Origin of the sequence: Pseudomonas palleroniana, from assembly GCF_022836895.1 — a bacterium.
Lineage (GTDB): Bacteria > Pseudomonadota > Gammaproteobacteria > Pseudomonadales > Pseudomonadaceae > Aquipseudomonas > Aquipseudomonas palleroniana.
The window spans coordinates 3,631,697-3,747,039 of record NZ_CP092411.1 but is presented as its reverse complement, the minus strand read 5'-3'; the positions used below and the strand labels follow the sequence as shown (position 1 = coordinate 3,747,039).

Annotated in this window: 85 protein-coding genes and 3 pseudogenes (2 of these 88 running past the window's edge); 55 read left to right on the top strand and 33 right to left on the bottom strand. The window is 60.3% G+C overall.

All coding sequences use genetic code 11. From position 1 onward, the window contains the following. On the bottom strand, positions 1-850 hold the 5' portion of the coding sequence (locus tag MJP36_RS17000) for a LysR family transcriptional regulator (protein WP_104993745.1). Its footprint begins 65 nt before the window's first position; only the first 850 of its 915 coding nucleotides appear in the window; the start codon lies at positions 848-850; its stop codon lies off the left edge, out of view. Between the two features lie 268 nt (positions 851-1,118). Between MJP36_RS17000 and MJP36_RS16995 the strand changes: the two genes are divergently transcribed. From MJP36_RS16995 to pgm, 4 genes are all read left to right on the top strand, one after another. Then, positions 1,119-2,141, top strand: coding sequence for a zinc-dependent alcohol dehydrogenase family protein (locus MJP36_RS16995; protein WP_060752890.1), 1,023 nt, complete (start codon positions 1,119-1,121; stop codon positions 2,139-2,141). A 705-nt stretch (positions 2,142-2,846) separates the two neighbouring features. Further along, the gene (locus MJP36_RS16990; RefSeq protein WP_244383536.1) at positions 2,847-4,265 is read left to right on the top strand and encodes a hypothetical protein; all 1,419 of its coding nucleotides are present in this window, start codon (positions 2,847-2,849) and stop codon (positions 4,263-4,265) included. A 36-nt stretch (positions 4,266-4,301) separates the two neighbouring features. Then, positions 4,302-5,708, top strand: a complete 1,407-nt coding sequence (locus MJP36_RS16985; protein WP_244383535.1) for an aminotransferase-like domain-containing protein — start codon at positions 4,302-4,304, stop codon at positions 5,706-5,708. Between the two features lie 104 nt (positions 5,709-5,812). After that, positions 5,813-7,456 (top strand): phosphoglucomutase (alpha-D-glucose-1,6-bisphosphate-dependent), encoded by a 1,644-nt coding sequence (pgm, locus tag MJP36_RS16980; RefSeq protein ID WP_244383534.1) that lies wholly within the window; start codon positions 5,813-5,815, stop codon positions 7,454-7,456. A 160-nt stretch (positions 7,457-7,616) separates the two neighbouring features. Here the strand turns inward: pgm and MJP36_RS16975 are convergent, their stop codons facing one another. Then, positions 7,617-8,312: a pirin family protein gene (locus tag MJP36_RS16975; protein WP_060752894.1), complete on the bottom strand. Its 696-nt coding sequence runs from the start codon at positions 8,310-8,312 to the stop codon at positions 7,617-7,619. A gap of 217 nt (positions 8,313-8,529) precedes the next feature. On the opposite strand from MJP36_RS16975, the gene MJP36_RS16970 reads away from it, so the two are divergent. Beyond that, positions 8,530-10,977, top strand: coding sequence for a UvrD-helicase domain-containing protein (locus tag MJP36_RS16970; protein WP_244383533.1), 2,448 nt, complete (start codon positions 8,530-8,532; stop codon positions 10,975-10,977). A 37-nt stretch (positions 10,978-11,014) separates the two neighbouring features. Here the strand turns inward: MJP36_RS16970 and MJP36_RS16965 are convergent, their stop codons facing one another. Further along, positions 11,015-11,299 (bottom strand): DUF1652 domain-containing protein, encoded by a 285-nt coding sequence (locus tag MJP36_RS16965; RefSeq protein ID WP_060752896.1) that lies wholly within the window; start codon positions 11,297-11,299, stop codon positions 11,015-11,017. A 254-nt stretch (positions 11,300-11,553) separates the two neighbouring features. Here MJP36_RS16965 and MJP36_RS16960 point away from each other — a divergent pair, with 254 nt between their 5' ends. The 4 genes from MJP36_RS16960 (at position 11,554) to MJP36_RS16945 (ending at position 15,546) form a co-directional block, all read left to right on the top strand. Beyond that, positions 11,554-12,363, top strand: a complete 810-nt coding sequence (locus MJP36_RS16960; RefSeq protein ID WP_060752897.1) for a helix-turn-helix transcriptional regulator — start codon at positions 11,554-11,556, stop codon at positions 12,361-12,363. Positions 12,364-12,412: 49 nt separating this feature from the next. Next, positions 12,413-13,819, top strand: coding sequence for an NAD(P)/FAD-dependent oxidoreductase (locus MJP36_RS16955; RefSeq protein WP_244383532.1), 1,407 nt, complete (start codon positions 12,413-12,415; stop codon positions 13,817-13,819). 79 nt (positions 13,820-13,898) lie between these two features. Then, the gene (locus tag MJP36_RS16950) at positions 13,899-14,978 is read left to right on the top strand and encodes a polyamine ABC transporter substrate-binding protein (RefSeq protein WP_244383531.1); all 1,080 of its coding nucleotides are present in this window, start codon (positions 13,899-13,901) and stop codon (positions 14,976-14,978) included. Between the two features lie 154 nt (positions 14,979-15,132). Next, entirely contained in the window at positions 15,133-15,546 is a 414-nt protein-coding gene (locus tag MJP36_RS16945) for a hypothetical protein (RefSeq protein WP_161548136.1), read from the top strand. Between the two features lie 67 nt (positions 15,547-15,613). On the opposite strand, the gene MJP36_RS16940 is transcribed toward MJP36_RS16945, so the two are convergent. Further along, the gene (locus MJP36_RS16940; protein ID WP_244383530.1) at positions 15,614-16,399 is read right to left on the bottom strand and encodes a helix-turn-helix transcriptional regulator; all 786 of its coding nucleotides are present in this window, start codon (positions 16,397-16,399) and stop codon (positions 15,614-15,616) included. 201 nt (positions 16,400-16,600) lie between these two features. Here MJP36_RS16940 and MJP36_RS16935 point away from each other — a divergent pair, with 201 nt between their 5' ends. From MJP36_RS16935 to MJP36_RS16890, 10 genes are all read left to right on the top strand, one after another. Continuing rightward, positions 16,601-17,965: an APC family permease gene (locus MJP36_RS16935; RefSeq protein WP_244383529.1), complete on the top strand. Its 1,365-nt coding sequence runs from the start codon at positions 16,601-16,603 to the stop codon at positions 17,963-17,965. A gap of 9 nt (positions 17,966-17,974) precedes the next feature. Next, the gene (locus tag MJP36_RS16930) at positions 17,975-19,078 is read left to right on the top strand and encodes a DmpA family aminopeptidase (protein WP_244383528.1); all 1,104 of its coding nucleotides are present in this window, start codon (positions 17,975-17,977) and stop codon (positions 19,076-19,078) included. 367 nt (positions 19,079-19,445) lie between these two features. Then, positions 19,446-20,879: a serralysin family metalloprotease gene (locus tag MJP36_RS16925; RefSeq protein ID WP_244383527.1), complete on the top strand. Its 1,434-nt coding sequence runs from the start codon at positions 19,446-19,448 to the stop codon at positions 20,877-20,879. Positions 20,880-20,927: 48 nt separating this feature from the next. After that, the gene (locus MJP36_RS16920; protein ID WP_161548133.1) at positions 20,928-21,296 is read left to right on the top strand and encodes a protease inhibitor Inh/omp19 family protein; all 369 of its coding nucleotides are present in this window, start codon (positions 20,928-20,930) and stop codon (positions 21,294-21,296) included. Positions 21,297-21,398: 102 nt separating this feature from the next. Beyond that, a complete protein-coding gene (locus tag MJP36_RS16915; RefSeq protein WP_244383526.1) occupies positions 21,399-23,150 on the top strand; it encodes a type I secretion system permease/ATPase in 1,752 nt (583 codons plus the stop codon). Beyond that, complete coding sequence (locus MJP36_RS16910) at positions 23,147-24,460, top strand: HlyD family type I secretion periplasmic adaptor subunit (protein ID WP_104993754.1); 1,314 nt, start codon at positions 23,147-23,149, stop codon at positions 24,458-24,460. Before MJP36_RS16915 ends, MJP36_RS16910 begins: the two co-directional genes overlap by 4 nt. Positions 24,461-24,462: 2 nt before the next feature. After that, positions 24,463-25,797 (top strand): TolC family outer membrane protein, encoded by a 1,335-nt coding sequence (locus MJP36_RS16905; protein WP_060753095.1) that lies wholly within the window; start codon positions 24,463-24,465, stop codon positions 25,795-25,797. Positions 25,798-25,827: 30 nt separating this feature from the next. Next, on the top strand, positions 25,828-28,785 hold the full coding sequence (eprS, locus tag MJP36_RS16900) for an autotransporter serine peptidase EprS (RefSeq protein WP_244383525.1): 2,958 nt from the start codon (positions 25,828-25,830) through the stop codon (positions 28,783-28,785). A 51-nt stretch (positions 28,786-28,836) separates the two neighbouring features. Further along, positions 28,837-31,920: an autotransporter outer membrane beta-barrel domain-containing protein gene (locus MJP36_RS16895; protein WP_425226347.1), complete on the top strand. Its 3,084-nt coding sequence runs from the start codon at positions 28,837-28,839 to the stop codon at positions 31,918-31,920. A 285-nt stretch (positions 31,921-32,205) separates the two neighbouring features. After that, on the top strand, positions 32,206-33,636 hold the full coding sequence (locus tag MJP36_RS16890) for a polyurethane esterase (RefSeq protein ID WP_244383524.1): 1,431 nt from the start codon (positions 32,206-32,208) through the stop codon (positions 33,634-33,636). On the opposite strand, the gene MJP36_RS16885 is transcribed toward MJP36_RS16890, so the two are convergent. Beyond that, positions 33,637-33,903 (bottom strand): hypothetical protein, encoded by a 267-nt coding sequence (locus MJP36_RS16885; RefSeq protein ID WP_081086958.1) that lies wholly within the window; start codon positions 33,901-33,903, stop codon positions 33,637-33,639. Between the two features lie 178 nt (positions 33,904-34,081). On the opposite strand from MJP36_RS16885, the gene MJP36_RS16880 reads away from it, so the two are divergent. Then, complete coding sequence (locus MJP36_RS16880) at positions 34,082-34,246, top strand: hypothetical protein (protein WP_162843532.1); 165 nt, start codon at positions 34,082-34,084, stop codon at positions 34,244-34,246. Positions 34,247-34,297: 51 nt separating this feature from the next. Here the strand turns inward: MJP36_RS16880 and MJP36_RS16875 are convergent, their stop codons facing one another. Continuing rightward, positions 34,298-34,522 (bottom strand): YgdI/YgdR family lipoprotein, encoded by a 225-nt coding sequence (locus tag MJP36_RS16875; RefSeq protein WP_060753092.1) that lies wholly within the window; start codon positions 34,520-34,522, stop codon positions 34,298-34,300. A 188-nt stretch (positions 34,523-34,710) separates the two neighbouring features. Between MJP36_RS16875 and MJP36_RS16870 the strand changes: the two are divergent. After that, positions 34,711-36,357: pseudogene (locus tag MJP36_RS16870) on the top strand (VRR-NUC domain-containing protein). Then, positions 36,354-38,609: an ATP-dependent DNA helicase gene (locus MJP36_RS16865; protein ID WP_244385635.1), complete on the top strand. Its 2,256-nt coding sequence runs from the start codon at positions 36,354-36,356 to the stop codon at positions 38,607-38,609. The pseudogene MJP36_RS16870 and the gene MJP36_RS16865 overlap by 4 nt, the downstream one beginning before the upstream one ends. Before the next feature lie 42 nt (positions 38,610-38,651). Here the strand turns inward: MJP36_RS16865 and MJP36_RS16860 are convergent, their stop codons facing one another. Together MJP36_RS16860 and MJP36_RS16855 are read right to left on the bottom strand one after the other, a co-directional pair. Beyond that, the gene (locus tag MJP36_RS16860; RefSeq protein WP_244383523.1) at positions 38,652-39,602 is read right to left on the bottom strand and encodes an alpha-E domain-containing protein; all 951 of its coding nucleotides are present in this window, start codon (positions 39,600-39,602) and stop codon (positions 38,652-38,654) included. Positions 39,603-39,604: 2 nt separating this feature from the next. Beyond that, positions 39,605-41,014 carry a circularly permuted type 2 ATP-grasp protein gene (locus MJP36_RS16855; RefSeq protein WP_090371131.1) on the bottom strand — a complete coding sequence of 470 codons (1,410 nt, stop codon included), beginning with the start codon at positions 41,012-41,014 and terminating at the stop codon, positions 39,605-39,607. A 402-nt stretch (positions 41,015-41,416) separates the two neighbouring features. Between MJP36_RS16855 and MJP36_RS16850 the strand changes: the two genes are divergently transcribed. The 3 genes from MJP36_RS16850 (at position 41,417) to MJP36_RS27940 (ending at position 42,340) form a co-directional block, all read left to right on the top strand. Continuing rightward, entirely contained in the window at positions 41,417-41,962 is a 546-nt protein-coding gene (locus tag MJP36_RS16850) for a hypothetical protein (RefSeq protein ID WP_060753088.1), read from the top strand. A 70-nt stretch (positions 41,963-42,032) separates the two neighbouring features. Further along, entirely contained in the window at positions 42,033-42,194 is a 162-nt protein-coding gene (locus MJP36_RS16845; RefSeq protein WP_199777954.1) for a hypothetical protein, read from the top strand. A gap of 11 nt (positions 42,195-42,205) precedes the next feature. Beyond that, positions 42,206-42,340 carry a hypothetical protein gene (locus MJP36_RS27940; protein ID WP_279613724.1) on the top strand — a complete coding sequence of 45 codons (135 nt, stop codon included), beginning with the start codon at positions 42,206-42,208 and terminating at the stop codon, positions 42,338-42,340. 11 nt (positions 42,341-42,351) lie between these two features. Here the strand turns inward: MJP36_RS27940 and MJP36_RS16840 are convergent, their stop codons facing one another. Then, positions 42,352-47,355 (bottom strand): glycosyltransferase, encoded by a 5,004-nt coding sequence (locus MJP36_RS16840; RefSeq protein WP_244383522.1) that lies wholly within the window; start codon positions 47,353-47,355, stop codon positions 42,352-42,354. Between the two features lie 267 nt (positions 47,356-47,622). Between MJP36_RS16840 and MJP36_RS16835 the strand changes: the two are divergent. The 6 genes and pseudogenes from MJP36_RS16835 to xylB all read left to right on the top strand — a co-directional run. Further along, positions 47,623-48,798, top strand: a pseudogene (locus MJP36_RS16835) (pyridoxal phosphate-dependent aminotransferase); the annotation flags it as partial. A 190-nt stretch (positions 48,799-48,988) separates the two neighbouring features. Then, a complete protein-coding gene (locus MJP36_RS16830; RefSeq protein ID WP_244383520.1) occupies positions 48,989-50,521 on the top strand; it encodes a sugar ABC transporter ATP-binding protein in 1,533 nt (510 codons plus the stop codon). Next, on the top strand, positions 50,514-51,491 hold the full coding sequence (locus MJP36_RS16825) for an ABC transporter permease subunit (protein ID WP_060753313.1): 978 nt from the start codon (positions 50,514-50,516) through the stop codon (positions 51,489-51,491). The genes MJP36_RS16830 and MJP36_RS16825 overlap by 8 nt, the downstream gene beginning before the upstream one ends. Before the next feature lie 34 nt (positions 51,492-51,525). Next, on the top strand, positions 51,526-52,458 hold the full coding sequence (locus MJP36_RS16820; protein ID WP_060753084.1) for an ABC transporter substrate-binding protein: 933 nt from the start codon (positions 51,526-51,528) through the stop codon (positions 52,456-52,458). Between the two features lie 24 nt (positions 52,459-52,482). Next, a complete protein-coding gene (locus tag MJP36_RS16815) occupies positions 52,483-53,484 on the top strand; it encodes a LacI family DNA-binding transcriptional regulator (RefSeq protein ID WP_244383519.1) in 1,002 nt (333 codons plus the stop codon). A 7-nt stretch (positions 53,485-53,491) separates the two neighbouring features. After that, a complete protein-coding gene (gene xylB / locus MJP36_RS16810; RefSeq protein ID WP_244383518.1) occupies positions 53,492-54,982 on the top strand; it encodes a xylulokinase in 1,491 nt (496 codons plus the stop codon). On the opposite strand, the gene MJP36_RS16805 is transcribed toward xylB, so the two are convergent. Next, entirely contained in the window at positions 54,951-55,391 is a 441-nt protein-coding gene (locus MJP36_RS16805) for an Lrp/AsnC family transcriptional regulator (protein WP_244383517.1), read from the bottom strand. The two genes, xylB and MJP36_RS16805, sit on opposite strands and share 32 nt — an antisense overlap. 109 nt (positions 55,392-55,500) lie before the next feature. On the opposite strand from MJP36_RS16805, the gene MJP36_RS16800 reads away from it, so the two are divergent. Beyond that, complete coding sequence (locus MJP36_RS16800) at positions 55,501-56,403, top strand: DMT family transporter (RefSeq protein ID WP_244383516.1); 903 nt, start codon at positions 55,501-55,503, stop codon at positions 56,401-56,403. 113 nt (positions 56,404-56,516) lie between these two features. Next, a complete protein-coding gene (locus MJP36_RS16795) occupies positions 56,517-58,823 on the top strand; it encodes a hypothetical protein (protein ID WP_244383515.1) in 2,307 nt (768 codons plus the stop codon). 63 nt (positions 58,824-58,886) lie between these two features. On the opposite strand, the gene MJP36_RS16790 is transcribed toward MJP36_RS16795, so the two are convergent. Together MJP36_RS16790 and MJP36_RS16785 are read right to left on the bottom strand one after the other, a co-directional pair. Beyond that, positions 58,887-60,875: a peptidase U32 family protein gene (locus MJP36_RS16790; RefSeq protein ID WP_244383514.1), complete on the bottom strand. Its 1,989-nt coding sequence runs from the start codon at positions 60,873-60,875 to the stop codon at positions 58,887-58,889. 297 nt (positions 60,876-61,172) lie between these two features. Then, positions 61,173-61,553 carry a RidA family protein gene (locus MJP36_RS16785; protein WP_060753077.1) on the bottom strand — a complete coding sequence of 127 codons (381 nt, stop codon included), beginning with the start codon at positions 61,551-61,553 and terminating at the stop codon, positions 61,173-61,175. 182 nt (positions 61,554-61,735) lie between these two features. Here MJP36_RS16785 and MJP36_RS28145 point away from each other — a divergent pair. Together MJP36_RS28145 and MJP36_RS28140 are read left to right on the top strand one after the other, a co-directional pair. Further along, positions 61,736-62,455 (top strand): annotated as a pseudogene (locus tag MJP36_RS28145) (PAS domain-containing protein); the annotation flags it as partial. Beyond that, positions 62,444-63,091 carry a methyl-accepting chemotaxis protein gene (locus MJP36_RS28140; RefSeq protein WP_425226346.1) on the top strand — a complete coding sequence of 216 codons (648 nt, stop codon included), beginning with the start codon at positions 62,444-62,446 and terminating at the stop codon, positions 63,089-63,091. The pseudogene MJP36_RS28145 and the gene MJP36_RS28140, both read left to right, overlap by 12 nt. A gap of 46 nt (positions 63,092-63,137) precedes the next feature. On the opposite strand, the gene MJP36_RS16775 is transcribed toward MJP36_RS28140, so the two are convergent. From MJP36_RS16775 to MJP36_RS16755, 5 genes are all read right to left on the bottom strand, one after another. Then, positions 63,138-64,460: an OprD family porin gene (locus MJP36_RS16775; protein ID WP_244383512.1), complete on the bottom strand. Its 1,323-nt coding sequence runs from the start codon at positions 64,458-64,460 to the stop codon at positions 63,138-63,140. 355 nt (positions 64,461-64,815) lie between these two features. Further along, a complete protein-coding gene (locus MJP36_RS16770) occupies positions 64,816-65,685 on the bottom strand; it encodes an isocitrate lyase/PEP mutase family protein (protein ID WP_244383511.1) in 870 nt (289 codons plus the stop codon). 141 nt (positions 65,686-65,826) lie between these two features. After that, the gene (locus tag MJP36_RS16765) at positions 65,827-68,895 is read right to left on the bottom strand and encodes an efflux RND transporter permease subunit (RefSeq protein WP_244383510.1); all 3,069 of its coding nucleotides are present in this window, start codon (positions 68,893-68,895) and stop codon (positions 65,827-65,829) included. Positions 68,896-68,904: 9 nt separating this feature from the next. After that, a complete protein-coding gene (locus tag MJP36_RS16760) occupies positions 68,905-70,092 on the bottom strand; it encodes an efflux RND transporter periplasmic adaptor subunit (RefSeq protein ID WP_244383509.1) in 1,188 nt (395 codons plus the stop codon). A 16-nt stretch (positions 70,093-70,108) separates the two neighbouring features. Further along, positions 70,109-71,704, bottom strand: a complete 1,596-nt coding sequence (locus tag MJP36_RS16755; RefSeq protein ID WP_244383508.1) for an efflux transporter outer membrane subunit — start codon at positions 71,702-71,704, stop codon at positions 70,109-70,111. A 280-nt stretch (positions 71,705-71,984) separates the two neighbouring features. Between MJP36_RS16755 and MJP36_RS16750 the strand changes: the two genes are divergently transcribed. Continuing rightward, positions 71,985-72,941, top strand: a complete 957-nt coding sequence (locus MJP36_RS16750) for an ABC transporter substrate-binding protein (protein ID WP_244383507.1) — start codon at positions 71,985-71,987, stop codon at positions 72,939-72,941. A gap of 23 nt (positions 72,942-72,964) precedes the next feature. Then, positions 72,965-74,284 (top strand): LLM class flavin-dependent oxidoreductase, encoded by a 1,320-nt coding sequence (locus tag MJP36_RS16745; protein WP_244383506.1) that lies wholly within the window; start codon positions 72,965-72,967, stop codon positions 74,282-74,284. On the opposite strand, the gene MJP36_RS16740 is transcribed toward MJP36_RS16745, so the two are convergent. After that, a complete protein-coding gene (locus MJP36_RS16740; RefSeq protein ID WP_244383505.1) occupies positions 74,285-75,283 on the bottom strand; it encodes an NADP-dependent oxidoreductase in 999 nt (332 codons plus the stop codon). A gap of 93 nt (positions 75,284-75,376) precedes the next feature. Further along, positions 75,377-76,159 (bottom strand): SDR family NAD(P)-dependent oxidoreductase, encoded by a 783-nt coding sequence (locus tag MJP36_RS16735; protein ID WP_244383504.1) that lies wholly within the window; start codon positions 76,157-76,159, stop codon positions 75,377-75,379. 134 nt (positions 76,160-76,293) lie between these two features. Between MJP36_RS16735 and MJP36_RS16730 the strand changes: the two genes are divergently transcribed. From MJP36_RS16730 to MJP36_RS16695, 8 genes are all read left to right on the top strand, one after another. After that, positions 76,294-76,887: a TetR family transcriptional regulator gene (locus tag MJP36_RS16730; RefSeq protein WP_244383503.1), complete on the top strand. Its 594-nt coding sequence runs from the start codon at positions 76,294-76,296 to the stop codon at positions 76,885-76,887. 162 nt (positions 76,888-77,049) lie between these two features. After that, complete coding sequence (locus MJP36_RS16725) at positions 77,050-79,185, top strand: TonB-dependent siderophore receptor (RefSeq protein ID WP_244383502.1); 2,136 nt, start codon at positions 77,050-77,052, stop codon at positions 79,183-79,185. Between the two features lie 290 nt (positions 79,186-79,475). Then, positions 79,476-80,144: a GntR family transcriptional regulator gene (locus tag MJP36_RS16720; RefSeq protein ID WP_060753065.1), complete on the top strand. Its 669-nt coding sequence runs from the start codon at positions 79,476-79,478 to the stop codon at positions 80,142-80,144. A 66-nt stretch (positions 80,145-80,210) separates the two neighbouring features. Further along, positions 80,211-81,017, top strand: coding sequence for an ABC transporter substrate-binding protein (locus MJP36_RS16715; RefSeq protein WP_244383501.1), 807 nt, complete (start codon positions 80,211-80,213; stop codon positions 81,015-81,017). A gap of 12 nt (positions 81,018-81,029) precedes the next feature. Then, the gene (locus tag MJP36_RS16710) at positions 81,030-81,806 is read left to right on the top strand and encodes an amino acid ABC transporter permease (protein WP_244383500.1); all 777 of its coding nucleotides are present in this window, start codon (positions 81,030-81,032) and stop codon (positions 81,804-81,806) included. Positions 81,807-81,808: 2 nt separating this feature from the next. Beyond that, positions 81,809-82,588, top strand: coding sequence for an amino acid ABC transporter ATP-binding protein (locus MJP36_RS16705; protein ID WP_090371092.1), 780 nt, complete (start codon positions 81,809-81,811; stop codon positions 82,586-82,588). 58 nt (positions 82,589-82,646) lie between these two features. Then, entirely contained in the window at positions 82,647-84,257 is a 1,611-nt protein-coding gene (locus MJP36_RS16700) for a gamma-glutamyltransferase family protein (protein WP_244383499.1), read from the top strand. A gap of 124 nt (positions 84,258-84,381) precedes the next feature. Next, positions 84,382-85,695, top strand: a complete 1,314-nt coding sequence (locus tag MJP36_RS16695; protein WP_205343815.1) for a chloride channel protein — start codon at positions 84,382-84,384, stop codon at positions 85,693-85,695. Positions 85,696-85,720: 25 nt separating this feature from the next. Here MJP36_RS16695 and MJP36_RS16690 read toward each other — a convergent pair whose 3' ends face one another. Both MJP36_RS16690 and MJP36_RS16685 read right to left on the bottom strand, forming a co-directional pair. Further along, entirely contained in the window at positions 85,721-87,064 is a 1,344-nt protein-coding gene (locus tag MJP36_RS16690; protein WP_244383498.1) for an MFS transporter, read from the bottom strand. A gap of 45 nt (positions 87,065-87,109) precedes the next feature. Continuing rightward, positions 87,110-88,030: an SMP-30/gluconolactonase/LRE family protein gene (locus MJP36_RS16685; RefSeq protein ID WP_161548100.1), complete on the bottom strand. Its 921-nt coding sequence runs from the start codon at positions 88,028-88,030 to the stop codon at positions 87,110-87,112. Positions 88,031-88,456: 426 nt separating this feature from the next. On the opposite strand from MJP36_RS16685, the gene MJP36_RS16680 reads away from it, so the two are divergent. Continuing rightward, positions 88,457-89,155, top strand: a complete 699-nt coding sequence (locus MJP36_RS16680; protein WP_104993778.1) for an IclR family transcriptional regulator — start codon at positions 88,457-88,459, stop codon at positions 89,153-89,155. Positions 89,156-89,336: 181 nt separating this feature from the next. Here MJP36_RS16680 and MJP36_RS16675 read toward each other — a convergent pair whose 3' ends face one another. Both MJP36_RS16675 and MJP36_RS16670 read right to left on the bottom strand, forming a co-directional pair. Continuing rightward, complete coding sequence (locus tag MJP36_RS16675) at positions 89,337-90,665, bottom strand: MFS transporter (protein ID WP_060753057.1); 1,329 nt, start codon at positions 90,663-90,665, stop codon at positions 89,337-89,339. Between the two features lie 84 nt (positions 90,666-90,749). Further along, positions 90,750-91,742, bottom strand: coding sequence for a hydroxyacid dehydrogenase (locus MJP36_RS16670; protein ID WP_060753056.1), 993 nt, complete (start codon positions 91,740-91,742; stop codon positions 90,750-90,752). A gap of 242 nt (positions 91,743-91,984) precedes the next feature. On the opposite strand from MJP36_RS16670, the gene MJP36_RS16665 reads away from it, so the two are divergent. Further along, positions 91,985-92,659: an RraA family protein gene (locus MJP36_RS16665; RefSeq protein WP_060753055.1), complete on the top strand. Its 675-nt coding sequence runs from the start codon at positions 91,985-91,987 to the stop codon at positions 92,657-92,659. 60 nt (positions 92,660-92,719) lie between these two features. Further along, on the top strand, positions 92,720-93,955 hold the full coding sequence (locus MJP36_RS16660; RefSeq protein WP_244383497.1) for an MFS transporter: 1,236 nt from the start codon (positions 92,720-92,722) through the stop codon (positions 93,953-93,955). A gap of 17 nt (positions 93,956-93,972) precedes the next feature. On the opposite strand, the gene MJP36_RS16655 is transcribed toward MJP36_RS16660, so the two are convergent. The 9 genes from MJP36_RS16655 to MJP36_RS16615 form a co-directional block, all read right to left on the bottom strand. After that, the gene (locus tag MJP36_RS16655) at positions 93,973-95,523 is read right to left on the bottom strand and encodes a GGDEF domain-containing protein (RefSeq protein ID WP_244383496.1); all 1,551 of its coding nucleotides are present in this window, start codon (positions 95,521-95,523) and stop codon (positions 93,973-93,975) included. Positions 95,524-95,668: 145 nt separating this feature from the next. After that, on the bottom strand, positions 95,669-97,456 hold the full coding sequence (locus MJP36_RS16650) for a sensor domain-containing phosphodiesterase (RefSeq protein ID WP_244383495.1): 1,788 nt from the start codon (positions 97,454-97,456) through the stop codon (positions 95,669-95,671). 125 nt (positions 97,457-97,581) lie between these two features. Then, positions 97,582-99,078, bottom strand: a complete 1,497-nt coding sequence (locus MJP36_RS16645) for a methyl-accepting chemotaxis protein (RefSeq protein WP_244383494.1) — start codon at positions 99,076-99,078, stop codon at positions 97,582-97,584. Positions 99,079-99,206: 128 nt separating this feature from the next. After that, on the bottom strand, positions 99,207-100,199 hold the full coding sequence (locus tag MJP36_RS16640) for a LacI family DNA-binding transcriptional regulator (RefSeq protein ID WP_060753051.1): 993 nt from the start codon (positions 100,197-100,199) through the stop codon (positions 99,207-99,209). 75 nt (positions 100,200-100,274) lie between these two features. Further along, complete coding sequence (locus MJP36_RS16635; protein WP_244383493.1) at positions 100,275-101,777, bottom strand: glycoside hydrolase family 32 protein; 1,503 nt, start codon at positions 101,775-101,777, stop codon at positions 100,275-100,277. Then, the gene (locus MJP36_RS16630) at positions 101,774-102,919 is read right to left on the bottom strand and encodes an ABC transporter ATP-binding protein (RefSeq protein WP_244383492.1); all 1,146 of its coding nucleotides are present in this window, start codon (positions 102,917-102,919) and stop codon (positions 101,774-101,776) included. Before MJP36_RS16630 ends, MJP36_RS16635 begins: the two co-directional genes overlap by 4 nt. A 27-nt stretch (positions 102,920-102,946) precedes the next feature. Further along, on the bottom strand, positions 102,947-103,789 hold the full coding sequence (locus tag MJP36_RS16625) for a carbohydrate ABC transporter permease (protein ID WP_244383491.1): 843 nt from the start codon (positions 103,787-103,789) through the stop codon (positions 102,947-102,949). Continuing rightward, positions 103,786-104,748, bottom strand: a complete 963-nt coding sequence (locus MJP36_RS16620) for a carbohydrate ABC transporter permease (protein WP_244383490.1) — start codon at positions 104,746-104,748, stop codon at positions 103,786-103,788. The genes MJP36_RS16625 and MJP36_RS16620 overlap by 4 nt, the downstream gene beginning before the upstream one ends. A gap of 21 nt (positions 104,749-104,769) precedes the next feature. Then, on the bottom strand, positions 104,770-106,044 hold the full coding sequence (locus MJP36_RS16615; RefSeq protein WP_244383489.1) for an ABC transporter substrate-binding protein: 1,275 nt from the start codon (positions 106,042-106,044) through the stop codon (positions 104,770-104,772). A gap of 165 nt (positions 106,045-106,209) precedes the next feature. Here MJP36_RS16615 and MJP36_RS16610 point away from each other — a divergent pair, with 165 nt between their 5' ends. Then, a complete protein-coding gene (locus tag MJP36_RS16610; RefSeq protein WP_244383488.1) occupies positions 106,210-107,781 on the top strand; it encodes a carbohydrate porin in 1,572 nt (523 codons plus the stop codon). A gap of 71 nt (positions 107,782-107,852) precedes the next feature. On the opposite strand, the gene MJP36_RS16605 is transcribed toward MJP36_RS16610, so the two are convergent. Then, positions 107,853-108,602 (bottom strand): hydroxypyruvate isomerase family protein, encoded by a 750-nt coding sequence (locus tag MJP36_RS16605; RefSeq protein ID WP_244383487.1) that lies wholly within the window; start codon positions 108,600-108,602, stop codon positions 107,853-107,855. 177 nt (positions 108,603-108,779) lie between these two features. On the opposite strand from MJP36_RS16605, the gene MJP36_RS16600 reads away from it, so the two are divergent. The 6 genes from MJP36_RS16600 to qatC form a co-directional block, all read left to right on the top strand. Continuing rightward, positions 108,780-109,670: a LysR family transcriptional regulator gene (locus MJP36_RS16600; protein ID WP_244383486.1), complete on the top strand. Its 891-nt coding sequence runs from the start codon at positions 108,780-108,782 to the stop codon at positions 109,668-109,670. A 326-nt stretch (positions 109,671-109,996) separates the two neighbouring features. Beyond that, positions 109,997-110,536, top strand: a complete 540-nt coding sequence (locus tag MJP36_RS16595) for a kinase inhibitor (protein WP_090371079.1) — start codon at positions 109,997-109,999, stop codon at positions 110,534-110,536. Between the two features lie 5 nt (positions 110,537-110,541). Next, positions 110,542-111,360, top strand: a complete 819-nt coding sequence (locus MJP36_RS16590; protein WP_244383485.1) for a helix-turn-helix transcriptional regulator — start codon at positions 110,542-110,544, stop codon at positions 111,358-111,360. Positions 111,361-112,340: 980 nt separating this feature from the next. After that, positions 112,341-114,242, top strand: coding sequence for a KAP family P-loop NTPase fold protein (locus tag MJP36_RS16585; RefSeq protein ID WP_244383484.1), 1,902 nt, complete (start codon positions 112,341-112,343; stop codon positions 114,240-114,242). Next, a complete protein-coding gene (locus MJP36_RS16580; RefSeq protein WP_244383483.1) occupies positions 114,242-115,096 on the top strand; it encodes a hypothetical protein in 855 nt (284 codons plus the stop codon). The genes MJP36_RS16585 and MJP36_RS16580 overlap by 1 nt, the downstream gene beginning before the upstream one ends. Further along, on the top strand, positions 115,093-115,343 hold the beginning of the coding sequence (gene qatC / locus MJP36_RS16575) for a Qat anti-phage system QueC-like protein QatC (RefSeq protein WP_244383482.1). It continues 1,015 nt past the right edge of the window; only the first 251 of its 1,266 coding nucleotides appear in the window; it begins with the start codon at positions 115,093-115,095; its stop codon lies off the right edge, out of view. Before MJP36_RS16580 ends, qatC begins: the two co-directional genes overlap by 4 nt.

Genomic DNA, 115,343 nt, shown 5'->3' with positions numbered 1-115,343 from the left:
CATTATCCTGCGAGCCACGCCACGCCATATGCAGTTCAAAGCTGCGCACCGGCAGGGGTGGGTCTTCGGCGCGCAGGCCGCCGGCGGAGGTCAGTGCGTCCGCTGCATAGTCCGGCACAGTGGCCAGGATGTCGGTGCCGGCCAGCAGGGTGCCCAGCCCGTTGAACTGCGGCACGGCGAGGACGACGTGGCGTTTGCGGTCGAGTTTTTCCAATTCTTCATCGATAAAGCCGCTGAGGTCGCCTGCGAACGACACCAGCGCGTGGGGGCGGGCGCAGAAGTCGTCCAGGCTCAGGGAGCCGGGGACGCTGTCGGCGCGCAACAGTTTGGGCAGGCTGCGGCGCAGTACCTTGCGCTTGGCGTTGGCCGGCAAGTCGGCGGTGTAGCTGACGCCGATGGAGATTTCGCCGGAGGTCAGCAGGCCAGGCATCAGGATGTAGTTGACCCGGCGCACCACCAGCACGATGCCGGGGGCTTCGGCGCGCAGGCGTTTGAGCAGTTGGGGCAGCAGGGCGAATTCGACGTCGTCGGACAGCCCGATACGAAACACCGCGGTGCTGGTGGCCGGGTCGAACTCGGCGGCGCGGCTGACGGCGGTGGAAATCGAGTCCAGGGCCGGGGAGAGCAGTGCGAAGATTTCCACGGCGCGGGCCGAGGGTTCCATGCTGCGCCCGGTACGCACGAACAGCGGGTCATCGAACAACCCACGCAGGCGTGACAACGCCGCGCTGATGGCCGGCTGGCCAAGGAACAATTTCTCGGCGGCGCGGGTCACACTGCGCTCATGCATCAGGGTTTCGAATACAATCAAGAGGTTAAGGTCGACACGACGCAGGTCGTTACGGTTCATCTTGGGTCCTGGAAGAGTCAGCAAGCTTGACGAGAACGGCCATATTCAGAACCTTCAGATTCCATTCAAAAGTATGACCGGCATGAATCTTACGGGGAAAGACTGGTACTCTGCACCGGCTAATTGAGTTTTCCTACGAGTCTTGGGGTCTATTCCTCAGAAGCTGAATCAATGGCAGGCATGTTGACTATTAACGGCGACCGGTGGCCTTGCCCGGAAAGCCCAGATAGAGTTCATGGCATTAGAGGTTACTTTGGCGAGGTTTGCGATGTCCCGCACGATCCGTTTTCACAAGTTTGGTCCGGCCGAGGTGCTCAAGTGCGAAGAGCATGCAGCCGCACAGCCCGCACCGGGCGAAGTGCAGGTGCGCGTCGACGCGATTGGCATCAGTTGGTACGACATTCTCTGGCGTCAGAACCTGGCGTCTTCCCACGCTCGTTTGCCGTCGGGCCTTGGCCATGAGATGGCCGGCGTTGTTGTCGCCCTGGGCGACGGCGTGGACGACTTGGCAGTGGGTGATAAGGTGGCCAGTTTTCCGGCCGAGAGCCCCAATGACTATCCGGTATATGGCGAGCAGATCGTTCTGCCTCGCTCGGCCTTGACCCGTTATCCGGACGTCTTGAGCCCTATTGAAGCCAGTGTGCACTACACGCCGCTGTTGATCGCCTACTTTGCCTATGTGGACCTGGCGCGGGTCAAGCCAGGCCAGTTTGCCCTGGTGACTGACGCCAGCCACTGCGCGGGCCCTTCCTTCGTGCAACTGGGCAAGGCCCTGGGTGTGCGGGTGATTGCCGCGACCAAGGACAGCGCGGAGCGTGAGTATCTGCTGTCGCTTGGCGCAGAGAAGGTGATCGTGACTGAAGAGCAGGACCTGCTCATGCAAGTCAACAAATATACGGATAACCGCGGTGTGGATGTGGTGTTCGATGGCTTGGGTGGCCCGCAGATGTCGCTGCTCGGCGACGTGCTGGCGCCCCGTGGCAGCCTGGTGCTGTATGGCTTGCAGGGTGGCAACCAGACGCCTTTCCCGGCCTGTGCCGCGTTCCAGAAGAACATTCAGTTTTTTGTGCACTGCATCGGTAATTTTACCGGCAAGCCGGAGCTGGGCATCATCCAGGACCAGGTGGCACTGCAACGTGCGTTGCGCGATATCAACCAACTGACCGCCGACCGCGTGCTGGTGCCGTTGAAAACCACGGTGTTCCCGTTCAGCCAGTTCGTCGAAGCGCACCGCTACATGGACGAATGCCCGTGTCGCGAGCGGGTTGCCTTGCAGGTTGAGGCTGTTTGAGCTGTAGGAGTATTCGCAAATGAGCGCGCCTGGGTCCGAGCGGATGAGGCAAATACGCCATTTGTCAGGGCTTAACCCGCGCCTGGGTTAAGCCGCCACCAGGCTGTTCTGCCCCGCAAACAATACCTTTGCCCCTTGCGCCGCCCTGAATTCCAGCGCGGCGTTGTTGTGTGGGCGCGATTAACGTGCGGCCGGTTGATCATCTGAACGGGTTTCTGGCGCTGTTCTGTATCTGTTATTCATTATTTGAGTGCCGATAATTGTGCCTTCACTGTCATCTCAAGGACTGAGCAATGATTGACTATCTGAAACTACCGCGTCGTTTCGTCGAAACTAATTCGGCCCTGCCTATTTGTATTGAAAGTTTATTGGGAATGCCTGGGCGGTTTTTCAGGGTTCGGGTGAAAGAGGTAAGTAATGTCGGTCAGATATTTCTCTAATTTATTAGTTAGAGCGGTGTAGGACGCTGTCGGATTATTCCTAGGGCTATCCCTTCTTTCGCCGTAGGGCGCGCAGGATCGCGGCTCTCGTCAAAGGTGGTCATTTGGAATGCCACCGGTAACGCTCCGGTGGGTTTGTTGCAAGGTGCTAATGTTGATTCATCCTCGTACCCTGTAACAAGCAATAAACCTACAGATGTAATAGGTCAGGCAATTGCTCTTGGCAGTTGCTTGAAACTGATATTTCAACTCGGGTAGTAAAGCAATGAGCGCAATTCACGAGCAAGCCATGAACTATGTTTATCATCAAGTTCTGCAGCGGTTGATCGGGCACTTTACCCGTGCCGAACGTACGGCACTTCAATTGTTGATCCAGCGAATTGTGGTGGCTGCCGGCGGCATGGAACAAGTCGGTGATTACAAGGTGCTCGTCGCCCATGGCGGTGGTGCTGTCAGCAGCTACACCCTTGCGCTGCTCCGGGCGGCGCAATTGACCATTGCCGGGCGGGCGCCCAAGACCTTTCATCTACGTGTAGCCACCTTGCGGCATGCGGGCATGACCCAGGCGACGCTGGACACCCTGTACCAGGGCTACAGCGCGTTGTTTCTGCACGACGATCCCCGCGTAGACCTGCTCCTGGTGGAAAACCAGGAAGTGCTGCCATTCAATCACCAGCGCCCGCCGTCGAGTGCGGGGCGTGAGGTCAGCCAGCGCAATATGCTGATGATAGGGCACCTGACGTCCGGCGATATCCGGGCGACATTGTGTAACGACACCTACCTGCGCCTGGGGGATTTCTACCAACGGGTCACCACATGGGGTGGCGGGGTGCATGCGGTGGTCAGTGGCGATTCTGCGCGCACGCAAAGCCAATACCTGGCCTGGCTGAAAAAGACGGCCACTACGGCGGGCATCACTCTGCCGCCCGGCAAGTCGTCATCGCTCAATGCGCTGTTTGCGCGCATGGAGGAGTGGAGCGCCGGTTGCTACCGTGACCTCTACGGCGAACATTATGTGGACATCGACAGCCCAGGCCGGGGCGGGCACCGGCATCTGGCGTATATCGGCATCGACGATCTGCTGGGGGAGGTGGACGTTGCTTCGACACCGCTGCTCACGCAGTTCCTGGCCCGTAAACCGGACCCCTTTGCGTTCCACTTCAGCCATTCGGCGTTCCCTAACCCATTGCTGATGGCGCATTTGCATGGGCTGCAGGCCCAATGCCTGCGGGAGCTGTCCTACGCAGAAGGGGTGGATAGCTTTGTCAGGCAAGCAATGGACGCCATGTACCGCCGGCACATTCCACACCACCTGATAGCCGAGGCAAGCTCAGATGACGGACGGATTCTGTTAGCGACCTATGCCCAGGAATTCTTCGGCCTGGATGAAGGGCAGTTGACCTGCCTGTTGTTCTCACCCTTCATTCACCATGGCGAGCGGCTGGAGGGCTACCTGCGCCAATGCCACCCGGGCATGCTGGTGGCGCTCCCTGAGCTGCACAACGTGTTGCAAGGCAAGCCGGCCGGCGATGTGTTGCAGCAATGGGCGGTCGATACCAGCGGGTTGTCGCTGCCGTTGTTGCAACACCTGTACCGCAAGCGGCCGGTACAGATCGAACGAGGTGCCCAACTGCGCAACCGCCGCCTGGCCCAGGCGCAGGCGGCGCAGTTGTCGGGGCGTTAGCCGCGTGCACCGGTTTTTCAGCCCAGGTCAGCGCCAATGACCCTGCGCGGGGAGCGACAGGCGGATTTCGCTTACCAGGCGGTGTACCGCTACATGATCAACCTGATCAACGAGGTCAGCCTGGACACGCCGGTCAAACTGCCGTCCCTGCGGCAGTTGTCGGCACGGCTGAACGTGTCGATCTCGACGATTCAGTACGCTTATTCTCTGTTGGAGAAGGAGGGACGGGTCTACTCAGTGGCCAAATCCGGCTATTTTGCCTGGCCGGCTGCGGTCAACCCGCAAATGATGGCGGGTGCCGATCTGCTCGAGCGCTTGTACGTGGCGGCGCGGCGTCCGGCAATGGCCGTGCTCAGTGGTGATGAGCCGGCGCTGCTGGACTCACTCGACGGCGCTTTGCTGACGCTGGAGCGCCAACTGGTACGGCGCCATCCGCATCACCTGCAACCCTGGTCGCAACCCTGTGGCGTGTGGGAGTTGCGTACGGCGTTGGCGGCGCGCTACACCTCATCGCCCACGCGTTGCTGGCAGGCCGATGAGGTGTACATCGGCGCAGACTTGCGAGGCGTGCTGGAGATCCTGATTGATGCATTGGGCCTCAAGGGCAGTATGGTGGTGGTCGAGTCCCCCTGTGATTATTTGATCTTGCGCCTGTTGCAGGCTGCCGGTGTGAGGGTCGTCGAGTTGCCTTGGCAGGCCGACGGTTGCCTGGATCTGGCGATGTTCGAACAGCTGCTGCGTCACGAACCGGTGCCCCTGGTGTTGCTGTCATCGGTGGTCAGCCTGCCGTCAGGCAATGCGCTGTCGACCGCAGAGCGGCTGCGCGTGGCTCAGTTGCTGGAGCACTATGGCGGCTGGTTGCTGGAGAACGATACATTCGGTGAGCTGAGTTTCGCATCGCCCCCGGTCCCGCTGCGCAACCTGGTCAACCCGGAGCGGTTGATCGTGTTCTCCTCGTTCGAAAAGGTACTCGGGCCGGAAGCGCCGTTTGGTTATGTCTTGTCGCGACACCTGAGCGGCGAGTTGCAGCGCCAATTTCTGCTGCGCTCATTCAGGCTGTCGTCGATCCGTCAACGCGCCATCGCCCAGCTTTACCAGAACGGGCGGTTCGACCAGCACCTGCAGACGTTGCGCGAGCACTTGTGCGAACAGGCAGAGGCCATGAGTGAGCGCCTGGATGCCCACCTGGAGGGGCGCGTGAGCTATCGCATGCCCATCGCCGGGGCAAGCTTCTGGTTGGAATCGGTGGCAGCGGTGGATATGCGTCAGGTGTTCCAGCGCATGGTCGCGCAACACGTGGTGATTGCTCCGGGTGAGTTGTTCAGCCTCAGCGGCTTGCATTCCCAGCATCTGCGGCTCAGCCACACGTTCAGTGGGCAGCTGAACCTTGATATCACCCTGGATTGCCTGGCACAGGCATTGCGCCAGGCGCAGATCGACTAGCGTATGAAAAATCTCCAATCACTGTCGGATCGATATCGTCGCGAAGTAGTCCAACTCCCAGTAAACTGTCACTTTTTCCGAATCCTTCTTTTCGAGGTTTATGCATGACTATCAGTCCTTTTGCGGGCAAGCCGGCGCCAGCTCAGTTGCTGGTGGATATCCCGCGACTGGTCACGGCCTATTACACCGGCCAGCCTGATGCAGCAATCTCCACTCAACGCGTTGCCTTCGGCACCTCTGGGCATCGTGGCAGCTCGTTCGAGCTGAGTTTCAACGAATGGCATGTGCTCGCCATCAGTCAGGCCATCTGCCTGTACCGTGAAGCCCAAGGGATCAACGGCCCGCTATTCGTGGGCCTGGATACCCACGCCCTGTCGACGCCGGCCGGCGCCAGCGCCCTGGAGGTCCTGGCCGCCAATGGCGTGCACGTGATGCTGGCCGAAGGGGATGAATACACCCCGACACCGGCGATTTCCCACGCCATTATCTGCTACAACCGTGGGCGCACCAGCGGCCTGGCGGACGGCATCGTCATCACGCCATCCCATAACCCGCCGCAAAGCGGTGGCTACAAGTACAACCCGCCCAATGGTGGCCCGGCCGACACCCACGTGACCAAGTGGATCGAAGCCAAGGCCAACGAACTGCTGGCCAATAAACTGGCCGGCGTCAAGCGCATCACCCATGCGCAGGCGCTCAAGGCCGACACCACTCATCGGCATGACTACCTCAACAGCTACGTGGCCGACCTGATCAACGTGATCGACATGGACGCCATCCGCAGCGCGGGCCTGCGCCTGGGCGTCGACCCATTGGGCGGAGCAGGGGTGCGCTACTGGTCGGCGATCGCTGAACACTACCGCTTGAACCTGGACGTGGTGAACACCGAAGTCGACGCCACCTTCCGCTTCATGAGCGTGGATTGGGACGGCCAGATCCGCATGGACCCGTCTTCGAGCTATGCCATGCAAGGGTTGATCGGCCTCAAGGAGCGTTTCGACGTCGCCTTCGCCTGCGACCCGGACCACGACCGCCATGGCATCGTCACCCCGTCCGGTGGCCTGCTGGCGCCGAACAACTACCTGGCGGTGTCGATTGACTACCTGTTCCAGAACCGCCCTGACTGGCGCGCCGATGCGGCCGTGGGCAAGACCGTGGTCAGCAGCGGCTTGATCGATCGCGTCGCCGCGCGCATCGGGCGTCGCCTCTACGAAGTGCCGGTGGGTTTCAAATGGTTTGCCGACGGGCTGTTTGAAGGCTCGCTGGGCTTTGGTGGCGAAGAAAGCGCCGGCGCCTCGTTCCTGCGTAAAGACGGCAGCGTGTGGAGCACTGACAAGGACGGCTTGATCCCGGCCTTGCTGGCCGCGGAAATGACCTCGCGCAAAGGCCAGGACCCGAGCCAGATCTACCGTGGCCTGACCGACGCCCTAGGCGAGCCGTTCGCGATCCGCGTCGACGCCAAGGCCACCCCGGCGCAGAAAGCGCTGTTGGGCAAGCTGTCGCCGCAGCAGGTCACGTCCACGCAGTTGGCCGGGGAAAGCATCCAGCAAATCCTCAGCCATGCGCCGGGCAATAACCAGGCAATCGGTGGCTTGAAGGTGATGACCGAAAACGGCTGGTTCGCCGCACGCCCATCGGGTACCGAGGATATCTACAAGATCTACGCCGAGAGCTTTATTGGCGAAGATCACCTCAAGCAGTTGGTGGAAGAAGCGCAGGTGCTGGTCGACGGCGCGATTTCCGAGTAACACGTCAGTCAGTTACTGAGGAACACTGTCACCGTGGCGAGGGAGCTTGCTCCCGCTGGGCCGCAAAGCGGCCCACGCTTTTGATTTGAAAAGACTGGGCCTGCTACGCAGTCCAGCGGGAGCAAGCTCCCTCGCCACAGGTCATCCATGCCGCCGGCCGTCAGGCCAGATCGACCAGCACAATCTCGCTGTCCTCAATCGCCGTTACGCGCAATACCTGCTCATCCTGCACCGCAACACCGTCGCGAGCTTGTGCACGCAAGCCATTGACTTCAATCACGCCGGTCGCCGGCACCAGATACGCACGCCGCCCGCTGTCCAGCCGGTATTCGGCGCTTTCCCCGGCTTTCAGGTTCGCTGCCACCAGGCGCGCGTCCGCCCGAATGCGCAGGCTCTCGCTGTCTCCGGCCTTGCCGCTGGCCAGGGTCACAAAACCCTCGCGGTCACCTTTGGGAAACGGTTTGGCGCCCCAGGACGGCGGCAACCCCGATTCGTTCGGGATAATCCAGATCTGGAAAATCTTCGTCGGTGTGGCTTCCAGGTTGTATTCGCTGTGGGCGATCCCGGTGCCGGCGCTCATCACCTGAACGTCGCCAGCCTCGGTGCGGCCCTTGTTGCCCAGGTTATCGGCGTGGCTGATCGCGCCCTCACGCACATAGGTAATGATTTCCATATCGCGGTGCGGGTGCTGCGGAAAACCGGTGCCCGGCGCAATGATATCGTCGTTCCACACCCGCAGGTTGCCCCAGTGCATGCGCTTGGGGTCGTGGTATTCGGCGAATGAAAAGTGGTGATGAGCGTCCAGCCAGCCGTGATGGGCGCCGCCCAACGTATTGAAGGGTCGAAGTTCAAGCATGATCGTCTCCTGTGAATGAGCCCATTTTCCGGCAGCGGATGATCGATAAAAAGCGTAAAAAGTGCCTTATTCCTATCAGTCGATTAGATGGGTTGCGCGTGTTTTGACTTTCACTTCATCGCCTAACTGCATGACGATAAAGCAATTGGCTGGAACTGAACGCCATTTCCGGCGACCATGGCGCACTTGTCGAAGCCAGTCCATCGCAGGAGTCCGCGTGCCGCAACAAAAGCCTGATCTACCGCCCGAACTGCGCCCACTGGCCGAAATGCCGCTACTCAAGCGTCTGGCGGCGCGTCTGTTTGGGCATGGCCTGACCCGTTTACGGGCCCAGCACCGGTTTTCCTGGCTGCATGGCCAGGCGGATGGTTTTCGCAGCGGGCACGAGGCGGGCGTCGAGTACGGCTACCGCGAGGGTAAGGCCGATGGTATCGAGGAAGGCCGGCAAGTCCTGTTGATTCGTGACTTTCGACCGGACGAGCATCGCGCGCCGGGGATCGACGACAGCCTGTTCGATGATTGGCGCCTGCCGCTGACCGCCGAGGTGAAAAAACGCATGAAGGCCGACGTGGCCCGATTGCTGCCCGAGCATGCCCAGCCCAGTGCGGCGCAGTGGAAGATGATCTTCAGCGACACACCCTCGACCTCGGTGATTGCCGGGGCGGGCGCAGGTAAATCCACCTCGCTGGTGCTGCGTATCCTGCTGTTGACCCATTATCTGGGCTTCGAGCTCAGCTCGATGACGGTGGTGACCTTCACCCGCGAATCACGCAAAGACTTCATCAACAAGCTCATGCAGATTCTCAGCCTGTGGGGCCAACCCCTTGGTCTCAAAGAGGCCCAGGCGGTGGTGCGTACCTTTCACTCGCGCATTTTGCCTATGGTGCGCAGTTTGCCGGGCTTTGAACGGCTGCAAGCCTTCGAGAACCTCGGCAGTGGGGTTGAAGACGCCGACAGCAACCCGTTCGACCTGCGGATCAGCGACGCGCAGCGCCAACAGCTGAATGCCTGCTACCACCACTTGCATGGTCGCCATGAACGCTTCCGTGAACTGATCGTGCCGCTGGCGCGCCAGGGCCTGCAGCTCAAGGAACTGGAGCGCGACCACCCGGATGTGCAAAAGCGCATGGCGGTGACCGAATTGGCGGCCAAGCGTGATGAAGAACTCTGCGATGTGATCGAAGACCTGTGGTTTCGTGCCGGCGCCTGGCCGATAAAAGGCATTGAGCCCAGCCGGCAGACCTTCGAGATCAACGGTGCGCAGTTTCATTGCCATGGCTACATCGCTGAGCTGGACGCTTGGGTGGTGTTGGGCTTCGATGCCCGGGAGAACGCCCAGATTACACGCCCCAATGCCAAACTGTCGGTGCGTGCGGAGTGGGCGGTAAAGCGCACCCTGTTTCAAGCTTTCTGCCGCAAGCCTTTGATTTGGCTTGATAACTACGAATCATCTAAACGGCTTTTGGGCAGCCTGGCGGGGGATGCCACGGCGGGCCCCGGGTTTGACTACAAGGTTAAAGGCGAACTGGCGTCGGCGCCGCTGCTGGACAGCTTTGTCACGGCTGCCGGCTTTATCGAAAACCTTGGCCTGGACGTACCCACTGCCGTGGGCCGGATGAGCTTCGCCAAGGACGACCCCGACCGGTTCTTCTTCGAGGCCCTGAGCATTTTCTGGAAAGCCCTGGAAGACCATCTGCTCGATCAGTCGCCGCCGATCATGACCTACAACCGCATGTTCTCGCTGTTCGGTGAAAACACCCCGGAAAACCTCAAGTTGCTCAGCGACCCGCTGCTGCGCCCGATGTCGCACCTGATGATCGATGAGTTCCAGGACGTATCGCCGCAGATCGTGTCGTGGCTTCGCGCCAGCCTGCGTGAGATCCGCAGCCGTGGTCCGGCGATGCACGTCGGGCGTGGGGCGCAGCGTTCTTCGTTACTCTGCGTCGGGGACGACTGGCAGTCGATTTATGGTTGGCGCGGCAGTTCGCCCCAGTATTTCATTGCGTTCAACCAGGAATTCCCGTCACCCGCGACCACCCGTGTGATGCTCGGCGAGAACTACCGCAGCCACCAGCACATCATCGACGCCGCCGAGCATGTCGTGCGCAGCGCCCCGGCGATTCCCGGCAAAAAAGCCAAGGCCAGCGGCGCCCCCAAGCCCTTGGTCCCGGTTGCGGTGCTTGAGCGCGATGACGCCATGCTTGGCCGCACGCTGCTTGAGCATTATCAAAAAGGCGATTCGGTCTTGATGTTGTATAGAAAAAGCAGCGATAAGTTATTGATTCAAGAGCATATTCAGTCTGTAGTTAATCTGGATTCGAGCTTGCCGTCAGCGGCTCGCAGGTTGAAACAGCTGACTTATCACAGTGCCAAGGGCTTGCAGGCGGATGCTGTTTTTCTGCTGGGCGATTGCCAGCATGTCACCAGCTCGCCCTACAAGAACCAGGTCTATCGCATGGCCGGGCTGGGCAAGGACGGCGACAGCGAGCCCTATGACACGGCGCAAAAAGACGAAGTGCTGCGCCTGGCTTACGTCGGTATCACCCGTGCGGTGAGCCACTGCTATTGGTATGTCGAGAAACCGGAGGGCCAGGGCGTGAATGTGCCCAGGGCCTCGGAGCGGGTGGATGGCAAGAAAGCGTTCTTCGACGACCGGCGTGGATGACTCCGGCAGGGCCGCTCACGACGGCCCGGGCAAGGCATCAAGCCCGCAAAGACAGCGGTGGTACAAAGGACTCCAACTCATCCTCCACCGCCTCGATGATGCGCTCTACATCAGAGGCATTCATCACGGTGGCGCAGGGGATGCCGGCGATGGCGATCAAGGTCTCGCCGCTGGCCCGGTCGAACAGGCGCACGATCATGCTGCCAGGCGCATCCATGCTGCCTTCGAAACCCATCGGATGAAAATGCCAGCGCATCAGCTGGCAGGCGTTGGGGAACGTCACTTTGTTCAGGTTGCCGTGCATATTGCCCACCTTGTTCATTGAGCGCTTCCTTTAGCTCGCGGCAGGGCCAGGACCGTCAATGGTCATGGTTTGAAGAATTTCAAAAATAGCATTCGTTCGTAACCATCATGTGACTTTTTTTGTCCCGTTCGGCAGTTGTTTACTGACTCTTTGATGTAGGTCATGTCCTGGTTCAAATCAGGCAAAAAGCCATTAGTGATCAGCTCTGATCGACCCTTGAAGCGGTCGTGATAATTCGGCAGTCTCACCATTTACCCGCCACAGAGCCTTATATGCCCGACAGCGCCTCGGCCGATGATTGCCAAACCACCCGGGCCACGGCTGAACTGGTGTTGCGTCACCACCTGTGCTGGCGCCATCGCGACCTGGATGGGGTCATGGCCTACTACCATCCGGACATCCAGTACCACGACTTCTTCCAGAACCGCGTGGTGGGCTACGCCGAACTGCGTGAGTACCTGCAAGCCAGCATGCCGCGTGGGCCCGATGAGGCCATCGCCCATGCTGACCGCATTCGCGCCGACGGTGACACAGCCTTCATCCAGTACTGCATCACCTTGCGTGGCGGCCAGGGGTTGGTGTCGTTCCGCACCAGCGAAGCGATCACCGTGCGTGACGGGCTGATCTGGCGGGTCAATGAATACGCGTCCCTGGTGCATGAACAACCGGCCCAGGCTATACGCCCGACCGTCAGTCGCCTGGGCCTGTCGCCGCACCAGTTGGGGCATATGGCCAACGACCTGCAGCAGTATTTCCAACAGCAGCAACCCTATCTGGACCCGGAGCTGGATTTGCAACGGGTGGCCAAGGCGTGTGGCTACAGCCGCAATCAGATGTCCTACCTGCTGAACCAGGTGCTCGGGCAGAGCTTCTACCGCTACGTCAACCAGGCACGGCTCCAGCACTTGTTGGCCGAGTTGGACAAGGCCACGTCGCCGATAAAAGTCGATGAGCTGGCGTTCGCTGCGGGTTTCAACTCGTTATCGGCGTTTTACAGCGCATTTCGCCAGCACACCGGGCAGTCGCCCAAGGCTTACGTCAAGCAAATTTCTCTGCGTGCACGCGCGCAAGACAGCCCATAACCTCACGCCCTAGGATCGTCCCTATCGAAATGAGGTAGGGGAGCCCGGCATGCCGGCATGGCGCAAGATCAGTTTATGGATGGACCAGTTGGACGACCCGCTGCTGGCGCGGCCGGCGCTGGCCCATGACCTGGATGTCAACGTGGCCATTATCGGTGCCGGTTATACCGGGCTGTGGACCGCGTATTACCTGAAGCGCCAGGCACCCGAGCTGAAAATCGCGATTATCGAGGCACACACCGCAGGTTTTGGCGCGTCGGGCCGCAACGGTGGCTGGCTGATGGGCAACCTGTTGGGTGAAGACCGCTTGTTGGCGGGCCTCGACCCGCAACAACGCCGGGCCTCATTCGATCTGTTGCACGGCATACCGGATGAAGTGGCCCAGGTGTTGGCTCGTGAAGGGATCGACTGCGACTACCGCAAAGGCGGTGCCCTGTATTGCGCCGCACGCTACCCCGAACAGGAGCGCAGCTTGCGTCGTTACCTGGACAAACTCCACGCCCAGGGGCTGACTGAACACGACTACCGCTGGTTGAGCCCGCAACAGTTGGCCGAACAGATCCGTATCGCCAAGCCCTATGGCGGCATCTATGCACCGCATGTCGCGACGATCAACCCCGCCAAGCTGGTGCGCGGCCTGGCGCGGGTGGTGGAGAACATGGGGGTGACGATCTACGAAAACAGCCCGGTGACCCATTGGCAGTCCGGCCGCCTGCGCACGGCCCAGGCCGGCGTGCGCGCCGCCTGGGTGGTGCCGGCGGTGGAAGGCTACGCCAACACATTGCCGACCCTGGGGCGTTATCAGTTGCCGGTGCAGAGCCTGATGGTCGCCACCGAGCCGCTGTCCGCCTCGACCTGGGATGAAATCGGCTTGAGCCATGGCCAGGCGTTTGGCGAAAGCAGCCGTCAGGTCACCTACGGCCAGCGCTCAGCGGACAATCGCCTGGTGTTCGGGGCCCGTGGCGGCTATCAGTTCGCGGGGAAGTTGCGACACAACTTCGATCTGACCGACAGCGAGGTCGAGCTGCGTCGTTACCTGTTTGGTGAACTCTTCCCACAGCTGAAGAAGGTACGGATTACCCACTCCTGGGGTGGCAACCTCGGCATGTCACGCAACTTCCGGCCACATATGTTGTGTGACCACAAGACCGGTATCGCGCTCTCTGGCGGTTATGGCGGAGAGGGCGTCGGCGCCACCAACCTGGGCGGGCGCACCTTGGCTGACCTGATCCTGGGCCTGGATACGCCATTGACCACCCAGCCCTGGGTGATCCGCGAGCGTGGCCTGGACGCACTCAAGCCCTGGGAGCCCGAGCCCTGCCGCTGGCTGGGCTACAACGCGATCATTCGCAGTTTTGTGCATGAAGACCAAGTGTTGGCCGCCCCCCATACCGCGCCTTGGCGGCGCAAGTTGGCGAGCGCCGTGGCCGGCTTCATGGAAGGTTTCATGCACTGATCGTTTGACTCGCACGAACGCTTTGGATCCTTGATCGCCTGCCATAACAACAGCCCTGAAACCGCCAGGAAATCGAACCATGAAAGCCATTGCCCTGTTTCCCTTGATGTTAGCGGCGTCTATCAGCCAGGCCGCTGAGACGGTGAAAATCTACAACTGGTCGGACTACATCGCGCCCGACACCACCAAGAACTTCCAGAAAGAAACCGGCATCGGTTTCACCTACGACGTGTACGACAGCAACGAGACCCTCGACGGTAAGTTGATGACGGGGCAATCGGGTTATGACGTGGTGTTCCCATCCAACCACTTCATGGCCCGGCAGATCGAGGGCGGCGCGCTGAAGAAGCTCGACAAGCGCCAATTGCCCAACTGGAAAAACCTCAACCCGGCATTGCTCAAGGCCCTGGAAAACAACGACCCGGGCAACGCCCACGGTTTTCCCTACCTGTGGGGCAGTACGGGCATCGGCTACAACATCGACAAGGTCAAGGCCGTGCTCGGCGACGACGCGCCGGTGGATTCCTGGGACTTGATCTTCAAACCGCAAAACATGGCCAAGCTGCAAAAGTGCGGGGTGGCGATCCTCGACAACGGCCCGGAGCTGTTGCCGGCCGCGCTGAACTACCTGGGGTTGCCGCCCCACAGCAAGCAGCCTGAAGACTACAAAAAAGCTCAAAACCTGCTGATGAAAGTGCGGCCGTATGTGGCGTACTTCCACTCCTCGAAATACACCGCCGACCTGGCCAATGGCGACATCTGTGTGGCCGTCGGTTTCTCCGGCGACATCCTGCAAGCCGAAAGCCGTGCCAGGGAAGCCAAAAACGGCGTGAACATCGGCTACAACATCCCCAAGGAAGGCGCTGCCATCTGGTTCGACATGGTCGCCATGCCCGCCGACGCGCCCGATGAAAAAGCCGGCTACGCGTTCATGAACTACCTGCTGCGCCCGGACGTGATGGCCAGCATCACCAACTACGTGCACTACGCCAATGGCAACAGCGCGGCCGACAGCCTGGTGGATCCGATGATCAAGGCCGACACCAAGGTGTACCCGAGCCCGGAAATGATGGGCAAATTGTTTGCCCTGGAGGCGATGCCGCTGAATATCGACCGGGTGCGTACGCGGGTGTGGAACACCGTTCGGACGGGACGCTGAGCATGGGGAGACAAGAGGGACCTGTATCGATCGGTTAGAGCTGTTCGCGATAGTTGAAAGTCTTTTTAAACCTGTCAATTTTGACAGGTTTAATATTTTTCAAAGCCCATTAAGCTCATCCTTCCGAACGATTTCACTGGGTAAGGAGAGACACATGGCAAGCCTCAAGGAAACAATCAGGAAAGTAACGCAAGCCTCTGGCTGGATGATCGGGCACGTCAAGACTCCTGACGGGAAGATACCCTATAGGACAAACCAGGTATATCGCGTTGAAAGTGCCAATACACTAAGAATATATTCGCGTGAAGAGTCCAATGGCGCTCCCGACGATATCTCGGCCATAGAGGTAACCTTTCAAGATAAAAATGTGCAAAGCGGTACCTATGACATCGACTCTAGAGCTGTGACGGCTGCGTACTTGCCTTTCGGATCCGAGGCGCAATATGCGGAATCAGGTACTGTCACTATCGAAAGGTTCGAGGATGAAGTATTGCTGGGGCAAATCCAGTTTGTGACCGCAGATTATGCTACCCGCGTGGTGTTCATTATGCAGGGCATCAACGGGTGACAATCGGTTATTCAAGCTTGGTTCGATCGTTCCCGTGCAGGCGCGGGAACGATCTTGGTCGACTGAGTCAGGGATTCTCCAGATCATGCCCCAACGACTGGATAAACAACGAAAACAGCTCCGGTTGTGACGAGATATCCAGCTTCGCGTACAGATGTCGCCGATGCACCTTCACCGTGTCCGGTGAAATATTCAGGCGCTCGGCCATGGCCTTGGACGAGAACCCACGCAGCACCAGCCGCGCGACCTCCAGCTCACGCTCCGACAGCACGCCGCAGCCGAAATGGCTCAGGGCGTCCCTGATCTGGCTGTCCATCGCCGGCACTCGCTGAGTACTTTGTTGCCAATGCTGCTGCATCAACGGCAGCACCCACGCGGCCAGCGTAGTCATCAGCCCGCTTTCTTCAAAACTGAACCGGCGTTGCATGCCCAGCGACAATGACAAGGTGCCTGCCCCCGGCAATTGCAGGATGAACTGCACCTCATCTTCCAGGACGTTGTCGTGGAAGTAGTTGAGGAAGTATTCACTCTGGCGAAAATGGTCCGGCGCCACCTCTTCGAGGCGGTACACACCGCTGGGGTAGCCTTCGCGGTACGCCTGGAAAAACGGGTCGAGCAAATACAAGCCATTGAGGTAAACCAGCATCGACGCCGGTTTGCTGCTGGGCTGGGCGTCGTATTCCTCCAGCGCCTGGGGCGGGCCTTCCAGTGGGTAGAAGATCGCCAGGGCGTTGTCGAAGGGCAGGCACTGATGCAGTAACAGCACCAGTTGTTTCCAGAACCGCTCGGTGCCGATCTGTGACAGGGTGCGCCCCAGCCCTGCATGCATGCCGATTTCCCTGAACAGGCTCATTTAAACGGCTCCCGGCCTCGAATAGATCGGTCAAGGGTTGGGTTTTTGCCGGGGGCCGTCAAGGGGAGTACCCCAATAGGGGAATTGGCTGACACCGTCGCAGCCGATACCTTCGTGCTCATTCAGCGGGAAACATATCCCGCAACCCATCCGGTTTTTCGTTTCTGCCTCACACCAAAAACAACGACAGAGGATAACGATATGAGTGCTTCTCCCGCGCCAGACGGCGTGCTCAAGCCGACCTTGAGCGTCTTCGATGTGGTGGCCATCACCGTTTCGGCGGTCACTCCGGCCAGTTCCGTATTCGTCATCGCGCCCTTTGCCATCCAACAGGCCGGCAGTGGTGTGTTCCTGGCCTTTGTGATGGCCGCTTTGCTCGCGCTGATGTTCGCCTTCTGCTACGCCGAACTGGGGCGTGCCCATAACAGCGCAGGGGGTGAATATGTCTACGCCAAGCGCGTGTTCGGCGGCATGGCCGGTTATGCGACGTTTTTGACCGTGCTGGTCATGTTGCTGTTTATCCCGCCGGTACTGGCAACGGGAGCCGCGACGTATCTCAATAACGCCCTGGGCACGAAATTCGACTCGCAAACCGTGGCCCTGGTCATCGTGGTGTGCAGCTACGCACTGGGCATCCTCAATATCAAGCTCAATGCCTGGATCACCGGCACCTGCCTGTTGCTGGAAGTGGCGGCACTGCTGGTGATTGTGTGCATCGGCTTCGGTAACCCGGTGCAGCCGGCCAGCGTGCTGTTGCAACCGCAGATTGTCGAGAACGGCATGTTGCATCTGGCGCCCTGGGGCCTGGTGATCGGCGCGATCGGTATCGGCCTGTTTTCGTTCAATGGCTATGGCCCGGCCGTGCTGCTGGCCGAAGACATGAAGTGTGGCGGCAAGGGGGTACACAAGGCGGTGTTGTGGTCCCTGGGGCTGGTGGTGGTGATCGAGCTCGTGCCCATTACCGCGCTGTTGATTGGCGCGCCATCCCTGAGTGCGATGATCAGCAGCCCCGACCCGATCGGCTACCTGCTGACCAGCCATGGCAATGAAACCCTGTCACGCCTGGTCAGCGCAGGCATCTTCCTGTCGGTGTTCAATGCCATCGTCGCCATCGTCATCCAGATCGGTCGCGTGGTGTTCAGCAGTGGCCGCGATGCGTTGTGGACGCCGACCATCAATCGCTGCTTCACGCGTATCCACCCGCGCTGGGATTCACCCTGGTTGGCTACGCTGTTTCTGGCGGTTCCTTCGGCGTTGCTGAGTTTCAGCTCCAATTTGGCGGACCTGACCTCATTCAGCGTATTGCTGATCATGCTGGTGTACCTGGTGGTGGCGTTGAGTGCGCTGATGAGCCGGGTGCTGCTGCGTGATCGCGAGCATCCTTACCGCATGCCGCTGTGGCCGTTGCCGGCGTTACTGGCGGTGCTGGGGGCGGGTTATTTACTGATGACCCTGATTGCGGCTGCGTCGGTCCGGGACATCATGATCATCATCGGCTTGCTGGCCACGTCGGTGATTTTGTATTGCATCAGTGGCCGGTTGAGTCCGGCGTTTCAGAAATTGTAAGGAGTGGTTATGCGTGCACGTCAATTGGGCATCACGTTGGGGCTGGGCACGCCCGGCGAATTGAATGCAATCACCGATGTTCCGGGCGTGCGGGTCGGCCACGCCACGCTCAAGACTTGCATCGACGGCAAACAGGTGCGCACCGGCGTCAGCGTCATCCAGCCACGGGCCGGCGAGGCGCGCCATCAACCCTGCTTTGCCGGCTATCACGTGCTCAATGGCAATGGCGACGCCACTGGGCTTGAATGGATCAGCGAAGCGGGGCTGCTGACCACGCCGCTGGCCATCACCAACACCCACAGCATCGGCGTGGTGCGTGACACGCTGATCGCCCTGGAGCGCGAGCGCCTGGCAGACCCGGCCGTGTATTGGTGCATGCCGGTGGTGATGGAAACCTACGACGGCCTGCTGAATGATATCTGGGGCCAGCACGTCAAGCCTGAGCATGTGCGCGAGGCGCTGGATAACGCTGAATCCGGCCCGGTGCAGGAAGGCGCGGTGGGCGGCGGTACCGGGATGATCTGTCACGAGTTCAAGGGCGGCATCGGGACGGCTTCGCGGCGCTTGCCGGCGCAGTTGGGGGGCTGGACGGTCGGCGCGCTGGTGCAGGCCAACCATGGCAAACGCCAGGAGCTGCGTGTGGATGGCTACCCGGTGGGGCGTCATCTGATGGAGATCCCTTCACCGTTCGCCGAACGCGGTACGCCCGGCATGGGCTCGATTGTGGTGATCCTCGCCACCGACGCGCCGTTATTGCCGCACCAATGCCGACGCCTGGCGCAACGAGCCTCGGTCGGTATCGCCCGCACCGGCGGCGGCACTGAAGACTCCAGTGGCGATCTGTTCCTGGCGTTCGCCACGGGCAACCAGGCGATCCCGCCAGCCGATTACGGGCGCAAGGACCTACCACTGAGCACGCCCCTGCAGATGGTGAACAACGACCATATTTCACCGCTGTTCAGCGCGGCGGCAGAGGCGGTGGAGGAGGCGATCATCAATGCCTTGCTGGCCGGTGAAGACATGACCACGCAAGACGGCATCAGCGTGCCGGGACTTACCGGGGAGAGGCTGATCAGCGCGTTGAACAAGTCAGGTTGGAGTGTGGCCCGGTAATAGGGGACAAGGCACTTTAATAGTGCAGATGGTGGCTCTTTAATGTTGTAGATGACACCGTGACAATATATTGGATCCATTTATCAAGTGTGCCGCTCAACTTGAGCGGCTTTACCGCTATTTAATATTTAAATAACAGTGGGCGACAATTGGCCGCGCAGAAGCAATGGCCCCCAATAAATGCTGGAGAGCACTTCCTCAAGTTGAATCTACGTCACAGTTTCAATGCGGAAATATTTGTAGACGAAAGATTTCAGGTTGTGTCAGTTTCGATACGCCTTCAAAAGAGGCGAGTGATAGGACGATCTCGCCCGCGAGGTTCCTATCGAACAAAGACTGATGCACTTGCAAACAAGGAAGTACGTTTATGTCAAAAGTAAAAGACAAAGCTATTGTTTCTGCAGCGCAAACCAGCACAGCGTATTCGCAGATCGATAGTTTCAGCCATCTGTACGACCGTGGCGGCAACCTCACGGTCAATGGCAAACCGTCCTACACCGTGGACCAGGCAGCGACCCAGCTGCTGCGGGATGGTGCCGCGTACCGGGACTTTGATGGCAACGGCAAGATCGATCTGACCTACACCTTCCTCACCTCGGCGTCCTCGGCCACCATGAACAAACATGGCATTTCCGGGTTCAGCCAATTCAACGCCCAGCAAAAAGCACAGGCCGCACTGGCCATGCAATCCTGGTCGGATGTCGCCAACGTGACCTTTACCGAAAAGGCTTCCGGTGGTGATGCACACATGACCTTCGGCAACTACAGCGGTGGCCAGGACGGCGCAGCGGCTTTCGCCTACCTGCCCGGCACCGGCGCAGGCTACGACGGCACTTCGTGGTACCTGACCAACAACAGCTACACGCCGAACAAGACCCCGGACCTGAACAACTATGGCCGGCAGACCCTGACCCACGAAATCGGCCACACCCTGGGCCTGGCTCACCCTGGCGACTACAACGCCGGGAATGGCAACCCGACCTATAACGACGCGACCTATGGACAGGACACGCGTGGCTACAGCGTCATGAGTTACTGGAGCGAGAGCAACACCAACCAGAACTTCAGTAAAGGCGGGGTCGAGGCTTACTCCTCGGGCCCGCTGATCGACGACATCGCGGCGATCCAGAAGCTCTACGGCGCCAACTACAACACGCGTGCCGGCGACACCACCTACGGTTTCAACTCCAACACCGGGCGTGATTTCTACAGCGCCACTTCCAATGCCGACAAGCTGGTGTTTTCGGTATGGGACGGTGGCGGCAATGACACCCTGGACTTCTCCGGTTTTACCCAGAACCAGAAGATCAACCTCAATGAAGCGTCGTTCTCCGACGTCGGCGGCCTGGTGGGCAACGTGTCCATCGCCAAGGGCGTCACGGTCGAAAACGCCTTCGGCGGTTCGGGCAACGACCTGATCATTGGTAACAACGCAGCCAACCTCATCAAGGGCGGTGCCGGCAACGACATCATCTACGGCGGCGGCGGTGCGGACCAACTGTGGGGCGGCGCCGGCAACGATACCTTCGTGTACGGTGCCAGTTCCGACTCCAAGCCGGGTGCGGCCGACAAGATCTTTGACTTCACCTCCGGTTCCGACAAGATCGACCTCACCGGTATCACCAAAGGTGCAGGCGTAAGCTTCGTCAATGCATTCACCGGGCATGCCGGCGATGCTGTACTGACCTACGCCTCGGGTACCAACCTGGGTACGTTGGCAGTGGACTTCTCTGGGCATGGCGTGGCGGATTTCCTCGTCACCACCGTTGGCCAGGCGGCAACCAGCGACATCGTAGCCTGATGTAAAGCGCGCGGCGCTACGGCGCCGCGCTCTATGATGGAGCAGAAGATGCCGCGTTTTTCCCATTTGATCGCCTGTGCTTCGCAGGTGTTGTTCGTTTTGGCAGGAGCCCAAGCAATGGCGAGCAGTCTCGTATTACCCACCACCGCCCAATTGGCCGGGCATTGGCAGCTCAAGCAACAGGATCAGGTCTGCGCGCTGGACCTGCTGGAACAGGCCAATGCGCTGGCCGGTGATGTCGCCTGTGTCGAACAATGGCTGGGAGACAAACCCTTGACCTGGTCACCGACCCCGGACGGCATCTGGTTGATGAACGCCGAAGGCAGCGGTATTACCCATTTGAATCGCCAGAAAGAAGGCGTATATAAAGGGCGCACCGCCTCCGGTTCGGAAGTTGTATTGCAACGCACGCCTTAGTTAATCGTTATAAGCCTATAACTCGATTTTATAGTTGGCCGTCCCTTAGTCAGGGGCTTGGGCAACTATTGCGCGTATTCGCTTCAGGGAAGATCAATAAATATGGCGAAGTCCCATGCGGTTGTGCCCTTATTCAGGGCGTTGGGTGAATACAAAAGTATTTTGATCAGCATCGGCTGTTTCACCGCATTGATTAACGTGCTGATGCTGGTGCCGTCGATTTACATGCTGCAAGTGTATGACCGCGTGCTGTCCTCCCAGAATGAAACCACGCTGGTGATGTTGACACTGATGGTCGTGGGCTTCTTTGCCTTTATCGGCACCCTGGAAGTGGTGCGCAGTTTTATCGTGATCCGTATCGGCAGCCAGTTGGAACAGCGTTTCAACCTGCGCGTGTACAAGGCCGCGTTCGAACGCAACCTGCAACGGGGCCAGGGGCATGCCGGGCAGTCCCTGGGCGATTTGACGGTGATCCGCCAATTCATCACCGGGCCTGCGCTATTCGCATTTTTCGATGCGCCGTGGTTTCCCATCTACCTGTTCGTGATTTTCCTGTTCAACGTCTGGCTCGGCGTGCTGGCCACGGCAGGCGCCGTGATCTTGATCGCACTGGCTTGCCTGAACGAATACCTGACCAAAAAGCCGCTGGGCGAGGCGGGCGCCTTTTCCCAGCAGTCGACGCAGTTGGCCACCAGCCATTTGCACAACGCCGAGACGATCCAGGCCATGGGCATGCTCGGCGCGCTGCGCAAGCGCTGGTTCGCCGTGCATGCGCAATTTCTCGGTTACCAGAACAAGGCCAGCGACACCGGCTCGGTGATCACCTCCCTGAGCAAATCCTTGCGCCTGTGCCTGCAATCGCTGGTGCTGGGCCTGGGCGCATGGCTGGTGATCAAGGGCCAGATGACCGCCGGGATGATGATCGCCGGCTCTATCCTGATGGGGCGCGTACTCAGCCCGATCGACCAGTTGATCGCGGTGTGGAAGCAGTGGAGCTCGGCCAAGCTGGCTTACCAACGCCTCGACGATCTGTTGCGTGAGTTTCCACCGCAAGTCGAACAGATGGCCTTGCCGGCACCCAAGGGCCAGGTGAGTTTCGAGCAAGTCAGCGCGGGCCCGCCGGGGCGACGCCTGGCCACCCTGCATCAAGTCAGCTTCAAACTGGGGGCTGGTGAAGTGCTGGGCGTGCTCGGCGCGTCGGGCTCCGGTAAATCCACCCTGGCCCGTGTGCTGGTGGGGGTATGGCCGACCCTGGCGGGCACGGTGCGCCTGGACGGCGCGGATATTCACCGCTGGGATCGCGATGACCTCGGCCCGCATATCGGCTACCTGCCCCAGGACATCGAATTGTTCAGCGGCAGCATTGCCGACAACATCGCTCGCTTTCGCGACGCCGACCCGGAGCAGGTGGTGAAGGCGGCGCAACAGGCCGGGGTGCATGAGCTGATCCTGCGCTTGCCACAAGGCTACGACACGGTGCTGGGCGACAACGGTGGCGGCCTGTCAGGCGGCCAGAAACAACGCGTGGCCCTGGCCCGTGCGCTGTACGGCGCGCCGCGCTTGATCGTGCTGGATGAGCCCAACTCCAACCTCGACACCGTGGGCGAAGCCGCGTTGGCCAGCGCCATCGTGCAGATGAAAGCGCAGGGCTCAAGCGTGGTACTGGTGACGCACCGCTCTTCGGCGCTGGCCCAGGCGGACAAATTGGCGGTGCTCAACGAAGGGCGGTTGCAGGCGTTCGGGCCGAGCCAGGAAGTGCTGCGCGCCTTGTCGGGCCAGCCGGAAGCACCACGGGAAAAGGCCGGAGTGAGCCTTAGCCGTCAGTACCCAGCCGCAAGGAACCCAGGCGCATGAGCAGTACGACATTCGAATCCCCTTTCAAGCAGCGAGACGCCGGTTTTTTCGTCAAGATGGGCTGGTTGCTGACGGTTGTCGGCGCCGGCGGTTTTTTCCTCTGGGCCAGCCTGGCCCCACTGGACCAAGGCATTCCGGTGCAAGGCACGGTGGTGGTGTCGGGCAAGCGCAAGGCTGTGCAAACCCTCAGCCCAGGCGTGGTCAGCCGGATCCTGGTGAAGGAGGGCGAGGCGGTCAAACAAGGCCAACCGCTGTTTCTGCTCGACCAGACCCAGCATCAAGCCGACGTGCAGTCGCTCCAGGCCCAATACCGCCTGGCCTGGGCCAGCGCCGCCCGCTGGCAGAGCGAGCGCGACAACCAACCCAGCATCACCTTCCCGGCCGAGTTGAGTGCCAACCCTGACCCGGCGCTGGCGTTGGTGCTTGAAGGCCAGCGCCAACTCTTCAGCAGCCGCCGCGAAGCCTTTGCCCGCGAGCAGGCGGGCATCAGCGCGAACATCGAAGGCGCCAGCGCACAGCTCGACGGCATGCGCCGTGCCCGCAGCGACCTCACTGCCCAGGCGCAATCGCTGCGCGAGCAACTGAGCAACCTGCAGCCCCTGGCCGACAATGGCTATATCCCGCGCAACCGCCTGATGGACTATCAGCGTCAGCTGTCCCAGGTCCAGCAGAGCCTGGCGCAAAACACCGGGGAAAGCGGTCGCGTCGCGCAGGGCATCCTCGAGTCGCGCCTCAAGTTGCAGCAACACCGTGAGGAATACCAAAAGGAAGTGCGCAGCCAACTGGCCGACGCCCAGCTGCGCAGCTTGACCCTGGAGCAGCAGTTGACCTCGGCGGGTTTCGACCTGCAGCACAGCGAAATCAACGCCCCGGCCGACGGCATTGCGGTCAACCTTGGCGTGCACACGGAAGGCGCCGTGGTGCGGGCCGGTGAAACCCTGCTGGAGATCGTGCCCCAGGGCACGCGCCTGGAGGTGGAAGGGCATCTGCCGGTGCATCTGGTGGACAAGGTGGGCACCCATCTGCCGGTCGACATCCTGTTCACGGCGTTCAACCAGAGCCGCACCCCGCGTGTGCCGGGCGAGGTCAGCCTGATCTCCGCCGACCAGATGCTCGATGAAAAAACCGGCGCGCCGTACTACGTGCTGCGTAGCAGCGTCAGTGACGCGGCACTGGAAAAACTCCACGGCCTGGTGATCAAGCCCGGCATGCCCGCCGAGATGTTCGTGCGCACTGGTGAGCGTTCGTTGCTCAATTACCTGTTCAAGCCGCTGCTCGACCGCGCCGGCTCCGCGTTGACCGAGGAATGAGCATGAAGTCAGTGTTCATCACCTTGCTGTTGGCCTGTGGCAGTGCGCAAGCGGCCATGGGCCCGTTCGATGTGTACGAACAGGCCCTGCGTAACGACCCGGTCTTCCTCGGGGCGATCAAGGAGCGCGATGCCGGCCTGGAGAACCGTACCATTGGCCGTGCCGGGCTGCTACCGAGGCTGTCGTACAACTACAACAAGGGCCGTAACAACTCCGAGGCGCACCTGCCGGACGGCCGCGGCGGCTCCTATCGCGACGACCGCAACTACAACAGCTACGGTTCCACGTTCAGCCTGCAACAACCGTTGTTCGACTACGAAGCCTATGCCAACTACCGCAAGGGCGTGGCCCAAGCGTTGTTTGCCGACGAGAGCTTTCGCGACAAGAGCCAGGCGCTGCTGGTGCGGGTACTGAGTTACTACACCCAGGCGTTGTTCGCCCAGGACCAGATCGACATTGCCCGCGCCAAGAAGAAAGCGTACGAGCAACAGTTCCAGCAGAACCAGCATCTGTTCCAGCAAGGCGAGGGCACGCGCACCGACATCCTGGAAGCCGAGTCGCGTTATGAATTGGCGACCGCCGAAGAAATCCAGGCGCTGGACGAACAAGACGCGTCGCTGCGCGAACTGGGGGCCTTGATCGGCGTGCAGAGCGTCGACATCCATGACCTGGCGCCCCTGAACCAGAGCTTCGCCGCCTTCACCTTGACCCCGGCCAACTACGACACCTGGCATGAGCTGGCGATCAGCAATAACCCCACGCTGGCGTCCCAGCGCCAGGCGGTCGAAGTGGCGCACTATGAGGTGGAACGCAACCGCGCCGGGCATTTGCCGAAGATCACCGCGTACGCCAGCTCGCGTCGCCAGGAGTCCGACAGCGGCAACACCTACAACCAGCGCTATGACACCAACACCATCGGTGTCGAATTCAGCCTGCCGCTGTACGCCGGTGGCGCCGTCTCCGCGTCCACCCGCCAGGCCAGCCGTGCCATGGAGCAAGCCGAGTACGAGCTGGAAGGCAAGACCCGCGAAACCCTGATCGAACTGCGTCGCCAGTTCAGCGCCTGCCTGTCGGGGGTGAGCAAGTTGCGCGCCTATCAAAAAGCCCTGGTTTCGGCTGAAGCGCTGGTGGTGTCCACCCGGCAAAGCATCCTCGGCGGTGAGCGGGTCAACCTCGACGCGCTGAACGCCGAACAGCAGCTGTACAGCACCCGTCGCGACCTGGCCCAGGCGCGTTATGACTACCTGATGGCCTGGACCAAATTGCATTACTACGCCGGCAACTTGCGTGACACCGACCTGGCGAAAGTCGATGAGGCTTTCGGCCCGGTGAAATGAGCGTCTAAAAAAACAATAAGGATGGTTTAGATGATCACCGATTCACCTCGCTTCAAACCCTTTACCGCCGGTTCCTTGCTGCTGTTGTCCGTTGCGGCGCAGGCGGCATACACCGAGACCGGTCAAGCGGGTAACCCCGCCAGTTGGCGAACCGCCGAGTTCCAGAGTGACTGGGGCCTGGGACGCATGAAGGCGGATGAGGCCTACGCCGCAGGCATCAGCGGCAGCGGCGTAAAAATCGGCGCCCTCGACTCAGGCTTCGACCCCAACCACCCGGAGGCGGCCAAGGACCGCTTCCACCCGGTCACGGCCACCGGCACCTACGTCAATGGCAGCCCTTTCAGCACTACCGGCGCGCTCAACCCCAACAACGACTCCCACGGCACCCATGTCACCGGCACCATGGGCGCGTCCCGTGACGGCGTGGGCATGCATGGCGTGGCCTACAACGCACAAATCTACGTGGGCAATACCAACGCCAACGACAGTTTCCTGTTCGGCCCGACCCCGGACCCCCACTACTTCAAGACGGTGTACAGCGCGCTGGTCGATTCCGGCGTGCGCGCCATCAACAACAGTTGGGGCAGCCAGCCCAAGGATGTCAGCTACCAGACCCTCGGCGATCTGCACGCCGCCTATGCCCAGCATTACAACCAGGGCACCTGGCTGGATGCGGCGGCGGACGTGGCCAAGGCCGGCGTGATCAATGTGTTCAGCGCCGGCAACAGTGGTTATGCGAATGCCAGCGTGCGCTCGGCACTGCCGTATTTCCAACCGGAGCTGGAAGGGCATTGGCTCGCGGTGTCGGGCCTGGATAAAGCCAACAACCAGAAGTACAACAAGTGTGGCATCGCCAAATATTGGTGCATTTCCACCCCGGGCGCGCTGATCAACAGCACCATCCCCGACGGCGGCTACGGCGTGAAATCCGGCACTTCGATGGCGGCGCCCCACGCCACCGGCGCGCTTGCGCTGGTGATGGAGCGCTACCCGTACATGAACAATGAGCAGGCGTTGCAGGTGTTGCTGACCACCGCGACGCAGCTCGATGGTTCGATCACCCAAGCCCCCAACACCACGGTCGGTTGGGGTGTGCCGGACCTGGGCCGGGCGATGCACGGGCCGGGGCAACTGCTGGGCGCGATGAACGTGAACCTCGCGGCCGGGCAAGGTGATGTGTGGAGTAATGGCATCACCGATCAGGCGCTGATCCAGCGCCAGGCCGAAGACCGCGCCGAGCACGCCGCCTGGCAGCAAACCCTGCTCGACAAGGGCTGGCAAAACGGCGTGGCCGCGAATGCCAGCCAACAGGACAAGACCGATTACGCCATCGGCACCGCACGCGACCAGGCCTCCGCCCAGCGGGTGTACGAGGGCAGCCTGATCAAGTCCGGCGGCGGGCGGCTGGTCCTCAGTGGCGACAGCACCTATCGCGGCGCGACCACGGTCAACGGCGGCTTGCTGGCGGTCAATGGTTCGCTGGCATCGGCGGTGACGGTCAACGACAGCGGCACCCTCGGCGGCTCCGGGCGGATTGCCTCGCTGTCGGTCAATCACGGCGGCAGCGTGGCGCCGGGCAACTCGGTGGGCACCTTGCAAGTGGCCGGCGATGTGAACCTGGCGGCAGGCTCCACGTACGCCGTGGAACTGACCCCTACCAGCAGCGACCGCATCGTAGCGGGAGGCAAAGCGCTGCTGGGTGGCGGCACGGTCACCCTCGCGCTGGAAAACAGCCCCACGCTGCTCAGCCAGAGCCAGGTACACAGCCTGATCGGCCAGCAGTACTCCATCCTCCAGGCGGCGGGAGGCATCCAGGGCCAGTTCGGCCAGGTGTTGCCCAACTACCTGTTCCTGGGCGGCACACTCGACTATGCGGCCAACGGCGTGCAACTGAATGTTGGGCGCAACAACGCTACCTTCGCCAGCGTGGCCGCTACCCGTAACCAGCGCAACGTGGCCGCCGCAGCCGAGCAGTTGGGCGCGGGCAATCCGGTGTACGAGAGTGTGTTGCTGTCGGACTCGGTGGCCACCGCCCGGCAAGGCTTGCAGCAGTTGTCCGGCGAGATCTATCCGGCGATCGGCGCGATGCTGCTCAACGACAGCCTGCAATTGCGCGATGCCGTGGGCGAGCGTCTGCGGCATGTGCCGCTGAGCGGTGAACGCAACCTGTGGCTGAAGGCGCTTGGCGCCTGGGGCAAGACTGATAGCCGCAGTGAAACGGCAGGTTCGACCCGCTCCATCGGTGGCCTGCTGGCCGGTGTGGACGGCGAGCTGGATGAGCAGACCCGGGTCGGCGTGGTCGCCGGTTACAGCGACAGTTCGTTGAACATGGGCAGTGGCACCCATGCATCGGCGTCCATCGACAGCTACCACTTCGGCGCGTATGCCGGGCGCGAGCTGGGCGATTGGCGCGTCAGCGTCGGTGGCGCCTACAGCTGGCATCGCGGCGATGTAAAGCGTGACTTGCAGTACGGCGCGGTCAGCGGCAAGCAAAAGGCCAAGCTTGAGGCGCGCACGGCGCAATTGTTCACCGAGGCGGCCTACCGCATTCACCTGCAACCCCTGGCCCTGGAGCCGTTCGCCAACCTGGCCTACGTGCACCTGGACAGCGATGCCTTCCACGAAAAAGGCGCAGCCGCCGCGCTGGAGCGCAGCCGCGATCAGCGTGACGCGGTGCTCAGCACCCTGGGCGTGCGTGCGCTGAAAACCCTGCCTCTGAATGATCGCCAGCAGCTTGAACTGTCGGGCTCGCTGGGCTGGCAACACAGCCTCAGCGCGGTGCAATCGCAAGAGCATTTGGCGTTTGTTGCCGGCGGGCCCTCATTCGCCGTGGGCAGTTCGCCGCTGCTGCGCGATGCGGCGCTGGTCGGCGTGCAGGCCAGCCTGGCGTTGAGCCCATCCACGCGGGTCAACCTGGACTACACCGGCCAATTGGGGGGCAGTGAGAAAACCCAGGGTGTGGGTTTAAGCCTCAACTGGCAGTTCTGAGTTCAACAAGAAAAACCAAAAAAACTAAGGAAGGTCACCGTGAACAAACGAATTACCGCCACTCACACCGGCCCGGGCTACCCGCTCAAGGCTTTGAGCTGCGTGCCATACGGCGCGCTGCTGTGCTGCCTGGCAACCCTGGGAACCGCCCAGGCCGCACCCTATGTGGAAACCGGCAAGTTGGGCGACGCCGCCAGTTGGCGCAGCAATGAGTTCAAGGCTGACTGGGGCTTGGGCGCCATCCAGGCCGACACCGCGTACGCCGCCGGTTACACCGGCAAGGGCGTCAAGCTGGGGATTTTCGACCAGCCGGTGTATGCCCAGCACCCGGAATTCGCCAGCCCCGGCAAAGTGGTGACGATTGTCACCGAGGGCATCCGCCAGTACACCGACCCTTACATTCCGGTCAAGGCGGGCGACGCGTTCCGCTATGACGGCACACCGTCCCAGGATTCCAACGGCAAGTTGGGCAACCACGGCACTCACGTTGGCGGTATTGCCGCCGGTAACCGCGATGGCGGGCCGATGCACGGCGTAGCGTTCAACGCGCAGATCCTCAGCGCGGAAAACGGTGACCCAGGTCCCGAAGACGGCATCATCCTCGGCAACGACGGTGCGGTGTACAAAGCCGGTTGGGACGGTCTGGTGGCCAGCGGCGCACGCATCATCAACAACAGTTGGGGGATCGGCATCGGTGCGCAGTACGCCAAGGGCGGCCGTGATCCGGCGTTCCCGAACTTCACGGTCAACGAAGCCCAGGCGCAGTTCAACAATATCCGGCCGATCCTCGGCACTCTGGCCGGCGGGGCTTATCAAGGGGCGATCGACGCCGCGCGCAGCGGCGTGCTGACCATCTTCGCCGCCGGTAACGACTACAACCGCAACAACCCGGATGCGATGTCGGGCCTGGCGTACTTTGTGCCGGAAATCGCGCCGAACTGGCTGTCGGTGGCGGCATTGCAGCAAAACCCGGATACCACGAGTGCCACGCCGTATGTGATCAGTACGTTCTCGTCGCGCTGTGGTTATGCGGCGAGTTTCTGCGTGTCGGCGCCGGGCACCAAGATCTTCAGTTCGATCATCAATGGCACCACGCTGGAGAACCTCACCACCGATTGGGCCAACAAGAACGGCACCTCGATGGCCGCGCCGCATGTGGCCGGCGCCGCAGCCGTGTTGATGGAGCGCTTCCCGTACATGAGCGGCGAACAGGTCTCCACCGTGCTCAAAACCACCGCCACCGACCTCGGTGCGCCGGGTATCGATTCGCTGTATGGCTGGGGCATGATCAACCTGGGCAAGGCGGTCAACGGGCCGGGTATGTTCATCACGGCCGAGGATATTCCTGCTGAGTTCCGTATTGATGGCGCCTATGGCAGCGGGCAGTTTGTCGCCGACCTGCCGGGCGTGGGCGCGGTGGTGGACGCGGGCAAACCCACCCAGCGCCTGTGTACCGACGTGCATTGCGGGCGCGATGTGTGGAGCAATGACATCTCGGGCCACGGCGGCCTGACCAAGCAGGGCATCGGTACGCTGGTGCTGACCGGTACCAATACCTACAGCGGCCCGACCCTGGTCAACCAGGGGTTGCTGGCGATCAACGGTTCGGTGACCTCCGACGTCAGCGTCAGCCAGGGCGGTGTGGTGGGCGGCTCCGGGCGTATCGGCTCGCTGATCGCGAAAAGCGGCGGCAGCGTGGCGCCGGGCAATTCCATCGGCACCCTGAATGTGGCGGGCAATGTCACGTTTGACGCCGGTTCGACCTACGCGGTGGAGTTGTCGCCGACCAGCAGCGATCGGATCGTTGCCGGTGGCACGGCCACGCTCAATGGCGGCACCGTGACCCTGGCCCTGGAAAACAGCCCGACCTTGTTGAGCGTGGCACAGGCCGACAGCCTGATCGGGCGGCAGTACAACATCCTGCAGGCCGCCGGCGGTGTGACCGGCGCCTTTGGCGCGGTACTGCCCAACTACCTGTTTATCGGTGGCACCTTGAACTACGGCGCCACCGGTGTGCAGTTGGACGTGGCGCGCACCAACAGCTTTGCCAGCGTCGCCGCCACGCCTAACCAACGTGCGGTGGCCGGCGCCGCCGAGCAATTGGGCGCGGGCAATGCGGTGTATGAAAGCCTGTTGCTGGCACCCAATGCCGCCTCGGCGCAAGGTGCCTTCCAGCAACTGACCGGCGAGATTTACCCGGCCCTGCAAAGCGCGTTGATCAACGACAGCCGTTATGTGCGCGAAGCCGTGGGCGAGCGCCTGCGCAACGGTGAGATGGGCTCGCGCAGCGATACCCTCGACAGCCGTGGCAACGTGTGGGTCAAGGCGTTGGGGGCGTGGGGCAAGACCGACAGCCGCAGTGAGACGGCGGGTTACACCACGTCCATCGGCGGCATGCTTGCCGGGGTGGATGGCGCACTGGACGAGGCGACTCGTATCGGTCTGGTTGCCGGCTACAGCGATACCTCGCTGAACATGGGCAACGACACCCACAGTCGCGCCTCGGTCGACAGCTACCACTTGGGCGCTTATGCCGGGCATGAGATCGGCGCCTTGCGCCTGAGCGGCGGCGCGGCGTACAGCTGGCATCGCGCCGATGTGAAGCGTGACCTGCAATACGGCGACGTTTCCGGCAAGCAGAAAGCCAAGGTCGACGCCCGCAGCACCCAGGTATTCGGTGAAGCGGCTTACCGCGTCAACCTGCAACCGTTGGCCCTGGAGCCGTTCGCCAACCTGGCCTACGTGCACCTGGACACCGATGGCTTTACCGAGAAGGGCGATGCCGCCGCACTCAAAGGCCGCGACGACAGCCGCGACGTCGTGCTGAGCACCTTGGGCGCACGTGCCTTGAAGACGATCAACCTCAACGATCACCAGGCGCTGGAAGTGTCCGGCACCCTGGGCTGGCAGCACAACCTGAGCCGCGTGGGGTCCGAGCAGTCCCTGGCCTTTGCCTCGGGCGGCCCGTCGTTTGCGGTGCAGAGCGCGCCGCTGGTGCGTGATGCGGCGCTGGTGGGCGCGCGGGTCAGCCTGGCGTTGACCAAGGATGCACGGGTGAACTTTGACTACAACGGCCTGCTGGCCAGCAAGGAGAACGTCCACGGCGTCGGCTTGAGCCTCGACTGGGCCTTCTGACCGTGTAGTGAGCGGGCTCGCCCTAATGCCTGTCAGTTAAGCGACAGAGTGGACGATGGATAACCTGTGGGAGGGGGCTTGCTCCCGATGGACTGCGTAGCAGGCCCATTTTTGAGGCCGCTGCGCGGCCTATCGGGAGCAAGCCCCCTCCCACAGTGACCGCGTTACGCCTTAACTGACTGGCATTAGGGCTCGCCACCCAGCGCGGGGCAAGCCCGCTCACTACATACGTTCGACATAGGACAAACGCTTTCTCGACAAATCCAACAACAGAGAGGCACTACCATGGGTATCTTTGACTATAAAAACCTCGGCACCGAGGGCTCCAAAGCGTTGTTTGCCGACGCCATGGCGATCACGCTGTATTCCTATCACAACCTGGATAACGGCTTTGCCGTGGGCTACCAGCACAACGGCTTTGGCCTCGGCCTGCCGGGCACACTGGTCACGGCGTTGCTGGGCAGTACGGATTCGCAAGGCGTGATTCCCGGTATCCCCTGGAACCCCGACTCGGAAAAAGCCGCCCTTGAAGCCGTGCAAAAAGCCGGCTGGACGCCTATCAGCGCCGCAACTCTGGGCTACGAGGGCAAGGTCGACCAGCGGGGTACGTTCTTCGGTGAAAAGACCGGCTATACCAGCGCCCAGGTCGAGGTGCTGGGCAAATACGATGACGCCGGCAAGTTGCAGGAAATCGGTATCAGCTTTCGCGGCACCTCGGGGCCACGGGAGCACCTGATCAGTGACTCCATCGGCGACCTGATCAGCGATCTGCTGGCCGCCCTGGGGCCTAAGGATTATGCCAAGAACTATGCGGGCGAAGCGTTCGGCAACCTGCTCAAGAACGTGGCCGATTATGCCGGCGCCCATGGCCTGACCGGCAAGGACGTGCTGGTCAGCGGCCACAGCCTGGGCGGGCTGGCGGTCAACAGCATGGCGGACCTGAGCAACAGCAAGTGGGCGGGCTTTTACCAGGACGCCAACTACGTGGCCTATGCGTCGCCTACCCAAAGCGCCGGCGACAAGGTGCTCAATGTCGGCTATGAGAATGACCCGGTCTTCCGCGCACTGGATGGCTCATCCTTCAACCTGTCGTCCCTGGGTGTGCACGACAAGCCGCATGAGTCGACCACCGACAATATCGTCAACTTCAACGATCACTACGCCTCCACCTTGTGGAATGTGCTGCCGTTCTCCATCGTCAACCTGCCGACCTGGCTTTCCCACTTGCCGTTCGGCTATGGCGATGGCATGACGCGTATCCTCGAATCCGGGTTCTACGACCAGATGACCCGCGACTCGACGGTGATCGTCGCCAACCTGTCCGACCCGGCGCGGGCCAACACCTGGGTGCAGGACCTGAACCGCAATGCCGAGGCCCACAAGGGCAATACCTTCATCATCGGCAGCGACGGCAACGACCTGATCCAGGGTGGCAAGGGCGCGGACTTTATCGAAGGCGGCAAGGGCAATGACACGATCCGCGACAACAGCGGGCATAACACCTTCCTGTTCAGCGGCCACTTCGGCAACGATCGGGTAATTGGCTACCAGGTCACCGACAAGCTGGTGTTCAAGGATGTGGAAGGCAGCACCGACCTGCGTGATCACGCCAAGGTGGTCGGTGCGGACACGGTGCTCACCTTTGGCGCCGACTCGGTGACCCTGGTCGGCGTGGGGCAGGGTGGGCTATGGGCTGACGGCGTCAGCATCGGCTGATCAACGCCAATGGCGCTCCCGCCAGCCGTGATCCCAATGCGGCCGGTGGGAGTAGCCATAACCGTAGTAGGGGCGTGGAGAGTAATAGGGGCGTGGCCCGTAACCCCAATGCGCGTAATAGATCGGTGGGGGTGGGGGCTGTACCACGATCACCCGGGGTGCCTGGCGGATGATGATGGTGTCGGCAAAGGCGGGCGTACTCGCCAGGGCCGCCAGGGTCAAGGGAATGAGTAAAAGCGCGCGTACCGCTCGGGACATGCGTGCCATGGCCTTGGTTCTCCGTGCTGCCGCCCTCGAATGAAGGTGGCTTATCGGTTAAACGCAGCGGCGTGGAAAATCCTTCGCTAAATAAATCTTTAACTTCCCATCGCGACGGATCGGCCGGCGTGCGTGCGTTTAACGGTCAAGCGAGCTGTTTCGCGTGATCACGTGGGAGGAATCGAACATGTCCCGTTTACGATTGTTGCTGTGCGCCTTGGTCCTGCTGGGGTTGGGCGGGTGTGCGGTGTACCCGGCGTATCCGGCCCCGTGCTGTTATCGCCCGTACTACCACTCGTACTATTACCATCCCTACTATCACCCGTATTACCACCCGTACTACCGGTATTGACCGAGGGATGCCCCTTAACAAAAAGCCCCGCATTTGCGGGGCTTTTTACTGTCATTTTTCCTTGATGACCGTCGCCACATCTGCGGCTTTTACGCGTATGTGCTTGCCGGCGATGTCGGTGAACTCGTAGAAGCCGTCGGCTGTCTTGGCGTTGGGGACGTCCTTGGTCAAATACTGTGTGCCATTTTGCAATGTGACCACGGTTTGCGTCGCACACCCGGCCAACAGCACAAAAGACAGTGCAACCAGTGGCAGACCCAAATTCTTCATGTTCATAACCCTTACCCTTAACCCTGAAAAATCCCGTAGCCAGGGGCTGCGGGCCCTAAATGTTACGCCATCAACTGAGCTATCTGATCACTTTTATACAAAAAGTTGCGTGCGCCATTTATCTATTACCGATTGCAACAGCCGCTGGGTGGCGGCACTCTGTATGCATAACCAGTATTCGATCAGCGCGTGACATGGCCAACCCCCTCGACGATCCCCTGTATTACCTGCATAACTTCCGTCAAGTACTGCTGTGGCTGGGGTAGCGCTATGCCGATTTGCTCGATGCGGACGAAGTGCATTTTATTCAGCAGTTTGACAGCTTGCCCCAAGCGTCCCAGGCGCTGCTGGTGCGCATGGTGATGCGCAAGGGCGTGCATTTTCGGGCGAGCAAACTCAACTATCTGGAAATTGGCTGCACCCACACGGCAGCGCTGGCACTGGTGCAGCAGGGTTGGGTCGATGACCAGTGCCCGCTGGGCTTTGAAGCACTGTTCGCCGTCCTGCAGAAAGGCGAAATCCTCGCGGCCTTCAGGCCATGGATCGAGCAACCCAAGGCCAGGAAAACCGATTGGCTGGACGCGTTGGCGGCGCGGTTTACCGAGCCCCGGCATTTTGCCCAATGGTGCCCGGACCTTGAAGACACCCTCTATAGCCTCACGGTGATGGACCTGTGCGACCGCCTGCGGCTGATGTTCTTCGGCAACCTGCATCAGGATTGGTCGGAGTTCGTGCTGGCGGACCTGGGCATCTACACCTACGAAAAGGTCGAGTTCTGTGCGCAGTCCCGTGGCTTGCGTCACCGTGATGACGTGCACGGTTTTCTGTTCCTGCATCAGTGCCAGCAAGCGTTTGAAGCGGGGCAGGCGCTGGACGTGGTACTCGCGCAAATCGCCACGTTTGCCACCGACAACCCCTGGCTGGAAAAGCGTCGCGCCAAGTTGTTGTTCCAGATCGGCCAATATTGCGAACGCAGCGCCGAGCTGGACCTGGCGCAACGGATCTACCGCCAGTGCGCGCACCCTAGCGCGCGTTCGCGCCTGATCCGGGTGCTGGAGCGCCAAGAGGACTATGCCCAGGCCATGGCCCTGGCGTGTGCGGCGCAACAAGCGCCGGAAAGCGCCGCCGAACAGCAACACCTGCTGCGCGTGCTGCCGCGTCTGCGCCGCAAGCTGGGGGAGCCGGCGCTGCCCAGGATCAAGCCCCGGGCCATCACCCGCCTGGACCTGGACTTGGCGCTGCCCGAACCGCTGATGTCGGTGGAATATTGCGTGCAGGCCCATCTCAGCGAGCCGGATGCGCCGGTGCATTATGTCGAGAACGGGCTGATCAATTCGCTGTTCGGCCTGCTGTGCTGGGACGTGATTTTTGCGCCGTTGCCGGGGGCGTTTTTCCACCCGTTCCAGCGAGGGCCGGCGGATTTGCACAGCGAAGATTTTCATCAGCGCCGTGCACCGCTGTTCGCGGCCTGTTTCGAGCAGTTGCAAGATGAGCGCTACAAAACCAGCATCCGCCAGCGCTACGCAGACAAATGGGGCATCCAATCGCCTTTCGTGTTCTGGAACCTGCTCAGCGAAGCGCTGCTGGAGCAAGCCCTGGACTGTTTGCCCGCCGAGCACTTGCGCTATTGGTTTGAACGCTTGCTGCTGGACATCCGCGCCAACCGGACCGGCATGCCGGACCTGATCCAGTTCTGGCCCGCCCGCAAAACCTACCGCATGATCGAGGTCAAGGGGCCGGGCGACCGCCTGCAAGACAACCAGCTGCGTTGGCTGGAGTTCTGCGGCGAGTACCAGATGCCGGTCACGGTGTGCTACGTGCGTTGGGCGCAGCCGGCTTGAGCTACAGCGTCGCGGTACGCGCGTTGTGTGAGTTCACGGCCAAGGTCGGTGACCTGGACCTGCGCTTCACACCGTCACCCAGCGCCCAGGAAGGCATCGTCGGGCATCGCACGGTGGCTTCGCGGCGCAGCGCGCATTATCAAAACGAAGTCGCCCTCGAAGGCGAATATGCACAACTGAAGGTGCGGGGCAGGGCGGACGGCTATGACCCGGATGCCAATCGCCTGGAGGAAGTCAAAACCTATCGCGGCGACCTCGGCGCCCAGCCCGCCAACCACCGGCAATTGCATTGGGCCCAGGTCAAGGTCTACGGCTGGCTGATGTGCCGCAAGCTCGGCCTTGGCGAGATTGACCTGGCGCTGGTGTACTTCGACATCGTCGGCGAAGGCGAAACCCTGCTCAACCAGCGTTTCACCGCAGTGGAGCTGGAGCAGTTCTTCAACCAGCAATGTGCGCTGTTCCTTGGTTGGGCCGAGCGCGAGATGCAGCATCGCGACGCGCGTAACAGCGCGGCGCAACGCCTGGCGTTCCCGCATGCGGCCTTTCGCCCCGGCCAGCGCCCGTTGGCCGAGGCAGTGTACAAGGCCGTCAGTACCGGCCGTTGCCTGATGGCCCAGGCGCCGACCGGCATCGGCAAGACCGTCGGCACGATTTTCCCGATGCTCAAGGCACTGGCGCCCCAGCAACTGGACAAGGTGTTCTTCCTCACGGCCAAGACCCCCGGACGCAAACTCGCCCTGGACGCGGCGCAGGTGCTCTACGACAGCAGCCCCGATCTGCCGCTGCGCGTGCTCGAGCTGGTCGCGCGGGACAAGGCTTGCGAACACCCGGACAAAGCCTGTCATGGCGATGCCTGCCCATTGGCCAAAGGTTTTTACGACCGCCTGCCGGCCGCACGCAAGGCAGCGTCCCAGGTACGCCTGCTGGACCAGCGCAACCTGCGCGAGGTGGCGCTGGCCCACGAGGTCTGCCCGTATTACCTGAGCCAGGAAATGGCGCGCTGGAGCGACGTGGTGGTCGCCGACTACAACTACTATTTCGACTTTGGCGCCATGCTGTTCGGCCTGGCCCAGCTCAACCAATGGCGCGCCGCCGTGCTGGTGGACGAAGCCCATAACCTGGTGGAGCGCGCGCGTGCGATGTACAGCGCCAGCCTCGACTCCTATGCACTCAAGACCTTGCGCGACGTCGCCCCCGACCCCTTGAAAAAGCCTTTGCAGCGCCTCAACCGTGAGTGGAATGCGCTGCACAAGGACCAGCTCGCGCCGTACCAGGCGTATGCGAGCAAGCCCGACAAACTGCTCCAGGCCCTGAGCCTGACCGCCAGCGCCATGGGCGAGTACTTCAACGACCACCCCGAGGCGCTGTCCGGCGACTTGCAAGCGTTCTACTTCGAAGCGCTGCAATTTGCCAAGGTGGCCGAGTTGTTCGACGAACATTTTCTCTTCGATATCAGCAAGCGCCCGTTCGGCGGCAAACGCAGCGCTTCAACCCTGTGCTTGCGCAACCTGGTGCCCGCCGAATTCATCCGGCCCCGGCTGACGGCGGCCCGCAGCAGCGTGCTGTTTTCCGCGACCCTGAGCCCGCGTCACTATTACGCCGACCTGCTTGGCTTGCCGGCGGACACCGCCTGGATCGACGTGGAGTCACCGTTCAAGGCCGAGCAACTGCGCGTACGTATTGTTGATCAGATCTCCACACGGTTCGTGCACCGCCAGGCTTCGCTGGAGCCGATCGTCGAGTTGATTGCCCAGCAGTTCGCCGCGCAACCGGGCAACTACCTGGCGTTTTTCTCAAGCTTCGATTACCTGCAACAGGTGGCGCAGTTGATGGCCGAGCGGCACCCGCAGGTTGCGTTGTGGTTGCAGTCACGCGGCATGGCCGAGGCGCAGCGGCAGGCGTTTCTCGACCAATTCACCCAGCACAGCCAGGGGGTCGGCTTTGCCGTGCTGGGCGGTGCGTTTGGCGAAGGCATTGATTTACCCGGCGCGCGCTTGATCGGGGCATTTGTCGCGACCTTGGGGCTGCCGCAACTGAACCCGATCAACGAACAGATGAAAGCGCGCATGGGCGCGATCTTCGGTTCGGGCTACGACTACACCTATTTGTACCCCGGCCTGCAGAAAGTGGTGCAGGCGGCGGGGAGGGTGATCCGCAGCCAACAGGACCGAGGTGTGGTGATGTTGATCGATGACCGCTTTGGCGAGGCGCGGGTGCGCCAATTGTTGCCGCGTTGGTGGTTGATTGAGTGATGCCCAACCCAACCACCTGCGGACCACACTCGTGGCCGCGCCTCAGACGACTTCCAGGTAAGAGCTATGAATCGCCCGCGCCAACTCGCGCACGGTGTCGATGAACTCGGTCAGCCGGCTATGCAAGCCGTCTTCAAGGATTTCATCGATGCCGGTATAGCGCAGTCGCGCCTCGAACTCCGCCGCCAGGCGCTGCGCCGAGCGCCCGTAACTGCCGGGCAGGTCCGCCAGGATATGGCTCAGTTCCTCGATGCACGCATGCAACGAACGCGGTACATCGCTGCGCAATAGCAGCAACTGCGACACCGAGCGTGCGTTCAGCGCATTCGGGTACAACTCGGTGTACGCCTCGAACGACGACAACGCGCGCAGCAGCGCGCTCCACTGGTAATAACCGCGTGCCGACAGGTCGCTGACTTCTTCCGACTCTTCGCCAAACATCTCGTAGCGCGCATCCAGCAGGCGCAAGGTGTTGTCCGCGCGCTCGACAAAGGTGCCCAGGCGGATAAACCGATAGGCATCATTGCGCATGATGGTGCCCGAGGTCGCGCCTCGGAACAGGTGCGAGCGCTGCTTGACCCAGTCGCAGAAGTGGCTGATGCCGTGGCGTGCCAGACCGCCGGCGGCGATGCTGCGCATTTCCAGCCAGGTGGCGTTGAGGTTTTCCCACATGTCGGCGGTGATGCGCCCGTGTACCGCATGGGCATTGCCCCGGGCGGCGCGCAGGCAGTTGTAGATACTGGCGGGGTTTTCCGCGTCGAGGGCGAAGAAATGCAACATGCGCTCGGCGTCCAGGTGCTTATGGCGTTCGAGGTAGCTGTCCAGGGTGCCGCTGCTGAGCAACGACATCGCCAGTTCGTCCAGGCCATCGCTGCGCCCGGCCTGGGGCATCAACGACAGCGAGTAACTGACTTCCAGCATGCGCGCCAGGTTCTCGGCACGTTCCAGGTAGCGGGACATCCAGTACAGATCTGCGGCGGTTCTACTCAACATACTCAGTCCTCCACCACCCAGGTGTCTTTGGTTCCGCCGCCTTGCGACGAGTTGACGATCAGCGAACCTTCCTTCAACGCCACGCGGGTCAGGCCGCCGGGCACCAGGCGGGTTTCCTTGCCCGACAACACAAACGGTCGCAGGTCGATATGCCGTGGCGCGATACCGTTTTCGACAAAGGTGGGGCAGGTCGACAGGCTCAAGGTGGGCTGGGCGATGTAGGCGTGGGGGCGGGCCTTGATGCGTTGGCGGAAATCTTCGATCTCGGCGGCCGTCGAGGCCGGGCCCACCAGCATGCCGTAGCCGCCGGAGCCCTGGGTTTCCTTGACCACCAGCTCGCCCAGGTTAGCCAGCACATGGGACAGTTCATCCGGCTTGCGGCACTGGAAGGTCGGCACGTTTTGCAGGATCGGTTCTTCGCTCAGGTAGAAGCGGATCATGTCCGGCACATAGGGGTAGATCGACTTGTCATCGGCCACCCCGGTGCCAATCGCATTGGCCAGCACCACGTTGCCCGCACAGTACGCGGCGACCAGGCCAGGTACGCCCAGCATGGACTCCGGGTTGAATGCCTGTGGGTCGAGGAATGCATCGTCGATACGCCGGTAAATCACATCCACGGCCTTGGGGCCGTCGGTGGTGCGCATGAACACCTTGAGGTCGTGCACGAACAGATCGGCGCCTTCGACCAGTTCCACGCCCATTTCCCGGGCGAGGAACGCGTGTTCGAAGAATGCGCTGTTGAAGCGCCCGGGTGTCAGTACCACCACATTGGGATTGTCCAGGCGGCTGGAGCTTTTCAGGGTCTTGAGCAGCAGGTTGGGGTAGTGGTCCACCGGTGCAATGCGCTGCTTGGCGAAGACTTCCGGGAACAGGCGCATCATCATCTTGCGGTCTTCGAGCATGTAGCTCACGCCGCTGGGCGTGCGCAGGTTGTCTTCGAGCACGTAGTAGGTGCCATCACCGTCGCGGACCAGGTCCACACCCGAAATGTGCGAGTAGAGGCCGCGGTGCAGGTCCAGGCCGACCATCGACTTCTGATACCCCTCGTTGCCCAGCACCTGGTCCGCCGGGATGATGCCGGCCTTGATGATGCGCTGGTCGTGGTAGATGTCGGCAAGAAACAGGTTGAGGGCGTTGACTCGCTGAATGCAGCCGCGTTCGATCACGCTCCATTCACTGGCGGGGATGCTGCGCGGGATGATGTCGAAGGGGATCAGGCGTTCGGTACCTTGCTCGTCGCCATAGAGGGTGAAGGTGATCCCGGCGCGATGGAACAACAGGTCAGCTTCGCGACGCCTCTGGGCCAGCAGTTCCGGCGGCGTGTTGGCCAGCCAGCGTGAGAAGTCCTGATAGTGCGCACGGCACACGCCGTTTGCGTCATTCATTTCATCAAAGAAAGATCGAGCCATTCCAGTACCTTGTCAGTGCCGAGTGCAGCTTGATGGCACTGCCGCTTCAAAAAAACGCATTTTTTATAAGGCCGTGGCGCACAGTGCCAGCGGACCGGGTCCTTACTTTCTTATGGGGTCGGCTCTGGGTCGGGGGGTAACGAAAGCTCCTGCAGGTAAGCGCGGTAGTGGGTGATGAAAGGGTTAAGCAAAGCTTGTGCCTAAACCGCCTGTAGTGAGCGAGCTTGCTCGCGCTGGAGTGCGCAGCGCTCCCGCTCTTATTGGGGCCGCTGCGCAGCCCAGCGCGAGCAAGCTCGCTCACTACAGGGGCAGGCGGTGCGCCAAATGGGTGCGTGACAATGTTTGAACTTCACCTTGCCGTGATTCTTCTAACGACACTCGACACCTTAATGGAGCACCGCCGTGCCCAGAATCATCTCGCCGGATACTCCCGAAGCGGCCCTGACCGATCACAGCGAACACAACGCCAAGATCTTCGGCTCGCCCAAGGACCGCCTGGATTTCTATCGCCGAGAGATCCAATACGAAACCAGCATCCTGGCCAACCGCACCGATGCCTACCTCACCGCGCAGTCATTCCTGGTGATTGCGTTCGTCTCGGGCATGGGCAATCTCAATCCCGAGTGGGGCAAATTCTTCACGCTGGTGGTGCCGGTATTCCTCGCCGCCCTGGGCATCCTCAGCTCGTTGAACGCCTGGCCGGGTATCCGCGCCGCCTACGAAATCATCGACCATTGGCACTACAAGCAGAGCGAACTGCTGCGCAGCGAGCCGGTGATGGGGCTGGCGTATGACGACTCGCCGCTGTTCTGCGAAACGGAGTCATCGCACAAGGGCTATCGCAAGTCGCTGTTGTTTTCGATGCGTGCGCCCTGGTTGTTCATGGTGTTCTGGGTCTTGCTGGGCGCCTATGCGTTCTACATCCAGGTGGATAACCCGGTGTCTTGAATCAATTGAACTTCAGCGCCGGAAGCGTGACCTTAACTCTACCCGGCCGATATTTTCCAAGAGGTGCCCCATGAACCCACACCCACAACCTGCCACCGGTGCCGATGCCCCCAAGGACCCGACGCCGGCCAAAGACCCCAAGGCCAAGGAAAACGACTACAGTCCAGACTTCAAGCCCGAGCGCGAGCCCAAGCCTGAAACCGATGCCGATATCGATACCCAAGGCGGTTAGAGGGAACGGTCATGTCAAAAGAGCCTGATGAAGAACTCAACGACCCCGGCAATGAAGACCCGGGGTCGTTGATGGATGATGCGCAAGTGCCGCTCAAACCGGTAGATGAAGCGCCGCAGGCCGGCACTACAGAGCCCCAGGATTGAGCCTCTTCAAGTCAGGCGTTGATCCAGGAGTGTTCAGCGCCAATCCTGACCTGGAACTTGTAGTGAAGCGGATAGTAATGCTGCTTTAGGTTGTCCAGCTGTTTGTCCAGCGTTTGCGGGGGAACGATGCCGCGACGCGTGTAGTACCGACGAACATCGTTTTCAATGTTGACTATCGGGCCGTGTGATTCGAGCTTTCCGTTGACCAGCCGCGACTCCTTGGTAATGCCGTCAAAGCCCAAGTCGTACATGTCAGGCCGTTGCGACTTGAGCACCTTGTTGAACAGCGTTGGCCCCACAGTCTCAAAAATCTTGCCCTCATAGAGATTGAATTCAGGGGTGTATTGCACTCGGCCGTCAGGCCCACGGCCCACCGTAGGCCGGTTCGCCGCAAAGTAGGGTTTGTTGGCCGCAAAGCTGTTTTTCATTTCATCAATCACTGCGGTGATGACCGGGTTGCCTGCTTGTGTGCCGAAATTGCTGGTGTTGTAGAACGGCTTATAGCCGGTGAGGCTATGGGCAACCGGTTTGTTGAGCAGCACATCACTCGCGCCGGCATTTAACCCGTCAGCCCCGACCTTTGCCTGGATCACATCATCGGTATCCAGGTAGAACCCACCATATTTGTTGAGGATAGGGTACCGGGCAACGTCTGAAGCGGCGGCCAGGTTTTTCCCTTGTCCCTGTCGAAAGTAGTCATACATCCCATCGCCTTTCAGCTGTTTGAAGACGTCATCCTCGCGCAGGTTCCTGACTTCCAGGCCGGGAGCCTTGCTTTCCAGGGTGCGCTTTATCTGGTTGAAAATGGCTGGGGTGTCAGCATCCACATGCAGGATGGACTTGTACCCAGGCGCCTGGGCGGCGTTGTTGAGCAGAGTATCCATCAGCTTGGGTGGGAGCTCTTGACCCGCCCAGAAATAGTGAAGGTTTCTGGGGATCGGCTTCACATCATTGGGGATTTTCACGGCCGAAGGCGGCATGACATCAACGAACGAGTAGGTATGCGCATCTGCCTTTCTGGCTTTTATGAATTCGTTAAACGGCCCGCGTTGCCACTTGCCCTTGGCGCTTCGCCAGAAATAGGCAGGGTTGAGCGGATCGATACCGGTGGACAGGTTGCTTTCTTTCCAGGCTCCCGCCGAACTGTCGAAGATGACGTTATGTTCGACGCCCTTGTAGTTGAGCGTGAACGGGGTGGTTGAGTTTTCCACGACTTTAATGTCGTCCATGGGCACGACATAGGTGCTGTCGCCCAATTTCCAACGCAAGGGTGCGTCACTCTTGCCTCCCAGCAAACGCGCAGTTCTGGCGGCAGGTTCCCATCCTGAGGCCCCCAGATCCCTGACCGCAATGTCCGGCCCCGTGCCCTGGGGATGCCGGATGACACGTTGTCCGTCTTTAAGCTTGGACTTGTAAAGCACCCCGTCGATCTTCACGTATTCATTCCGGCCACGGCCCACATAGACATTGCCTTGCAAGCCCTTGGCCGAGAGCTCGTCAGCCGCGATGTACTTGGCTTCATAACCCAGGAGGTCCGGGTCCAGGGGCCTGACCTCGCCGCCAGCCGCGATTCGGTGAGGGGTGAAGTCTTTCAAAGGTGGCCCGAAGGGTTGTTTCTTGAACGCATCGTATCGATGCCAGTTACCTTGAACCATGACCGCGATGTCTTCCACCGTCTGTTGTCCAGCCTTTAACCGTCCGCTTGCCGCCAGGCCGTATTGCTGACTGGCGGCCTTGACGGCATCAGCGCTGCCGATCGCGTGCAAGCTGTCGGCGGTATTGGCGCCAGCAGGAGCCACCCGGAAGTTATCCAGCGGTTTGCCGAAGGCTTGCTGGGTATGCGGGTCAAAGGCGTACCAGCGACCTGATGCCTCATCGAATTTGGCCAGGGCTTGGCTTTCCACCGTGTGATTGAGTGCCCTGTAGGTGCCTTCGGCGATGTCCGGCTTTTTGGCCAGCTCAAGCAGGTTGACACTACGCTGGCCACGTAGATGTTGAATCCCGCGGTATGTGGCGCCGGCTGCCGTTATAACTGCCTTCTTGCCTGCCTGCAGGACACCCAGCGCCAGGTCATCGACACCGCTCAAGGGGTTCAGCGCGCCCACCGCTGCCCGGCCAATGATTTTGCCTGCATGGCCCACCTTTGAAAGGGCTGACGCGCCTGCGACAACGCCTTTCGCACCTTTGAGTGCGCCACCAATGCCGATTGCAAAACCGAACAGGTCGACAACAACTTCAACAATGCCTTCCTTGATCCTGCCGTTGATGATGTTCTCGATGCCTGATTTGAATGGAATCAAGCCGACGACGATTTGTTCAATGGTCTCGTACAGCGGTACCTGAGTGTCGAATGTCGTGGCACCTTTGGCATAACGCTCGACCTCGGGCAGGCGCATGTCGTCGAGTACCGCATCGACGATGTAGCGGGTCCGGGCACTGCTGAAACTGTCAGGCGCGCCTCGGGCATCTTTTTTCTCATTCGTAACGTCTGCCGGGTAGTTACCCGCAGGTTTGATCACGTCGTACCGCTTGCCGGGTTGGGGGATGGTGCCGTTGGTCGGCGGGTATTCATCATAGGTCTGCCCATGCCGGCGGGTGATGGTGCCCTTGTTTCGATCAATCGCATAGTGGATGACCTTGCCGTTGTATTCGGTTTCTACCAACAGCACGCCATCGGCCACTCGTACGGGGTGGTCCGCCCGGTGGTAGCTGACTTCCTTGCGGACCGTCAATTGGCCGAACTGCAGATGCTGACGGTCTTCCAGCGGTTGTCTGGCCAGCAGCAATTTGTACTGCGCCGCCGTGGTTTTTTTCAGCGCATCGGAAAAGTCGGTGAATTGTTGCGCGAACAGGTCTTTTGGGCGTGGCAGGCTTTTCAGCTTTTCGCGAACCTCATCGAAGTTGAACGCGCTGGATGAAGAGACCCAGGCGGCGGGCGTTTGATCAGGCTGCTCCTGGTTTTCCTCGGACCTGAACAGGTTGGTGAAGTTACGTGCCTCTTCCTTCCAGAAGTTGGCACGGTTGGGTGTCCAGAACAGAGGGCGTCCGTCGATGTAACTGTCCAGTATCGAGTAACGTTCTGGAAAGCGTTTATGTGCGGGCTGTACGGTGATGCATTTTTCGTCGAACCATTTCGGGTCGATGTGCGGCAGGGCCTTTTTCAGCTGTTCCAGTGCAATGGCCCGAGTGGTCGGGAGTTCCCTTATGTCTGTTTGCGCCGCCTCCTTCAACTCGTTGATCTGGGCGGTGAACGCCTTGCGCACTTCAACCATGGCCGCTTCGGTCGAGGGATAGGCCTGACCGTTGGCGACGGCCCACTCCTTGAGTGCTTTGGCCTGGGCGGCATATTCACTTGCGCTGTCCTCATCGGTCACCGGTGCAGTGCTGCCTTCCAGCATGATTTGCGCATAGTTCATCGTTGCCGTGGCACCCGGCGATTTCGCTTCAATACGGGCGACCAGGGTGGCGAAGCTGACCCAGCTGTGAGTGCCTGGGACGATCGTGTCCGGGATGCCCTTGACCCGGAACTCCGGTGCCAGACTGGCCAACACCAGGTGCGCCTGGATCAGCGCCTTTTCAGGCGACGAAGCCTGCCCGCGAGCAACCAGATGCTCGACCAGTTCCTTGAAAACCGTGGCAGCCGTCTTGCCCACATTCTCAGGCGAAACCAAGTGATAGCCGCCAATGTTCAAGCCCTGTGCTGCGTCGCTATCAACCCCCAGATGCAGCGCCGCCAGCAGCCAATCGGTGCCGGGGCCTTTGACGCCGCGCGCGGCAAAGACTGCTTGAATGGCGTCGCCCAGGGCCTGGCCCCTGGGGGAGCTGATCAAGGCTTCAATCATCAGGCGCGGGTTGTCGAGCTCGGCGGGAGAGATCGACCGATTGTCCAGCAGGTAGTCCAAGACAGTTTTGAACGGGCTCAGCTTAATGTTGCCGAGCGTGCCGCCCTGAATATCCGCCTTGAGCTGTTGCAGGCTCTCCTGGTCAAGCCACCTCAGCGCACCGCTGAGGTTCCCCTGCACAGCCGCCTTGGGTGTGGGAGTGGAGAGGGCGGTTGCGAGGTTGACCAGCTCTTCGTGACGGGTTGGCAAGTGCAACCCGTGGTCCGTGAGGTATTGTAAAAGCGAAACGGTCGGGGACTGGCCGCCGCTTGAGGGACGGTAGCTGCTGTCAGACGACAGGTTGAGTGTCCTGGCCTTCAGTTCATGCGTAATCTGCCCAACGTATTCGACGCCATTTTCCACGGATGCCGCCAGGTGTCTGAGTTCGCCGGCAGCCTGATGTCGGTTGTGGATATCGCCTGTAAACGCTTTCTGGTTCTGGAGTGCTTCCTCGCTGCGCGATTCGATCAAGTGTTTCGACGTGCCTGGATCGAGCGGGGTGAACCCCTGGTTTCGATCGATTTCTGCCGCCCGCTCACGCATCGCCGGCCCGGTGAGGTCCTGCCGCTCGTTGTAAAACCGGCCGATCAACCACCAGGCAACCGGTTCATCTGGAACACTGACCGGCGGCTTGAACCAGGTATCGGCATGGCCTGCGGCAATAACCCTGGCGGCATTCAGAACCGGGCCGCTGATAGCCGCCCAGCGCGGGTCGTCTTGCCCGACCGTATGGAGTTTTTGTTCGGGATCACGCGCCCGCGTGAGCGTAAAGCTGATCTGGCCCGAGGTGGCGTTGAGCTTGATCGATGCCGTGTCGATCCCTTGGTCTCGGATCCACTGCAGCACGTCGGGGGACTGAAAGGCGTTATGCAACTGTGTCCACCACTGACAGAAGGTGGAGGAGGGAGGAAGGCGGCGAATAGTAATGTTTCGTTCACGGTTGGCCGCCAGGAGCAACGCGCTGTGATACTCCGTTGTTGCAAGCTCACGATCACCCTCGGGGCGTGAACCTTCAGCCTGTGCCGAGGGGGCGGGAAACTCACGCGCTTGCCCGGAAAGCTGCGGCGGGTTGGCGGTTGTCGGGGCGGGGGGAGGACGGTGTTGCGTGGCATGGGAGAGCGAAACAGTGTTCATGAGGTTGGTCACCGACAGGGTATGGATTACGCCCGGGCTCACTAAGTCCCGTGGCATTGTCCTTGTGTCGCCATGCGCCCCGTTTTGATTCCTCGCTTCTGCCGGCAGGTCCTGTGCCTTGTGTTTCCACTCTTTGCGCCAAAGGCTTTGGTGTCGAGCCGCCTTGATTGATTGGACGGCTACGGAGTTTGAACTATGTTGAGCGCATCCATCCGTTCGCACTTGGACGGACCCGCGCTTTTTTCTTTTTGAACGAGAGGCTCCGGCATGCGGTTTTCCCCCTTCGTTGAACGAATTACAGGGCAGGGCGTCGCTGCCTGGGACATACACCACGCCGCGTTTCACGCCGCCAGCCAGGGCGAGGACATCATTATCCTCAGCGTCGGCGACCCCGATTTCGCCACGCCATCCTTCATTACCGATGCCGCCGTCGGCGCCCTGCGCGAGGGCGATACCCACTACACCGAGATCCCCGGCCGCCAGACCCTGCGCGACGCGGTGGCGGCGCGCTACAGCAACAGCCTGGGGCGCGCCGTAGGCGCCGAAAACGTCATCATTGTGCCCGGAGCACAAAATGCATTGTTCATCAGCTCCCTGTGCCTGTTGCAGGCCGGGGATGAAGTGCTGGTGCTCGACCCGATGTATGTCACCTACGAAGCCACGCTCAACGCCAGCGGCGCGACCCTGGTACGTGTGCCGTGCTTGCCGGAGTCCGGCTTTCGCCTGGACGCGCAGGCGCTCGCCGCGGCGATCACCCCGCGTACCCGAGCGATCTTCTTCTCCAACCCGAACAACCCCACCGGCGTGGTGCTTGACCCTCGGGAGCTGCAAGCCATCGCCGACCTGGCCGTGGCCCATGACCTGTGGGTGGTGGTCGACGAGGTGTATGAAAGCCTGGTGTTCGACGGCCAGTACCACAGCCTGGCCGCGTTACCGGGTATGGCCGAACGCTGCATCGTGATTGGCAGTTTGTCCAAGTCCCACGCCATGACCGGTTGGCGCATCGGCTGGATCATCGCCGCGCCGCAGATGGTGGTGCACGCACAAACCCTGGTGCTGAGCATGCTTTACGGTGTGCCGGGGTTTGTGATGGAAGCCGCGACGGCGGCGGTGCTGGCCCATGATGACGTGACCCAGGGCATGCGCGAGATCTACCGGCGCCGACGTGATTTGGTGGTGACCGCGCTGAGTCTCTGCCCTGGCATCCAGGTGCAGGCACCCCAAGCCGGTATGTTTGTGCTGGTGGACATACGCGGGACCGGCCTCAGTTCCCTGGACTTCGCCTGGCGACTGTTTCGCGAAGCCGGCGTGTCGGTCCTCGATGCGGCGGCCTTTGGTGAGCCCGCCCAGGGTTTCGTGCGCTTGTCGTTCACCCTTGGCGAAGTACGCCTGGCCCAGGCGTGCCAGCGTATCGCAGGCTTTGTGGCCAAGTTGGCCGATGAGCGCGGTGACTGCAGCCTGGGTCGTCACGCAGCGTCAAATAGCTAGTAACCCGCAGATTCCGCGTTTTTGCTTTGACTGAAACGTTTAACCAAACGATAAACGGCACACGCAAGCGCTTGCGTAAGGAAATGTATCTGATCTAGAGTCGGCAGCATTCGACAACAAAAATAATAAATCCAGGAGCTCAGCCATGAGCCTTGATCCCTTGCTTGAGATGCAGGGCATCAGCAAAACCTTCAATGGTTTGCGGGTGCTCAAGAATGTCGGCCTGAAGGTCTATCCCGGTGAAATTCATGCCCTGATGGGTGAGAACGGCGCCGGCAAGTCGACCCTGATGAAGATTCTTTCCGGCGCTTACCAGGCCGATCCCGGCGGTGAAATCCGCATCGACGGCCAGCCCGTCGCCTCCTTCGACCCCGCCACCGCCAAGACCCTCGGCATCGCCGTGATCTATCAGGAACTGAGCCTGTGCCCGAACCTGAGCGTGGCCGAGAACATCTATCTGGGGCGCGAACGCCGGCGCGGCTGGACCATCGACCGCAAAGGCATGCAGGCCGGCTGCGTCGAGGTGTTGCAACGGTTGGGCGCCGAGTTCAAGCCCAATACCCTCGTGAGCAGCCTGTCGATTGCCGAGCGTCAACTGGTGGAAATCGCCCGCGCCTTGCATGCCCACGCGCGGATCCTGGTGATGGATGAACCCACCACGCCGTTGTCTTCCCGCGAAACCGACCGCCTGTTTGCCCTGATCAAACAGCTGCGCAGCCAGGGCCTGGCGATCATCTATATCAGTCACCGCATGGCCGAGATCTATGAGTTATCCGACCGGGTCTCGGTACTGCGCGACGGCCAATACATCGGCGAATTGACCCGCGAAGCGCTGTCCGCCGAGGTGCTGGTAAAAATGATGGTGGGCCGCGACCTCTCGGGGTTCTACAAGAAGGAGCACGCGGCGTATAACCCGGGCAACGTGGTGATGCGCGTGCGCGATATGGCGGATGGCAAGCGGGTGCGCCGCTGCAGCTTTGATTTGCATGCTGGCGAAGTGCTGGGCATTGCCGGCTTGGTCGGGGCCGGGCGTACCGAGCTGGCGCGCCTGATTTTCGGCGCCGACCCGCGCATCAGCGGCAGCCTGGAAGTGGTCGGCAAGACCGTCACCCAACTGCGTACCCCGGCCGATGCGATTCGTGCCGGCGTGGTGTACCTCACCGAAGACCGCAAGGCCCAGGGGCTGTTCCTGGACATGAGCGTGGCCGACAACATCAATGTCTGCGCCTGCGTCCCGGATGCCCATGCCGGTGGCGTGCTCGATCGTGGCCATGCGGCACAACGCGCCGCCGCTGCGATCAAGTCGCTGTCGATTCGTGTGGCGTCGGGCAAGGTCAATGTCGGCGCGTTGTCCGGCGGCAACCAGCAGAAGGTGCTCCTGGCGCGGTTGCTGGAGGTCAAGCCGCACGTGCTGATCCTCGATGAACCGACGCGGGGCGTGGACATCGGCTCCAAGTCGGAGATCTACCGCATCATCAATCAACTGGCGCAGGCGGGCGTGGGCATCGTGGTGATTTCCAGCGAGCTGCCGGAAATCATCGGCACCTGCGACCGTGTGCTGATCATGCGCGAAGGCGAGTTGGTCGCCGAAGTCGGTGGGGCTTCCGGCCATGCCATTTCCCAGGAACGTATTATTGACCTCGCCACTGGTGGCGATCAGGTGGCTGCCCATGGCTGAATTGACGATGACAACAACCCATAAAACCGAACGCGTGCGCGAACTGATGCGCACCGTGGGCATGCTGCCGGTGCTGGTCCTGCTGCTGGTGGGCTTTGCCCTGGCCAGTGAAAACTTCCTCACCGTGCAGAACCTGTCGATCATCACCCAACAGGCTTCGGTCAACGTGGTGCTGGCGGCGGGCATGACCTTTGTGATTCTCACGGCGGGGATCGACCTGTCGGTCGGTGCGATTCTCGCGGCGTCCGCCGTGGTCGCCTTGCAGGCGTCGATGTCGCCGCAGTTCGGCATGTTCGGGATCGCCGCCGGCATCGGCTTCGGGTTGTTGCTGGGCCTGGTCAATGGCGGGTTGATCGCCTTCATGCGCCTGCCGCCGTTTATCGTCACCCTGGGCGCGCTCACCGCCATGCGTGGCCTGGCGCGTTTGCTGGCGGACGACAAGACCGTGTTCAACCCGGACCTGCCCTTCGCGTTTATCGGCAATGACTCGATCCTCGGCGTGCCGTGGCTGGTGGTGATCGCCGTGGCAGTGGTGGCGTTGTCGTGGTTCATCCTGCGCCGCACGGTGATGGGCGTGCAGATCTATTCGGTGGGCGGCAACCCCGAGGCGGCGCGGCTGTCGGGGATCAAGGTGTGGAAGGTGCTGCTCTTTGTCTATGCCATGTCCGGCGCATTGGCCGGGCTGGGTGCGGTGATGAGCGCTTCACGCCTGTTCGCCGCCAACGGCCTGCAACTGGGCCAGTCCTATGAACTGGATGCAATCGCCGCAGTGATCCTCGGCGGCACCAGTTTCACCGGCGGCGTCGGCACCATCGGCGGCACCCTGATCGGCGCGCTGATTATCGCGGTGCTCACCAACGGCCTGGTGCTGCTGGGGGTGTCGGACATCTGGCAGTACATCATCAAGGGGATCGTGATCATCGGTGCGGTCGCGCTGGATCGCTATCGCCAGTCCGGTGCGCGGACCTGAGTTCACTCAAACAACAATCACAAGAGAGACCGGCATGAACTTCAAACGACTGTTTCCCGTCATTGCCTTGGCTACCCTGGTGTCCCAGGCCGTCGATGCTCGTGAACTCAAGGCCCTGGGCATCAGCATGGGCTCATTGGGCAACCCGTATTTCGTGACCCTGGCCGACGGTGCCACGGCCCGGGCCAAGGAGCTCAACCCCAACGTCAAAGTCACCTCGGTGTCGGCCGACTATGACCTGAGCAAGCAATTTTCCCAGATCGATAACTTCATTTCGTCCAAGGTCGATTTGATCCTGCTCAACGCCGTCGACCCGTCGGCCATGGCCTCTGCGATCAAGAAAGCCCGGGATGCGGGGATTGTGGTGGTGGCGGTGGATGTGGACGCCAAGGGCGTGAATGCCACGGTGCAGACCGACAACGTCGAAGCCGGCAAGCTGGCCTGCCAGTTCCTGGTGGACAAACTCTCGGGCAAGGGCAACGTGATCATCCAGAACGGTCCGCAGGTCACCGCCGTGACCGATCGCGTCAAAGGCTGCAAGGCGGCATTCGCCGCAGCGCCGGGGATCAAGGTGCTCTCGGACGACCAGGACGGTAAAGGCTCGCGCGAAGGCGGCTTGAACGTAATGCAGGGTTACCTGACGCGCTTCCCGAAAATCGATGGGCTGTTCGCGATCAACGACCCGCAAGCCATCGGCAGCGACCTGGCGGCCAAGCAACTGAAACGCAGCGGCATGCTCATCACCTCGGTGGACGGCGCGCCGGATATCGAGAACGCGCTGAAGACCGACACGCAGATCCAGGCGTCCGCCAGCCAGGACCCGTGGGCCATGGCCCAGACGGCGGTAAATGTGGGCAACGACATTCTCAATGACAAGGCCCCGGCCGAAGCGGTGACCCTGCTGACGCCGAAACTGATCACCCGCGACAACGTTGGTACGTACAGCGGCTGGTCGAGCAAACATTGATCCACTGAGCAAGGGGCAAGCGCCGTGGTCACCATGGATGACGTGGCAAGCCGGGCGGGGGTGTCGACCTCCACCGTCTCCCACGTATTGAACGGCACGCGCAAGGTCAGCCCGGTGACGGTGCAGGCGGTACAGCGCGCCATTGAGGAGCTGGGGTATATCCCCAACACCCTGGCACGCTCGCTGGCCCGCTCCAGCACCAGCACGATTGGCGTGGCGATCTCGGCGCTGTCCAACCACTATTTCAGCGAAACCGTGCACGCCATCGAAACCGAGTGTGCCAAGCACGGTTACATGATGCTGTTCGTCGATACCCACGATGACCCCGAGCAAGAGTTGCGCGTGGTCACGGCGCTGCATCATCGGCGGGTTGACGGGATGGTGCTGGCCCCCTCGAATGGCTCCAAGGCGCTGGACTACCTGCGGGCCAACCAGATCCCCACAGTGCTGGTGGACCGCATGATGAGCGAGCAGTTTGACCAGGTCGGGGTGGACAACGCCCAGCCGACCCAGGCCCTGATCGCTCATCTGATCGCCCATGGCCACCGCCGCATCGGCTTCATTGCCGGACGCGAGGGCTTCAGTACCACGGATGAGCGGGTGGCGGGTTATCGCGCCGCGTTGCAGGCGGCGGGGTTGGCGTTTGATGCGCAGCTGCTGGTCAATGGCGGCTCGAATACGCAGCCGGCACGCCAGGCCACCGCGCAGTTGCTCGGCCTGGCGGCGCCACCTACGGCGATCATGGCCGGCAATAACCTGATGACCCTGGGTGCCATGCACGCGTTGCGTGACGCACACATAGCGGTGCCGGGGCAGATGGCCCTGGTGGGTTTCGATGATTTTGACTGGGCGGATTTTTTTGTGCCGCGCCTGACTTTGATTGCCCAGCCGGTGCAGGCCCTGGGCGCACGGGCGGTCGATCTGCTGCTGCAACGCATGGCCAGGCCCGACGCGCCGACCCAGAGCGTGCGCCTGGCGCCCACCCTGCGACTTCGCCATTCATGTGGCTGTATTGGATTGGAATAACCCCCGTATGAGCAGTCCTGTTTCCCTCGGCATAGACCTCGGCACCTCGGAACTCAAGGCGATCCTGATGGACATCGACGGCGTCGTGCTGGCCCACGCCGGGGTGCGCTTGAGCGTGTCGCGGCGCCACAATGGCTGGTCCGAACAGGCGCCGCAGGATTGGTGGCTGGCTTGCGTGCAGGCGCTGGAGCAATTGCGTGCCCATGAAGCCTACGCCCGTGTCGCCTGTATCGGCCTGTCGGGGCAGATGCACGGCGCGGTGTTGCTGGGCAAGGACGACCGCGTGTTGTACCCGGCCATCCTGTGGGATGACTCGCGGGCGGTGGCCGAGGCCGAACAACTGGGCAGCGAGTTTGCCGAAGTGACCGGCAGCTTGCCCATGGCCGGGCTGACCGCGCCCAAGCTGCTGTGGCTGCAACAGCATGAGCCTGACGTCTTCGCCGCGATTGATTGCGTGTTGTCGCCCAAGGATTACCTGCGGTTGCGCTTGAGCGGCGAACGCATCAGCGAGATGTCCGATGCCGCCGGTACGCTGTGGCTGGACGTGGCGCAGCGTGAGTGGTTTACCCCGATGGTACGCGCCACGGGCCTGCTGCCGCGCCAACTGCCCCGGCTGGTCGAAGGCGGTGCCGCCAGTGCCGTGTTGACGGCCGGCGACCTGGGGCTGGCGCCTGGCGTGGTGATCGCCGGCGGCGGTGGCGACAACCCGGTGGCCGCCGTAGGTATGGGTGCCATCAACGCCGGCGATGGTTTCATCACCCTGGGCACCAGCGCGGCCATCGTCGCCATCACTGATCACGCTGCCGGCAACCCGGGCAGTGCGGTGCACAGTTTCTGCCATGCATTGCCGCGCCGCTGGTACACCATGGGGGCCATGCTGGCCGGGGCGAGTTGCCTGCGCTGGGTCACGCGGCTGACCGGCATGCCGGACGAACAGGCCTTGCTGGATCAGATCCAGGCGCAATGGCCGATCGAGCAGCCCGTGCCCCCGGAGATGCCGCTGTTCCTGCCGTATCTGGCCGGCGAGCGCACGCCCCACAACGACCCGCTGCTACGCGGCGGCTTCATGGGCCTGGGCCATGATTGCACGGCGGCCATGCTCGGTTATGCGGTGCTGGAGGGCGTGGGTTTCGGTTTGTTGGATGCGTGGCACGCGGTGCAATCGGCCGGTGCCCACGTCGAGCGCTTTGCCTTGGTTGGAGGCGGGGCGCGCAGTGAATACTGGGCACAGCTGCTGGCCAATATTCTGCAGCGGGAAGTTTTCACGCTGCGCGGCAGCGAGTTAAGCGCCTGTATCGGTGCGGCGAAGCTGGGGTTCCTGGCGATCGGGCAGGGCGACAGGCTGTTGGAAACCGGCATGCCGGTCAAGGCGCGGTACTGGCCGGACCTCACGCAGCAGCCGCGGTTAAACGCACGTTATCGCCAGTTTCAAGGCTTGCTGGCCGCCGCCAAGGGGCTGCACGCCGTCAGTCAGCCAAGGGCGGCAAGCGCCGTTTGACCGGGGTTTTCTTGACGATGGCGGTATTGGTTTCGGCGTAGGTGTTGAGGCGGTCGAGCAGGGTGTCGAGCTGTTCCATGGTGCGCACATGCAAGCGTGCGATAAAGCAGTCATCACCGGTGACCTTGTCGCACTCGGTGAACTCGGGAATGGCCTGGATCTGCCGCTCCACTTCCTGCAATTTGCCGGGTAACGGGCGGATGCGCACGATGGCTTGCAGCAGGTAGCCGAAATGCCGGGGGTCGATGTCGACCGTGTAGTGAGTCAGCACGCCGCGCTCCTCCAGACGGCGCAGGCGCTCGCCAACGCTGGGCGAGGACAACCCGGCGATGCCCGCCAGAGCCTTGAGCGACAGCCGCGAGTCATCCATCAAGGCGGCGATCAGTTGCTGGTCGATGGTGTCAATCATGATGTTCGCCTAATAAGAAAAGGTGATTTTGGTTTTTTGCCTTTTTTAGTCGCTGGAGCCACTGCCAAGCAGATTGCCATAATTGAGCCTCACTTGAGGAGTCTCAATCATGGATACATCCATCCGTCGCGGGTCATGGGAAATGGTCGCCGCCATGCTGATCTCCGGCACCATTGGCTGGTTTGTGCTGGTGTCTGGCGTGTCGGTCATCGAAGTGGTGTTCTGGCGTTGCGGGATCGGGGGGCTGACGCTGCTGCTGGTGTGTGCACTACTGGGCTATTTGCGCCTGGACTTGCTCACCTGGGCCACGCTGGGGCTGGCCATGCTCAGCGGGGTGGCCATCGTCGGCAACTGGCTGCTGCTGTTCGAGTCCTATTCCCGCGCGTCCATCGCCATCAGTACGGCGGTGTACAACGTCCAGCCGTTCATGCTGGTGATGTTGGCGGCGGTGTTTCTCGGGGAAAAGATCACTGTGCAGAAACTGGCGTGGTTGAGTGTGGCGTTCCTCGGCATGCTGGCGATTGTCACCGCCCATGGCGCGCAACAGAGCGGCGGCGGTGATTACTTGACGGGCATCGCCCTGGCCCTGGGCGCGGCGTTTTTGTACGCGGTGGCGGCGCTGATCATCAAACGCCTGAAAGCCGTGCCACCGCACTTGATGGCCTTGATCCAGGTCATCACTGGTGCCTTGTTGCTGGCGCCATTGGTGCCCTGGAACAGCTTGCCGGCGGCGGGCAACGCATGGGCGGCCTTGGCCACCCTTGGCGTGGTGCATACCGGCTTGATGTATGTATTGCTCTACGGCGCGATCCAGAAACTGCCGACGGCGATCACCGGCGCGCTGTCGTTTATCTACCCGATTGCAGCCATTTTCGTGGATTGGATTGCGTTCGGACATCGCCTGGGATGGCTGCAATGGCTGGGCGTGGCGGCGATTCTGCTGGCGGCGGCAGGGTTGCAGCGGGGTTGGTGGTGGCCCCTGAAAGCCCCTGGCCGAATTGAAAAGGCGTGATCCCTGCGCCTTAGATGGAACAGATTCCTACGCAGGTGCCACACAGGGTGTACGGATGCCAGGTTGCGGGTCTACCGCAGCCTGGAGCAAATTCCCCACCCCAATGGCGAACGATGAAAACCACTCTTTTTACCTTTCCAACCCCTGACTACCTGGCAGGAAACGTTCAAGCCGCAACAGAACCCGGCAACGTCCGTCACAAGCGTGCGCTTGATGCCCCTGCGGCGGTGAAGCGTGAGTTGGCGGCGGCGCCGTCGGGCCTGAGCAAAAACTCGGCCAGCTGGGTGAGTTTTCAGCATGGCGTCAATCTGGCTGAAGGCATCGAGCCTGGCTCATCCAAGCGCATGACCCAGCAAGAGCTGATCGCTTTGCCAGGGAAAATGAGTGCCACGGCGGTGACCCCCGAGCAGGCGCTTTTCATTGCTGCGGCACGCGTAGGTCCTGCGCTGGAATGGGCGGTGGCGAATGGCATCCTTGAGCGGAAAACCGAATATTCACAGGCGGACATTCAAAAAGCCGTTGCCGCACTGGACAAACACCTCGAAGAAATAGCGGACGCCGTCAACAGTCTTTCCACGCCCATGCCGATGCGCAAGGACTATTTCATCGGCACACAGCAGGTGTCCCCGATCAAGGGCCATGCCGACCCGGATAACAAAACCTACCCGGTGGCGCTCTACGACGACAAACGGTTCGGTGAGGACTTCAAAACGGATCTGGCGAACAAGAAAACCGCCTACGCCACGATCCTCCAGGAGGTGTTCTCGACCTTGCCCGTGCCGGACCAGATTGCTATCGCCCAGGGCGACGTCGGTGTGTATGCAATGAAGTCATCGGGAACGGACGGCAAGCTGGAGCGCCGTACGTTCTTGCTCAAAGCTGTTCATCAGGGCAAGACCCGCGTGTATGAGGTCAACCCTGAACAGGGAACGGTGGTTAAACGGGATGACTATATCGGTGTCTTCCAGGGTAGCAGTGTGATCGGAAAAAAACGCTTGCCCGACGGTGGTTACTCCGAGACGTTCACGGCGTGGCAAAAGCCGAATATTCAAGGCAGTCAGTACCAGGCCAAAGTGGATAAGCAGCCCGGTGTGCAGCCGGACAACACGTCTTTTTCAGCGCAGCTTTACGCGCTGGAGCCCCTGGGGGAATTGCCGGCACCGGCTGCAGGTGCGACCACTCAGTCCAACTCGCAGGCGCTGTTCCTGGAGCGCAACAAGCAGCTATCGACGCTAGTCGGCGAGAAGTTGTTTTACCTGAGCGATCTGGACTTGCTGCACAGCGCACAAGAGGACCCGGAACGCGTTACTGACGCCGAGAAAGATGACCGGAAAAACTATCAGGCATTCAAGCAAGAGAGGGAAAAACGTCGCGAAGTGCTGAAAGGTTTTGTGCCTCTCTGGCACGGAATCGAAGCAATCAGTGCCGGGCGCCCCATAGAAGGGCTCGCGCAGATATGGATAGATATTCTGTCCTTTTTGCTGCCGGTCGAAAAAGTCGTCACCGAAGTTGTAACGAGTGGCATCCGACTGGTGAAACCGGTCATTCCGAAGTTTCTGAAACCCTCAACCCACTTTGCCAGTTACACCTTCAGGCCGGGTGCGCCAGGCGTCGCATGGGAAGGCGGTGTACAGGGATTGAAATGGGCGCCCAATACCTCGCAGAACCTGGCCAAGGGCGTCAATCAGTTCAAATTCAACGCAACGCCGCTCTCCAAGGCCGGCTCGGGCATGCGTGAAATCGAGTACAACGGCGCCAGATATTTTGCCGGTGCCAAGCCGGACGCCGGGGACAACGTGCACTATCTGCTGCGGGTACCGGACCCTCAAGACCCGACCCGGCTGGTGAGCAGCGGCATTATTGCCAAGCCGGATGAAACCGGCGTCTGGGCCAGGCGAGGGGTTCAAGGCGGCGAACGCCCCGGCGCAAAGAAAACGCAGGCAACGGATGCGAGTTCGAAAGGTCGCCTCCAGGCGCCCGGCAACACGGCGGCAAGTCAGAAATTGGTGAACCATCCAAACTGGCAGTCGGTAGTGGATTCGGGCACGTACAACGGGCAGCCGGTTTACATTCATTACACCAATAAGGAAGGCGCAGAAGCGATTACGCGGCAGTTGAGTATTAATGATGCCTCGCGTGAAGCCACGCGTGCCGGCTCCAAAGGCGGGGTCTACGTTAACCCACCGGGCCAGCAATTTAATGGTGAAAACGTCGAAACCCTGTTGTTTTTGGGTAACAAGCGCTACGAGGGGCGAGGTGACTATATGGTGATATTCAGCACCGATCAGGTGCCGACGAATTTGGGTCCTGTCACGGCGGGCAGTCCGTTCGTCGAGCTGAAGTTTCCCAAAGGCATCAAACTGACGTCGGCGAACTTCCTGTACGCGGGGCCTAACACGTTTCCCAATTATTTCGGTTGAGCGCCGCTGAGGCGCCAGGCGTCGGTTTCGTCCAACGCCTGGTTTATACCTCTCTGGGTCGACTCAGTGCGGTGCGCGCGGGATGGTCTTGAGCAAGTCATCCGGGCTGATGTAACCGACCACACTGCCAGGCTGCGGCAGGCCGAGGATATGCCCCTTGATCTTGCCCACCACGTGCATCTCGCAGGGTTTGCAGTCGAACTTGAGCGTCAGCACTTCATCGCCATGGATCAATTGCATCGGCGCCACCTTGGTCTTCACGCCCGTCACCCCCTTGGCCTGTTTAGGGCACAGGTTGAACGAGAAGCGGAGGCAGTGTTTGGTGATCATCACCGGCACTTCGCCCGTTTCTTCGTGAGCTTCGAAGGCCGCGTCGATCAGCTTTACGCCGTGACGGTGGTAGAAATCCCGGGCCTTCTGGTTGTAGACGTTGGCCAGGAACGACAGGTGCGCTTCCGGGTACACCGGCGGCGGCGAGGTTTCAGCCTTGCGCCCGCCCCGTGGATGAGCGGCAACGCGAGCGGCGGTCAGTGCTTCGATCACTTCGCGGCGCAAAGCCTTGAGCTGCGAGTTGGGGATGAAGAACGCTTGCGGTGCATCCAGCTGGATGTCGGTGGCGTGGTACTCGGTGGTGCCCAGTTGGCCGAGCAGGTCACGCAAGGTCTCCAGCGCCTGTTCCGGCTTGTTGGCCACGCCAAACGGGCCGGGCAGGGTGACGCTGGCACTCAGGCCCTCTTCGCTGGTGGCGGTGACTTGCAGTTGGTCTTCACGCAGGCGCGCTACCCAGGACAGGCCGATACGGCGCTCGGCGGAGGTCTTGAGCAGCGCCTGTTGCCAGTTATGGTCCAGGTTGCGGTTCAGTGGGTGGTTGGGGCGCAACTGGTGCAGGCCGGCCGGCATTTCATTCGGCTCGACGCGGTAGCGGTAGCGCTTGGCACCGTCTTCTTCGAACTCGCCTTTAGGCTCGGCGATGTTGGCGCGAAAACCGACGACTTCGCGTTTGATCAGCACATTGAGGCCATCACCATTGGACAGCGGCTCATGGGTCACAACTTGCAGGTCGCGCTTTCCGGTTTTTTCCACCACGCCGACCGGCAGGCCGGTGAAGGTCGGGGTGTCGAAGGCGCCGATGTCGATCTTGCGATCGCTGACGAAGTAGTCGGTGCTGCCACGGTGGAAGGTTTTTTCCGGGTCGGGCAGGAAGAAATGCGCGGTGCGGCCACTGGACGCGCGAGCCAGGTCCGGGCGGTCTTCGAGGATGTCATCGAGGCGCTGGCGGTAGTAGGCGGTGATGTTTTTCACATAACCCATGTCTTTGTAGCGGCCTTCGATCTTGAACGAACGTACGCCGGCTTCCACCAGGGCGCGCAGGTTGGCGCTCTGGTTGTTGTCCTTCATCGACAGCAGGTGCTTTTCAAAGGCCACGACGCGGCCCTGATCGTCTTTCAAGGTGTAGGGCAGGCGGCACGCCTGGGAGCAGTCGCCACGGTTGGCGCTGCGGCCATTCTGCGCGTGGGAGATGTTGCACTGCCCGGAGAATGCCACGCACAGGGCGCCGTGGATGAAGAATTCGATGGCGGCATCGGTCTCGTCGGCGATTGCACGGATCTCTTGCAGGTTCAGCTCACGGGCCAATACCAACTGCGAGAAACCGGCCTGGTCGAGAAACTTGGCGCGGGCCAGGGTGCGGATGTCGGTCTGGGTACTGGCGTGCAGTTCGATGGGCGGAATATCCAGCTCCATCACGCCCAGGTCTTGCACGATCAGGGCATCGACGCCGGCGTCGTACAGCTGATGGATCAGCCGGCGCGCCGGTTCCAGCTCGTTGTCATGCAGGATGGTGTTGATGGTGGTGAACACACGGGCGTGATAACGCCGGGCGAATTCGACCAGTTGAGCGATATCGCTCACTTCATTGCAGGCGTTATGGCGTGCGCCGAAGCTTGGGCCGCCGATATAGACGGCATCGGCGCCATGCAGGATCGCCTCGCGCGCAATGGCGACATCGCGGGCAGGGCTGAGCAATTCCAGGTGATGCTTGGGCAAGGACATAGTTTTTTTAGTCAGGCTTGTCACGGTTGAGGCGCGCATTGTAGCCGTGAAACGCTGGGCGGGCACCTACCATAGGGCCGGTGTGCAAACCGCTCAATCCTTGTGGGAGGGGGCTTGCTCCCGATGGCGGCCTGTCAGTCAGCTTATTTGTGACTGATGCCCCGCTATCGGGAGCAAGCCCCTCCCACAGGATTATGCGGTGTGCAGGGCGCCGGCGCTTAACAATGCAGGTCACCCATGCGGCACAGGTGGAATGAGGATTGGCTTACCTGCACACAATTTATGGGAGGGGGCTGTTCAGGCTTTGGCGGCCATCGCGGTGACTTCGACGCGCATGCCTTCAACGGCCAGGGCGGCAACGCCAACCGCGGCGCGCACGGGCCAGGGCTTGGCGAAAAAGCGTTTGTAGACCTCATTGAACGCGGCGCGGTCGGCCATATCGGTAAGATAAATGGTCAGATGCATCACGCGGTCCATGGAGCTGCCGGCTTTTTCCAGGGCGACTTTCAACGCCTGCAGCGTGCATTCGCTTTGCAGGCTGATATCACCCAGTTCCAGGCTGCCGTCGGCGCGGGTTGGAATTTGCGTGGAAACCAGGATGCCGTTGAAGCCGATAACGTCGGAAGAGATCGAATCGGCGTCGGGATCGGGGGTAAAGCTCAGGTCGTGGTTGGCCATGATGGGCTCAGGTCGAGGAAAGGGCAGCCAGTCTAAACACTGGCACCGCGCCGGTCACTTCTGTGGCATTTATGATCAATTACTTGGCGTCAATTAATAATTATTTTTTGCGCCTCAAGTCACTATTTTTCTGCCGATACTAGACTCAAGCATCAGTGAAAACGCTCGAGTGAGGGTACGTCATGTTCAATAAAGCGCTTAAAGCAGAACTGGCGGCCAGGACGGCCGAAATTACGCAATACAAGGGATTGTTCGCCGCACTCGACCGTTCAATGGCGGTGGTCGAATTCGACCTGACCGGAAAGGTATTGCGCAGCAATGAGAACTTCCAGAAAACCATGGGGTACACCGCCGATCAGTTGGTCGGCAAATCCCACCGTGACTTTTGCCCGTCGGATTTGACAGGCAGTCCCGCCTACGCGGCGTTCTGGAATGAGCTCAAGGCCGGCAAGTTTGTATCGGGCACCTTCAAACGTTTGGATTCCCACGGTAAAACCGTCTGGTTGGAGGCCAGTTACAACCCGGTGCCGGATGCACAGGGGCAAGTGTTGAAAGTGGTCAAGTACGCGCTGAACGTGACGCAAAAAGTCGAACAGGAAGCCGCCACCCGCAGCAAGCTGGCGGCCCTGGACCGGGCGATGGCGGTTATCGAGTTTGATTTGAGTGGAGTGGTGCTCGACGCCAATGAAAACTTCCAGCAGGTTATGGGCTACTCGCTGGCGGAACTCAAAGGCAAGCACCACCGTATGTTCTGCGAGCCGGCACTGGTCAACAGCGGCGAATACAGCGACTTTTGGCGCCGCCTGAACAACGGCGAATTCTTCACCGGGCAGTTCAAGCGCATCGGTCGAGGTGGGCGTGTGGTGTGGTTGGAAGCCAGCTACAACCCGGTGTACGACGGCGACGGCAAGTTGATCAAAGTCGTCAAGTTCGCCAGTGACATCACCGAGCGCGTCGAGAAGTTCGAGGAAGACTCTCGCGGGGCATCCCGGGCCTACCATATTTCATCCGAGACCGAGCGTTTTGCCGAGCATGGCACCGAAGTGATCCAGGAGACCGCCAGTGAAATGCGCCGCATCGCCGATAATATCGGTGCCTCGGCACGGCTGGTCGGGCAGTTGGGCGATCGTTCCGAGCAAATCACCGCGATCGTCAATACCATCCGCGGTATCGCCGACCAGACCAACCTGTTGGCGCTTAACGCCGCCATCGAGGCGGCCCGCGCAGGCGATCAGGGGCGTGGTTTTGCCGTGGTGGCCGACGAGGTCAGGCAACTGGCCGGGCGCACCAGCCGCTCCACCGCGGAAATTGCCGAGATGATCGGCATGATCCTCTCGGAAACCCGCGATGCGGTGTCCAGCATGAATGCGACCCAGGAAGGCGCGCAGCGTGGGGTCAACCTGGCCGACCAGGCCGGTTCGGTGATTTTGCAGATACGCACCAGTACGGGTGACGCGGTCCGTGCGGTGAGTATGTTTGCCTCGAAACTGGATGAGTCCGAGGTGATCCCTAAAACCGCCGTCGGCTGGGTAGGGTAGTGTGCCTGCACCGGCCGCCCGCTGGGCTGGCCGGTGCAGGGCGTGGTTACAGCAGGGTGAACGGGTAGTCGACGATCACCCGCAGTTCATTCAACTTGCCGTCGCCCTGATCGGCGTTGGATGACACCATCGCGTCACGCAGGCGAAACGACAGGTTTTTCGCCGGGCCGCTCTGTAGCACGTATTTGGCCTCCACATCGATCTCGTGGTGGTCACCCTCGGCACCGTAGTCGCCGGCATAGGCACTGTTGGCCGGTGTGTGCGTGCCATTGATGTCCGAACCGTTGACGTAGCGGGTCATGAAACTCAGGCCGGGGACGCCGAAACTGGCCATGTTCAGGTCATAGCGGATGCCCCAGGACTGCTCGCCCGGACCGTTGAAATCGCCCCACTGGATCGAGTTGGCCAGCAGCACCGAATCGCCACCTTCACCCGCGCCGTTGTTGCCCGTGCCGATGTAGTCGAACGGCGTGTCGCCATGCACTTTCTGGTACGACAGCGTCAGGGTATGCGCCGCCAGGAACGAGTAGGCTGCGGCGACCGAGTACGTCGTGTTGTTGATCGCCCCGGCTTTGGCGCTGCCGGTGTCGAGGGTGCGATACAGGTTGCCATCCAGTGCCAGTGACTGGTCGTGGCTCAACGGGATCACATAGTTGAGGTTGGTGTAGTACTGGCGCCAGATATCTTCCAGTTCACCGGCATACAGCGTGGCGCTCAACGACGGCGTGAAGGTGTACTTGCCACCGACGAAGCTTGCGCTGTTGGCCGCCACGTTGGCGTAAGTGGCGTAGATATCGTGGTCATGGTTGCTGGTCATGCCGCTGTTGGTGCTGGTGAAGTGCCCGGCCTCCAGGTCCAGCCCGGCGATCTCGCTGCTGGTCAGGTCAAACCCGGTCGCGGTCTGCGGCAAAATACGTGTGCCGCCGGTGGCGAAGACCGGGGCGGTGGGCTGCATGTCACCGAATTTCAACTGGGTCTTGGAGACCTTGATCTTCACGTCGGCGCCCACTGAACCGTAGCCATTTTCAGGGTCGCCATGCCGGTCGGTCGGCAATTCGCCGGTGCCCGCGTCGGCGTGCGTGGCGTCGAGCTTCATCGCGCCGTAGGCATAGGCATCCACGCCAAAACCGATAGTGCCCTGGGTAAAGCCCGAGGCGTAGTTGAGCATCGCGCCTTGGGTCCAGTCGCGGTTGTCAGCCTTGCCGCTCTGGCGGTCGCGGTCAAAGTAATAGTTGCGCAGCAGCCCCGTAAGGCTGCTGCCTTCGATAAAGCCCTTGGACTCTGCCTGGTCGGTCACCGAATCGGCAAAGCTGAGTTGGCTGATGCCGACGCCTATCGCCAGCGTCAACAGGCTGCACTTTCTGATCATGTTCTTATTTCCCCGAAATAATGAGCGCGCACAGTTACACCGCACTTTATTGAAAGACGCATAGGTTTAATGGGCAGGGATTCCAGGTGAGCGCAGTGCCGTTTTTATTGTGCTCGACGTGTTTGTCGAGTCCTGATTATTAACGGATTTTTCGCGGTGCGCAGCGGGAAGCGGGATTAAACTCGATTAATTAAACTTCACACTATTTAATCGGTTGGGGGTGTAGCGTGGTCAGGGTCTTAGCCGCTCTGCTTCGACACTACCCTTTGGTTTGCCGCCGCAGGTTCTGCGGCGGCTTTTTTATATCCACTTACAGCAGTGGCCGGGTATTCCAGCGCGAACTACTGGCGGACTATTACTCTTTCACATCCATGAATTCTTCAGCCCAGGCCACGTAGCTCTCCGGCAACGTGTAGGTATGCGTCAACTCGGTGGCACTCAGGTTCGAGGTGCTGTGGGTCAGCTTGCGCTGAGCGCGCAGGCTGTCGTAGGTGGCCTTGATCGAGGCAAAGTAGGCGCCATGCCCGGCCACCACGATGCGTACGCCCAGGCTGGCCAGGCGCGCGCTGTCATGGAGCAGGGGATTGCCGTAGGTCACCAGCATCAACGGCACCGTGAGGTTCGCCGCGATCTGCTCAAGGTGCTCGAAGTCTTTGACGCCGACCATGCAAATGCCATCGGCGCCGGCTTTTTCATAGGCCTTGGTGCGCTCGATGACGTCGGCGGTCGGCAACACACCGGCGTTGGTGCGGGCGATGATCGAGAGTTCTGGATCGACACGCGCCTCCAGCGCCGCCTTGACCTTGCCGATGCCTTCTTCGATGGAAATCAGGTCGGTGGATTTACGCCCGAACTGCGCCGGCAGCAGGGTGTCCTCAATCGTCAGCGCCGCCACGCCGGCACGCTCAAGCTCCTCGACGGTGCGCATCACGTTCAGGGCGTTGCCATAACCGTGGTCGGCGTCGGCGATAAAGGGCAACTGGGCCACGCGCCCGATGCGGGTGGCCTGTTCAACGAACTCACTCAAGGTGATCAGCGCAAAATCGGGAGCTGCAAGTACCTGCAACGAAGCGACCGAGCCACCCAGGATACCGACCTCGAACCCCAGGTCGGCCGCGATACGCGCGGACATGGGGTCGAACACCGAGGCGGTTTCAACGCACATTTTCTTGGCAAGCAATTCACGGAAGTTGCGGCGCAACGCTGAGTGAGAGATTTTTGGCATGTTCTTTCCTGGCTCTGTCGTCTTCAGTGACGATCACTGTCTATTCATGGTGGCGCGAGGTTACCACGCAGGCGAGCCGGGGATTATGACGTTTGAGCATGGGGTAGGCGCCCTGCACATGGTGCACCTATTTGGGGCGGATCAGGGCGCTCGCGCCGGCTCTGAATCGAGCCGCGATTGCCCGGTTTCGTGAGCGTGCGTGGCTCCCATGAACAGGTACATCGCCGGTACCATGAACAGCGTCAACAGCGTCCCGATCGACAAGCCGGCGAAGATCACCAAGCCCATGTCATGGCGCCCAGCCGCACCGGCCCCGGACGCCCACACCAGCGGCACCACGCCCAGCACCATCGCCGCCGTGGTCATCAGGATAGGGCGCAGGCGCACGGCGGCCGCTTCTTCAATCGCCTCACGCTTGCTGTGGCCGGCGCGTTGCAATTGGTTGGCAAACTGCACGATCAGAATCCCGTGCTTGGTGATCAACCCCAGCAGCGTCACCAGGCCCACCTGGGTGTACACATTGATCGACGCGTAGCCCATGGTGATAAACGCCAACGCGCCGAACAACGCGGGCGGCACGGAGAACAGGATCACCACGGGGTCGCGAAAGCTCTCGAACTGGAAGGCGAGCGCCAGGTAGACGATCAGGATCGAGAACAGCAGCAGGCCGACGAACCCACCAGACTCCTGCATGAACTGCCGCGACTCGCCGGCGAAGTCCGAGGTGTAGCCGGAAGGGGCAACGTGGTTGAGGATCGTGTTCAGCTTCGCCAGCAACTCGCCCTGGGCCACACCGCTGACGCCGCCCAGCGTCGCCGAGTTGAGTTGCTGGAAGTGGTTGATCGATTCCGGCTGGGTCGAGGTCTCGATATGCGCCACCGTACGCGCCGGTATCATGTTGCCGGCAGGTGTGCGGATGTAGTAATCGAGGATCTGCTCGGGGTTGAGGCGGTTGACCTGCAATACCTGGGGAATGACTTTGTACGAGCGCCCGGCGGTGGAGAAATAGTTCACGTAATTGCCGCCCAGAGCGGCTGACAACGCGGCGCCCACATCGGCCTGGGTCATGCCCAATGCGGCAATTTTTTCCCGGTCGACCACCAAGCGTGCCTGGGGTTTGTCCAGCTTCAAATCCATATCGGCGAACCAGAACAGCTGTTGTTTCAGGGCCTCGGCCATGACCGCCTGCGCGACTTCGTTGAGGTTCTCCACCGAGTCGGTGGTGGTGATCACAAATTGCACCGGCAACCCTTGGGCCCCCGGCAGCGAGGGCAGCGGGAAGGCCGCGATGCTGGCCCCCGGCACCTGATTCCATTTTTGCTGGAGGTCCAGAATCAGTTGGGCCTGGGAGCGGGTGCGGTCGCCCCAGGATTTGAGCAGCACGCCGCCCAGGCCCTGGTTGAGTGCCGGCAGGCCGGTCAGTTGGAACATCTGCGCGTATTCGGGTTCTTTGTTGGCGATCTGGAACGCCTGGTCGGCAATGCGCTCCATCTGCTGCGGTGACGCCGTCGGCGGGCCCTTGATCTGCATGAACACCAACCCCTGGTCTTCGGTGGGCGACAGTTCGCTCTTGGCCGTCATGCCACTGGCCGCGACCAGCAGGAACAGGGCAAAGCCGAAGGTCACTAGCACCGGCCAGACGTCCAGTCCGCCGGCCAGCACGCGGTGATAGCGTTTGCGCAACCAGTCGAAATACTGGTCGAGCCGCCGGGCGAAACGGCCTTCTTCCTGCCCAGGCTTGAACAGCCGCGACGTCATCATCGGTGAGAGTGTCAACGCCACCACGGCCGACACGGTCACGGCGCCTGCCAGCGAGAAACAGAACTCCTTGAACAGGGCGCCCGTGAGGCCGCTGCGCAGCCCGATCGGCACGTAGGCGGCCACCAGCACCACGGTCATCGCAATGATCGGGCCGCCCAGTTCGCGCGCCGCGATCAGCGCGGCGTCCAGTACGCCTTTACCTTCCTCCTTGATATGCCGGTCGACGTTTTCCACCACAATAATCGCGTCGTCCACCACCAGCCCTATCGCCAGTACCAGGGCGAGCAGCGTCAGCAGGTTGATGGAGTACCCCAACAGGTACATGACAAAGAACGTTCCCACCAGTGACAGCGGAATCGCCACCAGCGGCACAATCACCGCACGGAACGAGCCGAGGAACAGGTAGATGACCACCGAGACGATGATCATGGCTTCGACCAGGGTCTTGACCACCTCGTAAATCGACGTGTTGATGAACTCGGTCGAGTCATACACGATCTCGCCGCGCACCCCGCTGGGCAATTGCGATTGCAGCTCGGGGAACGCCTCGCGCACGCTGCTGGCGACCGTCAGGATGTTCGCCGTGGGAGCCGCCTTGATGCCGATGAACACCGAGCGCTTGCCGGAGAACGCCACGCTGCTGTCGTAGCTTTCGGCGCCAAGGGTGACGGTCGCCACATCCTCCAGGTACACCAGCGCATCGCCTTTGTGCTTGATGACCAGGCGCTTGAACTCATCCACCGTGTGCAAATCAGTGCCGGCCGTCAGGTCGATCGTCACCGACTGCCCACGGGTCGAGCCCACGGCAGACAAGTAGTTGTTGTTGGCCAGGGCGGTGGAGACGTCCTGCGCGGTGACGTTGTGTGCCGCCAGTTTGTCCGGGTCGAGCCAGGCGCGTAGGGCGAACTGGCGGCCGCCGAGAATCTCTGCGGTTTGCACGCCCTGGATCGAGTCGAGCTTGGGTTTGACCACCCGCACCAGGTAGTCCGTGATGTTGTTGGTGGGCAGCGTGTCACTGTAGAACCCCAGGTACATGGCGTCGGTAGTCTGCCCGACGGCCACCGTCAGCACCGGTTCCTGGGCCTGGGCGGGCAGTTGGTTCTTCACCGAATTGACTTGGGTATTGATCTCGGTGAGGGCCTTGCTCGCGTCGTAGTTCAGCCGCAGGGTGGCGGTGATGGTCGAGACACCGGTGATGCTGGTTGAGGACAGATAGTCAATGCCTTGGGCTTGAGCAATAGCCGCTTCCAGCGGCTGGGTGATAAAGCCTGCGACGGTGGAGGCGTCCGCACCGTAGTAGGCGGTGGTGATGGTGACCACCGTGTTTTCGGTGCGCGGCCATTGGTTCACCGGTAGTTCGAAGATCGAGCGCAGCCCCAGGATCAGGATGAACAGCGAGACCACTACGGCCCAGACCGGTCGGTGGATAAAGGTATCGGTCAGTTTCATGGGACACCTTTAATGTTCTTGGGGAGTCGGAGCCGGGTCGTTCAACGGCGCGGCGCGGTTGTCGACCTTCACCGGCGAGCCATTCTTGAGTTTCATCTGGCCGCTGGTGATCAACAGATCGCCTTCTTTCACTCCGGACACAATCGCCACCTGGTCGCCCCGGGTCGGGCCGGTCTTGATAAAGGTTTGTTGCGCGCTGAGCACTTCCTCACCCTTGTCGTTTTTACTCGAGGTGGCGATGAACACGGTGGTGCCGTAGGGGTTGTAGGTCACCGAGGTCTGTGGAACGGTGAGGTAGCGTTGGGAAGCGCCGGAATTGACCACGGCGCGGGCAAACATACCGGGCACCAGGCTTTGCCTGGGGTTCTCGACGGTGGCTTCGACGGTGACGTTGCGCGTGGTCGGATCGAATTGGGTGTCGACCGTGCTGATCCGCCCCGTGAAGGTTTGTTCGGAAAGGCCGTCGGCGGTCACCAGGACCTGTTGGCCGATGGCAAGGGACCCGAGCTGGTTCTGTGGGACATTGAAGTCGATATAGATGGGGTCGAAAGTCTGCAGCGTGGCAATTTTGTCGCCTGGGTTGAGGTATTGGCCGGGGTTGACGCCGGTGATCCCGATACGCCCGGCAAACGGTGCGCGAATGGTCTTTTTCGCCACCAGCGCGCGTTGTTGTTCGGCGGCGGCAAGTTTGGCCTTCAAGTCTGCCGTGTCGGTGTCGACCTGGGCCTGGGACACCGCATTGACCGCCAATTGAGCCTTGTTACGCTTGAGCACGATGCCCGCCAGGTCGGCAGTCGCCTCCAGGGAGTGAAGCTGCGCGACGTCGGCGTCGGCATTCAACTGCACCAGCAGCGCCTGGGCCGCCACCTGCTGCCCGGGCGTGAAACCGAGGGTGCGCACGATGCCGCCGACTTCGGTGGTCACGTCCACGCCGCGCACCGCCTTCATCGAACCCACGGCGGACACGCTGGGTTGCCAGTCGGCATACGGCACTGGCATCGCGGTCACCACGGCGACGGGTAGCGGCAGTTTTGACTGGGCGATCAGCGCGGAAATCTGCACGAATTTCACCCCGACGATGATCGCGACAATCAGCAATACCACCGCGATCATGATCAACATCGGCCGCCACAGTCGACGCTTGCGCGGTACGCCGGGCTCGGGGGGCGGGGGAGAGGCAGTCTGGACGTCGGCCATGGAGAGTCTCACGGGTTCAATGATTCGATTCAGTCCAGCCCGCCGCTGTGGCGGGCGTCGCGTGCGCATTGTCGGCCGGCATCAGCTCCCGCCATGACGGCAGGCCGAAGCGGTCCGGCTGGCCCCGGGTGGCGGGGTCGACATCGGTGCGGTTCCACCAGCCGCCTCCCAGCGCCTGGAAGAGGGCCGTGGTATCGCTGTAGCGAGCAGCCTGCGCCCTGACCCGCGCCAGCACGGTGTTCTGGTAGGTCTGCTGGGCGCTGAGCAGGTTGATGTAGGCCACCGCGCCCAGGCGGAATTGGGCCTGCACCAGGTCCAGGTTGGCTTGCGCCGAGCGCTCAGCGGCAACCTGCTGGTCGAGGGTCTCGGCGTCGGCTTCGAGGGCGCGCAGTGCATTGGCCACGTCCTGAAACGCGACCAACACGGTGCCGCGATAACGCGCCGCGGATTCATCGTAGGCCGCCACGGCGGCGCGTTTGCGATGCTCCAGGGCGCCGGCATCGAAGATCGGTTGGGCAATCCCGCCCGCCAGGCTCCAGACGCCGGAGCCGGCCGAGAACAGCCGGGTGCCGCTCGCCACCGTGGAGCCCACGGAACCGGTGATGCTGAACTGCGGCAACTGATTGGCGACCGCCACGCCAATGTTGGCGCTGGCCTGGTGCAATTGAGCCTGGGCCGAGCGCACGTCCGGTCGCTGGCCGACAATCGCCGAGGGCAGACTGACGGGCAGGTCTGTCGGCAAGTGCAGGGAGGCCAGTTGGAAACTTTCGTCGCGGTCCTGATTGGGGAACCGGCCGAGGTAGGTCATCAGTTGGTTGCGAGTCTGCGCCAGCTGCTTTTGCAGGGGCGGCAGGGTGGCGCGGGTCTGGGCCAGCGCGGTTTGCTGCGTGAGCACGTCGGCATTGCTGATGGCGCCCAATTGTCGTTGGGCTTGCAGGACGTCGAGCTGATCGCTCTGCAGTCGGATGATGGCCTCGGTGGCCGCCACTTGATCGCGCAAAGACGCCAGGCTGACCGCCGTGTTGACCACATTGGAGGTCAGGGTGAGGTAGGTCGCCTCCAGTTGGAAGCGTTGGTACTCGGCCTGGGCCGTGGACGATTCGATCTGCCGGCGCGTGCCGCCGAACACGTCCGGGGCATAGGACACGCTCAGCGACGCCGAGCTGAGCGTAAGGATGGGCGATGAGGGGGCCCCCGTCGTGACGCCCGAGACTTTCTCCCGGGTCTTCTGGAGATTGGCGTTGACGGCGGGAAACAGCGACGCCTGGTCGATGTAAACCTGCTCATTGGCCTGGCGCAAGACCGCTTGCGCCGCGCTGACATCCGGGTTGGCACGCAGGGCTTCTTCAACCAGGGCATTTAATGTCGTTGAGTGGAACAGCGTCCACCATTGCCCCGGAATGTCCATGCCCGCGATCAAGCGCTGCGCCGCGCCGCCGGTGTCGATATCGGCCTGGGCGGTGGTCGTCAGCGGTTCTTTTGTGTAGCCGGCCGCTGCGGGCACCTCGGGGCGGCTGAAATCCGGCCCGACCGTGCAACCGGCAAGGGCCAGGCACAGCAGGCCAAGCTGAGCCAGGAGAGGTGATTCACGCCGCCGCGGATGCTCTTTCATATCGACTCTATTAATCAGTTGGGCAACTGCTTTTTTGTCGAGCAATGCGTGCAGGTATCTGCGGGCGATCTACAGAAATGACCCTGGGCGCTGGACTCAAATCAGTGTAGGTGGTGCACGGCGCTACGCAATGTCGGCGTATTCCCGGGGGCGTTTCTATGGGGTTGAAAATGCATTGTGCGCATTATTATAGAATTAGGTTATGCGTTATCGGTATTTTACACGCGCTGATCAGTCCCCCATCTTGTCCGTCCCCAAAAACAGGTAGCTGGAGACAAATGTGCGTGATCTGACAAAACGGGTAGCCGGGATGGTTGCCGCATTGCTGTGTCTGAGCGCGCACGCGCAAACGCTGGTGGTGGGCGACCAGAGCTACAACGCTCAGGCCGTGATGGAGGCGGCGGGCGTGCTCGATGACCTGCCTTATCAGCTGGAGTGGAAACAGTTCACCGCGGGCTCGCCGGTCGCCGAAGCACTCAATGCCAACAGCCTGGACATCGGTTTGCTCGGTGATGCCCCGGTGTTATTCCTGGGCGCGTTGGGCGCGCCGATCAAAGTCATCGCCATCAGCCGGCAAAATCTCGCCGGCGTGGCGATTCTGGTCAGAAAGGATTCGTCGATCCACAGCCTGGCGGATCTGGCGGGTAAGCGTGCGGCCGTGTGGAAGGGCTCCTGGAGCCAGCAACTGCTGCTGACCGCACTCGACAAAGCCGGGGTCTCGCGAGACTCACTGGAGTTGCGCTACCTCAGCGCGCTGGACGCTTCCCATGCCCTGGAAGGCGGTTCGGTGGACGTCATCGCCACCTGGGAACCCTATGTCACGCAACAGGAACGCCAAGGTGCGCGCGTGCTCGCAACGGCTGACGGCCTGATCCCGGCCCAGAGCTTCGTTGCCGCCAATGCCAAGGCCGTGGATGCCAAGCGTGCGCCGATCAATGACTTTCTCCAACGCCTGAAGAAAGCCCGCGACTGGACCCGCCAAAGCCCGGCCAACGCCGATGCTTATGCCGATGCCTGGGCCAAGCGCACCCGGGCCGATGCGGATATCGCCCGCGCCTGGTTTGCCCGCGCCCGTACCACCGTGGAGCCGGTGACAGCCCAATCGCCGCTGGAGGCGCAAAAGACCGTGGACTTCTTCGCCAGCCAAGGCTTGGTCAAGTCTTACCCGGCCGCCAGTCTGTTCGACAACTCGTTCTCGGCGGCACTGCAACCCGCCGTCGTTACAACACAGCCCTGAACGCCGCAAGGAACACCTTGGACATGACCAAAAGACAGCTCAAACTTGGCGCCTTGACGATGGGTTGCGGCGGCCCGGGGCGCCACAACCTGTGGCTTGACCCGCAATTGCCGGCCGATGCCAGCGTCAACATCGACTGGTACATCGACATTGCGCGCCAGGCCGAGGCGGCCTTGTTCGACTTGATGTTTATCGTCGACAGCCAGTTCATCACGCCGGGGTCGCCATCCCATTACCTGAATCGCCTGGAGCCGTTGACGCTGTTATCGGCACTGGCCGTCAGCACGCGCCATATCGGGCTGGTCGGCACCCTGACGACTTCTTACAACTCGCCTTACAACGTCGCACGCCGCCTGGCCTCGCTGGACCTGATCAGCAAGGGCCGCGCCGGCTGGAACGTGGTCACCAGCGGCGACGCCGGTACCGCCGGCAACTACAGCCGCGATGAACATTATGACTACGACACCCGCTACGGCCGTGCAGCCGAACACGTGCAAGTAGTGCAGGGCCTGTGGAACTCCTATGAGGACGATGCCTTTGTGCGCAACCGCGCCACCGGCCAGTTTTTCGACCCCAGCAAGTTGCACAGCCTGAATCACCAGGGCGAGCATTTTTCGGTGGTCGGCCCGCTGAACATCCAGCGCTCACCCCAAGGCCAACCGGTGATCTTCCAGGCCGGCGACTCGGAGCAAGGCCGCGAGCTGGGCGCCGCCACGGCGGACGTGATCTTTACGCATGCGGCCAGCATCGAGCAGGGCCAGGCTTTTTACCGGGATATAAAGGACAGGGCCGCGCGGCACGGTCGCGATCCCGAACAACTGCGGGTGATGCCCGGTGCGGAAATCTATGTGGGCGACACCGATGAACAGGCCCGTAAAATCGAGCGACACTACCATCAGGCCGACCACAGCTTTGAATTGGCCTTGAAGGAGTTCGGGCGCAATTTCGGCTGGCATGATTTCAGCCAGTACGACCTGGATGCGCCGTTTCCGCAGGAGAGCCTGGAGGCTGCGCGCAGCAGCTTTTTCACTGCCGCCAAACGCATTGCCGACCAGGCCCGGGAAAAAGGTTTTACGTTGCGCCAGGCCGTCGAATTCGGTCGACAACTGCGCCCGGGGGCCTTTGTGGGAACGGCGGCAACCGTTGCGCAGAAAATGGCGGAGTGGTTCGAGGCGCGGGCGGTGGATGGGTTCAATATCTATATTGGGCATCCGGAGCAGTTCGAGCGCTTTACCCGTGAAGTCATACCGCTGTTGCAGGAACGCGGTGTGTACCGCACGGCCTATGAAGGGACGACGTTGCGCGAAAGCCTGGGGCTGAAGATTCCGAAATCGGTGACCTAATCACTTGAGCGTAATCACCACCTTGCCCCTGGCGCGCCCCTGCTCGACGTACGTCAACGCCTGCGCCGTGTGTTCCAAGGGGAAGGTGCGGTCAATCACCGGCTTGATGATTGCGGCCTCGATAAGCTCGGTGAGCTGCTGCAGTTGTGCGCCATCGGCCCGCATGAACACGAATGCGTAGCGCACGCCCTGTTTGCGCGCCTTGCGCCGAATACCCAGGCTCAGCAGACGCATGACTTGCTGCAGTGGCCAGGACAGCCCTTGTTCGCGGGCGAATTGGACCGTGGGTGGTCCTGAGATGGAGATGAGCTGCCCACCGGGCTTGAGGACCTTGAGCGACTTCTCCAATACATCCGCGCCGAGGCTGTTCAGCACCACGTCATAGTCCTGCAGGACACTTTCAAAATCCTGCTGTGTGTAGTCGATCACCCGGTCGGCGCCCAACGCCTTGACCCATTCCACATTGGCCGTGCTGGTGGTGGTAGCGACAAAGGCGCCGAGGTGTTTGGCGAGCTGGATTGCGAGCGTGCCGACACCGCCTGACCCTGCGTGGATCAGGACTTTCTGGCCCGGTTGCAGGTGTGCGGTGTCGACCAGCACTTGCCAGGCGGTCTGGGCCACCAAGGGGATCGCTGCGGCGTGTGCCATGTCGAGATTGGCGGGCTTGCGGGCGAGCGCGTTTTCGTCCACGGCGATGCGTTCGGCGAATGTCCCGATGCGGGTTTCAGGTGCGCGGGCGTAGACCTCGTCTCCCGGTTTGAAGCGTTTGACTTGCGAGCCCACTTCCACCACGACCCCGGCCAGGTCATTGCCCAGGATCAACGGGAGTGGGTACGGCAGGATCAATTTGAAGTCGCCTTTGCGGATCTTCGCGTCCAGCACGTTGACGCTGCTGGCGTGCACCTCAATCAACACGTCGTGCGCCCCGACTATCGGGGAGGGCACCTCGCCAAGGCGACCAGTGTTCTTGCCATAGCGATCAATCAAAAAGGCTTTCATCGTGACGCTGCTCTTGTCGGTGGGCAGGCGTCGATGCAGGGCCTTGGGCGCCTGCACCTAATCCTGTTGGGATGATCGTGACTCAGTGATCGCTCAGGCCAGGTAGCGCTGGGCAACCGCGGACTGACGGATTTGCTCAAGCAAGCCCTGACGGGCGGTTTGCAGGCCATCCCAGCGTTCAGCTTCGTGCAGCGGCGGAATCGTCACCACCTCACGACGGTCGAAGCCGACCAGTGCGGCATCCACCAGATCGCCCACTTCCATGATTTCGTTCAGGGTGTTGATGTCGATGCCGGAGCGATCCCAGATTTCCGTGCGGGTTGCGGCCGGCAGTACGGCCTGCACATACACGCCCAGAGGCGAAAGCTCCAGGCTCAGGCCCTGGGAAAGGAATAGCACAAAGGCCTTGGTCGCACCGTAGACCGACATGCCGAACTCCGGCGCCAGGCCGACCACCGAACCAATATTGATGATTGCACCGTCGCCGGCCTTGGCCAGACGTGGAGCGATGGCACTGGCGAGCCGCACCAGCGCGGTGGTGTTGAGGGCGACCAACTGCGCGACGCTGTCGGTGCTCTGGTCGATAAAGCGGCCGGACAGCGCCGCGCCGGCGTTATTGACGAGGATTCCGATGCGGGCATCGTCGCGCAGACGGGTTTCAACGCGGGTCAGATCGTCGAGTTGGGTCAGGTCGGCGGGGATGATCTCGATGCTGACCTTGTGTTCGTCGCGCAACCTTGCAGCGAGTGCTTCCAGGCGCGCCTGGTCTCGAGCGACCAGCACCAGGTCGTGGCCGCGTTGCGCGAAGCGTGCGGCGTAAACCGCGCCAATGCCGGTAGAGGCGCCGGTGATCAAAACAGTAGGGCGATTGCTCATGGTTCATCTCTCTGGGTGGGTTTTGCGTGTTTTTATGATGATGATCGAAATCTAAGCTGTCAACGGTTTTGATTATGACTGGCATCTATGTATCATGGAGCGCAGGTTTTCCCGTTGAACACGAGGTATGACAGGTGAGAGTGACCAAGGCGCAGGCGCAGGCCAATCGAGAGCACATCGTTGAAACGGCTTCCGAACTGTTCCGCGAGCGCGGTTTTGATGGTGTCGGCGTCGCCGATCTGATGGCGGCGGCCGGCTTCACCCATGGCGGTTTCTACAAGCATTTCGGCTCGAAGGCCGACCTGATGGCCGAAGCCTCGGCCTGCAGCCTGTCCAAATCGCTGGTGGGGGCTGAGTCGCTCGATGTTGCTGGCTTCATCAACCGCTATGTGACCCGAGAGCACCGCGACCGACGTGGCGGCGGTTGCACCCTGGCGGCGCTGGGGGGCGACGCGGCGCGTCAATCGGATGAGCTGAAAACCACCTTTGCCGAAGGCATCGAACAGCTCCTGCACACGCTGGGGCAGAAATACCCGACGGGACCGGATGCAGAGGCGGGTGAGGGCAGGAAGAACATGATCGACCTGATGTCTCGAGCGGTTGGCGCGATTGTCTTGTCGCGGGCTTGCCCGGACGATTCCGCGCTGGCTGACGAGATCCTTGAAGTGTGCCGTGCGCAGATGTTGGCTTCGTTGGACGTTGCGGCCAGTGACGGCGCTCCTGCTTGAGCGCCTTTTTCGCGTGGAGTGTTTAAGCGACTGGTACCCAGTGGATTCTCAAAAAGCGCGTTAATGAGAATTAGTGCTAAACGAGAACTGTTGATATAAGATCCGCCGCGAATTCCTGGCAGGTCCACCTTCTCGTCGGCTCATCCACAAGGTCCAGCATCCATGCGTCGTACCCTGATTTCCCTCTGCGTGCTTCAAGCAATTTCCCCTTTAGCCTGGGCGCAGGATGCACCCTCTGAAAACGCCAGCCTCGAATTGCAAGCGACCACGGTCACGGGCGAGATGGACAGTGAGACGGCCCAAGGTCCGGTCAGGGGCTACCGCGCCACACGTTCGGCCAGCGCGACGCGTACCGATACCTCGATTCACGAAACGCCCCAGTCCATCAGCGTCGTCCCCAAGGAGGTGGTCGAGGACCTGGGTGCGACGCGCTTGCAGGAAGCCCTGGACTACGCGGGTGGCGTTGGCCGGGCCAACAACTTCGGCGGGCAGGGGCTGACCAGCTTCACGGTGCGCGGCTTTACCACCGCCGAGTTCTATCGCAACGGTTTTCCGATCAATCGGGGCTACCCGAGCATGCCGGATGCCAACAGCATCGAGCGTCTTGAAGTACTGCGCGGGCCTGCCAGCCTGCTCTATGGGCGTGGCGACCCTGGCGGCACCTTCAATGTGGTCTCCAAACAACCCCTGGCCGAGCGTACGGTCACGCTGGGCAGCCAATTGGATGACCAGGGCATGCGGCGCGGCACGCTCGATGCGTCCGGCCCACTGGATGAGCAAGGGCGCCTGGCCTACCGGCTGAACGTGGTGGGTGAGGGCGGCGACACCTTTCGCGATCATGTCTCCACCGAGCGTTATGGCGTGGCGCCGGTGTTGACCTGGCAGGCCACGGACGACACCAAGGTGACCTTCGAAGGCGACTTCATGCGTAACAATCACCCACTGGATCGCGGCCTGACCCGTTTCGCCAACCAGCGTGGCACACCGTCACGAGACACCTTCTGGGGTGAGAAGTACGCCGGTAACCTGCACAACGACAACAACATGGCCCAGTTGCGTTTCGAACATCTGCTCAACGATAACTGGACCCTGGCCGGTGGCTTCCAGTGGCTGGACGGGACGATGAAGGGCAATGGCGTTGAGGCGAACAATGCGACGAGCCTGAATGCCGACGGACGGACCCTGCAGCGCAACTTCAACTACCGCAAGCTGGATTGGACCGACAAAGACTACCAGCTCAACCTGACCGGGCACTTTTCCCTGGGCGGTCTGGACCACACACTGCTGACCGGCATTGAGTACGAAGACTACGATTACAAGTCCATCATCCAGCGTTCCAGCGCCGCAACGGGCGCGTTCCCGATTGATATCTTCAACCCGGTCTATGGCCAGCCACGACCTGCGCTGACCCGCACGCCAACCCACGATAAAGAAAACCTCAAGACTTACGCGGCTTTCATCCAGGACCAGGTGGCGCTGACCGAGCGCTTGAAGGTCCTCGCGGGTGCGCGCTTTGAGCGCTTCGAGCACGAATACGAATCCTACGTACCGGGTGTCAGAAGCTGGAACGCTGCCGACAACGCCGTCACCCCACGTGTCGGTGTGATGTATGACCTTACCGACACCGTCGCGCTCTACGCGGATGCGGCGCGCTCGTTCAAACCCAACACGGGTGCCAGTCGTCAAGGCGGCGGGTTTGATCCGGAGCAGGGCAAGTCCTTTGAAATGGGCGTGAAGTGGGAAGCGCTTGACCGGCAGTTGAGCGTCGACGCAGCGATCTACCAGATCGACAAGAAAAACGTTCAAGGTGTCGACCCCGTTGACTCGGCCTTCAACGTGGCGACGGGGCAGGTGCGCAGTCGCGGCTTCGATCTGAACGTGGCCGGCAACCTGACGCCCGAGTGGCGGATGATCGGCGGCTATGCCTATGTAGATGCTGCGGTGACCAAGGACACCACCATTCGCACCGGTACGCGCCTGGCGAACATCCCGCGCAACAGTTTCAGCCTGCTTAACGTGTATGAGTTCCAGGACGGCGCCCTTAAAGGGTTGGGCCTGGGCGCCGGTGGTAAATACGTGGCCGAACGCGCCGGGCAAACTGCCAATAGCACCTTCACGATGGGGTCCTACACGGTCGTTGACCTGCTGAGTTACTACAAGGTCAACGAAAAGGTCAGGCTCAATCTTGACGTAAAGAACCTGTTCAATCGTGAGTACGAAGAAGGTTCTTTCCTGAACTTCTATGCCTACCCTGGCGAACCGCGTACGGTCCAGGTGGGGATTTCCTACACCCTGTAACCCCGCCAGAACAGGGCGAGAAAGTCGTCATTCCACGCAGCCCTTGCCCGGTCGGCGACCGCCGCGCCGGGCAAAAGCCCGATTGTGACTGCGCCTGGAGCGTGCTCACTCATAGGGCATAGGTGTGCTGTTTGGTAGCACACCGTGCTGGTCGTACGCGGCGGTCTCGCCGCTACTTTCCGATTTATGCAGCCGATTCAACCCCTTGCCTCCCTTCACGCGAGATGGCACGCATTCTGCTTTTATGTATCCGTGGATAATTGGATACAAAAAATCAAAAGGTGCCGCCGATGCAATTTGCCCCTGCTTACGTAGACCGTCAGCCCCTGACTGCCGAGGAGGAGGCCTACAACTACCTGCTGGAAGCCATTTGCAGCGGCCGCTACCGCAAGGGTGACCGGCTGATTGCCGAAGACATCGCCAGTGAGGTCGGCATGAGCCGCATGCCGGTGCGCGAAGCGTTCCGGCGCCTGGATGCCCAGGGCCTCGTTACCCTGCGACCCAACCGTGGCGCAGTGGTCAGCGGCCTGGATATCGATGAGCTGCATGAGGTGTTCGAGATGCGCAGCGCCCTGGAAGGGCTGGCGGTGCGCGTGGCGGTGGGCCGTATCGGCGAACGCCAGCTGGCGGCCCTGGAACGCCTGCTGGACGAGATGGACGACTACCGCGACGAGAGCGCCGCCTGGGTCCGTCGGCATCGTGCGTTTCATGAATACCTGTGCAGCCTCAGCGGTCGACCGCGTTTGATGAAGCAGATTTCGGCCTTGTATTCGCTGGTCGAGGCGCCCATGCGCTTATGGTTGCAGCACGGTGACAAGCCGCTCAGCGCACGCCAGGAACATGCGGTGATCCTCGACGCGATTCGGGCCGGTGACGCCGCCCGCGCCGAAGCCGTGGTGCGTGAACACATCGAAGGCACGGTGCCGGCGCTGATTCAATTCCTGCAAGCGGAAAAATAATAAAAAAGCTGTCGTGTTTTGACTTGGTGTCCTGCCCCGTTCTTCAACCTACTGGAGTGTCTGGTCATGCATAAACGCCGCGCCTTGCTGGTGGCTTTCTCCCTCAGTCTCTTTAGCCAGTGGGCCTTTGCTGCGCCCCAGGTACCGGAGCGCCTGCTCAAAGCCGATAAGCTCACTTACTGCTCGGGGATGGATTCACCCCCGCTGGTGTCTTTCGACGAGGCCCAGAAACCGCGCGGGCTGACCGTCGATCTGGGCCTGGAAATCGCCAAGCGCCTGGGCGACAAGCCGGTGCAGTGGCGAGTGATTCCGTTCTCGGGGCTGGTGCCGGCGCTGCTCGCCCAGCAGTGCGACATGATCGTCGATCAACTGTTCGACAAGCCCGAACGGCGCCAGGTGATCGATATCGTCAACTACATGTATTCCAGCCAGTCGGTGGTGGTGCCAAAGGGCAACCCCAAGGGCATCAAGACACTGGATGACCTGTCCGGGCACAAAGTCGCGGTGCTCAATGGCTCGACCATCAAGACCCTGCTGGATAGCCAAAACGACAGCCTGACCAAAGCCGGCAAGCCCGCCATGAAACTGGTGGTCTACAACACCGACACCGATGCTTTCCAAGCCCTGCGCATCCACCAGGTTGACGCCTACGGCACCACCGTGGAAACCGCCGGTTACTACGCAGCGATGGCCCCCGACCTGTTTCAGGAGGGTGTGCCGGCGTTCAGCCGCATCCTCACCGGCCTGGGCATTCGCAAGGATGACCCGCAATTGAGCGCCGCGGTGCAACAGGTGATCAGCGACATGCGCAGCGATGGCAGCTACCTGCAGTTGCTGAACAAGTGGCATGTGAGCAGCGACACACTCGACTGAGGCCAACCCGCGATGAATTTCAATTGGGATGTGTTCTGGCAGTACCTGTTGCAGCCCAGCGGCGTGTACCTGACCGGGCTCTGGCTGACCTGCCTGATCGCGGTCTCGGCGATGTTGCTGGGCTGTTTGCTGGGGCTGGCGGTGGCGTTGCTGCGGCTGTCGAAGAACCCGTTGCTGCATCTGCCGGTGCGCTTTTATGTGTGGTTGATGCGTGGCACGCCGTTGCTGGTGCAGATCGTGTTTTTGTACACCGCCATGGCGGCAGGCGGGATTTTCCGGTTTGAGGATGTGGAACTGTTCGGCCTGGTGATCCCGGGGAATATCCAGGCCGCGATCATTGCCCTGGGCCTCAACGAAGGCGCCTATATGGCCGAGATCATCCGGGCGGGGATCGGCGCGGTCGACAAGGGCCAATACGAGGCCGGACGCTCCCTGGGCATGGGCTTCGCCAAGCTGATGCGGCGCATCATCCTGCCACAGGCGTTCCGGGTGATCGTGCCGCCGCTGGGCAACGAGTTCAACGTGATGCTCAAGAACACCACGCTGGTCAGTGTCATCGGGGTGCAGGAGTTGCTGCTCAGTACGCAGATGGTCACCTCGGCGACCTTCCGTGTGTTCGAGTTGTACCTGGTGGTAGCGATCTACTTCTTGATGCTCACCACCCTGTGGGGGGTTTTCCAGCGTTGGCTGGAGGCCCGTTTCGGCCAGTCCGACCAGCCCGGCGCACCACCGCCGGCCTCCAGCCGCCTGTTCGGGCGTAGCACCTTGAAATTGCTGAGGGGACGTTAAGCATGGCGCACCAAAGTGAAGAACTGATCATCGAAGCGCTGGATATTCACAAGTCCTTCGGCGAGTTACAGATTCTCAAGGGCGTTTCCCTGCAAGTGCGGCGTGGCGAGGTGGTGGTGCTGATCGGTGCATCAGGCTCCGGCAAGACCACCTTTATCCGCTGCATCAACCTGCTGGAAGATATCCAGGGCGGGCGCATCCGCGTCAACGGCCGTGCCATGGGCTATCGCGAGCGCAGCGACGGCAGCCTGGTGCGTGATTCGGAGCGCAACATCGCCCGGCAGCGCCGCGATATCGGCATGGTGTTCCAGCGCTTCAATCTGTTCCCGCATATGACCGCCCTGGAAAACATCATCGAGGCGCCGATCCAGGTGCTTGGCGTTTCGCGTGCCGAGGCGCTGGGTCAGGCGCGGGATTTGCTGGCCAGGGTCGGCCTGGCCGACAAGGCCGGCCATTACCCGTCGATGCTTTCCGGCGGCCAGCAGCAACGGGTCGCGATTGCCCGCGCCCTGGCCATGAAGCCCCAAGCCATGTTGTTCGACGAACCCACCAGCGCGCTTGACCCGGAAACCGTCGGCGAAGTGCTGGAGGTCATGAAAGAGCTGGCCGAGGAGGGGATGACCATGGTGGTGGTCACCCATGAAATGGGTTTTGCCCGTGAAGTGGCCGATCGGGTGGTGGTGCTCGACCAGGGCGAAATCATCGAACAAGGGCCACCGGAACAGATTTTCAGGCGCCCCAGCCACCCCCGTACCCGAGCCTTTCTCAGTCGTGTGTTGTGAGCCTGGCGAGGAACCCCTGTCGCCTGTGTCCAAAAGCCTGAACCCAAGAGCCTTTGCCATGTTGAAATTTTCTGCTCACGAGTACCCCTATCCGTCACAACGCCAGAGCGTCTTTGCCCGTCGCGGCATGGTCGCGGCGTCACAACCCCTGGCGGCCCAGGCGGGGATCGAGATTCTGCAAAAGGGCGGCAACGCCATCGACGCCGCCATCGCTACGGCGGCGGCCCTCATTGTGGTGGAACCCACCGGCTGCGGCCTGGGCGGCGATGCGTTTGCGCTGGTGTGGTGCAAGGGCCGGTTGCACGGCCTGAATGGCAACGGCCACGCGCCGGCGGCCTTGAGCATTGAGGCGGTCAAGGCTGCGGGCCATGAGCAGATGCCGCTGTACGGCTGGACGCCAGTCACCGTGCCTGGCTGCCCGTCGGCCTGGGCGGAGCTGTCGCAACGCTTCGGCAAATTGCCCTTCGCCGAACTGCTGCAGCCGGCCATCAGCCTGGCGCGGGACGGCTTTCCCGTCTCGCCGGTAGTCGCTCATCAGTGGCAACTCGCCTTGAACGAATTCACCCCCCATCGTAACGCCGCGCTGGATGCCTGGTTCGATACCTTTCTGATCGACGGCCGCGCCCCGCTGGCCGGGCAGCTGTACCGCAACCCGGCCCAGGCACGGACCTTGGAAGAACTCGCCGCGACCCGCTGCGAAAGCCTGTATCGCGGCGCCCTGGCCGACCGACTGGACGCTCATTCGCGTGCCAGCGGCGGCTATCTGCGTGGCGGCGACCTCAAGGGTTACCGGGCGCAGTGGGTAGAGCCGATCCATATCAATTATCGTGGCGTGGATGTCTGGGAAATCCCCCCGAGCGGCCAAGGGCTGGTGGCGTTGATGGCCCTGAAGATCCTCGAAGGCTTCAACTTCGATCACCGTGACAGCCAACAGACCTGGCATCGTCAGCTTGAGGCGATGAAGGCGGCCTACAGCGACGGCTTGCACCACATCACCGACCCCTTGCATATGCGCGTGGCGGTGGCTGACCTGCTGAGCGACGCCTACAGCACCCGCCGTCGCGACCAGATCGGCGAACAAGCGCAACTGCCCAAGCCCGGTGACCCTCACGCCAGCGGCACGGTGTACCTGGCCACGGCGGACGCCGAAGGCAATATGGTCTCGTTCATCCAGAGCAACTACCACGGCTTCGGCTCCGGCGTGGTGCTGCCCGACAGCGGCATCGCCCTGCAAAATCGCGGGCAGGAGTTCAGCCTCGATCCGGCCCATGCCAACTGCCTGGCGCCCGGCAAGAAAACCTTCCACACCATCATTCCCGGCTTTCTCACCCAGGGTGGCCAGGCCCTCGGACCGTTCGGCGTGATGGGCGGCTACATGCAGCCCCAAGGCCATGTACAAATGGTGATGAACCTGGTCGACTTCGGCCTCAACCCGCAAGCCGCGCTGGATGCGCCACGCTGGCAATGGCTGGGCGGTATGAAGATCGGCCTAGAGCAGGGCGCCTCCCGCGATTTGGCCAACGCGCTGATACGTCGCGGCCACGAAGTACAGATCGCCTGTGACCTGACCGATTACGGGCGCGGGCAAATCATCCTGCGCGACCCGGTCACGGGCGTGCTGTGCGGAGGAACAGAACCGAGGGCGGATTCACATATCGCGGTGTGGTGAGCAACGCCCGGCTGTTCGTTGAATGCCCTGCGCGGGGCATGCAGCAGGGCTGCGGCAGGCTTGAGATCATGCGAGACTGCGCGGGCGTTGCCTGCCATCGAACTTGAAACGGGAATCTGCTCGGGTGATCAAACCGCTATTGTTGTTACGCCGTCGCTTTGCGTCTGTCCGCTGGCGTACTCGCGTGACCCTCTGGGTTGCCGCCACCTGTGCCGGGCTGCTGGTCGTGATGTTCGCCCGCCTGGCCGACCTGGCGCTGATGCAATTTGCTCAACAGACGGCCGGGCGACCCTGGTTGCCGTTTATCTACACGCCACTGGTGGGCATGCTGGTGGTGTGGCTGACCACGCGGTTTTTTGCCGGAGCCCAGGGCAGCGGAATTCCCCAGGTGATCGCCGCCACGCGGCTGGCGCACCAGGGCAAACCCGTCAGCCGGTTGGTCTCGTTGCGTATTGCGTTCGCCAAGATAGGCCTGGGCACACTGGCACTGACCGGGGGCTTTTCGGCTGGGCGCGAAGGCCCTTCGGTGCAAGTGGCCGCCTCAATCATGCACTTCTTTCATCGTTACCTGCCCAATGCGCGGGTGATTCGTCCCGAAGACCTGATCCTGGCCGGCGGCGCTGCCGGCATTGCCGCAGCGTTCAACACGCCGTTGGCCGGGGTGGCGTTTGCGGTGGAAGAATTGGGGCGCAAGCTGGAAACGCGCACCAGTGGTGTGTTGCTCAGCACGATCATCCTGTCAGGCATGGTCGCGATCGCTATACAGGGTAACTACAACTACTTCGGCCACCTGGACGTACAAGATGTCAGCCTCACGATCATCGCGCCTGCGGTGGCCGCCGGTATCGGTTGCGGTCTGCTGGGAGGGTTGTTCAGCCGAATGCTGCTGTGGCCACAGCGGCATCAGCGGTTTGCCCTCTGGGAATGGCGCCGCGCTCACCCGGTCTGGTTTGCCGGTGGTTGCGGGTTGATCGTGGCCGTTCTCGGCGCGCTCAGCGGTGGCCTGTCGTTTGGCAGCGGTTACGGCATTACGTCACAGATCATCGTGTCTGATATCGGCCTGCCCTGGCATGCGCCCATCACGCGTTTTCTCGCCACCGTCGTGACCTATTTTTCCGGTATCCCTGGCGGTATTTTCGCGCCGTCCCTTGCTGTCGGCGCGGCGGTGGGCGCCAATGCCGCCGAGTTTTTCAACGTGGCGGCCCAACCCATGATTGCGCTGTGCATGGTGGGTTTCCTGGCGGCGGTAACGCAGTCGCCGATCACTGCCGCAATCATCGTCATGGAAATGATCGACAGCCATGGGATGGTCATCAGTCTCATGGGCGTGGCGTTGATCGCCAAGGCGGTCAGCGCCAGGATGGGGCCGGAGTTGTATCAGCAATTGGCGCGAGGTTTTCTGCAGGTGCCCGTTGCTGCGACAGCCACCAAACCTTAGCGCCAGTGCGAAGTTGTACCTTGAGTCATTTTGGCACTGCTTGAGGCGCAGGCAGTGTTGGAGTGCCTTGGCGGGCGGGGTCGCCCAACCAGAGCATCAAGCACAGGCCTATCAGCAGGACGGCCGCCACCGCAAAGAATGGCATCGTATAGCTCTCAGTGGAGTCCTTGATCAAGCCGATCATGAACGGGCCGGTGAAACCGCCAAGGTTGCCGATCGACACAATCATCGCCAGGCCTCCCGCAGCGGCACGCCCGGTAAGGAAGGTCGAAGGAATCGCCCAGAACGTCGCCTGGAAGGCAAGGATGCTGGCCACCGCCATGCACAGCGCGGCAATTTTCAGTACGGAGTGCTCCGTCAGTGCCGCGACCACCAGTGCCGCGGCGGCCATGGCCAACGCACCGACGACGTAGGGAAGTCGCTGCCTGCTTTTATTGGCCAGGCGCGCCCAGAGGGTCATGATGATTGCGCCTGACACATAAGGCAACGCGACGACAAAGCCCAAGGCACCACTGGAAATACCCTGGCTTTTGATGATTTGCGGAAGCCAGATACCGATGCCGACCGAGCCGACGATGCAACAGAAGTTAATCGCCGCCAGCGTGAAGACTTTCGGATTGGTCAATGCTGCCCGCAAAGTGGTGCCATGGGAGGCGCCAATCGCTTTTTGCTCTTCAGAGAGGCGGTTGTTAAGCCAGGTTTTTTCGCGATCCGACAGCCACCGAGCCTTCAGCGGCGTATCGACGAGCAAAAACAGGCAGGCGATGCCCAGGAGCACAGCGGGCAAGGCTTCCGTAATGAGCAATAGTTGCCAGTTCCGCAGGCCCAAAACACCGTGTTGTTCGAGCAACCAACCCGAGAACGGCGAACCGACGATGTTCGCAACGGGAATACCGAGCAGAAAGGCAGCGGTCGCCTTGGCGCGCCACTTACCCGGGAACCAGTAGGTGAAATACAGATAAACGCCTGGGGTGAATCCGGCTTCGGCAACCCCGAGCAGGAAACGCGCAATGCTGAAGCTGATGGGGCCAGTCGCAAACGCCGTGGCCATGGAAATAAGGCCCCAGGTGATCATGATGCGTGCAATCCAGATCCGCGCGCCAAATCGTTGCATCAGCAGGTTGCTGGGGATTTCAAAAATGAAATAGCCGAAGAAGAACAGGCCGGCGGCCCACCCGAACATTGTTGCGGTCAGCCCTAAATCCTTGTTCATGCTGATGGCGGCAAAACCGACGTTCGTGCGGTCCAGGTAGCTGATGACATAGCAGACGAAAATGAATGGCACGACGCGCCACAGTATGCGGTGCATCAAGCGTTCACCTTCGGCCTCGTTGAGCGTAGTAGGGTGGGTCGAAGTGTCGTAGGTCATAGTGTCAGGTCTTTTTATAGTTGTTGTATGAGCTGTGCTGTGGGTTCAGCTATGGGAGTACATTGGTAACCCCGGTGTGGCCGTGTCGACTTGCAGAATGCTCCCGGTCTCGGACTCGATGATGAACAGCGTTCGACCGTCCACGCCGCCGAAAGCCAGGTTGGTATTGCTGATGCCGGCACAAGAAACGATGCGTTGCAGCGGCTCCGCGACTTTCGACAGTTTCCAGACAGAACCGAAGCCTGTGTGCGCGATATAGAGGTTGCTCTCTGCGTCAAGGGCCAGCCCATCGGGGCCGCCGAGACCTCCGTGCAGTTGGGCGAAGACTCCAACCTTTCCGATGATCGAGCCGTTGCCCAGCGGGATACGCCAGATCTGTTGGGCGCGGGTGACCGCAATCAGCAGATGATTCAGGTTGGGGTCGTAGACGATCCCGTTGGGACTGGGGATGGTATTGAGCAGGCAAGTCAGGTTGCCCTTCACGTCGACCTTGTAGACCCTGCCGCTCGCATCCTGCAGGCCGGTCTGTCCCTGATCGGTGAAGTACAGGTCACCATTGGGAGCGAAGACGAGGTCATTCACGCCCTTGAAACCTTCTGAACCCGCCGACTCCAGAAAGGGCTGGATATCGCCGGTGTGCGGATCCAGCACCATGATTCCGCGCTTGTAATCGGTGATGAAGATTCGCCCGTCCTGGTGGATCTTCAGGCCATTCGGCCAGCCATCGTAGGCGCAGACCAGCTCCCACTCGCCGAGACGGGAAATCCTGAAAATCCGCCCATTGGGGATGTCGGTCACGTAGAGGCGACCCTCCCGGTCAAACGATGGTCCTTCCAGAAACGAATCTATCGCTCGTCCCTGGCGGTTGGCATTCGCCCAGGCGGTTGGGCGCACGTCGCGAAACTGTTCTGGCAGACGGGTAAAGACGCTTGTCTGAACGGTCGGTGGGGCAGCAAAAAAGCTCATATTCGCTCCTGGCGGCGAGAAGGGCGTGGGTTGCCCGGAATTGTTATTGGTCTAGTTGTAATGAAATGCTGTTTCAAAATAAACCAATCGCCGACGAAAGGCGATACAGGATTTACGTGAAAAATAGCGATTTTGTTGAGTTATTTTGTGGTGACGAAGAGCTGGCTAGCTTTTTAGATTCGTTAAAAGAAATAGCATTTTAAAAATAGGATGCGGGTCTTCAGAGGCTCTGATGGCTTGGAGTGCGCGCGCTGATCAACGCATCCAGGATTTGCCAGGCGCAGCTTTCGGGCCTTGCTGGTTTTTTTGTTATACATCACCCGGATGGCGAGCAGGCCGTCGTTGTAAGATAATCAATTTTCCTGCCCTGATCGTTGGCTGCCCTGTCTGGTCAACTGAATGGGCTCTGTCAATGAGGTGTCTTCAATGGTTAAAGCGCGGCCGCGCCCAGCGGTAAACGGGGTGGCTTCGGCTGACCGAGTCTTGACCGTTCTGTCTGCCTTTCGAATCGGCGATTCTGCGTTGAGCCTGGTTGAGCTGGTAGAGCGTACGGGGCTTATCAAAAGCACGATCATGCGTTTGATGGTTTCGCTTGAAAACCAGGGTTACATCACACGCATGGCTGATGGCCGTTATCAGTTGGCCAGCGAGGTCATGAGGCTTAACGCGGTGTATCAGGAGTCGCTCGATCTGGAGCGGCATGTGATGCCGCGACTGCAGTACCTTTCCGAGCAAACAGGTGAGACCGTTTCTTTCTATGTTCGCCATGGCGCCTATCGGATGTGCCAGTACCGGGTCAATTCCGCCCATCGCCTGCGGCTCAATATGCAGCCGGGGGATATGCGCCCCATGGATGAAGCGGCCGGAGCCCAAGCGTTGCGAGCGCCTTTTCACGTGGGCATCGCGCTGGACAAACCGTACTTTTCGCGTGGCGCGACGGACCCACACGCGTCCTCTATCGCGCTGCCGATCTATGGGCGGCAGCAGGAGCTGATGGGCGCACTCGTCATCTCCGGGCCTGCCAGCCGACTGACGGAGGAGTGCGCGGACAACTTGAAGGACATTTTCTTCGAGGTCGCCCGCGACCTGATGCGCAGTCTGGGGCTCAAGCCGGCGGACAGCTGAACTGCTTAGGAAGCATCTGTCCCGGCGTCCGGCGCGCCAGTAGATCCTGGAGGGCGGCGTCGCCGGCTTGCAGGAAACGGCGACGAGACAGAAGCATCGCAGAACCTCATGATGTGGGTTTGGAAGCGATACCGAGGCTCCCTTGCGGGAGCTCGGCATCTTGGCGTCGATTGAGGAGCGCTTACTTGGCGACCACGGATGCGCCCAACTCGGCGTGCTCCCGCTGACGCTTGCGGCCAATCACCAACACCATGATTCCTGCCAGCGTGCAGAGCGCCGCCAGGGGCATAAGCGCTATCGCGTAACTGCCTGTTGCGTCGTGGATCGCGCCATAAGCATTCACCATCAGGCCGCCTCCGATCAGGTTTGCCATTGCGCCTACGGCTGCGAGCCCGGCAGCAGCCGTGGAGGAGGAGAGCCAACCGGAAACCAACGCCCAGAATGGACCTTTCATTGAGTAGGCCCCGACCAGCACCAGGGTGAGCAAAATGACGGTGGCAACCAAGGAGGAGGTGAACAGGGTCAGGAGCAGGCCGAACGCGATCAGCAACAAGGTCATTGCTGTGTGCCAGCGACGTTCGCCGGTGCGATCGGAACTGCGTCCCCACACGATCATCAGGACCGAAGCGATACCATAGGGAATGGCATTCACCAGGCCGATTTCCAGTGAGTTCAAACCAAAGGTCTTGAGCAGTTGCGGGGCCCAGACACTCATGGTGCTGCCGGCGGCGGAGGCCCCCGAATAGATCAGGGCAAGCACCCAGATGTCTTTATGGCGCAGCAGTTTCCACAAGGAAATATGGCCAATTGCGGTTTTTTTCGAAGCCTCTTCAGCCAGGCGCTGAGTCAACCAGTGGCGTTGTTCATCGGTCAGCCATTTAGCCTGTTCGGGGCGGTCAGTGAGCACGAACAGGCAAGCAAACCCCAGCAGGACGGCGGGTATGCCTTCGAGGATGAATAGCCAATGCCACCCGCGCATCCCCATCCAGCCGTCCAGGCTGAGCAACAGACCGGACAGCGGCGAGCCGATGAAGTTGGCGGCAGGAATCGCCACCATGAAGATCGCCACCATGCGTGCACGGTAAGCTGAGGGCAGCCAGTAGGTGAGGTAAAGCAGGACCCCCGGGAAGAAACCCGCTTCGGCGGCTCCGAGCAGGAAGCGCATCACATACAGGGAGTTGGCGCCCTGCACGAATGCCGTGCCTGCCGAGATCAGCCCCCACGTGATCATGATCCTGGCGATCCACATACGCGCGCCATATTTTTGCATGGCCAGGTTGCTGGGGACTTCGAGAAGGAAATACGCGACGAAGAACAGGCTGCTCGCAAAGCCGAAGACTTTCGCCGTCAGGCCCAGGTCTCCGTTCATCTGCAGCGAGGCCATGCCGATGTTGCCGCGGTCGATGATCGCAATCAAATAGCAGACGATCAGAAATGGAAGAATGCGCCAGGCGACGCGGTGCATCGTACTGCGCTCTAGCTCACTGATGGTGGAAGTTGCTGAGGTCATGAGGCTCTCCGATTGTTATTGTTTCTGGAGTGTCGCGTTCATTGTGGGCGGCCCTGGTGTCCAGCCAGGGCAGCGGGGGCAAGGTCACTGCACCGCGGTACTGGCCTCGAGCAGATGTCGGTTGACCACACAGCGAGGATCCAGGGGTTTGCCCGCCCACACATCGAGAATCTGTTGAAGTGCAACGAGACCGACGCGATCACGTGCCTCGCCGGTATTGGCCCCCACGTGGGGAGTGGCGACAAGTGTCGGCAGACCCCAGAGCGGGCTGTCGGAAGGCGGCGGCTCGGGGTTGAAGGTGTCCAGGCCGGCGCCCGCTATCTTGCGCTCGCTCAACGCTTTGACCAGTGCGTCGGTATCAATCAATTCGCCCCGGGCGGTATTGATCAGGATGCTGCCTGGGCGCATGCGCTCCAGTTGCGCGGCGCCAATCAGGTTTGCGTTGGTGTCCGTCAGCGGGCAATGCAGGCTGATGATATCGCTCTGGGCCAGGAGTCGATCGAAATCCTCCTCGCGCTGCACATGATCGCGTTGCGGCAGTTGCTTCAGGTAGGGGTCGTAAACTTTTACCTGCATCTTCAACGGAGCAACCAGGTCCATCAGGATGCTGCCGATCGAGCCCAAACCCACCAGGCCGAGCGTCTTGCCAAACAACTCAATACCGTTCGCTGAGGTCTTGTCCCAGTGACCGTCGCGCATGCGTGCGTCCAGCAATGCAGTCTGGCGCGCCACGCTGAACATCAGCGCAAAAGCGTGTTCGGCGACGGACTGCGCGTTGGCACCGACAGCGATGCTGACTGGAAGGCCGTGGTCGGCAGCCGCCTGGATATCAATGGTGTTGTAACCCACGCCGTGCTTGGCAATCGCCTTGAGTCTGGACGAGGCCTCAATCATCGCGCGGGTCAATTGCCCCTGGCGAACGATGATTGCGTCGGGTTGCTCGGCACGGATGATCGCTTCCAGCTCGTCAGCAGCAATGTAGGGGGTTGTAGGGATTACCCTGACGCCCTGGCGTGCGGCCAGGTTCATTGCGTCTGCAGCCAGTTCGGGCCCGGTAAGCAGGAGGGTTCGGGTCATGACAGATACCTTGTTCTTATGGGTATGGCTGACGATCAAAGCGAGAGCGTCGCGACAGACCGACATTAGCATAATGAAATGCCGTTGCAATATCTGTGATTGAAATGCTTTTTTTGCCCGATGGCCGGTTAAATTCTTTGTTGCATTGAGATAAATGAAATGCAATTCTGAAATTAAGCCTTGGCTACTCGGCCGACGGCAACGAATAAATTCAATAAGCAACGTCAGTAGAGGTTTGTCACATGAGCATTGGATTCAGGGTGTTGGAGCGTGCGCGCAAGGTAGATGCCGAGTGGGTTGCACGTTACCGGGAGGTTCCAGTGGCGAACGTCAGCGACTCAATGAACCGCATGACGGCAGGTGGCGCCAAGGTGCGTCCGATGCATCGTGCAGGCGTATTGGCCGGCGCTGCGCTCACGGTCAAGGCTCGCCCGGGTGACAACCTGATGCTGCATTACGCCCTGGATATTGCAGAGCCGGGTGATGTGGTGGTGGTCGATGCGGGGGGCGACCTGTCCAATGCCCTGATCGGCGAAATGATGGTTGCTTACGCCATCAAGCGCGGTGTCGCGGGTATCGTGATCAATGGTGCAATTCGCGATTCGGCCGTCATCGGCGCAGGCGATTTTCCACTGTTCGCGGCAGGCATTTCACACCGCGGCCCTTACAAGGATGGCCCGGGCGAGATCAACGTGCCTATTGCTATCGATGGTATGGTGATCGAGCCGGGCGACCTGGTAATTGGCGATGACGATGGCCTCCTGTGTGTACCTTTCGATCAAGTCGGCGAAGTCTTTGATCGTGCGTCAGCCAAGCATGCTGCCGAGTGCAAGCAGATGGAGCAAATTGCCCAAGGCACCAATGATCGCACCTGGGTACTGGAGTCACTGAAGAAAAAAGGTTGCCTGCTACCCTGATGTGCCATTGAGGTGCGATGGGGCGGGCATTGCTGTTACTTGCTAATCAGGAGCAACGCCTTGCTGGACCCCATCACCACGCAACGCAGGAAGTGGCCCGCCTCCGTGAGAGCGCTGGCACATCGTAACTTTCAAATCTATTTTGCAGGACAAGCCGTTTCCACCCTGGGCAAGTGGGTCCAGCAGGTGGCGTTGTCCTGGTTGACCTATCACCTGACAGGGTCAGCTGTACTGCTTGGCACCATCACCTTCCTCACCCTGGCGCCTCAACTGCTGATAGGCCCTCTGGCGGGAGCCTGGACGGACAGGCACGACAAGCGTCGCCTGCTGATCATCGTACAGGCCATCCTCGCGCTACAGTCGCTGGCGCTCGCGATTCTTGCCTATGAGCAATGGATGAGTGGCTTGATCCTTGCGCTGATGGCATTGCTGCTCGGGTTGCTCAACGCAGTGGAAACGCCGCTTCGTCAGGCATTGATCGCAAGCTTTGTGCCTGATCCTGCAGACCTGCCGAATGCCCTTGTACTCAACGCCATGCTCATCAATGCCGCGCGCTTCGTCGGCCCACCGTTGGCCGGCGTCCTGATTGCCTCAGCGGGCGAGGCGGGCTGTTTTTTACTCACCGCTCTTGCGTTCATGTGCCTGTTGATAGGGCTGGTAAAAGTGCGCACGACACCCAGCCCCAGAGCCAGTGGTTCAACCCGTGAAGTGTTCCGCGAAGGGTTGCGTTATCTCTGGAGAACCCTCGAAGTTCGGCGGTTGATGGTCAGTGTGGTGATCATCAACCTCCTTGCGTCGTGCTACACCGCATTGCTGCCGATTTTAGCCAAGAGCGTTTATGCGGGGGATGCTCGTACGCTTGGCTGGCTGTGGGGCGCGGCGGGTTCCGGGGCGTTTCTTGCAACCATCCTATTGGCGGTCAGCGGTTCCGCGTCGAGGTTGCAGCATTTTATATTGGCCGGGGCGGTGTTATGCGCATTGGGTTTGCTGGGGCTGGCCATACCTACTCATCTGGTACTGGCATTACTGTGCCTGGCCGTGCTCGGGTTTGGGATCACCGTCAGTAACGTGAGCAGTAATATGCAACTGCAAAGTGGAGCGCCTGGCGCACTGCGTGGACGAGTGATCGCGTTCTACATCGCGCTACGCTTTGGCTTCGAGGCGATTGGCGGGCTGCTCGCCGGGTTGATCGCGGCTCAATGGGGAGTGTCCGTCACTCTCGCGATAGCCGGAGGGCTGTTAGGGGGGATTATCGTCGCTCGCGAACTCCTCGGCGGCAGGAGAAGCGCGTCATAGTGCATTCAAGCGTGCATTTAAACGAAGGGAGCGCAGGTTTCCTGGGGGGCCAACTGTACTCGGTCACGACCGCCGGATTTGGCGGCGTACATGGCAGCGTCCACCCGCCGCATAAGGTCCTCGAAGGACTCAGGGGGTGCCCACGTCGCCACGCCAAAACTGCAACTCACCTGGCCCGCTTCATCAAACGGGAGGGCGCTTATCAACAAGCGGAGCTTTTCTGCCAGTTTTCCTGCGTCGTTCAGTGCGCTGCTCGGGCATATGAGTGCGAATTCTTCTCCGCCCGTCCTGCATAGCAGGTCGCTTTTACGTATTGCCGCACTGATCCGGGCGCACAAAAGCCGCAGGACTTTATCGCCGCACAGATGCCCCTTGCGGTCATTGATCAGTTTGAAGTGATCGATATCGAACATGATCAGCGATAACGGCTGGCGTTGAATATTGGCCTCTATGAGCAGGCGCGCCATGGATGTTTCAAAGTAACGTCGGTTGTACACGCCGGTGAGGTGGTCGGTAATGTTCATGGTCTGCAATTCTTGGGTGCGCTCGGCAACCAGGGAAAGCGCGCGGGTACGTTGTGTGATCAGCAGGAACATCATCGCGGTCATCAATAACGTCAACACGGCCCCGGACACAACAATCAGGCCGCTGGAAAACACGTGACTGTTGGCTGCCGAAAACGCCGGGCCGGGCCGAAACTGCATGACGTAGGTATTGTCAGCGACGTTGAGCAGCCGCCGCTCGTAGAGTTCCGAATCGGCTGGCGGCGTTGAGCTTTGATAAATGTACTCACCGGCCGCTGCGTCAATCGTTGAGAGCGTCACGTTCAGCCTCAGCATGCTTGCCAATGGAATGTTTTGTTCCATCAAGAACGCCAGGCGCACGGTGGAAACCACGTAGCCCTGCAGGCCATCGTCATGCTCGGGAATCGTGGCGTCTGGGCCGAATACGGGTGCAATAAAGAACACACCGAACTGGCCACTGGACATTTTCAGCGGGTCCGACACGACCATTTGATGGCTCTCGCGAGCTCGGGTGAACAGCGCTTCACGATTCGGGTTGGCCATGACGTCGGTACCTGGGGTGATCTTTACATCATCCAGCGACAGCAGGTAGAGCAGAATCCAGTGTTCCGCTCGTTCAGTGAGGGGACGCGTTTGGCCGTTGAGGGGGTTGATCTCATGATAAGAAAAATCGCTGGTTCCGTTCAGCAGCGCTTCGGCGCGAAAGGACTCCAGATCCTTCTGCTGGATCCTCTGGACCCAGCCATAGGTTTCGCCTTCCTCAACCAGCGGCGTGACAAAGCCCATGAATTCTTTTTCAGTAACGTCGTCGGCGTTGATAAAGAACCGCTTGACGGTGTCCAGCTTTAAATCTTGCACACTGAAACGTCGCTGTACGCGACTGAAGCGCTCGTCAACTTCGAGTTTGAATGCAACGCTGGCGGTGCGCTGCTCTGTCCTTGTGTAAAAGGTCAGCACCAAGACTGTAACGGCAATGCCTGTCAGGCAGATCAGGGTGCAAAAGATCACGTCGGCAACTTTGAAAGCACCCAAATGAAAACGCATCTTCTTTTTTGATCCTCAAGCGTCGACGGCAGAGCGTATAGGGGAGACGGCAGTATGCTGGCTATCGGCCCTTGCTCAAAATACTTAACGACTCGCCTGGAGAACGCCTTGGATTTGGGAACGGCGGTGAGCGGAGCAAACCGGTTTAGAATATTGGCGCAAGTTCCAGAGCGGCCCCGCCCCGATCAAACCATTTCTTCAACGCTTGCGGGCTTAGAGGCTGGGTGATCAAGTAGCCCTGCGCTTGTGTGCAGCCCCATTTGGCGATCAGGTGAAGAGTGCTTTGCGTTTCGACACCTTCGGCGACTACTCGGTAGCCCAACCCCCTGGCCAGTTCGATGAGCGTCTTGACCAGGCGCTTATCTTTTTCATTGTGGGGGAGGTTACCGATCAGTGATTGGTCGATCTTCACTGAATTGGCCGGCAGCTGACGTAGATAGGTCCAATTGCTGTAGCCCGTGCCAAAGTCATCGACCGAAATTTCTATTCCCAGATCTCGAGCTCTTTCGAGTTGGCGTACGACCTTCTCCGGATCGGACATGACCATACTTTCGGTAAATTCCAGCTCCAAGTCTTCAGGAGCAAGTTTGCCTGCCTGTAGGTAGCTTTCGATTTTATCCACGAACCGCGAGTTTTCGAGGTCACTGACCGTCACGTTCATCGCGACCCGTACCGCAAGCCCCTCGGCTTTCCATGCGCGCGACTGTTCGACTACTGCCTCCAGGACCCAGAAGGTGATGGACTGCATCAGCGCGGTCTTGCCTGCCAGGGGGATGAATTCTGCCGGACTGATCACGCCAAGTGTTGGATGCGTCCAGCGGATCAGTGCTTCAACGCTGTCGCATGTGCAGCCAGGTATGTTGATTTTAGGGTGGTAAACCAGACTGAATTGAGTGCTCGAGCGCACGGCCTCTGATAAGGAGCTAAGGAGCGTGAACGCGCGTTGCTGAGCGGCGTCCAGTTGCGGCTGATACAGCGCCCACCCGATATTACGCACCCTCGCATCATCCGCAGTGCCGACGACAAGGCGCAGCCAGTCCTTCTCCTCCGGGCCCTGGATTGAAAGTACACCGATACCGGTCTGCATCAGGATCGGAATGCCCCGGCAGTCCACCGGCTCCTCGAAATTGGCAAGGATTTTCGCGCAGAGTTGCTCGATGGGAACATCACTCTTGAGCAGGAACCCAAAGCGTGTAGGGCTGATTTTGTACAGCAGGCAATGTTTGGGGATCAGGCGTTGAAGGCGTGATTTAACGCACAGCATCAACGCCTGCGCGAAACTGTAACCGAGTGCCTTGACCACATCATTCAAGAACTTCGGCGAAATCACATCAACCGCGTAAACGTGGTACGGCTCTGCGTTGGCGCGCGCCTGGCGGATATCTTCTTCCAACCGGAGGCGGTTGAATAACCCGGTCGGCTGATCTACATAGTTTCGGGAGCGCAAGCCCCTGATTTGCATCATCACCAGCTCAGAGAAGTACGTCAGCATGGCTGCATCGCGCGAGCGCATCGGCGTTCTGGGGGCGGTGTCTATGATGCACAGGCTACCGAGGGAGAAACCGTCATGGGTGAGCAGCGGGGCGCTTGCGTAGTAACGAATAAAAGGTGAGCCGGTCACTAACGGATTGTTCATGAAACGCTCGTCCTCGTGAGCGTCCAGGATTTCCATGAACTCCCTGTCACGCAGAGAATAAGCGCAAAAAGCGACATCCCGCGGGGTGGACCGTTCTTCTATCCCCACGCGCGCCCTGAACCACTGCTGGTGTTTTTCCACAATGGATATCAGCGCGATCGGCGCATTGAAATACTTCGAGGTCATCGCAATTATTTTCTCGAAGACCTCATCCTCTTCATTGTCATGCGGGCACAAGTCCGCCACGCGTGCCAGGCGCTGTGTTTCATAATCCCTTTCTTGATCCAAAGCGTCCATGATCTCTCTCGTTTAGCCTGTGTCTGGCTGGAACAGTAGCAGATGGCTACTAGCCCCACGACTGCATTTATCTATCGCCTCTATAGCTCAACGCAGACGGAACCGGACACCGGAACAGGCTCAACTCACTTATGAAACCGGCGCCCCAGCGCATCCAGCCGCACCGCAATCGGTGGCAACTGCTGACTGCTCCTGGCCAGCGTTTCCACATCCAGCGCGGTGTTCTGCGCAATGTTCTGCACCGATTGCAGCCGTCCCACGATCTCCACATTCGCCGTGGACTGCTCTTGGGTGGTCGATACGATCCGCCCATTCAACTGATCAATCTGCGAGATATCGTTGCCCACCGCGCGTAGCATCTCGACTGCCAACTGGCTGTCTTCCACGCACCGTTCCACGCCTTGGCGGCTGTCGTGCATGGCCTGCGCCGCCCGCCGGCTGCCGTGTTGCAACCCCTCAATAATAGTCTTGATCTCCTGGGTGGACAGCGCCGTGCGCTGCGCCAGGTTACGAACCTCATCGGCGACGACGGCAAACCCACGGCCTTGCTCACCCGCACGGGCGGCTTCAATGGCGGCGTTGAGCGCCAGCAGGTTGGTCTGGTTGGCGATGCTGCTGATCACCTCCAGCACTGAGCCGATCTGTTCGGCTTGTACGGCCAGTTCCTGGACCGTCTCGTTGGTGTCGTGGAGGCGGGTGGCGAGTTGGGTTATTTCCTGTTGGGCCCGGCCGACGCTTTCCTGGCCGCGAATAACCTGCCGGCTGGCTTGAGCCGCGTGCTCGACGGCATGTTCCACATGTACGGCGATATGGCCCGTGGCGTCTTCCATGCGTTGCATGGAACCGGTCATTTGCACGATTTCCGCCAGCTGGTGGCGTGCGCCGGTTTCCAGAGTGCCGCTGGCGTGGGCCAGTTCCTGGCCGAGTTGGCCGAGGCCGTGGGAGTCGCGGGCGACGCCGTCGATCAGGCCGGTGATCTGCGTCAGGAAGTGATCGAAGCGGGTAGCCAGGGGCACGTGGGCTGTTTCCGCCTTACCCGTGGCGGATCCATCGTTGAACTGGGTGGTGACGGCCAGCATCTTTTCGAGCATTTCCTGGCTCTCTACCGCTTCGCGCTGGCTGTGCACGGCAAGGTAGAGCAGGGCGATCGTCTCCATGACCACGTATAACGCATGGACGAAGATCATGTTCCAGCCGCCGTGATGTTCCATCACAAATACCGGAAAGCCCTGGTGCTGCAAGGCATGAAACACCACGTGGTGCACCGCGATGGTCACGGCGGCCACCAGGATCGGCAGCCAATCGCGGTAGACGGTCAGCACCGCCAGCAGCGCGAAGATACCGAAGTGCGATTCGATGACTCCCTGGGCCTGGTTGATGTGCAGCGCCGCCATGATCATCAGGCCAACGCCAAGCGCACAACGCATCAGGCGTGTGCCGCCGATGACCCGATAGGCCAAGGTCAGCACCACGCTGGTGCCGACACCCACGAACAGCGTTTGAAGCAACGTGTCGTGCCAAAACGCCAGGCCCAGCGAAAACAGGGCCATTAGCCAGATCACAGCGAGCATGATGCGGTCGGCTTTCTGGTAATGCTTGATGAAACGAATTTGCGCAGGCATTCACTCGTACTCCATGTGGACAGGCCAGGGTCAGGCAAGCATGCGACGTGCCACAGGGGGATGCGGGGAGCGAATCGGATGGGGGGGCGGAGGCCAGTATCTCGGATCCTATGGCAACGCAGATGTTGTCACAGAGATGTCCTGACCACCAATGGACAATCCACTCGCTGAGTCCCCGAGAGCTCAAGGGTCTCGATCAGGTGCAGGGCAGCCCTGCGACCTATCTCGTAGTAAGGCAGTTGCACCGTCGTCAGCGGTGGGATGAACAACTCGGCGATACCGATCATGTTGTCATAGCCGAGCACCGCGACATCGTCAGGAATTTTCAGGCCGCGGCCCAACAACAACTGATAGGCACAAAAGGCAATGCGGTCGTTGCCACAGACCAGAATGTCGAATTGGGGGCGACCATCAATGATATACCGGTCGAGGATGGCTGCGGTTTCCCCATAGGCGTCATGATCAGAAAGGTCGTATTGCAGGAGCGCGTCAGGCGCCAGTCCGAATGCCTGGCAGGCGCGCTGCATGCCTTGTTGTCGCAGGCGCCAGGCCAGGCTCTGTCTTGGCAAGTTGATAAACAGAGGGCGCCTATAGCCTTGGTCCAGTGCGTGGTGTAACGCCCGATACTGCCCCATTTCGTCGTCTGGCACATAGCTGACCAGGTGACTGTCATCCGCCACGCAATTGGCGAGTACCAGAGGCTTACTCTTCAATCGCTCGGGAATGCTCACCTGGCGTAATCCCATGGCGCTGAAGATCAGCCCGTCGGGACGGTGCGATAGCATCAGGTCGATATTCTGGTCGGTGGGCGGGTTGCTGAGCAGGTTGAGGATAAAGACATTCCAGCCAGCTTTCTGCGCGGTCTGTTCGATGGACAGCAGCAACTCAACAGCGAACGGCGTTGTAGCGGTGTCCAGCGCGAATACACCAATGGTTCGACTTTGGAGGTTGTCACCACGAAGCTTTCGCGCCGACATACTCGGCACGAATTGCAATTCGTCAATGGCACGGCGCACCCGTTGATAAGTGTCGGGGCTCAACTTTTCCGGATTGCTGAGCGCTCGCGAAACCGTCATCAGGGACACACCGGCCAGCTGTGCAACGTCTTTCACTGAAGTCATGCGAAGTGAAACCGGTCAGATTGAGGCAGAATCATGCCACATGACTCGCGCTTCTCGCGACTTGAATGACGTGGCTCATAACCAGCCCGAGGCGAGAGACCAGGCCCTGGGAATCGAGACACGCCCGCCACTTCCGCTTGCAAATAGCTTCACACCCAAACTGCCGGGCTGTGGGTAGAGGCGGCTGCTGAGACTCAAGCGCCCGTTTTCCTCGAACACCTCAATGGAGGAGCGATCAAGGAACACACGCAGTGCCAGCAACCCTTGTGTCGGGTCTATCGCCACGCTGCGCAGACCAGTGACTTGTGCGCCTGAGCGGCTGCGGTCAAGTACCAGGCGCTGCAACACCGCATCGTAGTAGAGCAGGGTCTGTTCTTGGCCATCGTCGCTACAGCGCAAGGCGATGCCCAATTGCCCATCGGTGCAGTCGAGCAAATCCAAATGTACATGGATTTCCAGCCTATCGCCTTTCACCTGCGGCACGCCCCGGATTCCCGCCTCATCCCACCAAGGCATACTCGGCAACGCAGCCTCGCGTAGGGCGGTCAGCTCCCGTGCCGGAAACATGCAAAGGCGGTCCGCGCAAAGTTCAAGTTCGCGTGGCAATCCGAGCATGCCGCACCAATGATGGGCCTGACTTGGCATCGGGCTTTCCCACATGTCGAGCCAGGCCCACACGAGGCGCCGACCATCGGGGCTCAATAGCGTTTGTGCGGCATAGAAGTCGTGGCCATTATCCAGCTCGATAAACGGCCCTCCAGTGAAGTGCCACTTATCGTCGAGTCGACCCACCCGGTAACCCGTCTGGTACTTGTTGAGCCGTTCGTAACCTTCGGCTTGCATACCTTGAGGGGAGTACAGCAGCACATCGTGTCCGTTTAGCCGAAACAGATCCGGGCACTCCCACATATAGCCATCGCCTTCGCTGCCGACTGCCACATAATCAAGAAACTCCCAGGCGTGCAGATCGGTGGAGCGGTACAACGGGAGCAGCGGCATATCGCCCAGACGTGCGCCTGCAATGAGGTACCAATAGTCATTTTCCTTCCATACCTTGGGGTCGCGAAAGTGCATGATGGCGTCTTGCGGCGGGGTCTCGATGACGGCGCCATGCTTGACGAACTGGATGCCGTCGGTGCTGGTGGCCAAGCATTGAACTTGACGGATCAAGCGTTCATCACCCACTTCCCCCAACCAGGTGTGGCCGGTGTAGATCAGGGCCAAGGTATCTCCACACACCACCGCACTACCGGAAAAACAACCGTCACGGTCGAAGTCTTCGCCGGGTGCTAGCGCAATGGGCAGGTGCTGCCAATGAACCAGGTCGGCACTCTTGGCGTGCCCCCAATACATAGGGCCCCATTTCGCATCGAAGGGGTAATGTTGATAGAAAACGTGGTATTCGCCACGAAAGTACACGACCCCGTTAGGGTCGTTCATCCAGCCTGCCGGGGGGGCGATATGATAGCCCGGTCGATAATCCTGGATGACGCGAGACAGGCCATCAGTCAGTGCACGCTGCGCAAGGTCGAGGCAAGAGGGTATTGGATCGTTGAGGTTATTCGACGACATGGTCATAGGGCCTGTACTCGGGCTGCATGCACAGAGACATCACTGCGCAGGTTTTCAATGAACGGTGGGGGGCGCTTCAAGGCTGCGCCGTCGCCGTCGAACAGATGCAGGTTATCGATGTCCAGCTGCAGCTCGACCCGATCGCCAGCCTGCCATCCGGCGCTGACCTCACAACGACAGATCAGTGGTTCGTCCTGGCCTGTTTCGAGGTGCACATAGGTTTCGCTGCCAAGGTATTCGACCCCAGTCACGACGACTCCGGCGGCAGCCTCTGTCGCTTTGAGCGAAATGTGCTCGGGGCGAACCCCCATGGTCAGCAGCGCACCCGTCGCCAGGTTCGAGCTATCGAAGGGCAGGGAGGTCAGGCCCAGCACGGGGGCGTCAACCAGGCTGGTTTCTCCCGGCGCCTGCAGGCGCGCCGGCAGAAAATTCATTTTGGGCGAACCGAGGAAACCGGCGACAAAGCGGCTTGCTGGACGCTCATAGAGTTCGCGCGGTGAGCCGACCTGCTCTACGCGACCACCGTTGAGCACCACAATTTTATCGGCCAGGGTCATCGCCTCCACTTGATCGTGGGTGACGTAGATCATTGTCGAGTCAAGTCGAGCATGCAGCCGGGCAATTTCGTTGCGCATCTGCACGCGCAAGGAGGCATCCAGGTTGGAGAGCGGCTCATCGAACAGCAAAATGTCCGGTTCCCGCGCCATGGCCCTACCCATTGCCACGCGCTGGCGCTGCCCGCCAGACAGTTCTTTTGGTTTGCGTTGCAACAGCTTGTCCAATTGCAGGATTTGCGCGGTTTTCAGTACGCGCTCGCGCAAACTGGTCTTCTCGGTCTTGGCCAGTTTGAGACCAAAGCTGATGTTGTCGTAGACGCTCATGTGGGGGTACAGAGCATAAGACTGAAATACCATGCCGACGCCACGTTCGCGCGGTTCCAGATCGTTGACCCTTCGCCCATCGATCAGCAGGTCGCCGCCACAGATCGAATCCAGCCCGGCGATCAGTCGCAGCAGGGTCGACTTTCCGCAACCCGAAGGGCCAACGAAGACCACGAACTCACCCGCAGCAATGTCCAGGCTGACGTCGCGAAGAATCCGCGCGCCGCCCAATTGTTTGTTCACGTTGTCTAGCTTCAATTTGATCACGATGCTGTTCCTTGTAGTTGTTGGGCATCAACCCTTGAGCGCGCCGGCAGTGAGACCGGAAACGATTCGACGCTGAAAGATCAGCACCAGGATCACCAGTGGAACGGTGACCAGTACCGATGCGGCCATCAACAGCCCCCAGGGCAGCTCATGGGGGCTCCCACCGGAAATCAAGGCGATGGCAACTGGCACCGTGCGTTGTGTGTCTGTGAGGGTGAAGGTCAAGGCGAACAGGAACTCGTTCCACGCAGCGATAAAAGCCAGCAGCCCCGTGGTGACCAGTGCGGGCCATAGCAATGGCAACAACACCCGGGTAAGCGTGACCCAGGGCGAAGCGCCATCCATGATTGCCGCTTCTTCCAGTTCATGAGGGAGTTGCCCCATGAACGTGGTCAGCACCCAGACAGTGAAGGGCAGGGTGAAAATGGTGTAGCTCAGGATCAGCGCCCAAGACGTGTTGTACAGCCCTAGCGCGCGGATCACTTCGAACAGCCCCGACAGCACTGCGACCTGGGGAAACATCGACACGCCGAGAACCATCATCAATACCGTGCCACGCCCGCGGAATTTCACTCTTCCCAAGGCATAGGCGGCCGTCACACTGAGGAACAGCGCCAACGTCACCACGCAAAGCGCGACTAGCAGCGAGTTACCGATAGCCCGCAGGAATGAGGCTTGGTGGAGTACCGTCGCATAGTTGGAGAAGTCGGGATTGCCGATCCAGTAACTGACCTCGAACAAAGCGCTGGACGGCTTGAGTGAGGTCACGATGGCGTAATAGAAAGGGAAGACCGCATACAGCAACAACACCCCGATCAGGCACCAGAACCCGAAGCGCAACAGCGCTTTTTTGAGTATGCGCAGGCTCATGATCGAACCTCCATTTGACGGCGTCCGAGGTAGAGATAAAGCATGGCGATTACTGCAACGACCAAAAACAGCAGAGTCGAGGCCGCGCTGCCGTATCCAACATCCTGGAATTCCACCAGATGTTGGCGGGCATAGACCGACATGCTCATGGTGCTGGAAGAATTTGAGGTCAGCACATAGATGACATCGAATACCCGCAAGGAATCGAGGATGCGGAAGATCGCGGCCACCAACAAGGCGGGCATCAACAGTGGAAGCGTGACGCGCCAGAACACTTTCAGCGGATGAATACCATCGACCTTGGCGGCTTCGTAACAATCGCCCGGCAACATCTGCAGGGCAGCCAGCATCAGTAGCGTGACAAAAGGCACCGTTTTCCAGACATCGACGATGATGACCGCCCACATCGACAGATCCGCATCTGCTGTCCAGGCAAGGGGCGCATCAATCAGGCCGATGCTCAGCATCATGTGATTGATGATGCCGAACTGGTCGTTGAGCATCCAAGACCAGATCTTCGCCGAGACAATGGTAGGAATTGCCCACGGAATCAGAATCAGCGCACGCACCAGGGAGCGGCCTGTGAACTTGATGTTCAGCAGCAACGCCACCAGCAGCCCCAGGACGACTTCCAGTCCCACCGACACCACGGTGAAATGCAACGTGTTGCGCACAGCGTTCCACCATTGCGGATCAACCAGGATGCCCGACCAGTTGGCGCCGTCGTGGGACAGATAATTGCTCAAGCCCACGAAGGATCCGCCACCGGTGTCCGCCAAGTCGGCGTCGGTCAGGCTGAACCAGAAGGTCCGCAGTAGCGGCCAGGCCGCCACCAGGGCCAGACACAGCAACATCGGCGTCAGGAATAGCCAGGCGGCGCGTATCCGACGACGCTCTATGGGGGTTTCCCTGATGAGCAGGTGCTCATCAGGGGAGGCATGGGTAATAGAGGCAGGCATGGTGATTTTCTTCCTTGTGGCTTACCAGTTCTTGCGTTTGATGCGCGTGAGTTCGCTTTCCAGTTCGGTCAGGGCCTGATCGACAGGCAACTCGCCTGCCAGCACGCTATGCACTCGATCGAAGAACGCATTGGAGACCCGTGGGTAGCGCTCGGCGGTGATTGAGGCGGGGCGCATCACCCCGTCGTTGAGAATGCTGCGGAGTTGGCTGTAATACGGCATTGCCGCGAGCAATTCGGGGTCCTGATACAGCGACTCGATAACCGGGTTATAGGCGCCGATCAGGGCACGATGTTTTTGCTCTTGAACACGGGTGAGATAGCTCACCAACTCTGCCGCGATTTTTGGATGAGCGCTGTAACGCGATACCGCCAGGCCCCAGCCGCCAAGTGTGGATGCATGGCTACCGGTGATGCCGCCTCGGGGCAGGGGAGCGACCCCGACCTTGTCTTTTACGATACTGTCCTGGCTTTGCACCAGGGCCCAGACATAAGGCCAGTTACGCATGAACAAGGCGTTTCCAGATTGGAATACGCCACGTCCTTCTTCCTCGGTGTAGTTGAGTACGCCGCGCGGAGAGATGTCGCCTACCCAGCTTTTCGCCAGGGCCAAAGCCGTTCTTGAGGCCTGACTGTTGACCACGATCTCTCCGCGTGGATTGACCAGGCCGCCTTCCGGTTGGCTGCTGATCCACTCCAGCGCATTACATGTCAGCCCCTCGTAAGCGCGTCCCTGAAAGATATAACCCCACGCATTGGCGTTCCCGGCGTTGCGTTCAGCCTGTTGGACATCCCTGGCGGTCGTGGTCAGTTCCTCCCAGGTCTGGGGAACCGGCTTGTTGTATTTCTCGAGCAAGTCCTTGCGGTAGTACAGCAGGCCCGAGTCGGTGAACCACGGCATCGTCACAAGCCGTCCATACACTGTCGCGTTATCCACCTGCGCCTGGAAGTAGCCTTGCGTCGCATCGGCGGGCAGCACTTCGCGCAGATCCAGCAGATGCTTGGCCAGCATGCCGGGCCACACCATGTCGATTTGGATGATGTCGATGTCAGTGGACTGCGCACTCAGAATTTGTTGGTAGAACGCCAACCTCTCGGTCGCCGAGTTAGGTGTGGAAACCACTTGGACGTTGTGGCCGGTCTGTTTCGACCAGGTATCGACCGCCTCTTTGCAGAGTTGCAACTCCGCACCCACCGCGCCGCACGAGATCGTCAAATCAGCTGCGCTCGAGAGGGATGGAAACCCGAAGTAGAGGGTGAAAAGTGCAGCAGGAAGAAGAGATTTCATATGTTTCATTGATCACCCTTTATTTTTGTTTTTAGAGAAGTTAACGTTAACACAGCTAAATGTAGCAGCGAATTTGCGATATGGCATCCTTTTTTCGTCGTTTTGAACAACTCAAAAACTCACGTAAAAAGGGCCGGTCGCGCGACCAGACAATAAAAAAAATAGGAAATCTACATGCACAAAGGATCAAGCTGGCTACTTGCAGGTGTGCTCGGCACATCGGCGGCAACCGCTCAGGCCATGACTCTGGAAGAGCGCATGGCCGCGTTTGAAGCCCGTGCCAGCGCAGCGGAACAGCGTGCGGCCGCGGCGGAGCAGCAGACCCAAGCACTTGCCAGGGAGCTGCAGCAGATCAAACTCTCCACGCTTGCCTCGCAGCCCGCCACGTCTGCAGCGACAGCGACAGCCATTGCGGGGCCTGCGTTGGATACCCGACTGGCGAAACTCGAAGCCCGTCAGCAAAGCCTGGAGAAGGAGGGCGGTACCGGACACCTGACTGATGGGTTCAGCTTCCACGGCTATGCCCGCTCTGGATTGCTGGTCGACGAGGGGCTGGGTGGTGGCCGTGGTGGCCCTTATACAACGCCGGCTGGCTCGGTTGGCGGTGCAGTCGGGCGACTCGGTAATGAAGACGACACCTACATGCGCATAGACCTGTCGAAAGAAATCTATGCACAAAACGGTACCCGCTCCAAATTCACGGTCTCCATCGCCGACGGGGTGGAAAGCTCCAATGACTGGACGGCCGACGAGAGCAAACTGAACGTACGCCAGGTGTTCACAGCGCTTGACCATGTGGCTGCGTTCAAAGGGAATTCAGTGTTCGAGAATGCCACGCTGTGGGCAGGCAAGCGATTCGATAGAGATAATTTCGATATCCACTGGCTGGACTCGGACGTCGTCTACCTGGCCGGCACCGGCGGTGGAATTTACGATGTGCAGATGAACAAGAATTGGCGCTCGAACTACTCCTTGATTGGGCGTAGCTACGGGGACTTCAGCCAAGGCGGCATTAATGCCAATGTGGAAAGCTACATCCTGACCTCCAACCAGTTCTTCGAGGACGGTCAGTGGCAGTGGATGTACAACGCCATCGGCGCAAAGAAAAACGATTTCGGCACTCGCACCAACAAGGCGGGTTTGACGCCTGCGAATTCCGGCTTGCACACCCTGTTGGCCAATCACCAGAAAACCTTTTTCGGCAGAGAAGGCTTCTTCAAAACCGCGCTGCTCTATGGGCAAGGTCTGGGGGCCGAGGTCAAGAACGTTGGCTCGGATGGTGAACTGATTGACGACGCCCGCGCTCTGCGTCTTGCACTTTACGGTGAGACGCCTATTGCGCCTGACTGGCGCATCGGGCCCAGCGTGCTGGCTGAACAGAGCAAGGATAGATACGTGAAGGGGGACGACTACCGCTGGCTAACCCTAAACGTGCGTTTGGCTAACCAAATCAACAGCAACTTCGAGATGGCCTACGAAATGAGCTGGCAAACCATGAAGCTCGACCCCAAGGGCTACCTACAACGTAATGCAGTCGACGGTAACTTTTGGAAATTCACTGTGGCTCCGACATTCAAACTTGACGTTGGCGATCTTCTCACGCGTCCCGAGTTGCGAGTGTTCGCAAGCTACATGAACTGGTCTTCGGAGCTGGACAGATACAGCACCTCAGACGCCTTTGGCATGACGGACTTCCGCGCTGGGGGGGTATGGCAATACGGTGTACAAATGGAAACGTGGTTTTAACATTTGATGGTACTTGACCGAGCGTGGCCAGTTGCTGTCCGTTGCGACGGGGAGCAACCGGCCATCAAGTGCTAAGTATTTTGCAACTTGAGCCACTCAAGGCTTGCAGCTGTAGTGCTGGAAGGACGGTATTCACATCCGATCCATCCGGTGTACCCACGCTGCTCCAGTGCTGCAAACAATTCAGCAAAATTCACCAGGCCTGTCCCCGGCTCGTGGCGGCCTGGGCAGTCTGCAATCTGCACGTGGACGGTACGCTCATAAAACAGATCCAGAATAGTTGCGGCGTCGCCGGTCAATAACTGTGCATGGTAAAGATCAAGGATCAGTCCAATACTCGGGAAGGTCTCCAGCACCCGTTGCGCCAGGCTGAAATCCGACAGGTAGTACCCCGGGATTTCTTTTGGGCTTATCACTTCAATCAGGGGCCGTATTCCCTGATCTTCAAAATACTTGACTGCATATTCCAGGTTGCTCATGAAGCTGGACGCAGCCGAGACTTGTGTCGTAATCCCAGACATGATGTGCACGTTTGAGCAACGCAACACCTTCGCATACCTGGCGGCCAGGGCTAAACCTGCACGAAACTCTTCTTCCTTGCCTTGCAGCGCCGCAATGCCCTTGGTAACGCCGGCCGGTGCGGCAAATTGGATGAGAGGCAGGGAGTATTGAGCCAGATGTGCGGCTAAGTGACTGGCTTCAAATTCATAAGGAGAAGGAAACTCCACCGCCTTGAATCCAGCAGCGGCAGCCGCTTCTATACGCTGGAGAAAAGGCAAATCGTTAAATTGAAAGCCGAGATGAGCATTGAACTTGAGCATCGGTAAAAATCCATTTTTGAAAGAGGCAGTCATCGACGTGGACGCTGACCTCAAGAAGGCGACAACGAAGTCATCTCAGGCATATTAACGAGACGCCTTCATCACGAAAAATACTATGTTGTGATTTGTATGATCACTAATTGTTATGCTTGGAGTTTCGAGCCGAGTATGACTGCCATGAACCTCAAAGCCTTGATGGGCTGCATAGAAGTTGCGCGGCAAGGTAGCTTCACCAAAGCCGCCCAGAGCTTGCACATCGCCCAACCCGCGTTGAGCATGGCTATCACGCGCTTGGAGGAGGAGCTGGGCGTGACGCTTTTCAACCGCGCGGCACGACAAGTAACCGTGACGGCTGAAGGAAAAAGCTTTCTTGCACATGTCGAAGTCGCTTTGCTCGAGTTAGACATGGCCCGCCAGGAGTTGCGGGATATGGCGCATTTACACAGTGGTGAGATTCGTCTCGGCGTGCCTCCAATGTTTGGAATCCACTACATTCCGCAAGTACTGAACGCTTTTGGCACGCGCTATCCAGGCATCGTGATGACGGTGGTTGAAGGCAGTGCGGATGACATCAGCCAGCGCCTGGAAAACCGTGATATCGATGTCGCCCTATTGGAGTCTCGCCGAATCAAGAGCGGATGGGACTCGGTTCTGCTAGGCACCGACGAGATGGTGTTGTGCATGAGCGATAGCCACCCACTTTCGGGCGAGGCGTTTATCGAGGCCTGGCGTCTGCAAGATCAGAAAATGGTGCTGTTTGACCAGACTTTCCTGCAACGCCACCTGTTCGACAGCTTCTGCGCCGCTGCAGGAGTCGACTATCGAATAGCCTTGCAAAGCAATTTCGTATCACTGGTCATCAAGGCAACACTGGACGGCATCGGGGCCTCTACGTTGCTGCGCTCCATTCAACAGAGCGTACCCGGCATGGTGGGTATCCCATTCAAACCGGCACAGACCATGAGTTTCAGCCTGTGTTGGCGAGCTAACGAATACTTGTCTGTCGCAAACAAGCGATTTATTGAGTTTGCTCAAACAACCGGTTTTTTCAGCAAAGGCTCCGACTAATAGTCGATGGAGTTGGAGTGCCTCTGCTCCTATGTTTCCGTGCATCCGTATTGCCATCGGCCTGTGTCGAGCTGATTGTCGCGAGCGCGAAGATGTATCTGTTTAAGCTCCAGGGGGAGGGGAGGACCCTATCGTGCGATAACCGAATCGCAAACATCTTTTTTGGACGATGGAAGCCCGTAAACGTCTGGCCAACACCGGTCGAGATTCAATTGTTCGCCTGAGCAATTGAGCATTTCAGCACTGTTATCGAGCATTTCGGCACAGTAACCACTCTTTGCTCAACCTAGACTAGAGCTTCACTTTAAGACTCAGATGGAGTCGCGATGAAAATCAGATTAATCCTGCCCGCACTCTCCATGGCAGTAACATTCAGTGGATACGCTGCCGATTTCGTACTGACCAGCCGGGATATTGCTGACAATCGCCCGCTGACCAGTCGCGAAGTGTTCCAGGGCTTCGGTTGCGAAGGTGGCAACACTTCTCCTGAGCTTTCCTGGATAAACGCCCCCACAAGTACTAAAAGCTACGCGATCACCGTTTACGATCCCGATGCGCCAACCGGTAGCGGTTGGTGGCATTGGACGGTGTTTAACCTGCCAGCTTCCACCCATAGCTTGCCTAGAGGAGTGGGGGCGAACCTGCCCGTCGGCGCGGTACAAGGGCGAACCGATTATGGTCAGCCGGGGTTTGGTGGAGCTTGCCCACCTGTCGGAGATAAACCCCATCGCTATCAATTCACCGTATGGGCATTGAAAGCCGATAAACTACCGCTCGACAACCAAGCCAGCGGAGCCTTGGTAGGTTACATGCTCAACGCTAACGTCCTGGCCAAAGCGACCATTACTTCAACTTACGGACGTTAAGAACGATGCGCCCATGTGACGGCATACAGCACCGGGAAAACATTATCGATGCATGTGTCATACGGGCGCGACAACCCCTCAGCTTGCCAAGGGTGCCGGTGTTCGTGACCACTTTGTGTCGAGTGCGACAGGGGGAAAAACTGTTGCAATGGGATGACCGGGAGATGCGCGCAGGGCCTCATCATCTGATTCTGATGCCGGCCGGGCGCGAGCTTGGTATCTCCAACTTCCCCGGCCCTCACGGTCACTACATCGCTGATGCGGTGACCTTTCCCGTCTCGACATTGCGTAACTTCATCACCCGATATAGCCAGCAGATTATGAGCTGTCGTGGTGTACTGAAGACCGATCTATGCGTTCCTCTGGACAGGCACACAACCCAGGCATGGGAGCAGTTGTTGGCCGCCATCAATGGGAACGCGCCGCAGGCACTATGCACACATTATGGGGAAGCGGTTCTTCTGAGCCTATGCCTTGGCGGCCAGATCGGATCACTGCTGATGGGACGCAACGATCCACTGTGTGAACGTGTGCAGCAACTGGTAATGGCCAGTCCGGAGAGAGACTGGACGGTCGCAAGCATCGCACAACACATGAACCTGGGTGAGTCGACATTGCGCCGCCAACTGGCGAAAGAGGGTAATAGTTTCAGGAATATTTTGGAGGGCGTTCGACTGTCGACAGCATTACAACGGTTGCAAACAACTTCTCGCCCGATCGGTGAAATCGCCGGTGCCTGCGGTTACGCCTCGGCCTCACGTTTTGCTGTGCGCTTTCGCTCACACTATGGCCTGTCACCACGTGAGTTGCGGGCGGCGATTTGAGCATTTTCGTGAGGTCTTCCCCTATTGTTGCTGCCCTCGACGCGATTGACTCTCGCGCTCGACGTAATACGGGCCAGGCACTCCACCACGCATCCCCCAATTCTCTGGCTCTAGCTCGACCAGTATCAGCGGGGCATGCTCTGAAATTCCGAGCTGCGAAACGATCCTTTTACTGATCAACTGATACAACTGGCGCTTGGAGTGGGCAACTCGATCGGATCGGACGTCCGGCACCAATTCAATCGTAGTCCGAGGCGCGCGCATCAGCAGCACTGTCTAAGCGGGCCAGAGAAATACTTTTTGGCCGTCACTCATGAACCAAACGAGCACTCTCCTGACGAGTGCCAGCGTTACAATGCTTTCGTAGCTGGTTGTCCATAATCGTTCTCCAAAATTCGTTGGTGTCTGAAGACTAACCAAATCCGAGATGTCGAAAAATTATGTGCAGAGTGCCGGGCTTTTTTCACTACTAGCATCGTGCCGCGATTAGACTGCTATGAGGTCGGATGAAGAGCTCTTCAGTGGACTCCATATGTATTTGTAAATTATTGAGAGGGCTCACAGGAAATCCTTTGCCACCGTCAGGATTGGATCTTTGTCCGATTTTTGATTGTGCGACCCTCTCAGGACGGGAAATTGCGACACAGTGTGTATTTGCATACCGAACCAAGTGCGACTGAGTGCCGTATTCATTGGCCTAGACCTGTATCTAGGGTGATGGAGAGGCTGTAGACGGCCCGAATTCATTAGGTTTTGGTATGGCGTGTTGCCATCAAAGCGACTTAGAATCTTTGGGATCCTATTTGCGTGCTGTGGAGCTCCCAAGGGGAGTTGGCCCATTGCCGGCCTCATCACTGGACGTAACTCAGCGCAGTCAACTCATTACACGGACGTTTTCTCAGCCCCTGCTTAGGCGCTGCTGCCGGCAGCATTAAGTGGCCAAGCGTTCCTCGCACAAAACCCGAAACGGACTTCAATCCATGTGGCATGACAACGAAACAACGGTCGACTATCTGAACTTCGGCGTCGTGGCTGATGCCTGCGCCAGCCTTCTGCGGCAGAGTCGTGGCGAGCCGATTTCGATAGGTGTGTCAGGTGGTTGGGGGGCGGGTAAGTCCTCTCTGGTCAAAATGATCGCCGGCCGCCTCGAAACCCCCGTGGCTTCTGCAGCCCTGTCACTACCTGCTACCACAGGTGCCCAATCCGAACACCGATACGTTGTCATCACCTTCAACCCGTGGCTGTATCAAGACTTCGAAAGCGCTCGAAGTGCATTGCTGCAGATCGTCGGTGATGAAGTGCTGAAGCTGGCCAAAGACGATGAAACGTTACTGAAGAAAGCCCTCGACCTCTTGAAACGCATCAACCTGCTGCGGTTGGCCCAGTTCGGGGGCGAAGCTGCGATCACGATTACCACGGGTGTGCCCGTCGGGACGATCGGGAAGGCGATCGGAAAGGTTTCAGGTCTCTGGAGCGCCTTCAGCTCAGACGGCGATGCGGCTGAGGGGGAAGAAAAGAAAGAAGGGGAGTCGCTGGATCTCAAGGCCGATGGTCTGTTGAATCCGGCGAAGCCTCTGTCGCTGCCTAACGAAATTCATGCCTTCAGATCCGCACTCGAAAAGCTGCTGGAAGAGCTTGGTATCACGTTGGTGGTGTTTGTCGATGACTTGGATCGATGCTTACCGGAGACAGCGATTTCGACCCTCGAATCCATCAGGCTGCTCTTATTCCTCAAGCGAACCGCTTTCGTGATCGCTGCCGACAATGACTTTATCCACGGGGCGGTGAAGAAACATTTCGAAGGCACCGGCATTACGAGCGACATTGCCACTAACTACTTTGACAAGCTGATCCAAGTACCTCTGCATGTACCCCGTATCGGCGTGAACGAAGCTAAGGCATACCTTGTGCTGCTCCTGCTCGAACGCGAGGCCAGGTCGGGGATGTTTCCACAAGACAAATTTGATCAGGCGAAGCTGGATATACCGCAACGCCTGGCCCGAAGCTGGCTCGGCGAGACAATTACGTCTTCGTTCCTCAACGAACTCGTGGGAGCCGATACACGTCTTCAGGCATTGATGGAACTGGCGCAAGGTTTGGCAACGCTAATGTTTAAGTCCTCCAGCATCAGCGCGAATCCACGACTCATGAAGCGCTTTCTGAATACTGTCTATCTGAGGGAGTCATTGGCGCAACCTCAAGGAATCACCCTGGACATTCCGGCATTGGCTAAGTGGCATTTGTTGGAGCGCTACAAAGAGGAGCTGGCCGACACGTTGTCGTCCATGGTCAGTTCTGAAAATGACGGGCAAGTGGCGGAGTTGCTGCAGGCCGAGGAGCTCGCCCGCGATGGAGGAGCATTGTCCAAGCCTTTTGACGAACCATTCATCAAAGAGTGGCTGCAGTTAGCGCCGGCGCTTGGTGCGACGGACTTGCGCCCCCTGCTTCACCTGAGTCGAGATACCGCGACGCGCGATTTCGGCGACGATAACATGACTCCCCCTGCGCGTGTTCTTCGTGATGTTTTGAAGGTGGCCACCAGCGCCAATGAACCGCTGACAAATGCTATTACCGCCGTCGACAGCGACCAGGCAGAGCTTGCGATGGTGAAGGCCTGGCAGGCGACTGCATCGTCGCGGACATGGAAAGCCACCGTCGAGATGATCATCCTGATTGAACCCTGCAAGGTTTATCCAGCGCTCGGAAGGCGTGCAGCAGGGCTGTTGAGTCTTGCTCCTCTGGATGCATTGGGGCCAGGCATCATACCCGCCCTTGCTGGCCAATCCTGGGCGGCGGAAGTATTGAGATCTTGGGGAGATGATCCCGCCGTGAGCGGCCATACAAAAAGGGCAATCAAGGCAGCGCTAAGGAGTGGAGTCTGATGGGAACCTCTACATCAAGTGGTGGCGGAAAGGCGGGTTCTCCGTTTGACCCGGAATGGTTAGATCAGGGCGATGCTGCCGGTGACCCATCGCCAGATGGCGGAGCGCCGGAAGATGCTTCAAATGGTAATGAGGGTGTTCCCCAGGATGCACCTGAAAATGGTGAGGCCGGTTTAGAACCCGCCCAAGATCAGGATATTGCCCCAGATCGCAGGTTTATGCCGGCCCGCTCACAGATGGGCAAATACTTGTCTGGAGGTGGTCGTGACGCGCTTCGCGGCGCTGCCAGCAGCATGATCAAAAAGGGTATGGGTGGAGCAGGGCGCGCGAGCAACACCATGCGTGGGGTTGCTCAAGGCGCCGGCCGACTGGGATCGTTTCTCGAAGCGGTCAGGGCCGGCACCGATCCTCATGTAGTCGACTGGATTCAGAGGGTTCGCGGCCAGAACCTTTCAGCAAGCGATCTTGCTCTGGAGCTCATCAAGGAAGTCATGCCTGACACCGGCAGTGTCGACGATGAGTCATTGAGAAACGCCGCTGCCGATGCGTTAGCGCAGCTGTACGAGCAAGATCCCAATGTCGATATTTTTCAGCTTGATGATCAGCAGATCACGGCGGTCATTGGGTTCACGATCGCCAACGAAGTCTGCAACCGGATGGATCTACAGCTGGGCCAGACTTATGAAAAGCTTAAGTATTCGCCAGTCGAGATCCAGGCGTTTCGTAATGACATCAAGCAATGGGTTCACGGAGAGGTGCAGCGAATCATGGAAGGTCTTGCGGCGCAGAGAATCAATCCTCAGACCCTTGCGCATCGTGTGCTGCAGACCGCGCTGGAGGTATTTGCAGAATGATCAAGGTCATTTGTACTAGCGTTGCTCGTCTTCCCGCACAACTCGCCGAAGGGGAGCGCGCCTTCACCTATTTCAAAAGCGCCAGGCGCGAGGGTGTCGGTACCATCGCCAAGAGTTGGCACGGTTCCCTGAAGCGCAAAGGGTTCCGCCCAACCCCTGCGGCTTGGGACTTCGTTCAGTTCTGCTTGGCCGTCTGTGCGACCGACCTTTGCGCGATGCGAAGTACAAGTGCTGATGGCTGGACTCG

Bases quoted from the DNA above. Each gene is read 5' to 3' on its own strand.
- MJP36_RS16765 (WP_244383510.1), bottom strand. From the start codon at position 68,895: ATGAAACTGACCGATACCTTTATCCACCGACCGGTCTGGGCCGTAGTG.
- MJP36_RS16820 (WP_060753084.1), top strand. From the start codon at position 51,526: ATGAACTTCAAACGACTGTTTCCCGTCATTGCCTTGGCTACCCTGGTG.
- MJP36_RS16645 (WP_244383494.1), bottom strand. From the start codon at position 99,078: ATGCCTGCGCAAATTCGTTTCATCAAGCATTACCAGAAAGCCGACCGC.
- MJP36_RS16885 (WP_081086958.1), bottom strand. From the start codon at position 33,903: ATGGCACGCATGTCCCGAGCGGTACGCGCGCTTTTACTCATTCCCTTG.
- MJP36_RS16805 (WP_244383517.1), bottom strand. From the start codon at position 55,391: ATGATTGACACCATCGACCAGCAACTGATCGCCGCCTTGATGGATGAC.
- MJP36_RS16735 (WP_244383504.1), bottom strand. From the start codon at position 76,159: ATGAGCAATCGCCCTACTGTTTTGATCACCGGCGCCTCTACCGGCATT.
- MJP36_RS16665 (WP_060753055.1), top strand. From the start codon at position 91,985: ATGAGCATTGGATTCAGGGTGTTGGAGCGTGCGCGCAAGGTAGATGCC.
- MJP36_RS16690 (WP_244383498.1), bottom strand. From the start codon at position 87,064: ATGACCTACGACACTTCGACCCACCCTACTACGCTCAACGAGGCCGAA.
- MJP36_RS16775 (WP_244383512.1), bottom strand. From the start codon at position 64,460: ATGATCAGAAAGTGCAGCCTGTTGACGCTGGCGATAGGCGTCGGCATC.
- MJP36_RS16625 (WP_244383491.1), bottom strand. From the start codon at position 103,789: ATGAGCCTGCGCATACTCAAAAAAGCGCTGTTGCGCTTCGGGTTCTGG.
- MJP36_RS16620 (WP_244383490.1), bottom strand. From the start codon at position 104,748: ATGCCTGCCTCTATTACCCATGCCTCCCCTGATGAGCACCTGCTCATC.
- MJP36_RS16935 (WP_244383529.1), top strand. From the start codon at position 16,601: ATGAGTGCTTCTCCCGCGCCAGACGGCGTGCTCAAGCCGACCTTGAGC.
- MJP36_RS16920 (WP_161548133.1), top strand. From the start codon at position 20,928: ATGCCGCGTTTTTCCCATTTGATCGCCTGTGCTTCGCAGGTGTTGTTC.
- MJP36_RS16790 (WP_244383514.1), bottom strand. From the start codon at position 60,875: ATGTCCTTGCCCAAGCATCACCTGGAATTGCTCAGCCCTGCCCGCGAT.
- MJP36_RS16990 (WP_244383536.1), top strand. From the start codon at position 2,847: ATGAGCGCAATTCACGAGCAAGCCATGAACTATGTTTATCATCAAGTT.
- MJP36_RS16595 (WP_090371079.1), top strand. From the start codon at position 109,997: ATGAAAATCAGATTAATCCTGCCCGCACTCTCCATGGCAGTAACATTC.
- MJP36_RS16985 (WP_244383535.1), top strand. From the start codon at position 4,302: ATGACCCTGCGCGGGGAGCGACAGGCGGATTTCGCTTACCAGGCGGTG.
- MJP36_RS16795 (WP_244383515.1), top strand. From the start codon at position 56,517: ATGAAAACCACTCTTTTTACCTTTCCAACCCCTGACTACCTGGCAGGA.
- MJP36_RS16845 (WP_199777954.1), top strand. From the start codon at position 42,033: ATGAACCCACACCCACAACCTGCCACCGGTGCCGATGCCCCCAAGGAC.
- MJP36_RS16995 (WP_060752890.1), top strand. From the start codon at position 1,119: ATGTCCCGCACGATCCGTTTTCACAAGTTTGGTCCGGCCGAGGTGCTC.
- MJP36_RS16640 (WP_060753051.1), bottom strand. From the start codon at position 100,199: ATGACTTCAGTGAAAGACGTTGCACAGCTGGCCGGTGTGTCCCTGATG.
- MJP36_RS16910 (WP_104993754.1), top strand. From the start codon at position 23,147: ATGAGCAGTACGACATTCGAATCCCCTTTCAAGCAGCGAGACGCCGGT.
- MJP36_RS16675 (WP_060753057.1), bottom strand. From the start codon at position 90,665: ATGACCTCAGCAACTTCCACCATCAGTGAGCTAGAGCGCAGTACGATG.
- MJP36_RS16745 (WP_244383506.1), top strand. From the start codon at position 72,965: ATGACCAAAAGACAGCTCAAACTTGGCGCCTTGACGATGGGTTGCGGC.
- MJP36_RS16605 (WP_244383487.1), bottom strand. From the start codon at position 108,602: ATGCTCAAGTTCAATGCTCATCTCGGCTTTCAATTTAACGATTTGCCT.
- MJP36_RS16655 (WP_244383496.1), bottom strand. From the start codon at position 95,523: ATGCGTTTTCATTTGGGTGCTTTCAAAGTTGCCGACGTGATCTTTTGC.
- MJP36_RS16940 (WP_244383530.1), bottom strand. From the start codon at position 16,399: ATGAGCCTGTTCAGGGAAATCGGCATGCATGCAGGGCTGGGGCGCACC.
- MJP36_RS16915 (WP_244383526.1), top strand. From the start codon at position 21,399: ATGGCGAAGTCCCATGCGGTTGTGCCCTTATTCAGGGCGTTGGGTGAA.
- MJP36_RS16890 (WP_244383524.1), top strand. From the start codon at position 32,206: ATGGGTATCTTTGACTATAAAAACCTCGGCACCGAGGGCTCCAAAGCG.
- MJP36_RS16610 (WP_244383488.1), top strand. From the start codon at position 106,210: ATGCACAAAGGATCAAGCTGGCTACTTGCAGGTGTGCTCGGCACATCG.
- MJP36_RS16725 (WP_244383502.1), top strand. From the start codon at position 77,050: ATGCGTCGTACCCTGATTTCCCTCTGCGTGCTTCAAGCAATTTCCCCT.
- MJP36_RS16680 (WP_104993778.1), top strand. From the start codon at position 88,457: ATGGTTAAAGCGCGGCCGCGCCCAGCGGTAAACGGGGTGGCTTCGGCT.
- MJP36_RS16950 (WP_244383531.1), top strand. From the start codon at position 13,899: ATGAAAGCCATTGCCCTGTTTCCCTTGATGTTAGCGGCGTCTATCAGC.
- MJP36_RS16740 (WP_244383505.1), bottom strand. From the start codon at position 75,283: ATGAAAGCCTTTTTGATTGATCGCTATGGCAAGAACACTGGTCGCCTT.
- xylB (WP_244383518.1), top strand. From the start codon at position 53,492: ATGAGCAGTCCTGTTTCCCTCGGCATAGACCTCGGCACCTCGGAACTC.
- MJP36_RS16650 (WP_244383495.1), bottom strand. From the start codon at position 97,456: ATGGACGCTTTGGATCAAGAAAGGGATTATGAAACACAGCGCCTGGCA.
- MJP36_RS16710 (WP_244383500.1), top strand. From the start codon at position 81,030: ATGAATTTCAATTGGGATGTGTTCTGGCAGTACCTGTTGCAGCCCAGC.
- MJP36_RS16785 (WP_060753077.1), bottom strand. From the start codon at position 61,553: ATGGCCAACCACGACCTGAGCTTTACCCCCGATCCCGACGCCGATTCG.
- MJP36_RS16585 (WP_244383484.1), top strand. From the start codon at position 112,341: ATGTGGCATGACAACGAAACAACGGTCGACTATCTGAACTTCGGCGTC.
- MJP36_RS16965 (WP_060752896.1), bottom strand. From the start codon at position 11,299: ATGAACAAGGTGGGCAATATGCACGGCAACCTGAACAAAGTGACGTTC.
- MJP36_RS16670 (WP_060753056.1), bottom strand. From the start codon at position 91,742: ATGACCCGAACCCTCCTGCTTACCGGGCCCGAACTGGCTGCAGACGCA.
- MJP36_RS16685 (WP_161548100.1), bottom strand. From the start codon at position 88,030: ATGAGCTTTTTTGCTGCCCCACCGACCGTTCAGACAAGCGTCTTTACC.
- MJP36_RS16905 (WP_060753095.1), top strand. From the start codon at position 24,463: ATGAAGTCAGTGTTCATCACCTTGCTGTTGGCCTGTGGCAGTGCGCAA.
- MJP36_RS16860 (WP_244383523.1), bottom strand. From the start codon at position 39,602: ATGTTGAGTAGAACCGCCGCAGATCTGTACTGGATGTCCCGCTACCTG.
- MJP36_RS16830 (WP_244383520.1), top strand. From the start codon at position 48,989: ATGAGCCTTGATCCCTTGCTTGAGATGCAGGGCATCAGCAAAACCTTC.
- MJP36_RS16855 (WP_090371131.1), bottom strand. From the start codon at position 41,014: ATGGCTCGATCTTTCTTTGATGAAATGAATGACGCAAACGGCGTGTGC.
- MJP36_RS16705 (WP_090371092.1), top strand. From the start codon at position 81,809: ATGGCGCACCAAAGTGAAGAACTGATCATCGAAGCGCTGGATATTCAC.
- MJP36_RS16880 (WP_162843532.1), top strand. From the start codon at position 34,082: ATGTCCCGTTTACGATTGTTGCTGTGCGCCTTGGTCCTGCTGGGGTTG.
- MJP36_RS16945 (WP_161548136.1), top strand. From the start codon at position 15,133: ATGGCAAGCCTCAAGGAAACAATCAGGAAAGTAACGCAAGCCTCTGGC.
- MJP36_RS16770 (WP_244383511.1), bottom strand. From the start codon at position 65,685: ATGCCAAAAATCTCTCACTCAGCGTTGCGCCGCAACTTCCGTGAATTG.
- MJP36_RS16590 (WP_244383485.1), top strand. From the start codon at position 110,542: ATGCGCCCATGTGACGGCATACAGCACCGGGAAAACATTATCGATGCA.
- MJP36_RS16925 (WP_244383527.1), top strand. From the start codon at position 19,446: ATGTCAAAAGTAAAAGACAAAGCTATTGTTTCTGCAGCGCAAACCAGC.
- MJP36_RS27940 (WP_279613724.1), top strand. From the start codon at position 42,206: ATGTCAAAAGAGCCTGATGAAGAACTCAACGACCCCGGCAATGAAGAC.
- MJP36_RS16875 (WP_060753092.1), bottom strand. From the start codon at position 34,522: ATGAACATGAAGAATTTGGGTCTGCCACTGGTTGCACTGTCTTTTGTG.
- MJP36_RS16840 (WP_244383522.1), bottom strand. From the start codon at position 47,355: ATGAACACTGTTTCGCTCTCCCATGCCACGCAACACCGTCCTCCCCCC.
- MJP36_RS16760 (WP_244383509.1), bottom strand. From the start codon at position 70,092: ATGGCCGACGTCCAGACTGCCTCTCCCCCGCCCCCCGAGCCCGGCGTA.
- MJP36_RS16600 (WP_244383486.1), top strand. From the start codon at position 108,780: ATGAACCTCAAAGCCTTGATGGGCTGCATAGAAGTTGCGCGGCAAGGT.
- MJP36_RS16615 (WP_244383489.1), bottom strand. From the start codon at position 106,044: ATGAAACATATGAAATCTCTTCTTCCTGCTGCACTTTTCACCCTCTAC.
- MJP36_RS16800 (WP_244383516.1), top strand. From the start codon at position 55,501: ATGGATACATCCATCCGTCGCGGGTCATGGGAAATGGTCGCCGCCATG.
- MJP36_RS16975 (WP_060752894.1), bottom strand. From the start codon at position 8,312: ATGCTTGAACTTCGACCCTTCAATACGTTGGGCGGCGCCCATCACGGC.
- eprS (WP_244383525.1), top strand. From the start codon at position 25,828: ATGATCACCGATTCACCTCGCTTCAAACCCTTTACCGCCGGTTCCTTG.
- pgm (WP_244383534.1), top strand. From the start codon at position 5,813: ATGACTATCAGTCCTTTTGCGGGCAAGCCGGCGCCAGCTCAGTTGCTG.
- MJP36_RS16955 (WP_244383532.1), top strand. From the start codon at position 12,413: ATGCCGGCATGGCGCAAGATCAGTTTATGGATGGACCAGTTGGACGAC.
- MJP36_RS16825 (WP_060753313.1), top strand. From the start codon at position 50,514: ATGGCTGAATTGACGATGACAACAACCCATAAAACCGAACGCGTGCGC.
- MJP36_RS16755 (WP_244383508.1), bottom strand. From the start codon at position 71,704: ATGAAAGAGCATCCGCGGCGGCGTGAATCACCTCTCCTGGCTCAGCTT.
- MJP36_RS16700 (WP_244383499.1), top strand. From the start codon at position 82,647: ATGTTGAAATTTTCTGCTCACGAGTACCCCTATCCGTCACAACGCCAG.
- MJP36_RS16715 (WP_244383501.1), top strand. From the start codon at position 80,211: ATGCATAAACGCCGCGCCTTGCTGGTGGCTTTCTCCCTCAGTCTCTTT.
- MJP36_RS16960 (WP_060752897.1), top strand. From the start codon at position 11,554: ATGCCCGACAGCGCCTCGGCCGATGATTGCCAAACCACCCGGGCCACG.
- MJP36_RS16635 (WP_244383493.1), bottom strand. From the start codon at position 101,777: ATGACCATGTCGTCGAATAACCTCAACGATCCAATACCCTCTTGCCTC.
- MJP36_RS16580 (WP_244383483.1), top strand. From the start codon at position 114,242: ATGGGAACCTCTACATCAAGTGGTGGCGGAAAGGCGGGTTCTCCGTTT.
- MJP36_RS16720 (WP_060753065.1), top strand. From the start codon at position 79,476: ATGCAATTTGCCCCTGCTTACGTAGACCGTCAGCCCCTGACTGCCGAG.
- MJP36_RS16930 (WP_244383528.1), top strand. From the start codon at position 17,975: ATGCGTGCACGTCAATTGGGCATCACGTTGGGGCTGGGCACGCCCGGC.